The 104,929-nt window shown below is 34.2% G+C and carries 88 protein-coding genes and 8 pseudogenes; 21 read left to right on the top strand and 75 right to left on the bottom strand.

What is annotated here, in order from left to right:
- Positions 1-1,097: 1,097 nt before the first annotated feature.
- From B5P42_RS02280 to B5P42_RS02235, 10 genes are all read right to left on the bottom strand, one after another.
- Positions 1,098-1,595: a DM13 domain-containing protein gene (locus tag B5P42_RS02280; RefSeq protein WP_002017161.1), complete on the bottom strand. Its 498-nt coding sequence runs from the start codon at positions 1,593-1,595 to the stop codon at positions 1,098-1,100.
- A gap of 98 nt (positions 1,596-1,693) precedes the next feature.
- Entirely contained in the window at positions 1,694-2,752 is a 1,059-nt protein-coding gene (locus B5P42_RS02275) for a sensor histidine kinase (RefSeq protein WP_002128066.1), read from the bottom strand.
- A complete protein-coding gene (locus B5P42_RS02270) occupies positions 2,749-3,462 on the bottom strand; it encodes a response regulator transcription factor (RefSeq protein ID WP_002017159.1) in 714 nt (237 codons plus the stop codon). Before B5P42_RS02270 ends, B5P42_RS02275 begins: the two co-directional genes overlap by 4 nt.
- A gap of 372 nt (positions 3,463-3,834) precedes the next feature.
- A complete protein-coding gene (locus B5P42_RS02265; RefSeq protein WP_113733562.1) occupies positions 3,835-6,051 on the bottom strand; it encodes a binary toxin-like calcium binding domain-containing protein in 2,217 nt (738 codons plus the stop codon).
- A gap of 275 nt (positions 6,052-6,326) precedes the next feature.
- Entirely contained in the window at positions 6,327-8,732 is a 2,406-nt protein-coding gene (locus B5P42_RS02260) for a PAS domain S-box protein (RefSeq protein WP_088030856.1), read from the bottom strand.
- A 688-nt stretch (positions 8,733-9,420) separates the two neighbouring features.
- Entirely contained in the window at positions 9,421-10,818 is a 1,398-nt protein-coding gene (gene hblB, locus B5P42_RS02255) for a hemolysin BL regulatory component HblB (RefSeq protein WP_113733561.1), read from the bottom strand.
- A 325-nt stretch (positions 10,819-11,143) separates the two neighbouring features.
- The gene (gene hblA, locus B5P42_RS02250) at positions 11,144-12,271 is read right to left on the bottom strand and encodes a hemolysin BL binding component B (protein WP_000591974.1); all 1,128 of its coding nucleotides are present in this window, start codon (positions 12,269-12,271) and stop codon (positions 11,144-11,146) included.
- 36 nt (positions 12,272-12,307) lie between these two features.
- Entirely contained in the window at positions 12,308-13,528 is a 1,221-nt protein-coding gene (hblD, locus tag B5P42_RS02245; protein WP_002128070.1) for a hemolytic enterotoxin HBL lytic component L1, read from the bottom strand.
- A gap of 61 nt (positions 13,529-13,589) precedes the next feature.
- Entirely contained in the window at positions 13,590-14,909 is a 1,320-nt protein-coding gene (hblC, locus tag B5P42_RS02240) for a hemolytic enterotoxin HBL lytic component L2 (RefSeq protein WP_088064481.1), read from the bottom strand.
- A gap of 1,350 nt (positions 14,910-16,259) precedes the next feature.
- A complete protein-coding gene (locus B5P42_RS02235; RefSeq protein ID WP_044444141.1) occupies positions 16,260-17,489 on the bottom strand; it encodes a helix-turn-helix domain-containing protein in 1,230 nt (409 codons plus the stop codon).
- Between the two features lie 480 nt (positions 17,490-17,969).
- Between B5P42_RS02235 and B5P42_RS31855 the strand changes: the two genes are divergently transcribed.
- Both B5P42_RS31855 and B5P42_RS33225 read left to right on the top strand, forming a co-directional pair.
- Positions 17,970-18,113, top strand: coding sequence for a hypothetical protein (locus B5P42_RS31855; RefSeq protein ID WP_000132592.1), 144 nt, complete (start codon positions 17,970-17,972; stop codon positions 18,111-18,113).
- Positions 18,114-18,240: 127 nt separating this feature from the next.
- Positions 18,241-18,417, top strand: coding sequence for a SpaA isopeptide-forming pilin-related protein (locus tag B5P42_RS33225; protein WP_158664742.1), 177 nt, complete (start codon positions 18,241-18,243; stop codon positions 18,415-18,417).
- Between the two features lie 743 nt (positions 18,418-19,160).
- On the opposite strand, the gene B5P42_RS02220 is transcribed toward B5P42_RS33225, so the two are convergent.
- Complete coding sequence (locus B5P42_RS02220; protein ID WP_002128073.1) at positions 19,161-20,042, bottom strand: CPBP family intramembrane glutamic endopeptidase; 882 nt, start codon at positions 20,040-20,042, stop codon at positions 19,161-19,163.
- 359 nt (positions 20,043-20,401) lie between these two features.
- Between B5P42_RS02220 and B5P42_RS02215 the strand changes: the two genes are divergently transcribed.
- The 3 genes and pseudogenes from B5P42_RS02215 (at position 20,402) to B5P42_RS02205 (ending at position 24,423) form a co-directional block, all read left to right on the top strand.
- On the top strand, positions 20,402-21,739 hold the full coding sequence (locus tag B5P42_RS02215; RefSeq protein WP_113733560.1) for an erythromycin esterase family protein: 1,338 nt from the start codon (positions 20,402-20,404) through the stop codon (positions 21,737-21,739).
- A 203-nt stretch (positions 21,740-21,942) separates the two neighbouring features.
- Positions 21,943-22,521, top strand: a complete 579-nt coding sequence (locus tag B5P42_RS02210) for a sensor domain-containing protein (RefSeq protein ID WP_002168043.1) — start codon at positions 21,943-21,945, stop codon at positions 22,519-22,521.
- 114 nt (positions 22,522-22,635) lie between these two features.
- Positions 22,636-24,423: pseudogene (locus tag B5P42_RS02205) on the top strand (response regulator).
- Between the two features lie 392 nt (positions 24,424-24,815).
- On the opposite strand, the pseudogene B5P42_RS02200 reads toward B5P42_RS02205, so the two are convergent.
- The 14 genes and pseudogenes from B5P42_RS02200 to B5P42_RS02130 form a co-directional block, all read right to left on the bottom strand.
- A pseudogene (locus tag B5P42_RS02200) lies at positions 24,816-25,010 on the bottom strand (alpha/beta hydrolase); the annotation flags it as partial.
- A gap of 42 nt (positions 25,011-25,052) precedes the next feature.
- A pseudogene (locus B5P42_RS02195) lies at positions 25,053-25,367 on the bottom strand (BBE domain-containing protein); the annotation flags it as partial.
- Positions 25,368-25,532: 165 nt separating this feature from the next.
- Complete coding sequence (locus B5P42_RS02185; protein ID WP_113733559.1) at positions 25,533-27,362, bottom strand: FtsX-like permease family protein; 1,830 nt, start codon at positions 27,360-27,362, stop codon at positions 25,533-25,535.
- Positions 27,363-27,378: 16 nt separating this feature from the next.
- Positions 27,379-28,140 (bottom strand): ABC transporter ATP-binding protein, encoded by a 762-nt coding sequence (locus B5P42_RS02180; protein WP_088030847.1) that lies wholly within the window; start codon positions 28,138-28,140, stop codon positions 27,379-27,381.
- A gap of 250 nt (positions 28,141-28,390) precedes the next feature.
- The gene (locus B5P42_RS02175; RefSeq protein ID WP_088030846.1) at positions 28,391-29,467 is read right to left on the bottom strand and encodes a HAMP domain-containing sensor histidine kinase; all 1,077 of its coding nucleotides are present in this window, start codon (positions 29,465-29,467) and stop codon (positions 28,391-28,393) included.
- Positions 29,464-30,150, bottom strand: a complete 687-nt coding sequence (locus B5P42_RS02170; RefSeq protein WP_088030845.1) for a response regulator transcription factor — start codon at positions 30,148-30,150, stop codon at positions 29,464-29,466. Before B5P42_RS02170 ends, B5P42_RS02175 begins: the two co-directional genes overlap by 4 nt.
- Positions 30,151-30,812: 662 nt before the next feature.
- On the bottom strand, positions 30,813-31,550 hold the full coding sequence (locus B5P42_RS02165) for a lipoprotein BA_5634 family protein (RefSeq protein ID WP_088292992.1): 738 nt from the start codon (positions 31,548-31,550) through the stop codon (positions 30,813-30,815).
- A 32-nt stretch (positions 31,551-31,582) separates the two neighbouring features.
- Entirely contained in the window at positions 31,583-33,553 is a 1,971-nt protein-coding gene (locus B5P42_RS02160; RefSeq protein ID WP_113733558.1) for an FtsX-like permease family protein, read from the bottom strand.
- The gene (locus tag B5P42_RS02155) at positions 33,528-34,298 is read right to left on the bottom strand and encodes an ABC transporter ATP-binding protein (protein WP_060749948.1); all 771 of its coding nucleotides are present in this window, start codon (positions 34,296-34,298) and stop codon (positions 33,528-33,530) included. Before B5P42_RS02155 ends, B5P42_RS02160 begins: the two co-directional genes overlap by 26 nt.
- Before the next feature lie 142 nt (positions 34,299-34,440).
- Positions 34,441-35,427 carry a sensor histidine kinase gene (locus B5P42_RS02150; protein WP_113733557.1) on the bottom strand — a complete coding sequence of 329 codons (987 nt, stop codon included), beginning with the start codon at positions 35,425-35,427 and terminating at the stop codon, positions 34,441-34,443.
- The gene (locus B5P42_RS02145) at positions 35,427-36,131 is read right to left on the bottom strand and encodes a response regulator transcription factor (RefSeq protein ID WP_060749911.1); all 705 of its coding nucleotides are present in this window, start codon (positions 36,129-36,131) and stop codon (positions 35,427-35,429) included. The genes B5P42_RS02150 and B5P42_RS02145 overlap by 1 nt, the downstream gene beginning before the upstream one ends.
- Before the next feature lie 271 nt (positions 36,132-36,402).
- Positions 36,403-37,353, bottom strand: coding sequence for a class A beta-lactamase (bla, locus tag B5P42_RS02140; protein ID WP_113733556.1), 951 nt, complete (start codon positions 37,351-37,353; stop codon positions 36,403-36,405).
- A gap of 571 nt (positions 37,354-37,924) precedes the next feature.
- On the bottom strand, positions 37,925-41,122 hold the full coding sequence (gene cypD, locus B5P42_RS02135; protein ID WP_113733555.1) for a bifunctional P-450/NADPH--P450 reductase: 3,198 nt from the start codon (positions 41,120-41,122) through the stop codon (positions 37,925-37,927).
- A 554-nt stretch (positions 41,123-41,676) separates the two neighbouring features.
- Positions 41,677-43,155 (bottom strand): MDR family MFS transporter, encoded by a 1,479-nt coding sequence (locus B5P42_RS02130; RefSeq protein WP_113733554.1) that lies wholly within the window; start codon positions 43,153-43,155, stop codon positions 41,677-41,679.
- Positions 43,156-43,683: 528 nt separating this feature from the next.
- On the opposite strand from B5P42_RS02130, the gene B5P42_RS02115 reads away from it, so the two are divergent.
- Positions 43,684-44,292: a hypothetical protein gene (locus tag B5P42_RS02115; RefSeq protein WP_113733552.1), complete on the top strand. Its 609-nt coding sequence runs from the start codon at positions 43,684-43,686 to the stop codon at positions 44,290-44,292.
- An 813-nt stretch (positions 44,293-45,105) separates the two neighbouring features.
- Here the strand turns inward: B5P42_RS02115 and B5P42_RS02110 are convergent.
- From B5P42_RS02110 to B5P42_RS02070, 10 genes are all read right to left on the bottom strand, one after another.
- Positions 45,106-45,735, bottom strand: a complete 630-nt coding sequence (locus B5P42_RS02110; protein WP_113733551.1) for a class I SAM-dependent methyltransferase — start codon at positions 45,733-45,735, stop codon at positions 45,106-45,108.
- Positions 45,736-45,866: 131 nt separating this feature from the next.
- Positions 45,867-46,862 carry a D-cysteate sulfo-lyase gene (cuyA, locus tag B5P42_RS02105; RefSeq protein ID WP_001046600.1) on the bottom strand — a complete coding sequence of 332 codons (996 nt, stop codon included), beginning with the start codon at positions 46,860-46,862 and terminating at the stop codon, positions 45,867-45,869.
- Positions 46,849-47,112 (bottom strand): hypothetical protein, encoded by a 264-nt coding sequence (locus B5P42_RS02100; protein ID WP_113709891.1) that lies wholly within the window; start codon positions 47,110-47,112, stop codon positions 46,849-46,851. Before B5P42_RS02100 ends, cuyA begins: the two co-directional genes overlap by 14 nt.
- A 21-nt stretch (positions 47,113-47,133) precedes the next feature.
- Positions 47,134-48,372, bottom strand: coding sequence for a DUF4073 domain-containing protein (locus tag B5P42_RS02095; RefSeq protein ID WP_113733550.1), 1,239 nt, complete (start codon positions 48,370-48,372; stop codon positions 47,134-47,136).
- Between the two features lie 197 nt (positions 48,373-48,569).
- Positions 48,570-50,111 carry a serine hydrolase domain-containing protein gene (locus B5P42_RS02090; protein WP_113733549.1) on the bottom strand — a complete coding sequence of 514 codons (1,542 nt, stop codon included), beginning with the start codon at positions 50,109-50,111 and terminating at the stop codon, positions 48,570-48,572.
- A gap of 388 nt (positions 50,112-50,499) precedes the next feature.
- Positions 50,500-51,612 carry an aminopeptidase gene (locus B5P42_RS02085; protein WP_113733548.1) on the bottom strand — a complete coding sequence of 371 codons (1,113 nt, stop codon included), beginning with the start codon at positions 51,610-51,612 and terminating at the stop codon, positions 50,500-50,502.
- Between the two features lie 18 nt (positions 51,613-51,630).
- Positions 51,631-52,044, bottom strand: a complete 414-nt coding sequence (locus B5P42_RS02080; protein WP_113733547.1) for a DUF6892 domain-containing protein — start codon at positions 52,042-52,044, stop codon at positions 51,631-51,633.
- Between the two features lie 41 nt (positions 52,045-52,085).
- Positions 52,086-52,214, bottom strand: a complete 129-nt coding sequence (locus tag B5P42_RS32480) for a hypothetical protein (protein WP_258397397.1) — start codon at positions 52,212-52,214, stop codon at positions 52,086-52,088.
- Positions 52,215-52,297: 83 nt separating this feature from the next.
- Entirely contained in the window at positions 52,298-53,218 is a 921-nt protein-coding gene (locus B5P42_RS02075; RefSeq protein ID WP_113733546.1) for a class I SAM-dependent methyltransferase, read from the bottom strand.
- Between the two features lie 188 nt (positions 53,219-53,406).
- Positions 53,407-53,880: a DUF4188 domain-containing protein gene (locus B5P42_RS02070; RefSeq protein ID WP_113733545.1), complete on the bottom strand. Its 474-nt coding sequence runs from the start codon at positions 53,878-53,880 to the stop codon at positions 53,407-53,409.
- A 405-nt stretch (positions 53,881-54,285) separates the two neighbouring features.
- On the opposite strand from B5P42_RS02070, the pseudogene B5P42_RS02065 reads away from it, so the two are divergent.
- Together B5P42_RS02065 and B5P42_RS02060 are read left to right on the top strand one after the other, a co-directional pair.
- Positions 54,286-54,867: pseudogene (locus B5P42_RS02065) on the top strand (ATP-binding protein).
- 120 nt (positions 54,868-54,987) lie between these two features.
- The gene (locus B5P42_RS02060) at positions 54,988-56,148 is read left to right on the top strand and encodes an LPXTG cell wall anchor domain-containing protein (RefSeq protein ID WP_181458773.1); all 1,161 of its coding nucleotides are present in this window, start codon (positions 54,988-54,990) and stop codon (positions 56,146-56,148) included.
- A gap of 72 nt (positions 56,149-56,220) precedes the next feature.
- Here B5P42_RS02060 and B5P42_RS02055 read toward each other — a convergent pair whose 3' ends face one another.
- Both B5P42_RS02055 and B5P42_RS02050 read right to left on the bottom strand, forming a co-directional pair.
- A complete protein-coding gene (locus B5P42_RS02055; protein WP_002084586.1) occupies positions 56,221-56,892 on the bottom strand; it encodes an ABC transporter ATP-binding protein in 672 nt (223 codons plus the stop codon).
- Entirely contained in the window at positions 56,892-57,956 is a 1,065-nt protein-coding gene (locus B5P42_RS02050; protein ID WP_000477761.1) for an ABC transporter permease, read from the bottom strand. The genes B5P42_RS02055 and B5P42_RS02050 overlap by 1 nt, the downstream gene beginning before the upstream one ends.
- A 182-nt stretch (positions 57,957-58,138) precedes the next feature.
- On the opposite strand from B5P42_RS02050, the gene B5P42_RS02045 reads away from it, so the two are divergent.
- Positions 58,139-58,765, top strand: coding sequence for an ArsR/SmtB family transcription factor (locus B5P42_RS02045; protein WP_113733542.1), 627 nt, complete (start codon positions 58,139-58,141; stop codon positions 58,763-58,765).
- Between the two features lie 69 nt (positions 58,766-58,834).
- Positions 58,835-60,094 (top strand): MFS transporter, encoded by a 1,260-nt coding sequence (locus B5P42_RS02040; protein ID WP_113733541.1) that lies wholly within the window; start codon positions 58,835-58,837, stop codon positions 60,092-60,094.
- Between the two features lie 117 nt (positions 60,095-60,211).
- On the opposite strand, the gene B5P42_RS02035 is transcribed toward B5P42_RS02040, so the two are convergent.
- The 4 genes from B5P42_RS02035 to B5P42_RS02020 all read right to left on the bottom strand — a co-directional run bounded on the left by B5P42_RS02035 (position 60,212) and on the right by B5P42_RS02020 (position 64,049).
- Complete coding sequence (locus B5P42_RS02035) at positions 60,212-60,682, bottom strand: DinB family protein (RefSeq protein ID WP_088030821.1); 471 nt, start codon at positions 60,680-60,682, stop codon at positions 60,212-60,214.
- A gap of 236 nt (positions 60,683-60,918) precedes the next feature.
- Positions 60,919-62,295: a sensor histidine kinase gene (locus tag B5P42_RS02030; protein ID WP_113733540.1), complete on the bottom strand. Its 1,377-nt coding sequence runs from the start codon at positions 62,293-62,295 to the stop codon at positions 60,919-60,921.
- 1 nt (position 62,296) lies between these two features.
- Positions 62,297-62,974, bottom strand: a complete 678-nt coding sequence (locus B5P42_RS02025; RefSeq protein WP_002013739.1) for a response regulator transcription factor — start codon at positions 62,972-62,974, stop codon at positions 62,297-62,299.
- Between the two features lie 235 nt (positions 62,975-63,209).
- Positions 63,210-64,049 (bottom strand): YitT family protein, encoded by an 840-nt coding sequence (locus B5P42_RS02020; RefSeq protein WP_003190353.1) that lies wholly within the window; start codon positions 64,047-64,049, stop codon positions 63,210-63,212.
- A gap of 402 nt (positions 64,050-64,451) precedes the next feature.
- Between B5P42_RS02020 and B5P42_RS02010 the strand changes: the two genes are divergently transcribed.
- Positions 64,452-65,927 (top strand): RNA-guided endonuclease TnpB family protein, encoded by a 1,476-nt coding sequence (locus tag B5P42_RS02010; RefSeq protein ID WP_258397401.1) that lies wholly within the window; start codon positions 64,452-64,454, stop codon positions 65,925-65,927.
- Between the two features lie 700 nt (positions 65,928-66,627).
- On the opposite strand, the gene B5P42_RS02000 is transcribed toward B5P42_RS02010, so the two are convergent.
- Together B5P42_RS02000 and B5P42_RS01995 are read right to left on the bottom strand one after the other, a co-directional pair.
- Complete coding sequence (locus B5P42_RS02000) at positions 66,628-66,897, bottom strand: 2TM domain-containing protein (RefSeq protein WP_000438994.1); 270 nt, start codon at positions 66,895-66,897, stop codon at positions 66,628-66,630.
- A 214-nt stretch (positions 66,898-67,111) separates the two neighbouring features.
- Entirely contained in the window at positions 67,112-67,753 is a 642-nt protein-coding gene (locus B5P42_RS01995; protein ID WP_113733537.1) for an ATP F0F1 synthase subunit alpha, read from the bottom strand.
- Positions 67,754-68,043: 290 nt separating this feature from the next.
- Here B5P42_RS01995 and B5P42_RS01990 point away from each other — a divergent pair, with 290 nt between their 5' ends.
- Both B5P42_RS01990 and B5P42_RS01985 read left to right on the top strand, forming a co-directional pair.
- Positions 68,044-69,075, top strand: a complete 1,032-nt coding sequence (locus B5P42_RS01990; RefSeq protein WP_113733536.1) for a S66 family peptidase — start codon at positions 68,044-68,046, stop codon at positions 69,073-69,075.
- Between the two features lie 76 nt (positions 69,076-69,151).
- Positions 69,152-69,547, top strand: coding sequence for a DUF3224 domain-containing protein (locus tag B5P42_RS01985; RefSeq protein ID WP_113733535.1), 396 nt, complete (start codon positions 69,152-69,154; stop codon positions 69,545-69,547).
- Between the two features lie 230 nt (positions 69,548-69,777).
- On the opposite strand, the gene B5P42_RS01980 is transcribed toward B5P42_RS01985, so the two are convergent.
- The 9 genes and pseudogenes from B5P42_RS01980 to B5P42_RS01940 all read right to left on the bottom strand — a co-directional run bounded on the left by B5P42_RS01980 (position 69,778) and on the right by B5P42_RS01940 (position 79,729).
- Positions 69,778-70,155 (bottom strand): hotdog family protein, encoded by a 378-nt coding sequence (locus B5P42_RS01980; RefSeq protein WP_113733534.1) that lies wholly within the window; start codon positions 70,153-70,155, stop codon positions 69,778-69,780.
- Between the two features lie 85 nt (positions 70,156-70,240).
- Positions 70,241-71,488: a DUF1015 domain-containing protein gene (locus B5P42_RS01975; protein ID WP_113733533.1), complete on the bottom strand. Its 1,248-nt coding sequence runs from the start codon at positions 71,486-71,488 to the stop codon at positions 70,241-70,243.
- 13 nt (positions 71,489-71,501) lie between these two features.
- Complete coding sequence (locus B5P42_RS01970; protein ID WP_002128119.1) at positions 71,502-72,674, bottom strand: 3-phosphoglycerate dehydrogenase family protein; 1,173 nt, start codon at positions 72,672-72,674, stop codon at positions 71,502-71,504.
- Between the two features lie 12 nt (positions 72,675-72,686).
- Positions 72,687-73,769, bottom strand: a complete 1,083-nt coding sequence (serC, locus tag B5P42_RS01965; RefSeq protein WP_113733565.1) for a 3-phosphoserine/phosphohydroxythreonine transaminase — start codon at positions 73,767-73,769, stop codon at positions 72,687-72,689.
- Between the two features lie 209 nt (positions 73,770-73,978).
- On the bottom strand, positions 73,979-74,170 hold the full coding sequence (locus B5P42_RS01960) for a DUF378 domain-containing protein (protein ID WP_002084566.1): 192 nt from the start codon (positions 74,168-74,170) through the stop codon (positions 73,979-73,981).
- An 88-nt stretch (positions 74,171-74,258) separates the two neighbouring features.
- Positions 74,259-75,326 (bottom strand): glycoside hydrolase family 113, encoded by a 1,068-nt coding sequence (locus B5P42_RS01955; protein WP_113733532.1) that lies wholly within the window; start codon positions 75,324-75,326, stop codon positions 74,259-74,261.
- A 137-nt stretch (positions 75,327-75,463) separates the two neighbouring features.
- Positions 75,464-77,854, bottom strand: a pseudogene (locus B5P42_RS01950) (penicillin acylase family protein).
- A 79-nt stretch (positions 77,855-77,933) separates the two neighbouring features.
- The gene (locus B5P42_RS01945) at positions 77,934-78,704 is read right to left on the bottom strand and encodes a DnaD domain-containing protein (RefSeq protein WP_113733531.1); all 771 of its coding nucleotides are present in this window, start codon (positions 78,702-78,704) and stop codon (positions 77,934-77,936) included.
- A gap of 443 nt (positions 78,705-79,147) precedes the next feature.
- On the bottom strand, positions 79,148-79,729 hold the full coding sequence (locus B5P42_RS01940) for a TetR/AcrR family transcriptional regulator (RefSeq protein WP_044443435.1): 582 nt from the start codon (positions 79,727-79,729) through the stop codon (positions 79,148-79,150).
- Between the two features lie 221 nt (positions 79,730-79,950).
- Between B5P42_RS01940 and B5P42_RS01935 the strand changes: the two genes are divergently transcribed.
- Positions 79,951-81,183, top strand: coding sequence for an MFS transporter (locus tag B5P42_RS01935; RefSeq protein WP_113733530.1), 1,233 nt, complete (start codon positions 79,951-79,953; stop codon positions 81,181-81,183).
- A 131-nt stretch (positions 81,184-81,314) separates the two neighbouring features.
- Entirely contained in the window at positions 81,315-81,488 is a 174-nt protein-coding gene (locus tag B5P42_RS31845; protein ID WP_002013769.1) for a hypothetical protein, read from the top strand.
- 153 nt (positions 81,489-81,641) lie between these two features.
- On the opposite strand, the pseudogene B5P42_RS32475 reads toward B5P42_RS31845, so the two are convergent.
- Positions 81,642-81,893: pseudogene (locus tag B5P42_RS32475) on the bottom strand (IS1595 family transposase); the annotation flags it as partial.
- Between the two features lie 91 nt (positions 81,894-81,984).
- On the opposite strand from B5P42_RS32475, the pseudogene B5P42_RS01930 reads away from it, so the two are divergent.
- Positions 81,985-82,265: pseudogene (locus B5P42_RS01930) on the top strand (hypothetical protein); the annotation flags it as partial.
- 64 nt (positions 82,266-82,329) lie between these two features.
- On the opposite strand, the gene B5P42_RS01925 reads toward B5P42_RS01930, so the two are convergent.
- The 16 genes from B5P42_RS01925 to B5P42_RS01835 all read right to left on the bottom strand — a co-directional run bounded on the left by B5P42_RS01925 (position 82,330) and on the right by B5P42_RS01835 (position 95,696).
- Positions 82,330-82,656 (bottom strand): DUF3895 domain-containing protein, encoded by a 327-nt coding sequence (locus B5P42_RS01925; RefSeq protein WP_002013774.1) that lies wholly within the window; start codon positions 82,654-82,656, stop codon positions 82,330-82,332.
- 651 nt (positions 82,657-83,307) lie between these two features.
- Complete coding sequence (locus B5P42_RS01915) at positions 83,308-83,802, bottom strand: cytoplasmic protein (protein ID WP_113733529.1); 495 nt, start codon at positions 83,800-83,802, stop codon at positions 83,308-83,310.
- Positions 83,799-84,500, bottom strand: a complete 702-nt coding sequence (locus B5P42_RS01910) for an AHH domain-containing protein (protein WP_113733528.1) — start codon at positions 84,498-84,500, stop codon at positions 83,799-83,801. The genes B5P42_RS01915 and B5P42_RS01910 overlap by 4 nt, the downstream gene beginning before the upstream one ends.
- 585 nt (positions 84,501-85,085) lie before the next feature.
- The gene (locus B5P42_RS01905; protein WP_000602771.1) at positions 85,086-85,637 is read right to left on the bottom strand and encodes an SUKH-4 family immunity protein; all 552 of its coding nucleotides are present in this window, start codon (positions 85,635-85,637) and stop codon (positions 85,086-85,088) included.
- A gap of 4 nt (positions 85,638-85,641) precedes the next feature.
- Positions 85,642-86,280 carry a hypothetical protein gene (locus B5P42_RS01900; RefSeq protein ID WP_370445683.1) on the bottom strand — a complete coding sequence of 213 codons (639 nt, stop codon included), beginning with the start codon at positions 86,278-86,280 and terminating at the stop codon, positions 85,642-85,644.
- Between the two features lie 497 nt (positions 86,281-86,777).
- The gene (locus B5P42_RS01890; RefSeq protein ID WP_113733526.1) at positions 86,778-87,266 is read right to left on the bottom strand and encodes an SMI1/KNR4 family protein; all 489 of its coding nucleotides are present in this window, start codon (positions 87,264-87,266) and stop codon (positions 86,778-86,780) included.
- The gene (locus B5P42_RS01885) at positions 87,263-87,772 is read right to left on the bottom strand and encodes an HNH endonuclease (protein WP_309251499.1); all 510 of its coding nucleotides are present in this window, start codon (positions 87,770-87,772) and stop codon (positions 87,263-87,265) included. Before B5P42_RS01885 ends, B5P42_RS01890 begins: the two co-directional genes overlap by 4 nt.
- A gap of 95 nt (positions 87,773-87,867) precedes the next feature.
- Positions 87,868-89,103 carry an IS110 family RNA-guided transposase gene (locus tag B5P42_RS01880; protein WP_113733524.1) on the bottom strand — a complete coding sequence of 412 codons (1,236 nt, stop codon included), beginning with the start codon at positions 89,101-89,103 and terminating at the stop codon, positions 87,868-87,870.
- A gap of 154 nt (positions 89,104-89,257) precedes the next feature.
- The gene (locus B5P42_RS01875; protein WP_113733523.1) at positions 89,258-90,043 is read right to left on the bottom strand and encodes a recombinase family protein; all 786 of its coding nucleotides are present in this window, start codon (positions 90,041-90,043) and stop codon (positions 89,258-89,260) included.
- A gap of 603 nt (positions 90,044-90,646) precedes the next feature.
- Positions 90,647-91,138, bottom strand: coding sequence for an SMI1/KNR4 family protein (locus B5P42_RS01865; RefSeq protein WP_002137245.1), 492 nt, complete (start codon positions 91,136-91,138; stop codon positions 90,647-90,649).
- A gap of 511 nt (positions 91,139-91,649) precedes the next feature.
- On the bottom strand, positions 91,650-92,105 hold the full coding sequence (locus B5P42_RS01860; RefSeq protein WP_113733522.1) for a DUF4274 domain-containing protein: 456 nt from the start codon (positions 92,103-92,105) through the stop codon (positions 91,650-91,652).
- 24 nt (positions 92,106-92,129) lie between these two features.
- Positions 92,130-93,842, bottom strand: a complete 1,713-nt coding sequence (locus tag B5P42_RS01855; RefSeq protein ID WP_113733521.1) for an AHH domain-containing protein — start codon at positions 93,840-93,842, stop codon at positions 92,130-92,132.
- Between the two features lie 32 nt (positions 93,843-93,874).
- Entirely contained in the window at positions 93,875-94,201 is a 327-nt protein-coding gene (locus B5P42_RS01850) for a hypothetical protein (protein ID WP_001198194.1), read from the bottom strand.
- Positions 94,201-94,920: a DUF5081 family protein gene (locus B5P42_RS01845; RefSeq protein ID WP_113733520.1), complete on the bottom strand. Its 720-nt coding sequence runs from the start codon at positions 94,918-94,920 to the stop codon at positions 94,201-94,203. Before B5P42_RS01845 ends, B5P42_RS01850 begins: the two co-directional genes overlap by 1 nt.
- A gap of 22 nt (positions 94,921-94,942) precedes the next feature.
- Complete coding sequence (locus B5P42_RS01840) at positions 94,943-95,248, bottom strand: WXG100 family type VII secretion target (RefSeq protein WP_016091772.1); 306 nt, start codon at positions 95,246-95,248, stop codon at positions 94,943-94,945.
- 25 nt (positions 95,249-95,273) lie between these two features.
- On the bottom strand, positions 95,274-95,696 hold the full coding sequence (locus tag B5P42_RS01835) for a hypothetical protein (RefSeq protein WP_113733519.1): 423 nt from the start codon (positions 95,694-95,696) through the stop codon (positions 95,274-95,276).
- Between the two features lie 366 nt (positions 95,697-96,062).
- Here B5P42_RS01835 and B5P42_RS01830 point away from each other — a divergent pair, with 366 nt between their 5' ends.
- Positions 96,063-97,145: an S-layer homology domain-containing protein gene (locus B5P42_RS01830; protein ID WP_113733518.1), complete on the top strand. Its 1,083-nt coding sequence runs from the start codon at positions 96,063-96,065 to the stop codon at positions 97,143-97,145.
- A gap of 147 nt (positions 97,146-97,292) precedes the next feature.
- Here B5P42_RS01830 and B5P42_RS01825 read toward each other — a convergent pair whose 3' ends face one another.
- From B5P42_RS01825 to phaZ, 5 genes are all read right to left on the bottom strand, one after another.
- Complete coding sequence (locus B5P42_RS01825; protein ID WP_113733517.1) at positions 97,293-97,742, bottom strand: VOC family protein; 450 nt, start codon at positions 97,740-97,742, stop codon at positions 97,293-97,295.
- Positions 97,743-98,051: 309 nt separating this feature from the next.
- Positions 98,052-98,252: an NETI motif-containing protein gene (locus B5P42_RS01820; protein ID WP_000166305.1), complete on the bottom strand. Its 201-nt coding sequence runs from the start codon at positions 98,250-98,252 to the stop codon at positions 98,052-98,054.
- A complete protein-coding gene (locus B5P42_RS01815) occupies positions 98,236-99,432 on the bottom strand; it encodes an MFS transporter (RefSeq protein WP_113733516.1) in 1,197 nt (398 codons plus the stop codon). The genes B5P42_RS01820 and B5P42_RS01815 overlap by 17 nt, the downstream gene beginning before the upstream one ends.
- Before the next feature lie 113 nt (positions 99,433-99,545).
- Positions 99,546-99,770 carry a hypothetical protein gene (locus B5P42_RS01810; RefSeq protein WP_044443401.1) on the bottom strand — a complete coding sequence of 75 codons (225 nt, stop codon included), beginning with the start codon at positions 99,768-99,770 and terminating at the stop codon, positions 99,546-99,548.
- A gap of 60 nt (positions 99,771-99,830) precedes the next feature.
- On the bottom strand, positions 99,831-100,748 hold the full coding sequence (phaZ, locus tag B5P42_RS01805) for an intracellular short-chain-length polyhydroxyalkanoate depolymerase (protein ID WP_113733515.1): 918 nt from the start codon (positions 100,746-100,748) through the stop codon (positions 99,831-99,833).
- 174 nt (positions 100,749-100,922) lie between these two features.
- Here phaZ and B5P42_RS01800 point away from each other — a divergent pair, with 174 nt between their 5' ends.
- The 4 genes from B5P42_RS01800 to B5P42_RS01785 all read left to right on the top strand — a co-directional run bounded on the left by B5P42_RS01800 (position 100,923) and on the right by B5P42_RS01785 (position 104,447).
- Complete coding sequence (locus B5P42_RS01800) at positions 100,923-101,342, top strand: MarR family winged helix-turn-helix transcriptional regulator (RefSeq protein ID WP_002033056.1); 420 nt, start codon at positions 100,923-100,925, stop codon at positions 101,340-101,342.
- Positions 101,343-101,357: 15 nt separating this feature from the next.
- Complete coding sequence (locus B5P42_RS01795; protein ID WP_002128166.1) at positions 101,358-102,557, top strand: MFS transporter; 1,200 nt, start codon at positions 101,358-101,360, stop codon at positions 102,555-102,557.
- Between the two features lie 99 nt (positions 102,558-102,656).
- The gene (locus B5P42_RS01790; protein WP_113733514.1) at positions 102,657-103,916 is read left to right on the top strand and encodes a serine hydrolase domain-containing protein; all 1,260 of its coding nucleotides are present in this window, start codon (positions 102,657-102,659) and stop codon (positions 103,914-103,916) included.
- Between the two features lie 159 nt (positions 103,917-104,075).
- The gene (locus tag B5P42_RS01785; RefSeq protein ID WP_002013813.1) at positions 104,076-104,447 is read left to right on the top strand and encodes a cupredoxin domain-containing protein; all 372 of its coding nucleotides are present in this window, start codon (positions 104,076-104,078) and stop codon (positions 104,445-104,447) included.
- A gap of 318 nt (positions 104,448-104,765) precedes the next feature.
- Here the strand turns inward: B5P42_RS01785 and B5P42_RS01780 are convergent.
- Positions 104,766-104,929, bottom strand: a pseudogene (locus B5P42_RS01780) (saccharopine dehydrogenase); the annotation flags it as partial.

Below are 104,929 nucleotides of genomic sequence, written 5' to 3'. Positions count from 1 at the left end.
AATTGCAGTTGAATCTAAGTTACTAAAATGACTGATTCAAAACAAGACCTTATTGAAGGCGCTTTCATTCTCGTGTCAAATACACTTTTCCTTTTGATCACATACCTTTCTTAGAGTAATCATGTCAGTATGTCCAAATTTAAAAAGTTATTTACAATGTCATTAGGATTTTTGCAAAAAAACTAGGTTTGATACTTTCTCTAGAGGTAATAAATTCTTTCTCGACGCCCTCATTATAGCTTGTATATTTATGAGTACAATATTTTTTTATTTTTAGAAAGATTGAATAAACAGAATCTTGAATGGGTAATAGATTACACTTAGCATGTAGCAATTGTGTCCTTTGTTTGAAGCTGTATTAGTTAGTAGAAAAGCAAAAATAACACAGAGTTCCTTTCATTAACACATTGATTATATTGGAAAATCATTATAATGATACTTATATTATCCTTTGTTGAAACATTTAATTTTGGACATGAAAGCTGTTGCAATAAATGATTAATATAGATAGCAAGTAATAAATTAATGAACTATAAAATCATTTTTGAATATTAATCATTAATTTTGCATTAATATTTATTTTTCAGAAAAAAGGAACTTCTTTTTTTATAATCTTAACTTAAAGTAATATTTTGGTAATATCCAACAATTTACACCATCCCCTTTACAGTTATGGAAACCCTAATTAGATTTAAAAAGAGAGAAGAGCTCATCGATGCTCCTCTCTCTTTTTTATTTACTTAAGATTACTATTCAAATTGCTTATTGCATCTTTAAGCTGACTTTTAAATTATAAACTTTAATTTCCATACTTCTTTACAAGCCGATAAATGAAAAAAGTATATGTTCCTTCAAAATTAAGTTATAAAAGAGTTATGTTTTCCTGTAACATATTATTCATCCTTCTATTCACAGACAGTACGCTTCCACACTAAATAAAATCTCTCCGTAAACGTCCAATAGCTCTAAAATATACAAATATTGAAGAATATGAACAAAACACTCTTATGAGTGCCCTTCTTAGCAACTAAGTCCGCTGCAACTATTATCATTACCCCGATGAATTTTGCCTGTAAGAGGAAATTTTAAGTTCATATTTAATTATTAAAATAAACCGCACCAAAGTTTTCATTAAATCTTTTACACCAAACAGAAACCGAACCATATTCACTTACATCTATCCCTTCAGGAATTTCGTAGTTTTGGTCTCCTTTATTTCCCTTTAATTTTCCTAATTCAATATACTGATAGTTTTTCACGTCTTCATTATTTTTCAAACGATTTGTAGGAACTAATACAACTCGTACATCTGGCCCATTAGATGTTGCAAAATCAGAAAGTCGTAAAACACGTTTTCCATCCGCTAATTGGTAAATTTTTGCCGTTCCAGTTGTTTCATGGACACCGTTTTGAAACTGACCTTCCCTTATTACTCGATCACTTTGTTGCCTTACTTCAGTTGATTGTATCTCTGCTTGTGGCAATGATTCATTTACGTGCTTATCAATAAATAATTTCTCTGGTCGGAACAATGACCATAAAATCCCCAATACAATTATCAAACCACCTATAAGCCATACATATTTTCTTTTCATAAAGTAAAAAACCTCCTGTAACATACTGTGTAGTAGTATGTTAACAAGAAGGTCTTTCATTTTTCTAACGTAAATGTTACAAAAGTCTTTCAGCCGTCTTATTTTTTTACTGATGTGATGGGAAGAGTGAACCAAAATTCACTTCCCTGCTTACCATCTGCGCGATTCCTTACACCAATTTCCCCTTTGTGCATTTCAATCAATGATTTTGCAATAGCTAATCCAAGTCCGGAACCTCCAGATTGTGAACTTCTTGATCGATCTGTTCTAAAAAAACGTTCAAATACGCGTAATTGATCATTTGGAGAAATTCCCATTCCTTCATCCCGCAAAGTGAATTGGACCTGTTGAGTTGGTTTATTTTCCACTACAGTCAATTCAATTGTTCCAGAGATAGGAGAATATCGAATTGCATTATGTAATAAATTACCTATGACCCTTTCTATTTTACAAGGCATAATCAAAAGTCGAGGTAATGTATCAGGGACATCCAATTGCACATGGATTTGTTTGTCTCCTAATAAGACAGAATGTGACTCTAATACATCTAATAGAACTTTATCTAAATGTGTGAAACTTGGGTGAAAATCTACTTGCTCAAACTCTAACTTTGAAAGATCAAATAAGTCGTTAATTAATCCATTTAATCTTTCTATTTCTTTTAAAACCGTTGCTAAGTATTGCTTTTTCATTTCAGGATCTTCAATCAGGTTATCTTGTAATGCTTCTATCATCATTTGCATGCTAGTCATAGGTGTTCGTAAGTCGTGTGAGATATTGGTAATTAGCTCCTTACGAGAGTTTTCCTGTTCCTCTAACTTAGTAAACCCTTCTTCTAATTTTTTTGCCATCTGTTGAAAGGCTGTTGCCAATTCTTTAAACTCACGTGGTTCTTGCCCAATTATATACATCGTTTCAAAGTGTCTATCACTAAATTGTTTCGTCAATTTTATTAAATTTTGTATAGATCTCATGATAGGACGTGTCATTAACCAATAAATAAACGTTGAAATAATGAATGCCACAAATGCAATTACTGTTAATAACCGCGTTTGTTCCGGTTCAAGTAACATTTTCGTATCACTATACCATATAGCAATTACCATAATACTAGTACTTAATAGATTCATGAGTAACAATTGAATACGTAATCTCATGTTTCATTTCCTCCATTTGGCTCAAAGCGATATCCTATACCCCAAACCGTATGAATCCAACGATTCTTTATCGTATGCTTCTCGAGCTTTTCACGTAAACGACTCACTAACACGGTAACTGTGTTTGATGCTCCTTCATGTCCAAAATCCCAAATTAATTCAAGAAGCTGCGAGCGAGAAAATACTTGTTTTGGATGCTTTGCCATGAGATAAAGTACCTCAAACTCTTTCACCGTTAACTCCACTTCCTTATTACAAACAAGTACATATCTTGTCTTTGGATATATTTTCAAATCTGGAAACTCTATCACTTCCAATAAGGATTCTTTCGCTTGTATTTGTACATGGCTTCCTCTTCTTAGTATAATTTGAACCCTTAATACTAATTCACGAGGGGAAAATGGCTTTGTTAAATAATCATCTGCCCCCATTGTTAAGCCTAAAATTCGATCCCTTTCCTCTCCCTTAGCAGTTAACATAATAATAGGGACATTTGATTGTTGACGAATTTCCTCGCATAATTCCCATCCATCTTTTTTTGGCATCATCAAATCTAATATAATTAAATCTGGTTGATGTGTAAGAAATAAATCCCAACCTTCTTTACCATTTACAGCGGTATAAACTTCATATTCTTCTCTTTCTAAATACCGTTTGCATACTTCTCGAATATTTTCTTCATCTTCTACGATTAAAATTCTTTTCTTCATATACTATCCTCACTTCTTTTTCACCAATAACAAAAAATTTATTTTTTCTATTATCCAATAAAAATATCTTTATAGGTAAAGATATAAAAACTAATCACATAAATAAATCAGAATTCCACATTTCACCCTCGAAACGAATGAAAATTCGGAAAATAAATCATGTAATACAGATAGTAATCTTAACATTTGATTACTTATATGACTAGATAAGTATTTAAAATAGTAGTTTCTAAATTATATAAATTAAAAGGAATGAGTCCGATTCAACATCGAACTCATTCCTTATTAGTAACCTAAATTATTGTATCTAACTTTTCGGATTCAATTCATTTCCAGTTCTCTTTCCAAACTTAGCAACAGAACTGTTACCTATTACTGAACTCTTGATAGATTCCATGCTATAGTATCAGTCCTATTCTCTCCATTACCATATTTCATATAATCGATTAAATATCCTACCTTTAACTTATTACCATTAGATAGTATGTTCCATTGCTTATGGTGTCCAGTGAAATTCTTTGGATATGCATGATTAAATTTAAAAGTACTTGCGTTCTGTTTTTGATCTAAATGGATATAACTATCTTGAAGTTTTAAATATGCATAATCTGAATAAATAGGATTTTGAAATTTAATTAATACCTCTTCATCCTTTTTAATTGGTTTTCCAGGTTTAGGTTGACCTACTCTTTCAATAATTACATTCACTTTTTCATCGCTAGATTTTTCAGCCCAAAGATACTCCCATTTATTCCCTGCATGATGACTTCCCAAATAAGCTGTATTTCCATATGAAGCCACGGTATAAGGAACTCCTTCTGTAACAAATTCACCTGAATTATCTACTACATAATCTTCAAATTCTTTATTAGCTTTAATTTCAGTATCAATCTTTTGTGTAGGCGTTAGATTGTGTGCGTCATTGATTTCAAATGTAACTTTTCTGTGCGCAGCAATTTCAGATTTAATAGGGTGTATATTTTCTCTAGACTCATATGTAAATCCATTTTCACGTTTAACCAGTGTTACTGTTTGTGACGGAGCATTCCATTTCTTACTATAAGTAGTAGGAATATCTTTACTCACTCCAAATAAACCAGGTAAAATTGTTGCCCTAATCTTTTGCGTCACAGAATCATAACTACCTTCTACTAATGTTGGTTGCTGTAGCTTTGCAAAAGCTCCGTGTACAGAGTCTTTATGTAAATAACCGCGATCTCCCTGTCCCGCTTTTAAATCGTTCAATGCATCAGTTCCATTATTAGCTGAAACCACTGATACGTTATTAGTACTTTTAGCCTTGTTTACAATATGATTTACTTTTTTCGTATCTATATTTACCTGTTGAAAAACTTCGTTATAGGATAAAACTGGCTTATCAGCAAGAGATTTGTCTTTAGGAGTATATACCCTAAACTTTGGTATATTTCCTATATCTGTTTCTAATTGTTCAGTAGCTGCATTTACTCTAGACTCATATCTCCCTGAATCCCCCAAATGCATAATTTCTTCACCTTTTTCAATAGATAAATCCATTGTACTTGTAGGTAAAACTTCAATCGAAAGAAGTTCCCCTTGTTCAACAGCTTTCAATTCATCCAAAGATAAGACAATATTCGCATCTGCTTGTCCTTCTAAACTGTCAATTACTACTTCTGTTTTATTCCGTCCACCTTTTTCTGTACTTAAATAGTTTGCTTTATAACGATCTTGTGTTGCCTTTACAGTATTAATAATTTTGTTTCCTAAACGAATATTAAAATGAGGCGAAACATTTTCAGCGGATGCTGTTCCTACATTCTTATATTCCAAATGTACCCGTAATTTTGCTGCGTTCGCTGTATCCACAGTTGTTGCAGTAGACCAATCAAAATTATTTGTATAACTCTCCGTTTCCGTAGTTGTTTTTGAATATCCGTATCCCACATTTGCTGAAACACTTCCGGAAGGAACAGGACCGGCTGCTGAGCCTTCTACACCACCTGAACCACTTAAACCTACATTAAATGAATGTTGTGTAGATACACTTTTTTCCCATCCTCTACTAACTGATCCGCCATTATTATCCGTAATGGTTGCAATAGGAATTACTTCAATTCGTTTGACACCAATTTGCAAATTCGGCATGTTGGCAACTATCGGATTGAAATTAGTATCAGAATCGTTGTTATAATTCTCAACCTCATACATATCAGTAAAAGGATCACCATCCGTATTTGCATTCATAGGATTCGATATAAATTTTGGTTTCCCTTTATCCTTCTCGGGATCCCATGCTTTCGCTTCATTTTTTCCAGTTTGTGAATTGAATTCAATTTTATATCCATTAATCTCTAAGTCGTTGGAAATACCATCTTTATCCCAATCGTTGTTTGCCATTTCAATGTTTTGTGTAATGAGTGAACCTATTTCCCCATCAGATCCGAGCGTGAAATTCTTATCTTCTTTTTTTACATTTGCATTCTCTTTGAATATTTCAACTGTACCTCCTGGATTCGGTTGTTTTACATCTGCTAAAGCAGGAGATGCTAAAGTCAGTGCCATCGATACACTACCTAATACACTAATTGCTGGCTTCAATTGTTTCATTGTTATTTTTCCTCCTTGGTTTCTAGGTCCATTAGAACACCTACTAGTAAGATTAATTTCATCATATATAACAAATCTTTCTTTTCTCTCTCATAACTGTTAAAAAAGTCTCTCGTAAATATTACAAAACACTTACAGAGTTTTTAAAAGCCATAAAATCTATATATGAAACATCAAAAAGCCGTAATATGAAGAATCGATTACAATATATACAAAAAAGCAGCTAGCCAAAGCTAACTGCTCACTAACTTATAAAATTTCAGTAAAAGAATGTATTAATTTTGAAGTGTGCAAATTGGGAGAGTGACTTCAACTATAGTCCCCTTATTCACTTCACTCTCAATAAATACCTTCCCCTGGTGTGTTTCAATAATTTTATAACAGACCATTAATCCTAAGCCGATTCCCTCTTCCTTAATACTGTAAAAAGGTTCTCCTAAATATGGTATACGTTCTTTTGGAATCCCACATCCTTGATCGATAAAGCGAATCCTTATTTGATTATTATCAAGTTTATCAAATTGAATCAAAATTTCTCCTCCTGTTGGCATGGATTCAATTGCATTTTTTATAATATTAACAAATACTTGTTTTAATTGATTTCCTTCACATGGAATCAGTGGAATACCAGGTGTAAAATCAATTCTAATTTTTATATTATTCATCATTGCTTGAGGTTGCAGTAGCATTAAAACTTGATCCATTAGCACACTAATATCATTAGGTTGTATCTTTACCACCTGTGGTTTTGCTACCGCCATAAATTCATTAGTAATACTTTCTATACGCTCAATCTCTGATGATACTATATTTATATAACCCCGATTATTCTCAGTTTCCGTTGATTTTAGTAATTGCATAAACCCTTTCATTGCGGTTAATGGATTATTAATTTCATGAGCCATTGCAGTCGCTAATTGTCCTACGACAGCAAGTTTTTCAGATTTCCGTAGTAATTCTTCTGTTTTTAGCCGTTCAGTGATATCACGAGAAATACTTAGGAAAACTTTTTTACCATTTAAGTTAAAAACACGGACACTAAACTCAGTTGTTATTATTTTTCCTGTTGGAAAAACATATTCATCTTGCAAAGTGAAGGAAGTTTGTCCCTCTCTAATTCTTTTTAACAACCTTACAATCATTTTAGAATCTTGTGGTACTACATTTGGAAATGGTAACGAGAGCAGCTCTTCTCTACTATATCCAAATCTTTTACAACCAACAGGGTTTACCTCAATGAATCGACTTGGAACATGATTTTCATTCAGCTCTACTACATATACTGCATCAGTTGCTTGTTCGATTAGTGCACGGTACTTCATTTCACTATCTTTTAATTGTTGGTGTAATCGATGTCGTTCTCTTTCTGCTTGTTTTCTTTCAGAGATGTCTCTACATATCGCAGATAAAGCTATCACATTTCCTCTTACGTCTAGTATAGGAGAAACTGTCAGACTGACATCAAGAAGACTTCCATCGTTACGTCGTCTAACAGTTTCTAATCTGGTAACTACGGATTCACCTGTTAGAATTTTCTGAATATTTTTAAGTGATTCTTCCATTAAGAAATCTGGTACACAGGGTAATCTCTTACCTATGATTTCTTGTAATGACCATCCAAATATCTTTTCATAAGCTTTATTTGCTTGTAAAATATGCCCTTCTCGATCAGAAATGGTAATAGCATCTACATTATGCTTTATAAATGATTCTAGTAATTCTTTGGTAGCTCTTAATTCTGATTCTACCTTTTTCCTTTCGGTTATATCGACTATAGAACCAACAACTTCCATAACTTGTCCATTTCGTTTAATCGGCCTAAGTGCAATAAGAATAATCGTTTTATCATCTGGCCAGGGTAATTCGAATATAATTTCTTTCCCTTCCCATGCCTGAAGATAATACTTCATCAATTGTGGAACTAAATGTGGTGGAACAATAGAAGCATCAATAGTCCGTAAGCTTTTCCCTACCACCTGTTCAGAATAAAATCCTTTTTGATAATAAAACTGTCCATCACATAAAGTGTGTATAAAGTGCTTACCCACTTTTTTAAATTTAAAAATCCCTCCTTGAAGCTCATGTACGGTATCTGTGAGTTCTTGCTTGGATTTTTTTAATTCTCGATTCATTTTAGATAAGTCCTGTGTTAAATAATATAATCTCTGGTAGGCTTCCATAAGAAATAGCCCAATTAAAAGCCCTAAAGCTATATATAATAAGCCTCCAGTGTAAAGTAACTTAGTATTAAAGAATACACCAACTAACCACTTTATTCCGACAAAAACAGAAAAATATAAAGATGCACTTTTAAAAGGATGAAGGTTTTTAAAATATGTTTTAAAAGTAACAAATAGGATACCCAAACCTAAATAAGCAATCACAGGAGGTTCCCAGTAACCTCCAATGTAAAAGATACGCATGATAATAATGCTAATTAATGTAATCCAACCAGCAATGCGACCAAAGTAAATAAAAGATAGAATAAGAGGAACAACTCGAAGATCGTAGGAAAATCCCATGTATGGAAAAGAAAAGAGCATCAAAGTAACTGCAATAATCCCTCCATAGAATTTTTCGAAATATCGCCTGGAATGAATCAAAAACACTTGAATAAATATCGCTGCGCTAACTAATAAAGAAAAAATAGAAAGATTGATGAAATAGTCTTTAATAATCATGTAATGTCCCTCCTTGCATTAAAGATATATTCGACAAAAAAACAGAAAATCCTACAAATAGTACAAACAGTTCAGGTGCAAAAAATATAATTCCCTACATGACAGTACATGTAAATAGTATCATATTGATTCAAATCGAAAACCAGGGAATCTTCCATTTGAACCTTCAAACACCCCAAAAATAAGGTGTTTATTCTCTCTTTTTATTTAAATGTTATGTACAAAAAAACGTAGGAATATTTAATTCCTATGTTTTTTATAAATTAATCAATTCCTTCACTATTACAATTCTTCAAATTCCTCAATTTCGGCTTTTCGCTTTAAAAATATTGCAATATCTTTATTACAAGTTGCTCTTTTAATGTATTTGCAATCTTTTGGTTAAGCCATACACATAAAGCAACCAGCACCTTGATTCAATATTCACTTTTTTGCTGTACAAATTCTTTTGCTTTAGCTAGGTGTTCTAGGAAATAAGGAGCCTTATGCCGTTCAATTTTTCACTTAACTTGGTGTCTAGTTTAGTGTACCATCCCCATGCCCATCAACTTAAGAAAATAGATTCACCCCAAAACGAAAAAATGAGCTTTTCTGTTAAAAGTTAGCACAAAATTTCGTTCTGGGGGTATTTGTTTTTCTTAGCTTGATAGCGATGTGTACCATCCCCAATTAATGCATTTTTTTGGGTTCAGTTCATTATATTTTCTACTTTGTCTTTATACACAACATATTCTTTCCCATCCACTATTGCTACCACCGCAAATTCATCATTTGGATTGAATGAAAGCCAGTCAGCCCACATGCTTGTATTAGCACCTCCACTCCACATATGATGAACAGTGTTTTTAGTTAAATTCATAACTTTATAAGACGCATTTGGTGCATTTGTTCCAGTCTTTATTTCAAAAGTGTATGCGTTATGGATTTTTTTATAAAAGTAAAAAACGTTTGATGGACGAAGTAGATTCATAAAATCCTGTTCTTTCTTCTCTGCAATTTTTATGCCTTCTAGTAATGTGACAACATCTGTTCTTAATGTTTTCCAACTATCTTTAGCTGAATTCAAGTTAGGCTTTAAAAATTTATATCTATTTTGATCAGCTTTTTCATCAGCTTTATCAATATGCCCCAGTACGCCCGAATATTGAGAGTCTAAATCATCCCATTGTGTGGACATATAAGTAAGAGCAGTAATAGCACTATCAATCGTACTATGCATATCACTAATATTATGAAATGCAACTCCGACTACACGATTTAATGTAATTTTATAATCAACAGTTTTACGTAATTCTGCTAAAGCAGGCTCTAATCGACCTAAATTATCTCTAGCAGTACCTATCATTATGCCACCAGAAATAAGCGTGGGGATAAAAGGTATTTTCACCATTATTAATCCATCAGATTCTAATTTCTTATAATAGTTTACTTGTCCTAAAACTTCATCTAAACGCTTTTGATCAGTCTCCACATCAGCTCCTTGGTTTTTTAAAATCGATTGCAAGGTCTCTTTATGGCTTCCAAATACTCTAACATCTTCTCCAATAGCGTTTTTAAATTTAGTTAATTCTTCTATTAATGCTTTTGCAGACTTTTGGTTTCGTTGAATTCCCCCCCTTAAATCAGTAATCCCCTTTTTTAAAGTATCCCCATTTCCATTGTTGATCGCCTCTACTAATGTTTCATAATAATTTTCAAACTTTGTATCGTATTCAATAATGCCGGTCAATGTATCTAAAAGCTGTTTTTTTACTTTTGTATTCCATGTAACAGCATGTGCTCTTGCATTCTTTTGATCCTGTACAATTTTACTAGGTAAATCTGCATACCCATTAATAGAAATTCCTTCAAAACTCACATCTGGATTATTAATTAGCAAATAAGAATATTCATTCATAGCTTTTGCAAATAACCCAGCATCTTGTACAGTTTTTTTCATCTTTTCTTCATTTGCTGAAAGAGACATATCTCCAGTGTTCGTTTGTTCAGTTTCAATTGCAAAGGTTGCTACTGGTGTGACTGCATAGGTAGTTGTCATAATTAAAAATGCTGATACAGCCAGTATTTTATAAGTTTTTTTTTTCATCTTTTCTTATTCCTCCTGTATAGAGTATGATTTCAAGTCCTATTCTTATTAAAAGACGATGTAGTTGCATAGATTCGATATTATTAAGCGAATCTATATAAACTGTCCCCTATTAATCGATTCTGTTACAAATTTTTAAAAACAAGTAAACTACATGGCTATCTTTTTATTTGGATAAAACTTATATATAAGTGAAAGGCGAAGTCTTTAATGAGACTCCGCCTTTTTAATATATAAGGATTTATTAATTATCGCTTTACTGTTTAACAGTGTAATCATAGACTCTCTATGTTATGGTTCACTTTGCAACAGAATTAATATTTCCCTATTTTTGTGGAGTAACAGTTTCCACTTTTAATTCCTTTATCCCTTCTTTTAATGTAACAGCATCTGTTCTTAATGTTTTCCAACTGTCTTTCGCTGCATTTAAATTAGGTTTTAAGAATTTAAATTTATTTTGATCCGCTTTTTGAGCTGCATTCTCAATATGCCCTAGAACGCCCGAATATTGAGAATCTAAATCATGCCACTGCGTGGACATATAAGTAAGAGCGTTAATAGCATCATCAAGTGCCTTGTGCATTTCATTAATATTACTATAAGCAACTCCAACTACGCGATTTAATGTTACTTTATAATCCACGGTCTGACGTAATTCTGCTAATAAAGGCTCTAACTTACCTAAATTATCTCTTGCTACTCCCACTATAATACCGCCAATTATCGGTAGACCCAAAATAGCACCCTTCATTACATTAAACCCATCAGATTCTAATTGTTTATAATAGTTTACTGATCCTAATACTTCTTCTAGACGCTTTTGATCGGCTTCAACATCTGCACCTTGGTTTTTTAAAATCGACTGCAAGAGATCTTTATTGCTTCCAAATGCTCTAACATCTTGTCCAATAGAGTCTCTTAATTTAGTTAATTCTTCTATTAGTTGTTGTGCAACCTTTTGATTTTGTTGAATTTCACCTCGTAAATCTGTAATCCCTTCTTTTAAAGTTTCTCCATCCCCTGTATTAATCGCCTCTACCATTGTTTCATAATAATTGTCAAATGTTGTATCATATTCAACAATACCAGTCAATGTATCTAAAAGCTGTTTTTTTACTTTTGTATCCCAAGTAACAGCATGTGCTCTTGCATTCTTTTGATCTTGTACAATTCTACCAGGTAAATCCACATATCCATTAATAGTAATTCCTTCAAAGTTCACATCTGGATTTTTAATTAACATATAAGAATAGGCATTCATAGATTTTGCAAATAAACCGGCCTTTTGCAAGGTCTCTTTCATTCTCGCTTCATTTGCAGAAAGAGCCGTATCTCCATTGTTCGTTTGTTCAATTTCACTTGCAAAAGTTGTTACTGGTGAAACTACATTAGCGGTTGTAATAGTTAATAACGTCGATACAGCGAGTAATTTGTAAGGGATTTTTTTTATCATTTCATTTTCCTCCAATTTAGGTTTTAATTTTCAGTTCTATTCCTGTTTAAAAGCAATATCTTTTGAAATGAATTCTGCATCTTTATGAATATCATTCCAACTTTCTTTAGCAGCTTTTAAATCATCCGGTATTAAAGAGAATTTGTGGTCTTGCATAGAATCGATATTATCCAGTAAATCTGTATAATTTGCGCCCATTGTATTCCATTGCTTTTGAATATTTGTTAGAGATAATATCGCTTGATCTACAGTCTGATATAGATATGCCAATGTTTCTTTCGCGTTAGTAAGCGAAAGAACTGCTTGATTAGCACGATCTGCTTTCATACTTAATTCTCCGATTTTGTTAGAAATTTCGTTATAGGAGTCCATATGCTTAGATGCCGTGACACCCGCCGCAGTTCCTAGACCGATACCAGCTGCTCCAAGAGCTGAAAGTCCACCAACAACAGCTGGTGTTGCTGTACCACCAGTTACAACAATTACAACTGCTCCTCCAATAGCTGCAATAACTAAAATAGCTGCTCCCAATCCACCACCAATTGACCATGCTAATACATCATCAAAATGTTTTTTCTGAGTAGAACGAAGTTGCTCAATTTCAGCTTGAAGTTGCGGAATCGTTGCCTGTTGACCTGCTAATATTGCAGTTAATCCACCTTTGCCATCTGGACCACCAACATTATTTTTAAAATCTGTAGAATTTTGATATAGTTTCCCTTTGAAGTCTTGTAGCATCTTAATTACATCTGTAACCTCTTTTGAATTTGTATTAATTGTAGTAATTAAATCACTTATGCCCTCTTTTAGACCTGCCTTATCTTTCTTTTGTACAGTATCTACTAAAGTGTCGTAATAATTTTGAAATTGTTCATCGTAATTTACAATATTACGAGCTGTTTTTTGAATCTGTGGCTTCGCTTTATCTAACCAATAATTCGCATTGATTCGTGACAGTTCTTGATTAAGGTGAATATTTTTGAGCAACTCCCCTCCTTCTGATCCTAAATCGATATTAGATAAATTTACATTCGGTTGCTTAATCATTGTTTTTGCGTACAAATCCATTACAAGAATATGAGACCCTGTTTCAGCCAATGCTTTCTTCAGTCCCTCGGGACCTAAAGCATAATTGCCTACTTTTTGTTCTTGAGCGGTCGTTTCTTGTGCAAATGCATGAATAGTGTTACCAGTAGTAGCAGTTATAACCGTTGCCAGAGTGGCTAAAGTTAGCACTTTGAATGGGAATTTTTTCATAACTATTCTCCTTCTTTCGCTAGATTCTTATAATCTTTATAGTTTTTTCAAAAACGTAATATCAAAATTTATATACCTGTTCTTCAAGGTAACTTATTACATTTTTTAATTGTCTTAATGTATCTTTTTGAGACTGCTCGTTAGTTGCATCAACATTAGTAGATAATTTTGTAATGTTATTTTTTATTAGATCCAAATCTTCTTTATAGCGCTTTAGTAGGTCAAGTTCTACATCTACTTGGTTTGCAAACGTATGCAAATCATTTTGTGAAAGAAGAAGCATTGATTTTTGTAAATCTGCTATTGATAGTTTCGTTGTTAAATCATATATTTTTTGGTTTTGTTTCTCTAAGTCATCTAAATATGCTCGCTGCTCTGCTGTTAGTTTATTTACTTCTGCGAAGACACCAAATGTTTTCTTAATCTTTTCAGTATCAATGGCTTTCATCAGGTCATATTCTTGCGTTTTTGCGGCTGCAGCTGCAGCTATTTCACCTTGTTTGCTTTTCTCAATTGCTTCACGAGCTGCTTTTTTGGCCGATTCAATCTCTAGAGCAGTTTTACCTTGTTCTGTCGCTTCTTGCGCCGCTTTTTTCTCCGCTTCTAGAATAGAGTTGTTAATTTCTTTTCCTTTGTTATACGCTGCCATCCCTGCTTGAGCAGCCGGTTCAATAATTTCTTTTGAAAGACTATAAACTTCTTTGAATATAGCAAATCCCTGCTCATTTAAAGCTCCTGGTATTAATGCAATTTGTTGTAAATCATTTTGAATTGCTTTTTTGGTATTTAATATTTCATTTTTTAACTGATCTATTTTTCCTGTTCCATCTGTACCTAATATGCCTTGCGCAGTTGCCACATTAGTATCGAAATCTTTTAATTTTTTATCAAGCTGTAATTTAAGATCTGTTAATTCATTAATTTGTCGTTGCGCATTTTCTTGATTCGTCATAGCCATTTCTTGAAGAACTTCAAGTCTATCCGAAAACCCTTCTCTATCTTCTTTATTGTCTACATACGATTTTAATGTCGGGTAATAGCTATTAAATTTCGTTACAAATCCTTTACTTTTTGAATTTAATAGAATTAACTGTGGATAGAGTTCCGATGACCATTCCTTCATATCTTGTTTAATTAGGAATTGATTGGTATTTAAAGCTGGGACTTCCTCTAGCTGTACATTAGGACTCATTAAAGATTGATCAATATACGTTTGGATTAATTTAGATTGCGCACCTAATTTTCGTAATGATGAAGAAATATCCATGCTTTCCTGTTGAGTTTCTGCTTGAACGATTGGTGCTGCGAGAGTATTGATAGGAATAGTTGCTCCAGTTACAATGGATGTTATTAAAAATCCTGTCATTATTTTATTTTTCATTCCGTACACTCCTTTACCATTGTTTTTTATAACTTGATTCATATAACTTGTACGCCCTAGCGCTAGGCTCTCTCCTTGCACACGCATGGGGAATGGGAAGTCTTTCGGATAGGGTGTTATCGTTATTATTTACTTCTAAGAGGATCTAAGGATTTTACTTCCCTCTCATTTAGATACTCTATTTTTCAAATAGTAAACGATAAAAATTCATCAGCTATATTTGAATTAGCTGCCCAATGAGTAGTAAAATATTATTTCCCCCTTAGAGCTGCTGTTTAACTTACAGATCCGTGAAGATAGATAACCATTGCTTCTAGAGTTAATCCTGTCATGACCTTTTTTTAATATCAATTTCATAATATGGTTTTTAGTTTTGTCAGCAATAGCCTTACAAGACTACAAAAGATGAAATTATACTGTACATTGCTTATACTTTTATTGCGGAATAAATTCACTTTTGCTATGTAGAAACTTAAAACCCATTTTTACAAAAATACTACTTTTGAGATTCTAAATACCTTAAAAAATAAACTGATTATTAAGGAAATTATCCACAACATAATGTTACTTGCAAATTTAATAACCTCTATTAGCTTGCTCTTCTCCCTTCTGTGTGGTCATACCAGTTATGTTGTTCATTAAAACATTAAATTTCCAATGCGTAAATAGCAAAATTTTGTCGATTGAGCTCGATAATTTAACTATTAAGTAAAAATACGAGCCTGAAAAATTATACCGATATAATTAACTAGGAATTACAGCTCTGTAATTGTAATGATTACAAATTAAAGTGTATACGGTTAATAAATAACCATTTTAGCTCAACCAAGCAATTTTATTTTTTTAAAAATACTTATAGAATAATTTAATAGGTTTTTTTATACTTTTTTTCCTTTATTTGGTTATGTATAATTGCATATACTATAGATATATCAAGTGATATATGTTATATTGTTAAACTTTATGTAATAGTCCCTAATATCACCATTATTAAATACTTAACATGAAGATATTAATCTATAAACTTATTCCTCGTTATAACCATGGGTTTTAAAATATAAAAAAAGCCGCAAAGCTTTCTCGAAAAGAACCTTGGCGGCCTTCTGTTTTTTTGTCTCCTTAGAAAAATAATGGATAGTGTACTCTTTAAAATTAACAACATGTTATAAATCTTACCCTTGTCCTTTGGCTTCACTAAATGTTTCATGGACTCTTCAAGATCTATTTGAATACATATTCCTTTTCTAGATCAATCACATACCCTTTCTAGAGTAAAAGAAACAGTATGCTCAAGTTTTAGAGTTACTTGCGCGTATATTAAAGTTTTTTCACAAGAAACTGATACTAAGCTTATATTACGGTATATTTTTCACGATACTGTCTAGGTGTCATGTTAGTTGATTTTTTGAAAACCCTTGTAAAATAACTTTGGTCGTTAAAATTAAGCCAGGCACAAATATCTGATAGTGGATATGTAGTGAGTGTTAATAATTTTTTTGCTTCTTCCACTCGTTCCCTTTGAATAAATTCACTTAAAGGAATCCCCACTTCTTTTTTAAATAATTTAGATAAATAAGTAGGGGTAATATCCAAATGATTAGCGAGTTCATTGAGAGATATTCCATCGTAAACATTTTTACTAATATGATTCATACATGTAGTAACCGCATTTGAAAATTTTTGCGCATTGAATTCTTTCACCCGATCTGCAAAAGTACGTAAAGCATCTCCTGACAATCGCCTTACAGAGTCCACGTTATCTAGTTGTTCCATGGTTTGGATATACAAAATACTAAGAGCAAAAGCAATGTCTGGTGGGAGATTACCTTCTATCGCATATCGAGTAGCTAAAGTAATCGCAATAATCCCATGGTTTTTTTGGTTTCTGAGTGGATCCGCTGTTAAAATTAATTCAGTATCTTCCTGCGAAACTGCATACATATATTGCAACAACTTCTTTTTATTTCCCTCTTTGATTGCTGAAAAATAATTATGTACTAATGCCATGTTGTGAGTTTTTGGTTTATTTTGTTGACGTTTTAAAATATATAGATCAGGTTTCACAATTTTATAGGGAACTTCCTCTAACACTTTATTTTTTTCTACAACAATATCAACATCTAACTTTTCATTGAAAATCATGTAATGCAATAAAATTCCCATATCAATTAAAGAAGTTTTTTTAACCTCAGGTAGGGATTGAAAATAGGTTAGTCTTTCTTGAATATTATTATTTGAGTTAAATTCTTTTCGAAGTTTAAAGGTTACATCATCCGATCCCTTTGGATATATAGTGGGGCCAATTATTATAGTCCCTTTTATATAATCATGATTTTCTATATGAATTAGGATGAAATTTTCAAGATAACTGTTACATCTGAAAAGTGGCAAATTATAGGGATCATTTTCTTGATAAATGTCACTAAGATGTTCTTCTTTAGAAGAATAAAAAGGACTACAAATATCCTCAGAATTAGAATGATATAAGATTTTTTTGTCTGTGGATAAAATGTGAACAGGTACATTAAAGGCTTTATGTGCGAGATCACACAAGTGTTGTATATCGATAGAATTATTCATTACCTTCTCCTCTTAATTAGATTACTGATAAATTTTTACATCGTTCCTGTATAGGTTCATAAATTATTTTCCGTCAGGTATAACTCACGACAAAATATTACTATAAAATATCAAATTAGTACAATTTACGACAAAATATTACTATATTTTTTTTATGAAAATCATATATTATTTATTTGTAAGTAGCATCTAAATATCAGAGTAGTTAGGAAAAGTGTGAAAGAAATAGATTCTTTTCTTATAATTTTCTAAACGACAATGAAATGAGCTGAGGTCGTTTCTTAATTCTCCAAGATCTAATCATAGAACTTGAGAAAACAGTGAAGAACCTACAAAATACAGAAACAAGGGATGATTGGAGTATACAACTCTAGTAAGTAATAGCTTCTTGCTAATCCTGCGAAAAATCTAGCCTTTGCGGATACATTGCCAGACGAACTAGAATATGCCCCAGGTACATTACAAATAGTAGGCTAAACAGTGACAGATACATTCGATACAGACAAAAGTAAATTTAATGTAGGAAAAGAAAACGAAGAATTTTGGGATGTGACACATACAGAGTGGCATACAATGGTACTCCATGCGAGGGACAAGCTGGAAAAAAGATTAAAAATACAGTGAAAGTCCAAGGAGATACTGTATCACCGTAAGAACTAACAGCCAAAAATTCAATCACTTGGACAAACTGAGATTAAAAAAGTGGATGCTGCAAATTCGAATATAAAACTGATAAACTGCTGTATTCCAAATTTTTGACAAAGATAATAAAGAAGTCGAAAATTTAACAGCAGATGAAAATGATAAAGCTATTTCTGAACCACTATGCTTCGGAAAATTCACGTTGGAAGAAATTCAAGCACCAAATAGGTCTACGTTATTTAAAGATCTAATTGAGGGAAAGGTCTTATCATCATTACAAAAATAAAAATAGAAAACACAAAAAGCGAATGGAATATTAAAAATACTGACGATATAGGTCCAACTATTTTTATCTAATTGGCACTATATTACTGGTCGCAACATTAGTTTTAGTTTCCGCAAAAGCGGAAGAAATAAATAGATTCCAAAATTATTAGGAATAGCAGCGGTGACACAACATATAAATAATTTTTTTATATGTTGTTAATCTTTGTAGTATCAGTCTTTATGCTACCTAGCTTTATTACTCCATCACATAAACATATTATTTATTTTCTAAGTACAATGGCTATTAATTAACAAAAACAACACCTCTAATTAAGAGGTGCAGTAACATAAATCCAAAGTAATAGTAGACATTAGACACTTATTTCACTGTAAATTGACCTCAAAATAATAGTTACTGCAATATCAGGATTTGTTTATTCTATAACAAAAGAAATGTCACTTAAGCATTCTTTGTATGCTACTTTTAATTAATATATATGACACCCTTAATTTCCCACTCTATTTTTAGTTAAGAATCAAAATACTGAAGCCAATGAAATTGTATTACATTGGCTTCAGTATTTCAGATTTAAAATTACGAATAAAAACAAAACATCGTTTAAACACCCTGTTTTTAATCGTGTGAAATTTAATCCTTATCGATACGTATGACATTCACATGACCACTAAAAACCCTTAAAAAGCAATCTGAGAGTCCGTTTTTCTGATTCACAATCATTTTTTTACAATTTATGTGAAAAATCAATATTTAGTAAATCTTATTATCCGAGACACAATTATTGCCGTAATCAAGATAATAAGGGCGGTTATCAAGCCAGATTCTCCAATCCAAATCTCAGTTTGATATCCTGTACTTGCACGTGCGAAAGGTCCTTGAATAATGGCATTCCAAGTAGTATGGATGATAACCGAAGGCCAAATGCTACCTGTGATAAGTCGTAAATAAGCTGTAATATAACTGAATGGCACAATACAAAAATAGATGCCAAGTACTGAAAGAAAGACAGATGGTCCCTCTACATATAGACCAGCAATAACAATTGGAACATGCCACGTTGCCCAAATCAATCCACTAATAAGGATAGGCCGTGAAAACTCTGCATCGACTAGCCTTGTGAGCATATAACCTCGCCAGCCCATTTCTTCTCCCAAAACTGGGATTAAGTTAAGCAAACTTCCTAAAATGCCGCTCAATATTACTAGATAAATGAAACTGAATGGTGCCGATAGATACTGAAGTCCAAGTATATTGTAGATTGGTTCTAACATACCACCTTCGGGATGCTGAAACTTCGCAATTCCGCTCAACCAGGCGATAGAATAAGTAATTCCACAAATAATCATAGGTATTAGCAGAGCAAGACCAATTCCCTTCCATATCTTTAAGTTACCGAGACTAAAAGATACATCTTTAAACCCTTCTTTCAGTATTATGCGAGTCAAAATAGAAGAAAATGCTGGGGTAAACATATATACCACAATAAGCGGCATACTTTTAGTAATCATTACTACTAAATTTAGAATAATAGAAGTAATGAACAAGATAGTTAAAAAGAGTCGAAGTCCTCTTTTTGCACGTTGGACTTTATCTTTATTGCGGCATGATTCTGCATGTAATATCATTGTAATCCGCCCTTCCCCTTTTATTAATTTGTTTATCGAACCGACTTCCTGTCATTTCAACAAATTCAACTTAGAATGAAAATATTTTGGCATATAGATTAATCCATCTTTAAAACCCCTCTCAAATTCATAATCTCGTCTTACTTGCGATTCAATAATGTAATTATTATTCATAAGTTGTCATAACCGATAGTACGAAAGTGTAATGATTAGCCAATGACCTGTGTCAAAAAATCTTATGACAATATGTAACTAGAAAATATGATATGGAATAGATGAAAATTGAATTAAGGCGATTGATTCGTGCAAGTACATGGATCAATCTTGCTTTTGAAAATAATTCAATTGAGGTGGAAAAAATGAATAAGAAAAGAATGGTTGCAATAGTTAGTACAGCTTTATTAGTCACAGGATGTGGAGAAGTAGGAAAGGCTCAAACAGTAGCAGTCGAAAATTCAGGCCAATCAATCCAAAAAAATATAGTTAAATCAATACAATCACAGGCTAACCCATTAAGAACGATAGAACCGTCAAAACCATTTGAGGATTTAAAACCACTTAAGAACATGATTGGGAGCGCACAATATGTAGGATTAGGAGAGAATACTCATGGAAGCTCTGAAATTTTCACCATGAAATTTCGCCTTGTGAAATATTTGGTTACTGAGATGGGTTTTACGAATTTTGGAATGGAAGAAGATTGGGGAAACGGCTTAAAACTAAATGAATATATCCAAACAGGAAAAGGAAACCCTAGGGAATTTTTAAAATTGTTATATCCTACTGATGAAATTATTGCCATGATTGAATGGATGAAGGATTATAATGCTAATCCTTCCAATAAAAAAAAGATCCAATTTATTGGACTAGACTTAAAGACGCTGGACCAAAGTGTCTTTAATAAAGTAATTGATTATGTAAAGCTGCATCGACCAGATTTGCTGGCAGAAGTAGAAGAAAATTATAAAGAACTGTCATCTTTCACTGGAAGTGTACAGGAATACATGACGCTTGCTCCTGAAATGAAAAAAAAGTTCAAGGCAAACGCTGAGAAAGTAGCCCAATTACTTAAAGATGAGAATGGGCAGGCAAACACAGAAATAGTTTCATCCGAGTACATCTGGGTAAAAGCAACAGCGAATGCAATAGAGAAATTCACCACAATGCTGCTTCCTAATGACTATGCAAGTATGATAAAGCTACATGAGCAATACATGGCCGATCAAGCAATGTGGGCACAAGAGACATTGGGTGGTAAAACTATGGTATGGGGACACAATATTCATATAGCTAAAGGAATTATCGATGAGAAATTATATCCTTATGCTGCGGGGCAGTTTTTGAAGGAACGTTTAGAGAATAATTATGTCACAATTGGTAGTACAACTACGGAGGGGAAATTCACATTATACAGCGAATATAATCCTTCCACTGGAGGTAAGATTGCAACGGATACTATTCCACAAGATGTAAATAGTTTCAATTATACCCTTGGAAAAGTCCCGTATAAAATGTTTTTGTTAGATAACCGTCACCTTAAAGGGCAAGCAGATAAATGGGTTAGAGAAAAAAGGCCATTACTGAGTATTGGGGGACAACTCCTCCCGAACGGTTCGTTATACTTTGATACTTCATTGCGTGAGCAATTTGATATTATTTTTCACATTCGAAAAACAAGTCCATCTCATATTAAATAAAAGTACAAAACAATCCCGTTCTTGCATCTGCAAGAACGGGATTGTTTTATGGAGATTAATATAAGCATCTTTTTTAACCAGAAGTAGGTTACTCTCCCCTTTTTAGCATCATTTAAAAATGTCATATGACATTTTTACACTGGTGAATTTGACAAAAAAAGCAGTATGATGCGGTTATTACACAGAGAGGAGCGATGAACTTTATGAAATCAAGATTCATCCAGAATGGTTATTTTTTATTGCTAACTTTCGTTACAGGATTGTTTTATTTTTGTTTTTACCTAATAGCTTTGCTATTCAGTTTCACCCTTTCATTTACGGTAGTTGGGATTCCATTAGTTATACGAGTACTACAGACTACCACACCTTTTATCCAATTCGAGCGTATACAGACGAAAATTTATACCGATATTTCGACTGACTCTTACGATAGAAGTATAACAACGGATACATCAAACTGGGCTCAGGTGAAATTAGGACTTACGGATCGTCGCACCTGGTCTGCTGTCTTTTGGTTAATGCAGAAATTTGTGATTGGCATTTTCAGTCTCATTAGTGTAATCATTTTTTATATAATGCCACTTATGTTCCTGTTGGCACCACTACTGTATCGATACATCGATATGAATATTATTTTCATACAGATAGATACTTTTTCCAAGTCACTCTTTGTCATGTCTATGGGTATAGTGTCTATCGCCATAAGTATTAGAATAGTAGATGGTTTGACAAAGAAATTTGGTGGTTATACACGTAGTATGATTCGGCAACTAAATCGATAGAAGTTTGCAGTCTGTGAGAGGATCGCAGTGTAAAATTAAAAAGTATAACAATGCATAAAGGATTAATTTATAATATAAGAAGTAAAAAGGTAGGCTACTTAGGGGGTAAATAACTTGTTAGATATGGTTAAGTATTGGTTTTGGTATGATTGGATTATGTTAGGGGTCCGTCTAATTGCTAGTGTGTCTATCATCCTAGCTACATTAAATTTTCAGGATGGTTTAACATTGCCACTTTGGATTATTATTCTTTGGGAGGTTGTTGCCTTCTCTATTCCATGGGTAGCCTTACTGTTCAATTATAAATATTACTTGTTCACAGAAATACTGCTATATGGTGGACTGTCTATATATTTAACCTCTTTATTTCCGGAAGCTTACAACACATTTCTTATATCGGTATTTCTTATCGCTGCGAATAGTAAGCATTCGTCCTATTATTGGACAGCTCCAACAACAGTTTTTATAACAACTGGAATTTTTTATGCAGTTGCGCCAAGTAATAACTATTGGATTATGGTCACCTACTACGGACTCTCTTATGTAATGGGGTTTGCTTTTCATTTATTAATCGTCAATCATAAACAAAATGAAGCGATTCGTAAACAAAACGCGGTACTTGAGCAATATATGTCTCAAATCGAACGCATTACACTGGCAGAGGAACGAAACAGACTGTCGAGCGAGCTTCATGATACAGTTGGTCACGCTTATACTTCTATTATTATGGGGATGGAAACGTTGCGCACCGAGCTTGCTACCGAAATGGGTATTCAGAGGCTAGATTCTCTGCTTGAAATGGGACGTAAAAGCATCGAGGACGTGAGAGGTTACCTACATCAAATGGAGTCTCCGTGTCAATCGCCTTCCTTGATTCAATCTCTACAAAATCTTGGAGCCGAATTTCAGGAGCACGCTCGGGTGAATGTAAGCTTTCGAGCATTCGGAGAAGAATACCAACTGTCTCGGCAAGCGAAGATAGCGTTTATTCGTTGCTTACAAGAGTCCCTTACGAATGCAGTACGTCATGGTCAGGGGACTGAAATTATAGTTTCATTGCAGTTTGAACAACAATATACGAGGCTGGAAGTGCAAGATAATGGAAAGGGAAATGTAGAATGGCAGGAAGGCTTCGGTATGAATGCTATGAAAGAGCGGGCAATGAATTTACAAGGTCAATTGTCTGTATATACAAAGCCAGAGGAAGGAATGCTTGTTACATGTACCATACCGCGACAAACTGAAATAAGAGATGGACTTATTCGTTTGTTAATTGTAGACGACCAGCCATTTGTTCGGGAAAGTTTGAGGACACTACTCGATAGATATGAAGATTTAAATGTAGTCGGTTTGGCTGAGGATGGCAATCAAGCCATCGATTTGTGTGGGCGCCTTCAACCCCACGTTGTACTTATGGATTTAGATATGCAGCACATGGATGGAGTCGAAGCAACCAAAAAGATAAAGCAACAATGGCCACATATCCGCGTATTGATTTTTACAACGTTTCAGGATACGGAACAGGCGCTGGACTCGCTTCGTAACGGTGCGGATGGTTTTTTACTTAAATCTATTGAAACATTGGAGCTAGCTAATACGATCCGACTTATTCACAGAGGTGGGACACTAATTGATCAGGGAATGTCTCACAAAATATTTGAGAAGTTTGATGAGCAAATCGAGACACCACAATCAAAAGCTACTGCTTATGAGCTAACAACCAGAGAGATAGAAATATTGCAGCTAGTAGCATAAGGACTCCGATACACTACAATAGCTTCAAGGTTATATTTGTCGAGTGGTACAGTCAGGAACTATGCTTCCTCGGCTTACACAAAGTTAGGGGTGCGTAACAAGGAAGAAGCTGTCCAGAAGGCTCTCGAAATTGGAGTTATTGAATAAGAAAAATGTTTGTTGTTTCTTTAGAGCTAAGTAAGCTGTAGTTACAAGATGCCGTAAAGGATAAAACTACGAATTTTATTGAATATCATTTTTGATAGGTAATTTTCCCAAAAAAGTTTACCCTGTTTTAAAAACTTTAAATAGCGTTACTACATATTGAATGTAGTAACGCTAGTGTTTACTATATTAGAAATTAAACATCTTTATTATTGCTATACGGAAGACAGTTTCAGGTCTTTTCATCTGATAATTATTCCTTTCTAATTCGAAATAATTATCTCGTAATTTCTCCACCTACAGAACTATTTTCATGTGAGGATTCCTCTAAGCCAAATGCCCCTAATTCACTAGCTGTCTCTGAAAATAGCTATTTAAAAATATAGTTGCTAATTTCATTTCGATCTTCCTTGCACCCAAATAGCAATATCATTTATAACATACTCAGGGATATTAGCAGGACTATAATATTCATCAGGTTTACTTGACTCTCCATCTCCTTCTGTAAAGAAGTGATTTAACTTTGGATATAGTCGATAATCAATGTTATCTCGCTCTTTTAATTGTTCTTTCCAAAAAGGATTATCTATCATTCTTTATAAATTGCAAAATTTAAGACCGACAAAGGATTTCTATTTTTTATAAACAGGTGGAATGCTTTGTGGAAAATTGAAAATATCTTCTGGTTCGTATTTAGCCTTCACTTGAGTCAATCGTTTGAAGTTTTCACCATAATATAAATCTGACCAATCTTTCATTGAGAGATCAGGTGTGTTAACATAGACACCTTTTGTAAAAGGAATCAACGCGTGACGAAAAGCTTCTACCCAACGAATCCCTTGTGCAGCTCCCTCAGGTTTGTCCCAAGTGGAAAATAACACCATATTCATTAGAGCTTTTCGATAAAAATAAGCAGTTGCTTCCTCTGGTACTGCAGAAACAGTGCCCCTGCTTAGATAAAAGATAAATTTTTAATTTAAAATCTAAAATAAATAGTTTATGGACCGTAGTGCTAGTCCATCTATTATTTCTAAATTTCTTGTACCCATTCAGGATAATCAATAAAACGGGGTCTGATTATGTTGATACTTCGTATAAATAACATCATTACATTAATCTTTTTTTGGAAGTACAATTCCTTTATATAATTGAACTGTAATCAAGTAATAAATCGAGTAAATTACTACAAAAATAACAAGTGGTAACCAAATACGAAAGTACGGATCGATTAAAAGAGATCCAAACATATTCATGCCAATTAATATGTGAGTAATCCCCACAATTGCTGGGAATAAGAATATGAAGAATAACTCTTTATAAATTGATTTTGTTAATAATTCTCGGCGGACACCAATTTTACGAAGCATTTGATAACGTGCTACATCTTTTGATGCTCCCGACAGAACTTTAAACATTAAGCAACTTGCCATCATTGCTAAAAATGCAATTCCAACGAAGAAACCCATAAACATTAGTCCGCTGGCAAAATCACGACTCATAATATATGTTTGATACTTACTATCCAATTCTTCCACTTTCACATTTTTATATTTTGCTATCTGTAATTCATCAAGTTTTTTCCATTCTTTTATGTATGATCCAAAATCATCTGTTTTCCCCATAAACACAGTACTTTCTTTACCCTTCAACCCATCGTATATGTTTTGATCTACAATTTTTATTTCATAATCAGGATACAAATAATTTGGCTGGATCGTTCTGAAAGCCTGGATCCATTGTTTTGTGTCTGTCTCTCCTTTAACCCATTTTATTGAAAATGCATCAATTGGTATTCCCTCTGAAACTTTCTCTATTTTCATACCTTGCAAGAAAGGGCGATTTTTTTTAAAATCTTCTTTAAGATAATAAACATACCTATCATCCACTTTGTAATGATATTCAAGTTTTTCTTGAAATAAGATACTACCCAAAATTGTCTTTTCTTCCGCAGTTGGATTATGAATGACTGAATCGTAAATTCGTATTTGATCTGTCATGTTTACGATGTTGTTTTTAAATGCCATACCACAAGCAATTCCGCCAGCACCAAGAGCCACTAAGATTGCTACTGTTGCAAGCACATTTGTTAGACCATTAATGCGGAAATTTAATTGTGCAAAAGTAAAAGCATTGAGGCCTTTTTCACTACGTTTTTTATTACTCTTTAGCTTGTTAATCATAACTGGGAGAAGTGATCCAAATATAAGGTAAGTACCAACGGTTGCTGTGATTAATCCAACGGCCATTAATCCCAAAGCAATTAGCGGATTTGCATATGACATATAGATCAGTGATGCATAACCAATACCTAATAAAAGAATACCAAGGAATGCAATTACAACTGTCATTTTTCCTTTTATGGCAACACGTTCTGTTTGTTCATCTGCATGTACAAGTTGCAGTACAGAAATACGAGATAATTTAATACTATTCATAATTGCCGATAATACAAAGAGTGCAAAGAAGAAGACGCAAGTAATAGTTATAGATGGCAGATAAAATGCTTTATAACCTTCGCCAGCAAACTCGAGTTGTTTCATTAATAGCTGACCGATACCTTCTGCAAGTCCTACACCAATTGTAATTCCAATCAAAAGAGATGTGGCACCTAATATGATTGTTTCGATAAACATAAGTAAGGTAACTTTATGCTTTTTTGCTCCTAACATCATATACATACCAAATTCTTTTTGACGAAGAGCTGATAAGAAAGAGTTTGCATATAAAATATAGAAAAATGTGATAACCGCTAACAAAAAGGAACCAATTTTAAATACAGACACAATATCCCTAATAGAAGAGTTAGATTCAAGGAACGTTTTATTGGATGCTAGCGTTTGAAACATATAAAAAGTTGAAATAGAGACAATAAGACCAACAAGTAAAACAATGTAATCTTGGAATTTACTTTTTAGGCCTGACATAGAAAGCTTAAATAACATGATTGAACTTCCTTCCTTACGCTTTTTGTGTGCCTAAGTTTGCAAGCACGTCTAAAATTTCTTTATAGAATTCTTCACGGGTACCACCGCGATGAATTTCTTTATATAACTCACCATCTTGAATGAATAAAATACGCTGACAGTAACTTGCGCTGTAAGGATCATGCGTAACCATCATAATGGATACACCTTGCTCTTTATTTAAGCTTGTCATGGCATCAAGTAAACTCGTTGCATTTTTAGAATCTAGAGCTCCAGTCGGCTCGTCTCCCAAAATAATTGCTGGTTCATGAACTAACGCACGTGCTGCTGCGGAACGTTGCTTTTGTCCACCAGATACTTCAGAAGGGTACTTTTGAAGTATAGCTGTAATGCCTAACATATCAGCTACTTTTTCTACTTGCTTTCCAATATTACGAGATGAAACACCTTGAAGTGAAAGTGGAAGTGCGATATTTTCATAGATAGATAAATTCTCTAATAAGTTGAAGTCTTGGAAAATGAATCCTAATTTTTGCGAACGGAAATCAGAAAGCTCACCTTGTTTCATTTTCGTTATATCCGTACCTGCAATTTGAACAATGCCGCCCGTTGCTGTGTCTAACGTTGAAATTACATTTAATAATGTTGTTTTACCAGAACCAGAAGGCCCCATAATACCAACAAACTCTCCCTCTTGAATTGAGAATGATACACCTTTTAACGCGTGTGATTGATTCTCACCTTTTTTACCGTATAATTTTTGAATGTTTTTTACATCTACAACTGGTTTTATCATTTATATCCTCCTACGTTTTTTTTATTTCATTACAATAAGCTACTATGTTTGTTTACTACTAACAAAATAGTCATGTTACATCCACCCTGAAGCTACAATGAAATCTTTCCTTCTATCTTCTTTGCTCACCTCATCACTTTGAATACACCCATGATAAACTATGAAAATTAGGAAACACCCCGTAAAATCCTTAAGAATTCTTAAGTTTTATAAAAAAAAAGCTTATGGAACCTGTAGTTCCATAAGCTTTCTATCTAATTGGATGTTCAACAATAAAGGACATCCAGCCATCTTTATATTCTGCATGTATATTACCATGATGAAGTTCAACAATTCTTTTTGAGATAGCAAGTCCCAGTCCATTTCCTTGATCATTTTTTCTTGCCTTATCACCCCTGAAAAATCTTTCAAACAATTTATTAGGGTCGCTAACAGGCGGCCTCTCGACTTTATTTGATACTTTCAAAATTGCTTTGTTATCTATTAGTTCAAGACATACGGATAATTCGGATGGTTTCATGCTGTACTTTATCGCATTCATAAACAGATTTTCATATACACGTACCATTTTTTCTGCATCTATGAAGATAGGTATTGTTTCTTGTGTGATTGATTTTTGAACGATTAAGCTTTCCTTTTCAAATATAGGAATGTATTCTCCAACTATTTGCTCCAACAAACCTGATAAATCAACTTCATTAAGGTTTAACTTAGCATCTATGCCTGATAAACGAGTATATTCAAACAGCTCATCAATTAAATATTTCAGTCTCTGTGACTTTGAATAAGTGGTTTCAAGGTATTCCTGTAATTGTGTTTTACTGTTGTATTGCCCTCTTTTTAATAAATCTATATAGCCAATAATAGATGTTAACGGTGTGCGTAAGTCATGAGATACATTAGTTATAAGTTCATTTTTTGTACGTTCTAATCGTCTTTCTTGTTCAAATGTATTTTCCAATTCCTTGGACATATAGTTGATATTTTGAGCAAGTTGGGTCAATTCGTCATTCCCCTTAATCCCAATGGTCAAACCCAGTTTTCCATTGGCAATATCATTCACACTATCCGAAATAAGCTTCAAAAAAACTATTTTCTTTCGAACCAATAATAAAAAAATTATTATAAAGTTAAAGATTGCGAACGCGAATAAGAACAACAATGCCAAATTGAATTCAAACATACCAAATTCTTCGTGTTTTTTAAATAATGGATCTATGACGTATGCCAAAATGAGGATTGTTAAACCAAATGAAATAAAAAAACTAACTGCTACAGCACCAAGAAGTTTTATAATGATCTTATTTCTAAAACTAACATTCTTCATATTTTATATCCAATTCCCCAAACAGTTTTAATATAAATGGGATGTTTAGAATCTTCTTCAATTTTGTCTCTTATTTTTGTAATATGCACCATGACGGTATTGTCTGATTTATAAAAAACCTCTTTCCAAACTGCTTCATATATTTTCGCTACACTCAGGACAATGCCTTTGTTGCGGGCAAGTAGTTCGAGAATAGCAAACTCTTTTGGAGTTAACCTTGTTTCTTTTCCTCTTACCCATACTTGACAAGTATCTGTATTCACGGTTAAGTCACCAATTTCTAGAATGCTTTTATTATGTTCTATTGACGTATTGTATTTTTTAAACCTTCTTAATTGGGATTTTACCCTAGCGATTAATTCTAGTGGGTTAAACGGTTTTGATAAATAATCATCTGCACCAGAGGCTAGACCCTGAATTTTGTCTATATCCTCAGATTTTGCAGATAGCATAATGATAGGCATATTACGATCTTCCCTAATCTTCATACAAACTTCAATACCATCCATATTTGGCATCATAATATCTAAAATAATAAGATCAAATTCCTTTTCTTCTAACAGTTGTAAAGCTTCCATAGCATCTTCAGCTTTTTGAGTTTTCAGACCTTCATTTTCCAAATAAACAGAGATAAGATTTCTAATCTCTTTATCATCATCAACAATAAGAATTTTCGACTCCATATTATTCCTCCACATTTTTTATCGTATTGAACAACTAAAGGTATAAGCAGGTGAAACATTTCTAACTTCTCTTTATTGTAAACTTGCAAACAGAAGACAAGAATAAACATAATCAATATTATTATCTTAATATACTGTTCAATTTTCACTGCTAATCTATATACAAATAACAAGTTTCCTTCTTCTTTAAATTTTGCTTTAAATAATAAATAAAATTCCTTGTTATTTTCCGCTAATAAAATAATAGTCTTGAGATTGCTTCTTTTAATTAATTTTTCTATGAATGCACCTGTACTTGGCCCATATTTTACAATGTAAAATTCAATGTATCAAGTTTGAACACTAAGTTTTTGGATTACATTTAATAGACAATCTAAGTAATAAATTTGTTCCACTATAAGATGAGGAAGAAATTTGAGTTTGTATAGTAACGGAGCAGAAACGTTAATAGGGCTACAGCAACGAAAAATGGAATTTGATAAAAAATCTAATCTTAGCTTGATAGACATGTAATACCATCAGCATTTTTGGAACATTACCATGCTAAGCAAAAAACCTCACTTTTCATCTTTTTTCAGATAAGAAGTGAGGTTTTTCGTTTTGGTTTATTTATTTTTCTTAACTTGATGGTGGCCGATTTCTACCCATATAGACGTAATTTTTTACTTTTCTTTAATATTTACAAAATTGACGGCTCCTTTTTCCTGAGTACCTAAAGCCGTATTCACTTTATTTATTTCCTTACTTAATTCTGGTGCTTTCCCTTGATTGACTAAATTAAGATTCCCAAAAGATTTATTAAAAGATAGAATTTGTCTAGTTTTTTCTTGCCCATTTATTTCTTTAAATAATGTATCATCTACAATTAATAGGATTATGTTGGATCCACCACGATGTGGAGATAGCCATACATCCCCTTTATATTGAACATTCATTTTTTTCTCATCAAATGTTAGTTCTTTCAAGTCTTTATATTCTTTATTTGCAAATAAGATAGTTTCATCTTTTTCTATTTTTGGTAACGAATTAATAGAGACTGATGATGTAAGCCCCTCGTTATTATCTCTTTCACGTATGAGCCCTTTTTTATTCATTTGCTCAGCAGTCGTTCTACTTATAAATAATAAATTACTAGTAGCGCTATCACCTCCAAAATTAGTCGGGAGCTTAATTTCAAGCTTGTTATTATCTATAGTCCTTTCTTTTATTTGATATAGGTCTTGTGAGGTTGTTATATCTTTGTACAAGTCTATTATAGAGTTTCTTGCTTGTTCGTTTATCTTTCCTACTTCTATTGAAATTCCATTTGCTGGAGAGTTTTTTGTACCAAATAATGAACATGCTCCTAACATAGTAATCGAAATACCAGCTACTATTAATAATCCAATTCTCTTTTTCAACCTATATTCTCCTTCTTTTATTTATATTTAAATTAAAAAATCGTTTTATACATTTTTTTCAAGTATTGAGAACGAACAAAATAAAAGTATATAATTTGCAAGACTAAGAAACAGATTAATACCATAACTGAACTACCCAAGACTGAAAAATTGACTAATTCTTGTAAGGCCGTAAAAGCTACTGCACTATGTGTAATTGCTATTACAATGGGTAAAAAGAATAGTAATACAAGTTGACGTGACACAATTTTCTTTAATTCAGGTTTACTTAAACCAACTTTTGCTATCATTTTATATTGCTGCTGATTTCGTTCTAAGTCTGTGTATAATCGGAAATATAAAAAGCTTGCGGCAAACGTAAAGAAAACAATACCTATTAATACACTCATGATAGATGCAAGTCCAAAACCTTGTTTCATCGCTATCCATGTAAGAATTAAAGTCGAAAATGTATATTTTTCGTTGTCTATTATATGCTCATTTATACCTTTATTATCCTTCTGAAAAGCAGCTACAATATTTTCCGCAACTTTTTTTGTTTTCTCCCAATCTTTCACAATAAAACCATTAATAATGTATTCAAAATAATAATTCTCTGGATCCACTATCATTTGATTATATACAGCATCTGGTACAATAATTATCGTTACTCTTGTATCTTGTAATTCTTTCGGAGTAAGTATTTTATTTACATGCATATCTTTTTTTATATCTCTATACAACAATTGAAAGCTATTTTGATTAGATTTTGAATTAGCAACTTTTTTTGAAGGTATGATAAGACTATCATTTTCATCTTTTAAGCTTTCTTTTTCAAAACCAAATGCCTTAGCTAACTTATTATAATCACTTAATTTTATAACGGTTGATAATATATTATTGTTATAGAGAGTATCTCGAATTTGTTTTATTGAATAAGTCACCTGTTTGAAATTAAACTCACCATCATGGAGTTCGCTTTCTATTTTTTTTAAATGTTCTTTTTCTAAATGGTTATTATTATGAGACTGATAAGTAAATGCAAAAGGACTTTCCGATTCAGCCATGGATGAGTTGCCTAATCCCATACAAGTCCCCACTGCAGTGAAGGCAACGGTAGAAATAATAGTGACCATAAAAAACATTTTTGCATTATCTTTTAATTGATACACTAAATCTGAGATGATTAGTATGTTTGTTTTCTTAAAGAAAATATTTTCCCTTTTCTTTAATGCACGTAACACATACACACTGAGCTGGGTAAATAAGAAATACGTTCCAAGTACAACAAAGCTCACCCCTGCCGCCATCATGAAAAATACATAATTCGCACCCTTGTACTGAATTGCGTTAACACTATGGAAAACAGCCGTATATCCTAATCCCATACAAATAAGTGCGAATAAAGATAGCCAAAAGGATGCTTTTGGTTCAGGCTTTGGCTTTTCCTCTGCTTTTATTAATTCTACTAATTGCTCTACATTTACTAGTCGAGAAGTGAAAAGTGAAATAAATAAAAATAGTAAGAAGAAAGCTCCAAATGTTATTCCAATTGCTTTAAATGGCATGTAAAATGGGAGTCCTTTATCAATTATTAACAGATTGTTGCTCATAATTAAGATAAACTTAGAGAAAGCCATTCCAATTGTAATTCCTGTTAAAATAGAAGCGCTACCAATTATTATATTTTCAATAAATACTAATTTATTCAACTGTGAACGTGACATCCCATGTAGCATTAGAATTCCAAAATCTTTTTTTCTTGTTTTTAAAAATGCACTTACAGAATATAGGATAAAGAAGAATGAGAAGAAAAATATTAACCCCTGCGATATCTGTAATCCTGACTTTGCAAATGTATTGATTGTTACACTAGTAGCAAGATCGCCTTGTAAATTAGGATGAAATGCAAGTAAAGCATAAGTAAAGAAAATCATAATAGCAAACGTACTACTTAAAAAATGGGCCAAATATGTTCTTTTACTTCGAATGATGTTATTAAACGCGAACTGTCGAAAAGTCATTTGCATTTCCTCCTAATAATGCTAAAACCTCTAGAATTTTTTGATAGAATACTTTTCGATTATCTCCACAATAAATCTCATTGTATAACTGTCCATCTTTGATAAACACAATCCGATCACAATAACTTGCAGCCATTGCATCATGTGTCACTAACATCATCGTTGTGCTATTTTCTTTATTAAGCTTCGTCAATAATGCCATCACATCACTAGCAGATTTTGAATCCAGATTTCCTGTAGGCTCATCCGCAAGTAATAATTTCGGATTATGAATAGTAGCACGTGCGATTGCAGTTCTTTGTGCCTGCCCACCAGAAATTTCATACGTACGTTTATCTAATATTTCAGTTATCCCTAGTTTTTCAGCAATAGCTTCTACTTTCCCTTCCATTTCTCTAGGACTGACACCATCAAGCGTAAGTGGAAGAACAATATTTTCTTTCACTGTCAATGTATTAAGGAGATTAAATGATTGAAAAACAAACCCTAATTCACGTCTTCGAAATAAAGACAGCTGATTTGGAGATAACAGATACGGATTTTCTCCATGAATTAATACTTCTCCTGATGTTGGAGCATCTATAGTAGACACCATATTTAATAGCGTTGTTTTACCACTCCCAGATGGTCCCATAATTCCTACAAATTCACCTTTGTTTATTTTTAAATCAATATGGGATAATGCTGTATAAGAAATTTTCCCAGGATAAACCTTCCCTAAATCTGAAACATGTAGTATCTCCACAAGTATTTCACCTTCCATTTCTCTTTTCGATACATGAAGTGTAACCTATATATAGTATGTCTCATATCGATTTCCCTAACAGTTATCTAACAAGTTTGTAAGATTCACAAGAAAAACCGATGAAAAGTATACCTTTCATCGGTTAACGAGATGCATACGGGAATATGATTCTAACTTTTGTTCCCTTACCTACCTCAGATTCTAGCTCAATCTTATGATTTAATTTTTCACATACTTCTTTAACAAGATATAATCCCATTCCCGTAGACTCTTTAAATTTCCTACCATTTTCTCCAGTATAAAATGGATTGAAAACACGTGGTAAATCAGCAGTAGGAATACCAACCCCATGATCTTTTACTTCCAAAATAATTGCTCGTCCTTTTGAACACGCCGATACTATTACTTTTTCTTGCTTACTTGATGAATATTTAATTGCATTTAACAGTACTTGATTGAGTATAAATCGAAACCATTTCTTATCTGTTTCTACAATAAGATTCGGATCTACTTTTACCTCTGGATACACATAACTACGTATAAATAGACGTTTATTTTCATGAATAGCAGAATCAATCATTTCCAATAACTGCAATCTGTCCACATGAAAATCCTGTTCAAATGTTTCTAAACGAGCAACATATAAGACCATTTCTAATCCTTTTTTGATTCTTTCCGTTTCTTCATTAATACTGTCAAATCGAGAGTCATCTGCATCTTGTGTAATTAACTCAATAACAGAAAGAGGTGTTTTCATTTGATGAACCCATTGATTCATAAAAGTCATTTGTTCTTGTTGTTTTCGTTCCCATTTTTTTAATTGGTTTTGATAATATTGATATTGAGTTTGTAGTAATGTTTCTAAGGCCATTGATAACGGAGTCAAATCACTATCTTTTATTGATTCATTTAACGTTTCCATTGGTGTGGATAGACGCTTGTAGAATGAACGATGACTATAATAACGATATATTAAATAACCCATTAATAAAAAAACACCCAAAAATACAGAATATAATGCTGTCAAAATATGTGGATAACCATCAAACCAATATATAAATAGGATGATAAGCAATTGGGCAAATGTATAACAAATGAGTGGAATATGTTCTTGTAAAAATAATTTCATTATTCCTTTCCTTCCTTCTCCCAAGTAGCATGCAAACGATATCCAGCACCACGAACTGTCTCCAGTGCATTTTCAATACCTAAATCTTGCAGTTTCCTTCTAATTCTACCTATATTTACACTCAATGTATTTTCGTCTATATATGAACTATCCCATAGTTGTTCTAAAATCACTTCACGTTTTACAAGGAGCGGTGACTTTGTTATCAATATTTCTAATAAAGTTGTTTCTTTTCTAGTAAGTAAAATTGTCTTATCATTTAGTTGAAGTTCCATTCTTTCTGGGAACAGGAATAACCCTGATTGCTCAACTATTCGTTCTTTTACTTTAGGAGCATATTCACCGTATGCTCTTCTGAGTTGACTACGGATTTTAGACATTACAACTTCATAATAAAAAGGTTTTGTAATATAATCATCACCACCATTCTCTAAAGCCATAACTTGATCCATCTCTCCACTCCTTGCAGATAGAAATAAAATTGGACAAGTAGAAATAGCTCGTATTTGGCGACACCAATAATAACCATCAAAATTCGGTAAATTTACATCTAATAGCACCAAATCTGGTTTTATCTCTTGAAATATTTCTAAGATATTTTCAAAATCCTCTATAATAACACTTTGGTATCCATATTTTTTTATATGAGTTCCCAGTAATTCAGCAATTTTCATATCATCTTCTACAATCATGATTGTATTCATAACGTACTCTCCTTTAATTTAGGCGCAATTTTTAAAGTTCATTTGCTATTTAATATTTTACTTATGTAAAAAAGATGATATCTTACCTACCCTCTCAAATGCAATAAGTATCCAATAAAGCGTATATTTACTGTTACTTAATTAATAAATTCAATAGGGATTGTTTCTATCTTTTTTCTTTACTTAAGTCGATTCCTTTTAAAATACACAAAAAGACCGTCACAGTTTTGTGACGGAAAAACGGGGAAATTTTAATAACTAATTACTATTATTATTTATTTGTCGCTTTTAAAGCATCTAACGCTATTTTGGTTGCTTCTGCAATAAGCTTATCATCATATTTAGCATCCTCTTTATCATGATTAGAAAGTATCGCAAGAACAATTGGCTTTTTATTTGGTGGCCAAATAATTGCGATATCATTTCTGGTTCCATAAGATCCCGAGCCAGTCTTATCAGCTACTTCCCATCCTCCTGGAACTCCAGCACGAATTAAGTTGTCTCCCGTAGTATTCCTTTTCATCCAATCTATTAATAAATCCCGTTTCTCAGTTAAAAGTATATCTCCTAGCGCAAAAGCCTGAAGACTAGTAGCTAATGCCTTTGGGGTACTAGTATCATGGGCGTCTCCTGGATGCACTTCGTTTAACTCTGGTTCAAAACGTTCAGGATTTGTAACGGTATCTCCTATTTCTCTCAGTGATTTTTTGAATTCACTAGGTCCACCTAATTGTTTAAGAATAAGATTTTGTGCAGTATTATCACTATATCGAAGGGAAGCATCTGCAAGCTCTTTCAGAGTCATACCTGTATCAACATACTTTTCTGTAATTGGATTGTAATTAACAAGATCTTCACGATTATACAAAACTCTTTGATTTAGATCTTCTATTGATTTCTTTTGTAAAAGTACTCCCACGGCTAAAGCTTTGTGGGTAGATGCGTATGCAAACCGTTCATCTGATTGATAAGTAACGGTTTGATTCGTATCAGTGTCCAATGCATAAATACCGAGTTTAGCATCAAATTCTTTTTCAAGTTTAGCAAAAGAATCATTACCAATATTTTCTTGTTTGATTTGATTTGTTTGTTTCGTTTGTTTAGGGGATTCAGATTGAGTATTACTATCGGAACAGCCTATAAGCGTTGCACATGAAAGAAATAATACAGGTACCATCTTTTTGTAATGTAAAATGTTAAAAAACTTGTTTAAGACTATCATACATTTTCAACCTCTTTCAAGAATATATGGTTTTTTTCTAGGTGTTATACATATCGATACAATTAAAGAGTGTATCGGATATCAATCTTCTTGCATCTCACTTTTCATAAAATGAGCGAACTATCATGAACACCTGTTTTATACGTATACTTAATAGACAACCTAAGTAACAAGTTTGTTCCATCTAATTGTCAAATGAATTACCTATTATTTTTCGACGGCAAAATTCATTCCATAGGCTATAGAAGGTATACCTAATTTGATAAATTCCCCCCAGCGATTTGACACTGTGCTAAAAACTGTTTAGCCAGTGCGCAAAGTTTTATATTATAAATTTCAAATCGTGTCAAGAAATTGATTAACACCGTGCCCTTCAAGCTAAGATTATATAGCTTTGGTTTCATATAAGATTTTTTCTTTTTCTACAATATCAGTCCAGCTTATTAAAAAACAGGAAAATCCCGTATTCCATAAAAAATACGGGATTTTTATAAATAAGTTTATTTTTTAAAGTAACACTTAGTCGAAAGAAGTTCATTAGTTAAGTATTACTTATCTAATTAAGAATACTTTATATTCCAGTCCAAACATCTTTTCCGTATCGCCCTTCATCTTGCACACGATCCAACCAATTCCTTGCTTCTTGTTCACTGACTTCATGAATTTCTTGATATGCTTGACAAAGGGTATCTTCTACATCCGGAGCCATTTTACTTCCATCACCACATATATAAAGATGAGCTCCATTATCTAATAACGAAATTAAATTGGTTCTATCTTGTTTTATTAAATGCTGTACATATGTTTTCGGATTTCCTTCTAGGCGAGAAAAAGCTGTGTGTAAAGAAATCAATCCATCTCTTTCATCATTTTCTAGTTCTGTACGATAGAGATAATCCTTTTCAGGATGACGGCAACCAAAATATAAATGCGCTTGTCCTAAGTTAATGCCTTTTTGCTTTTGAACACGACGCGCTTGTAAGAATCCACGGAATGGTGCAATTCCAGTACCTGGCCCAACCATAATAATTGGTGTTTCTGGATTTTCAGGTAATTGAAAGCTTGATTGTGGCGTTCGAATGAAACAGATAATCTCATCTTTATTATGACGCTGAGCTAAATAATTAGAAGCGACTCCTTCATATGTCCCTTCCCCACTCCATGCAGGCGCATTAACAACACCAACCGTAATGCTCAGACGATCCTGTGCAACGAGTGGAGAGCTTGAAATAGAATAGTAACGCGGTTTGAGCGCAGGAAGAAGTTCTAAAAAGCGTTCAAATCGGATTTCACAAGCCTCATACTTTTCAAGAAGATCCAACATTGAAATACGTTTTTTTAATATTTGTTCATGATAAACTCCCTCTTCCAATAATGATTCCAATTCCTTTTTATGAGGAGGACATACTGTGAATGTCACCATTTCTCGTATTTGTGCCCGAGTGGCTGCTTCTTGAACTTCGATACTATAACTAAGAAGGTCAAATAAACTAACAGGACTGTCTAAAGGTATGTGATTTACACTGCGCCCACTTGCGCTCAGTATGACTTGATCCTTCCCGTTTAATCCAAAGCGTTTTAAAATTCGGTTGACATTTTTCTGGCTATTAATTGGCAGCACCCCAAGGTGGTCTCCTTCTTGATACGTAGCGCCTTCTGGCAAGGATATCTCGATATGTCGCGTGCTTCTATCACTGCTGGATGATTGGAGTTCACGATTTTCCAATATAGATGCATAAACTGCTTCATATGTTCGCGCAAGAGGAGATCCTCCAAGACGACTGACAAATTGTAGACTCAAAGTACTGCGCTCTTTTTCCATATTTTTATTGAGTTCCAATCCAAATGCCTTCATCGCATCAGACCACATGCTTTGTTTCCATTGCTCGAGTTGTTCCTCGAAATCACCACTTGCATCCGCTTCTCCACGTGTAGAAAATCTTGTTGCTCCTTTTTGAGCCATTTGCTCATCAATGTATCTTGGAATCCGCTGATAAGTACTAGCCCAATTATGATCTCCACAACCAAAAACTGCGTATTGAACACCTTTTAGCTCATCCGGCTTTAATTCCTCCAACCACTGCACAAACTGCCCTGCATTACTTGGTGGCTTTCCATTATAAGAAGAAGTTACAATAAGAACCGCTCCTTCTTTTGGCAGACTTCCAATTCGATCGTTAAGAGCTACTACTTCCGTTTGAACACCTTCTAAACTAGCTGTATCTGCTAGTTCTCTTGCAATACCTTCTGCTACCCCTGTATCCGAGCCATACAGAACAAGAAGCGAAAGATTATCGGCTCCAATAATAGAAGGAGTCTTCTGAACTTGCTGCTTGATTTCATGAGTTTTCAGCTTCTCCTCTATAGGTGCAAGAACAGTAGGATGGCTGATAGTTTGATTTCGGGGTAGAATCCTAATCTTAAAATCACCGGGCTTTAGCGTTAATGTTTGTTTTACGTCCAACTGATAGTCTTGATAATCGATTAATTCAAAATGTTGAAGAAGCATTCCCATTACGAGAGTGGCTTCATGAAGTGCAAACTGCATACCGATACATGCTCTCTGACCATTTCCAAATGGCTTATAAGCATGATGAGGAACCTTATCCAGCTCTTCAAATCGTTCAGGTTGGAATTCTTCCACATTGTCCCCCCACGCGTCTTTATCCCTATGTAGCTGTGGAATAAGAACCGAAATACGATTTTCTCCTTTCTTAATTGGGTATTTCCCACCAATCACTGTATCTTCTTTTGCATAGAGACTGAATGCTGGAGCAGTAGGCCATAGACGTAGCGATTCATTTAAAATCATCCGGATATACTTAAGTTCCATAACTTGTTGGTATGTTGGAGTAGGATCTGTCAAAACCCGATCTACTTCTTCATAGGCTTTTTTCAATTTATCCGGATTCTTTAATAAAAAATAAATTGCAAAAGACAACAATCCACTTGTTGTTTCATGCCCAGCTATTAAAAAAGTGATAATTTGGAAACGAATATTTTCATCATCTAATTTTTCCCCAGTTTCCGGATCCTGCACATTTAACATACGGGAAAGTAAATCATTTTCTTCCTGATTTCCATTACTTTTACGTTCAGCAATAATATTATCTACTAAAGAAAACATGGATTGAATATCATGCTGAAATTGACGTTTCGTTCTCCACATGAGTTTGTCTTCTATATCCAGTCGCTGTAATTGGTGCATCGCCTCATCTAGAGCACGGCTCATGCTAGTGATAAAAGGATGAGAGGTCTCACGATAAAAGCTATTAAATCGGTAATTAAAACCACATAGACCAATTGTATCCAATGTAAGGCGGGTCATATCCTCCGGAACATCTACATTTTCATTTGGATTAAGTCGTGCCCATTTTTGAACGAGTTGTACGGCAATATCAACCATCATGGCATGGTAATCTTTCATTGCCCGTTGGCTGAATGTAGGCATCAAAATATTATGAGCTTTTTTCCAGTTAGGCTCGTGAGTCTCACTTGTAAATAATCCGTCCCCAGCAAAAGCACGAACCTTTGCTAAAGCACCCTCTATACTTTTATCGAACCGTGTTTCGTCACAGACTTCTGCTACCAGTTCATGTCCCGAAACGACAATGATGGTATCACTTAAAGTTTGAATTCGAAAAATGGGGCCATACTCTTCCGCTAGCTTGATAAAGGATAAGGTCGGTTTATCTTTATCGATTAACGGGAGATTCCCCAGCGGTCCATATGTTTTCGGTTGAGGAATGGCAGATACTTTTTTTTCCATTAAAAACACCCTTTCAAAAAAGCATGAAATAAAATATCCCATTCAATAAAGAGAAGATAGCAATGAATCGCCTGGGATAAAGATATGTAATTGATTACCTTATTTTATCTTTTCCCTAACTATTCATGATTATGATATTGCTTATAAAGTTGGTAATCTAAGTTGTTTGTTGGCATTAGATTTATAACTTGCAGAAAAAATACTAACTTAAAATGAAGCGAATTATTAACGTTTATGAGAAATTGCAAACGGATGTCATCTCTTGTATTTGTTTATAAAACGCTCATTTTGATTAATTTTCTACTAAAACACCTCAAAATAAAGAAGGTGACGAGCTTAAGATTGTAGTATTCGAAAAATCAGTAGTTTAGTTAAACCAATACGATAAGCAAGTATACCGTGTTACTAATGAAAGAGGACCTGATATGAACATCAGGTCCTCTTTCACTATATAATTATTTCACTGCTTCTTTTAGTTCTTTTCCAGCTTTAAATACCGGCGCCTTAGCAGCAAAAAAACTTCTAGGAATCATTATCTAGAGTTTTATTTTTCCCTACCGATTTAACCTCTCGACAGCTTCCGCGCTTGTATCTACACGTTTAACGAAAAAAACTAATAGTAGTGCAACAACATTCATGCCAAGCGCTACATAGAATGAATATTGAATTCCAGATAATAAAGCCTTCTGAGTTACTATTGCCTTCGTAGCTTCTGTGAAGGTTGTTGGATCTACATCAGACATTAGACTTTCAGCTTTTGTTGTTGTTACAGAATTCATAATCGTAACAAGAATAGCAGTACCAATCGAACCAGACACTTGTTGAGCTGTATTATTAACAGCCGTACCGTGCGGATTTAAGCGAGTTGGCAATTGATTAAGGCCATTTGTCATAAGCGGCATCATCACCATCGCCATCCCAAACATCCGCAGTGTGTAAATAAGAATAATATGTGTGTGACTAGAGTCGATTTGCAGGTTTGCCAACATATAAGTTGAAACAGCTGTAATGGAAAGTCCTACTATGCCAAGAATCCGAGGGCCATATTTATCAAATAGTTTACCTGTTATTGGTGACATAACCCCCATTATTACCGCACCTGGAAGCATCATCAGCCCAGAGTTCAGCGGCGAAATGCCACGGACGTTTTGTACATAAGCTGGTGTTAAAATCATACCCGAAAACATGGCCACCGCGTTGACAATTGCAATTACAGACGCAAGTGCAAACATTGGGTACTTGTAAACACGTAAATCCAATAACGGTTCATTCATTTTTAATTGACGGATAATGAATGAAATTAGGGCAATAGCGCCTATGATTAAAGTTGTTAAGACAACTTTATCCGTCCAACCATCTGAGCTTGCAGAACTGAACCCATATAACAAACCGCCAAAACCGATAGAAGATAATAGTAATGAGAGATAATCAAGTTTTGCATTTTTGTTTTGTTTCATGACATTCTCAGATTTCCAAATCCCTAACAGTAAGCTAATAATCGCTAACGGTAAAATCATTTCAAAGAGCAAACGCCAGTCATAATACTCTACAATATAACCTGATAGTGTCGGTCCAATTGCTGGAGCTGTAATCATAACTAATCCAAAAATCCCCATTGCTGTTCCCCGTTTTTCTCTTGGGAAGCTTACTAGCATAATATTCATTAACAAAGGCCCCATGACTGAAGAACCTGCTGCTTGAACCATTCGGCCAGTAAGTAATAAACCAAAGTTCGGCGCTAAAGCCGCTAAGGCAGTACCAAGAATAAAAATTACCATGGATGTAATAAATAAGCTCCTATTTGAGAAGCGGGTTATTAAAAATGCTGATGCCGGAATTAATATACCACTTACAAGCATATACCCTGTAGAAAGCCACTGGATCGTTGAATAATCTTTAATATCTAAATCCTTCATTATTGATGGCAAGGCTACATTTAAAAGCGAGTTATTTAGAAATGAAACAAATGCCCCAATAAAAAGGATTACAAGCATTAAATATGGTGGTTTTCTTATATGTAATGTTTCACTCATATATTTATTTGCTCCTTCATTATAAATTTCATTGATTAGTTTAAATCATTTGCATATCTGCACATGAATACATTATCCTTGCAGTATTTTGCCAAACTCTTCGAATGGATATTCTCTTTTTAGCAATTCCATTTGCTCAACATAACATTTTAAAATCTTTTTTATTGATTAAACCTTTATAAACATTTAAATAAGATTTTGAATGAATATATAAACACGTTTGTTAACGGAAATTAAATTAGGCCTGAAATAAACAAAAGGAGCAACTGAAAATCCTCTTCTAAAATAAAGTGAAACTTTAATCAGTGGGGCTTTTACAGGCAGCCCAACCCCCATCTAACTTCTTTGCTTTCGCTGAATTTTGAGGCGGGGGTCTTACTGCCCACAAATATCGGGATAAATCAACAAGACCACGCACCCATTCCTTTAAATACGGGCTTGTAGATCTAGTTATGTAACTATCCATAAAAAAGAATATTACATAGGCTAAGTCTAACATTACATTTTTAAAGTGAGGGGAATAAGCGTATGCACCAATATTGGTATTTGAATTCAAAGGGAAACGGGGAACAATATAATAACCAAATTTCAATGGCATCATTATATTCACAGCTCCAAATAACTAAAGCTGAAGGAATGAATGGTTTGAAGATTCCTGGGAATTGGAGTTATCGAGTCTATCCAGTTGGTTGGGATTCATCAGCCGATTATACAGGTTTCAATCCCCAGCCCTCCCCCTTCTCTTGGGGCCAGCCAAACAATTATGCGGGGATGATGCCCCAAGGACATCCTGCTAATTGGGCTCCATTATCAGGCCATGCAGGTTCAGGTTTCAATTTTCAAAAACCCCCCTTCCCTTGGGCTCAACCATTCAATCATACAGGGATGTTCGCACAAGGGCATCTTGCCGCTTTACTATCGCCGCCAGCCAAGGCTTTTAACTTTAGTACCAATAACTCGGGTGTTTTTGGAAACCCTCCAGGATGGGGAGGACAGGTAAGTCCCATGGGATGGGGGAATAACGGAGGTAACGGTCAGGCAGGAATGCTTGGAAACTTACTTACAGTAGGAAAAGGCACCATGAATGGAATAGGAATGCTTAGTAGTCTAATCGGTATGGGGAAGTTCTTCTTTTAGTTAATTAGAACGGGAGGATAGGTCCATATCCCAGACTTAAGAATCATTTCCTTTTCCATTGATTTAATCTTCTCAAACATGCCCCCTCAATGTATTTATTGTATGCTTCCAATACTCCCTCCAAGTTCGTTTCCTCGTCTTTCAAATTATAAAAACATCTGTTACCTTGTATCTGATAAGGGATAGTTGAAGGTGATTGCATCTGTTAGCTTAATAGAGATGTGGTCGCACCAACAAAACGCGAATTTCGTACGCTAAGATTCTTTCAACATAAAGATTGTTGATAACTTGTACGTGTCAGTAATACCATCTAGCTGTAGAGTGCCAAAAAAAGTGAAGCAAACAAAATATGAATCTCTTTCTCCCTATTTTAGAAAGAGTTGGAGTAGATTACGTAGTTCCTTTCGCATATTTCATAGTAACTTTTGCTGTTATAGCAATTATATTAGCGGTTTGTGTTTTACTCTATTTAACACAGCAATTATTTTATCTTTCCTTTGGTTCAGTTATCATTTCACTTAAAATACAAATATAATCCGTAACCTAAAAAAATTATTAATATTATAGAAATAATGAGTATTGTGTATATGACCCCTCTTAATGTTGTACTCATATAATCACCCCTCTCACGCTTCAATAATTCCATTATATAACAAATAATTCGTTGGAAGTTTAAAACATGTTTTAAACTAAATTAAGCGAAGTAAGGGATGCCATTTGACTTCCCTTACTTCGCCTTTAAAGAATAATTAGTGAGTAGCTTACACATCAAGCTTATTAAATAACCTTTCACTATTTTTTACACAATTGTAATTATAGTGTTTTTTGACATTTGATCATTATAAATTTAAATGGAGGTTTACTTGCCATATTTTTATGTGGCTCCAAAATTTCCGTAGTTTCTATCAGTCCATATTTTCCAAAGTCTTGTTTTACCGAGTCAACATCATAAAAATACATTTTTACCCCTTCCATTATTTCAAAGTAGTCTTTACCCAGTTGTTTCCCCTTCCCAAACATTGGGGCATCTTTAGAAATAGTAGTAAAAATCATATATCCGTTCGGTTTTAACTGACTATAACAATCTTTAATAAACTTCTCTCTCTCATCCTTATTCAACAAATGAATAAGTGCATAAGAAAATATGCCATCATACAGTTTGTTATCAAAAGGCATATCCGTAACTGAACCATGGAATAAATTGGCATCAATTTCATTTTCCCTCGCCAATTCGATCGCTGTTTTTGAAATTTCAATACCTGTTACTTGTATTTCGTTATCAATAAAAACCTTTGCATTTCTACCGTACCCAATACCAGGAATCAATATATCCTTCACTTTCTTTTCAAGGAAAAAATCCTTCGTCAAAATTGCGGAATCTGCAGCTTCAAATCCCCACATCATTTGATTTTCTATAAAACTTGCTTCCCAAAATTCTGTCATACATCAATCTCCTTTATATATATCGTTGTTTACCGTTGAATGTTGAAAACTCATCGCATATTCACGAAATTGTATCAAATTTCAACATTAATTCAAAACAAAAAGCATTGGATACCCAATGCTTTTTACACTTACGCAAATAGAGACGTATTCGCATATAAAGCTGGTGAACCACCTGAATGTACGAATAAAATGTTGTCTTCTTTATTAAATTTGCCTTTTCTAATTAAATCAATTAATCCTGCTACTGCTTTACCTGTATAAACTGGATCAAGTAAAATACCTTCTGTTTTCGCAAGTAACTGTACTGCTTCAACCATTTCTGGTGTTGGTAAAGCGTATCCTGGTCCTACATATTCATCAAAGCATGTAACTGCCTCGCGTGAAATAGAGTTTGGGATACCAACGTGAGCTGAAGTTTCATCTACAAGTTTTGCTACTTTCTCTTCTTGCTCCGCTTTTCCTCTACTTACGTTAATTCCGATTACAGGAATTTTACTTTGTGTTCCGGAAAAACCAGTAATTAAACCAGCATGCATACCAGCGCTACCACTTACGCAAACAACTGAACTGAAATCAATTCCTTGCTCGAATGATTGTGCCATAATTTCTTGCGCACAAGCAATGTATCCCATTGCGCCAGTAGGATTTGATCCACCAACTGGTATTACATATGGTGTATTACCTTTTTCACTAACTTCTTTCGCTACTTTATGCATCTCTTCCATAAGATCTGCTCCGTTTGGCACAACAATTACGTTTTCAGCACCTAATAAATGATATAAGAAATAGTTTCCGTTAAAGTCTGGCTTTTCTTCTGGCTCAAGCCCTTCTTCTAACACAAGAATACATTTCATTTTTTCTTTTACCGCAGCTGCAAGTGTTAGACGGCAATGGTTTGACTGAATACCACCAGCTGTAATTAACGTATCTGCACCCTTTTCCTGTGCATCCGCAACTAGAAACTCTAACTTTCTCGTCTTATTACCGCCAGCTGTTAAACCAAGTAAATCATCTCGTTTAAAATAAATAGTTGGCCCACCAAGTGCTTCAGAAAAATTGTTTAATTTTTCAATTGGTGTATATGATTCTGTATATTTTTTTCTCGGAAATTTAGCTAAATTCATCAATAACGCTCCTTTTATACTCTTTCACAGTAAATGTAACCATACTATTATTACATGGAAAAATGATGAAGTCACCTTTCTGGATTAAAAATGTAGGGAATTTCGTTTCGGTGCATGAAATTGCATTAACGATTTTAACTTCAATACGGTACATGAAATTTATATCAGCGATTCTCAAATTATATCGACCGATACTTAAAATATATCGACTTGCCGATAAAAAACGACAAAATAAAAAGAGCCCACTCATTAAGAAGTAGGCCCTTACCAATCACTTATTTACCGAAAAACGAAGAAGCTGCGTTAATCCTGGCTCTAAATTCATTTCGCCTTTATGGCGTACGTATACAATTTTGTTCCCATCAAATTTTGGAGGATTCGCTTTATTGTACGTGTACCACTCATTCGTTCCTTCTACATTGTACTCCATATACTCTGTTGCACCAGCGATTACGTTTTTACTATCATCAGCCGTTACATCTGGTGCCATTTGTGCAATTTTTGCATCACTAATTAATAAGTTCTTTATACCTTTATCACGTTTATAATCGTAAGCCGTTACGACAACATCGTTACCATATGCTTTCACTTGCAACCCTTGTTTAAAAGAAGATCCATCCGGAGCATGAATCTCGCCGCCATTTGGACCAGCTGATCTCCATCCTGTTTCAATGCCGCCCGTATTTACAACTGTAAATCCTTTTTCATCTCCGCCTGCAATTTTCTTTTTACCAGCCCAGTCTGGTAAATTTAAATCCCAGTGCGTATGGCTCGTGAAAAAGACAACTTGCGGGTAATCTTTTAATATATCGTACAATTTATCCACGTTTAAATAGTCATTTAAATACGGTGATTGTCTTGAACCAGATACAGAATCAGGTAAAACGTGGTGAGAAAAAATAAAAATCGGCTTATTTTTATCTTTTTGACTGTAGTCTTCTAAATTTTGTTTCAGCCAACCTAATTGTTCCTCACTTAAGTACACTTGATCTGACATTTTTGAATCATGGTACCTCATATATTTTTCTGTCCCTAAAAATAATAGTGGATAACCATCTAATTCTTTTTTATGGTACACCTTTTCTTGTCCGCTAAATTTCAAATATCGATTAAATAGCGTATCTTCTGCTACACCGTTTGGCCATGTACTTTGAGATAACTTTCCATCAGCTGTCCATTTCCCAGCGTAAAACTCATGGTTCCCAATAGCCGACCATACATTTTCCGGATGCTTATTTTTGTTTAACACACGCTTCACATCATCATATTGTGACTGCTGTCCTTCTGGCGTTATATCCCCATTCATAATAAGTGCTCTAGATAGCGGCGTCACTTTGTTCATATCTTTTAATACATGATCAAAATCCGATAAATCCCCTTGAATGTCACTAATTACATTAAACAACGTCGCTGTTTTTCGTGCTTGTGCTTGTTCTTTTCCCTCAGCATTCATCGAAAACGTTGGTAATAACACTGCCATAACGGCTAACGGAGCAACTACCTTTTTCATACAATTTCTCCCCCTAATAATAAAATGTATAAACTGACATGTTCTGCTTTTTCTTAGGTGCTTGTCCAATTCACATTATAGGGGGAGATTGTAAATGTAAATTGGTTAAAAAATTAAGTGTTTTTTAAGAGATTTTGTCTTTTCATTGCACTCCACAATTCGAGATTCGCGCCAATCCAGCTTTCTAGCCTTTAACATTACATAAATGTAAATTTTGATGTTAAATCTTTTAGTTTCATACGTTGTTTTTTATTACTTCTAACTTTCGGGAAAAATCCACTAATTAATAATGTTATAATCCATGCCATTATTAGAATAAAATTTATTGTATTACCGGAATTCAAACTAAAAACTCTCCACAAATAGGCAGCACAAAAAACGAGAATAGCAGTAATAATAAGTAAAAATACCCTAACCACTAATCTTATGTAAGGTTTCTTCTCGTGCTTAAAAATGAAAGTTCTTCTCCCTTTGTACAATCTAATCACAAATAGCAGCAAATATAAACCAAGTGTGGCTCCAATAACAATTGATGTAATAGAGTTGTTTTTTCTCTGCTCAGCTAGAGAGAAGTAACTTTCAGGTAATTTTCCAGTTTCATATTCCATCCATGCGTGGTAAATATCCTGTCGTAAGTCTATACCACCTTCACCATTTGTAAGGATTACCAATCCATCCTTTGTATTAGGAATGAAACCATAAAAAGAATGCCAGCCTCGATTGTCACCAGAATGATAAAGTAATTTCCATTGATTAGATAGTTTTTTTTCAAATATACCTAAACCATTCTCCCCTAATACTGGCTTTTGCATTTCCATAACACGTTCACTTTTGATGACACCATTCCCTTTATTATTTGTATCCATACTTGCAAGTATCAATGTCATCATATCCGTAACATTTGTCTTGAGACCTGCAGCAGCCTGTTCGGTAAATTGGTAACTAGGGAGCTCCTCTCCAAAATATCCATAAGCTTTCGAAAGGTTATGATTTTCAGGGCGTTGTAAGAATGAACTAGATTTCATTCCTAAAGGTTTCATAATTTGTTCTTCCATATAACGATCAAAAGGTATTCCGGTAACCTCTTCAATTACAAGTTGTAAAATTGTATATCCGCCACCAGAGTAAATTGTTTCTGAACCTGGTTTATTGGTAACCTCCACTTGTTCATTAAGCCAACCTTTTCCAGACAGAGACTCCTCAATAGAATTAAGATTTTTCCCTGGTGCAACTCCAAGGTATCCTTTATGTGCAGACAGTCCTGCTGTATGGCTTAACAATCTTCTTATTGTGACTTCATTATTATTAAACTCTGAATTAGGTAATTTCCATTTAGTCAGATATTTTCCAACGGGATCATCTAGTGATAAACGACCTTCATCTACAAGATGCAAGATTCCCCACGCTGTAAGATTTTTAGATATGGAACCAGCTTGAAACAATGTATCATCACTCACCGCTTTTTTTGTCTTTTTATCTACATAACCGTAGTTTAGTGTATAAGCAATACGCCCCTCATGTACGATCCCTATTGCAACCCCTGGTACCTCATAATTCCCCTGCCATTTTGGTACCTGTTCATCCAGCTTTTTTTTGAAATCCTCTATACTCCTATCAGTCAACGTGCCCGATTCTGCCCTCACCACATTTGTAAACCATGCTTCATTCGTAATGAATATACAAATAATTAAACATAAAATACTTTTGCATATTATCGATGCTTTTTGTCTACTCTTCATTTGCCTCACCCTTTTTTTCAGAATATTCTACCCATCAATTAGAGTATCCCATTCTAATATCCCGTTCTATCGATTTTCATTACTTAACCTTACAAAATTGTAATAAAAATCAAAGTGCTACATACTTAAGAGGTTTACTGTTTTTTATCCGAGGACAATGAAATTCATCAACAAGATAGACATGAGGTTATATTTATGGTTTCAGTTAATGCCCCTAAAATACTAGTTTGGTTAATCAATTGGATATATTCCACACTACAAATATTTATTTTATAAAAAGAAGAACCCCACACATTTTGATTAAAATGTGCGGGGTTCTTTTGGCTTCCTTAAGTTTTTATGAAAAAGATTGATTATTTTATGTAGCCTACTTAAATAAACGTAGTTTTTATCTTTTCAAATTTTCTTCATTTAATCCGAACAACTCTTGTAAAATAAAACGTCCATCTTTTCTTATCAGTACATCATCAAACCAAATTTCACCACCACCATACTCTGGCCTTTGAATGTTTACTAAATCCCAGTGTATTGCTGATTTATTCCCGTTGTCTGCACCTTGTAGCAAATCTCCAATTGCTATATGATAACTACCATTTATTTTTTCATCAAATAACGTATTATTCATCGGGTGTAATATATATGGATTAAACGCCAATGCAAATTCTCCTATATATCTTGCTCCCTCATCCGTATCAAGAATGCGATTTATTCGTTCTGTATCATTTGCAAATGCCTCTACTATTTTCCCGTTCTTCATATGTAACTTTATATTTTGAAACGCATAACCTTGTTGAACGGATACTGTGTTAAATGTTATTACTCCATTTACTGAATCTTTGACAGGTGCTGTATACACTTCACCATCAGGTATATTATCCGTTCCATCTCCTTTTAAAACGCCAATTCCTTCAATTGAAAACTTCAAATCCGTACCTTCTCCAATAATCCTAACCTGCTTTGTCTTTTCCATTAATTCTTTTAACGGATTCATTGCTTTCGACATTTTATTGTAATCTAACGTACATACATCAAAATAAAATTTTTCATAAGCCTCCGTGCTCATATTCGCTTCTTGCGCGGACGCCGCATTCGGGATTCTTGTTGTCACCCATCTTGTTTTATACACTGCTTCACTATGAGCTTTTCCAAATATCTTTTGATATAATTTCATTTTTTCTGCTGGTACATCTGCTAATTCATATGCATTTCTAGGGCTACGGAGATTAATATACACTTGCATTTTACTTAATCGATAACACTCCCAATCTGCAAATAACTTAAATTGTTCTTCAGACCCTGACAAAATCAATTGCCTCGTAACAGAAACATCGCGCATTGATACATGCGCATATCCCCCTGCTTTTTCCACCGACTTAATAATTTCGCGAACTACCATAGGGTCTATTTCAGTAACACTTTGAATCAACACTTGATCACCAGGCCGCACTTTAGTTGAATGATTGACTAGTACATCCGCTAATTTCGATAGTTCTCGATTCATTAGACTCTTCATCCCTCATTAATCCTCAATTTCAATTCCAGCTTCCTTAAATGGTACTAATACTTTTGGATAACACATTGAAATATATTCCACAGTTTTTAAATTTTTTAGATTCTGAAATCCTTCAACAGATACTACATCAAATAAACTGTCTTCGCCATCCCAATCTGGCTTTAAGATATGATAAATTTCATTCCCCCCATCAAAGCAAAGGGATTCAATCTTTTCCAAATCACTTATTTCCAAAGGTAACTCTTCTAAAAAATCTCTGATTTCAATAATTTGTCCAGCTCCTGAATACCATTCAAAATTATTCGTATACTTATCTATTAAGTCTTTTAATTCTTTTAGAAATAGTGGCTCTTTATCTAATAAAGCTTCAATTACCACTAATTTAAAATTAAAATCCTGAAACATCTCACTCTTTCCCATTTTAACTTCCTCCAATATTACCCCTGTCCTAGGCTTTTAATCTAACCTGCACTCAAAAAGTTAGTCATCTGTAAAATATCCAATCCAACGGTTAATCCCTCTTCAGCTGAGGTGAAATCTCCAAAAGTATAATTGTATTTACCGTATGTAAATAGCAGAATACATATCATTATACTTCCCCTCACTAAATCTCATTTCCTTGTTTTTCACAAAAAAATAGACACAGAGATTCCTCCCCATGCCTACTAATTCCCTATTTCTTCACCGCATGCACATAATGCACCGTCTCAAAAGCTTCTAAATAATCGTTTCGCCCTTCAAAATATAATGTATGAATATCCTTTGGTGATAAGTGCTCATAAATGAGTAAGCCCGCCTTTTCTAACAGTACTTCCATTTCGGTATAAGAAAAACACGATTTCATCGGTTCTCCGCCTACCGTAGCCATTTTCACCATATTTTCCACTCGATTGGAAAGTCCCTTTTCTGTAAATAAGTTTTCATCAGGATAATCGAAAACGATAGAACTCCCTACCGGAACTATTTCAAATAAACATTCTATTAAACTGGAAAGTTCCTCTTTCGTTAAATAGTACGTAACACCTAATAGGCTAAAGAAAGTCTTTTTATTCTCAAATCCTTCATTTACTAATTTTTGCTTCGAGAAATCTTTAGTAAAATCCATCGAAACAAAATGAAGATTGCTTGGAATTTCATACTCTACTTCTTTCACTCTTTGTATTTTAAACGCTTGCGTAGAAGGATGATCCACTTCAAATATTTCTATTTTATTCTCTAATTCTCGATGTCTAAAACTAAATGTGTCTAAGCCTGCACCGAGTATGACGTATTGTTTTGCGCCTAATGTAATTTCATGTAGTAATACTCTTTCACAATATGCCGCGCGTGCCAAAGGTGTTGGTGATAATTGAACTTGTGTAATCCATTTTAATATTTCTTGTGGATTATCATGAAACTGCTGTGCAATGTCTGTATTGAAAAAATGTATCCCTTGAACCATATTCGTTTCAATATCATTACGTTCCTTTTGTGAAATGAAATCTTTAGCTACATAATCATCAAAGATTTTAGGACAATCAAATTCACTATGATACGCCCTTCCAAAAGCTGATACTAGCGACGTTACACTTGCTTCACCTTTTTTCACGCACATACACTCCTTCATTTTAACAACAAAAATAGGGTTCCCCTGGCCAGGAGAACCCTATTATACACTTTATTTTTATATTGGTAAATTATAGCATAAATAAGTTTTTTTGTCAAATTTTCAGCCTGCTAACACTCCGACACTTTGTATATTCTCTGGCAGGAAAATTGAAACTACATACACAATTTTCTGCATTATTTATCCATTCTTTTTTGAGCAGTATTAGTATCTTGAGATACTGATATATGTTCGGTAGCTCTAGATAAACCTATTTTTGGCATATTAACATAGATTGCTTCAGAAGCACCTTTTTCTATTTGATACGTTTCGTGAAAAACACCGACACTTCCATTATCTTTAATCTTATTATTGTATGATTTCCAAACATTTGAATGATTTTTCCCGTGAGCATAGTTTACTAATTCATCGAATCCCTTCCAGTATTGAATTAAAACCACCTTTCTCCAACTAAAGAAGAATTCTGTATGTAAGAAACCCCATTGTGGGTTTTGATACAATTCTTTAATCATAGGTCCCATAGCATTAAAAACTGGTATCCACTTCCAAAATTTTAATAGGTTATTAATACGCATACCAATAATAAAAACAACAAATTCTTGATCCTTACTATTGGCTATATGCCTGCCGTTAAAAATTTTATCCCCCACTTTACTCCCCCTTTTTTACTGAACATAAATCATGTGTAGCTCCCAAATTAACCATAACACTTTTCCATTAATTTTCCAATCGCTTCAACATAGATTATGAAAGGCTGTATTTAATAATAAAGGGTATTTGTTTCCTACCTTTTTATTATTAAATCTCCTTTTCACCAGGAACATTTTCATAATATATTTCAATAACGGTAGCATTGCCGCCCCCTTTCTAAACAGAATATTTTTAGTTCATTTCAGTTAGGACAACATCACACTACTTCAATTTCACAACAAAAATAAGCTTTTTTATAAAGTTTTCAACTTACTAACACTCCGACACCTTGTATATTCTCTGGCAGGAAAATTGTCGATTCACATCGAATGTTCCAAATTATAACAATACATGTGGAGGTCAATATGAAACGATTAGTCATTCTTACAGTAGGAAAAACCCACAGTGGAAAAACAACATTCGCTAAAGCACTAGAAAAAGAATAACCCAACTCTTTCGTTATGGATCAAGATAACCAAGCCGAATTTATTAACACGCATTATGAAAAATTACAGCCAACTAAGGGCCCTAATACATTTAAGCATGGCCTTTCAAAATTCATTGTCGATTATGCAAAAGAACATACAAATTTACACCTTATAATTTGTAACTCAAATAGAAGCAGAAACGGCCGGATGTATTTGCTAAATGAATTGTTTCAGAAAAAGGAATATGTACGCATACTCGTTCATTTTGACATTCCAGATGATGTACTTTATGAAAGAGTGACTCGTAGCAAGCGAAGCACAAATATATTTAGGGGTAACTATTCTAGTTTCAAAGAGGTACTAAATCGCCAACAGGCCGAATCACTGCATGAAGATGTGGTAGATCCTGTAGAAAACGAGGCTGATTATTTGTTTGTAATTCGTAATAGCAAAGATGTAAACTCTACTATAGAAGAAATTTTTCAACTAGCTAAAGATTTCTCCCCTACCCAAAAATAAGAGACTATAAAAATTACATAATCATAGATTATTATGCAAATACTTCCTCTAGGCGCCGAACATGGTATATAATAATAAGATAATCTACTTCTATATGCTCAATTTTACACAAAACAGCTCATGTATATGAAAGAAAAGAGGTACAAAAATATGAAAACAAAACAAACAATTGCTGCGTCTACACTAGCTCTAGCGATGATTGCTGGCGCAAACTCTACTCATGCGGAAGTAACTGATGCTACTCCCCAGCAAAGTACGGGAGATCGATTAGCTGAAATTAAGCAACATAAACAAGAGTTAGATGCGAAATTGCAGCAGCACAAAGAAAATGTGGATCAAACATTAAATGAACTTAACCAAGTTAAGGAAAATGTTGATACAAAGGTGAATGAACTACATGAACGTAAACAAGTTGCAGATGAAAAAATTGGCGAGATTAAACAACATAAACAAGAGTTAGATGCAAAACTTCAGCAAAACAAACAAATCGCCGAAGATAAAATCGCTGAAATTAAAGAGCATAAAAAACAAGTAGAAGATAAAGTTGCTGAAATTAAAGAGCATAAGCAAACTGTTGATGAAAAGGTTAATGAGATTAAAGAACATAAACAAACTGTTGATGAAAAAGTGAATGAAATTAAGCAGCATAAAGAAAATATCGATGCAAAGGTTAATGAGCTTAAGGAAGTAAAAAAACAGGTAGATGACAAATTAGCTGAGTTAAAGAAAGCGAAACAAACTGCTGAGGACAAACTTGCTGAAATTAAAGAAAATAAACCGAATACAGGTAACACATTAGAAGAACTTAAGAAAATTAAAGGCAATTTAGATAGTCTTTCATCTAACTTAGAACTAGCTAAACAAGATGTGAAAAACAAATTAGCTGAGTTACAAGAAGCTAGACAAGATTTACTAAATAAAATAAACGAAATAAAACAAGCGAAACAAACTGTTTCAGACGATTTAACAAAGAAAAAACAAGACTTAGACATTAAAATAAACGATTTTAAACATACTGAGAAAAAAATTGATGACAAATTAGCTGAGTTACATACAACAAAGCAAAATGTAGATAACACAATTAATGAAGTATCACAACCTAAACAAACGACAGTGAATAATAACACTACAACTACTACTGTTCCAGCGAACAACAATGCTAGAGAACTTCCTAATGCTGGTAGTGAACAATCAAATAATATGACTTTAGGTATGTTATCTGTATTAGGCGGCATTTTATTAATAACACGAAATAAAATTAAAACGTTATTCTCAAAATAAAGCCATTATATCTATTTTAAAATAATCATACAAAGGCCAACTGCACATATATGTACGGTTGGCCTTTTTTCTTTATATTAACTGCCCATCTCTAAGCGTCAATATACGATCACATACATCAAGCATTCTTTCATCATGTGTAATCATAATTGCTGCTTTTTGACTTTCTTTCACTTCACGTTTCATCATTTCCACGACTTCACGTGCGCGTTTTGAGTCTAAGCTTGCAGTTGGCTCATCCGCTAATATTAAATCTGGGTTGTTCATGAAAGCACGAGTGATTGCTACCCTTTGTTTTTCCCCACCCGATAGTTGATTTGGATAATGAGTTTTTCTTTCAGATAATCCAAATGCTGCTAGCAAGTGATCCGCACGCTTTTCAGATTCTTGTTTGTTTTCTTTTTTAAGCTTTGCAATGTAAAGCAATTGTTCTTTTACATTTAAATATGGAACAAGATTTGCGAACTGGAAAATGAAGCCGATTTTTTTCAAGCGAATGTCTGTCATTTCCTTTTCTGATAACTTCGTAATATTTTGCTCACGAATGTAAATATCCCCTTTTGACGGTGATAGTAAAGCACCTGCGATTGATAATAACGTACTTTTCCCTGATCCAGAAGGACCGACGATTCCGATAAATTCTCCAGCTTTCACATCAAGCGACATCGGATGAAGGGCTGTTACTTCTGTATTCCCTTCTCCGTACACTTTACTTACTTTGTCTAATTTTAATAATGAAGTCATTACATCCCGCCTCCAATTGCTTCTAATGCATCAACTTTTAATACTTGATATAACGAAATAAGTGTTCCTAAAATACTAATGACGATAAAGATTGCTGCATATTGTGCAATCATTGGTGTTGTTAATAAGAACGGCATACCCGCTGGTAAAATTTGTTCTAATCCTTGTACAAGAACTATACTGATTACCATCGCAACGACTGATAAGAATAACGCCTGCACGACTAAGCTATTTGCTAAATAAGAATTTTTCGTACCGATTGCTTTTAGTACACCTAATTGCTGTGTTTTTTGCAACGTAATTACGTAGAAGAATACACCGATTAGTAACGCAGCGATAACAAGTAAGAACGCAATGATCATCGTTAATGTTCCTTGCTCTTCTTTAAATCCTGGAATACTTTGTAATACTTCTTTTTTGTCGATAACATGTGCATTTTTAATTTCTTTATCTGTGTTAAGCGCAATTGCACTATAATCTTTTTGATTTGGTTGTGAGATAGCGCCCCATACATCTTCATTTACATAAACGACTGGTGTATGGCTAAACATTTGATCTTTCGTAAATCCAACGATTGTAAATTCTTTCTTTGAAACAGGGTCGATAATTGTATCCCCAATATCAATTCCTTTTTCTTTAATTGATTCGTCAGCAACCATTTCGTTATTTGCTGTACCTAATTTCTCACCTTTTACAATTTTCGGTTCTAAAAATGAATCACGTTCACTTGAGAAAATAGCAACATCCACTTTTTTCGAACTATCTTTCTTTTCATACGTTGAAACTTTCACACGAAACGGAACGGCCTCTTTCTCGCCTACTTGATTTACTACGTTATCTACATCATCTTTCTTAATTTGTGAACGAAGTAATTTATTTTCCGCATCATCTGCTAAAACGAACTTATTTGCCTCCATATTTTGAATCGATGAAGCATTATCATATGATAGTCCATTTGCTAATCCTGAAATGACAAGGACTAAAAATGATAATAACACCATAATCAATCCGATTAATCCGTATCTTAATTTTGATTGTTTTAATTCACGCAGAGCTAAAAACATTTCGCTCGCTCCTTCCTCTTTCTTTCTATGCACTTATCATAAAAAAGAAATATGAACGGAATATGAACAGAAGATTACAGAGGAGAAGATTTAATTTTCAGAAAGTATTGAAAACAATCAGAATCCTTGATACAATTCAGTCAAATAATCTTGACCGAGTAATTTTATTTGAGGAGTTGATCATGTTGAAGCCCATGTTAACACTAACTACTTATAGCCAACTAAAAGCAATAAGCGATCCACTACGTGTCGAAATGATGATGCGTCTATGCGAACGTCCTTATACAGGACAATTACTATCTGAGAAATTCAGCATTCCAAGAGCGAAAATTCATTATCATTTAAAAGAATTAGAAAAGAATGGTTTTATAGAAATTGTTTATACAGAAGAAAAGAATGGCATCATTCAAAAGTTTTATCAATCTGTCGCTAGAGGCTTCACCCCTGCCGCAGATCTATTACCTCATTTAGAAATATTAAGCGAATCAAGTCGCCAAATCTTTTTACAAATGACAGAAAGAACGAAAAGTCATATTCTCGCTGCACCAGAAGAAGCTTTTACATTACGGAAAGTAAGCGAAGACCCAGCTGAGTGGAATTACGTTTCATCTTGCTGGGAGTTTGATGCTACTCCAGAACAATTTCAAGTGTGGGTGAAAAAGTTTCATGAATTAATGGCTGAATTAAATGAGATCGCAAAAGACGCGGATAAAGATCCAAATAGTAAATCTTACTACATTTCTACTACTGCACTACAAATCGACGAGCGAGCAATGCAGCGATTTGTTAAAAAAGAAGAAAAATCGTAATACGATTTTTTTTACCGAGACGGTCAAATTTATTTTACCGAATAAATTTATTATAAAGGAGTAGATTAAATGGACTTATTAAAAAACCGAAATTTCCTCTTATTATTTTTAGGGAGAATTTTCACAAACATAGGAGATAGTTTGTATTATGTAGCAGCGATGTGGCTCGTATATGAGCTGAGTGGTAATCCTTTTTATTCTGGATTGGCTGGTTTCCTTACATTATTACCTTCTACATTACAATTTCTTACCGGTCCATTCGTTGATAGATGGTCAATCAAAAACACCCTCGTCATTACACAAATTTTGCAATGCATTCTTATTTTAATCATTCCCATTACACACTACTTCGACCTACTAACAGTCCAACTACTACTCATCATCATGCCCATCGTAGCCTTTATCGAACAATTTGCCTATCCCGCACAATCGAAAGCTTTACCACTTCTACTGAATAAAACACAATTATTAAAAGGAAATTCACTCTTCTCATTTGCATATCAAGGCATTGATTTAATTTGTACGACTCTTTCTGGAATATTAGTAGCATTACTTGGCGCAATCACTTTATATGTAATCGACTCTTTCACATTCGCGATTACTGCGCTTTTATTTATTTCATTAAAAATGCCTAAACAAACCGAAGCCAGTACGTCACTTTCAACTAAGCAGTATTTCTCTGAATTAAAAGAAGGCTTTTCAATCGTCTTCCGTTCTTTAATGGGCGTTTTCTTAATCGGTTCAGTTGTCGCTAATTTTTCTATCGGTATGACGATGGCAATACTGCCTTCTTTCGCTGATTCTTTAGGAGGCGTGAAATCATATGGCTTCTTCTTAGCTGCTATATCAGCAGGTAGTCTCATCGGTGCATTATTCAGTTCATGGGTCGGCAAACGTAATGTTGGCCGTGTCTCCATTATTAGCTTTGCGGCTGGTGCTTTCTTTTGGTTTCTCTCTACGGTTGTACCGTTTCAATGGCTGTCTATTTTTTTATTCGGCCTAGCTTGGATACCAATTGGTGCCACCAACATATTATTTGCGACAATTAGTCAAATTGTAATTCCAAATCAATATCTTGGACGCATCAATTCAGTCATGCGAAGTATGGGCACAATTGCTATGCCGTTTGGTTCTTTAATTGGTGGATACACCGCAAATGTATATAGTAGCCAACTCATTTTCGCGCTCGCTAGCATCGGGATTTTATTCATTTCTCTCGTATGGCTACTTCATCCGAAATTACGGGCTTTGCCGAAAGCTGATGAAATTACAGCGGATACTTTTGAAGTTCGGTTTAAAGTAGAGCGCGGGAAAGGTGCGACTTTATAGCAGGAACAAATTTAACCCCGTTCTAAATTTGGGACGGGGTTATAATTATAGTTATTTAATTTTGAATGTAAAATACCTCACTAAAAATATAACAATAGCACCAACTAAAACGTTCAGTTAACGCTTTGATGGCCATGCCGCCTGCATTTTCCTTAATTGAATAATTTGACCTGTATGATAAGCATCATGAAGCATGATATCTAGTAATTTCCCCTCAAGTGAACTTTGCTCAAGTTCTTTTTCGGAAATTGCACTCAATGCCTGTCTTAAATTACGTTGGGCATTTTCACAACGTACAACGACTTTATTCCATTCCTTATCATCATTAGATTGATTGGTAAGATAAAAGGTTTCATCACCGTCGAGATTATGTATCCATTCACGGTCTTCCAAGTTTGCAGCAAGTCTCTCTTTGTAATAAATGAGATGATTAACGTTCTCCCAAATGGTTTTAGTTGCCTCTCCATATGGTTTCCAGATAGCCTGTTCGGCTGTAAGTCCTTCTATAGCATGTTTAAACGGTGCATACCAACTCTCTTTATCGAATGTGGAATCTAGTCCGTTTAAAAACAAGTCAATTCGTTTCAAAGTAATCGCCTCCCTAAATAGTTAAAGTTTCAATAAAATCCTTATAACTCTGTAGAGATTCTATATTTTCAAATAAACTTCCTGCTAATCTTATTCCACAAACTGACCCAATTGTGAAATAGAATGACTCGCATTTTTTAAACAACTTTTTATCACTTTACACGTAAGTGATAATATATTGACCAATTGACAAAAATAAGAAGAGGCTGTTCCAAAAACAGCCTCTTCCTTTCCATCTATTTAGGAAGCTCAACTCGAACAGTAGTCCCTTCCCCTTTCGTGCTATAAACTGAAACGGTTCCTTGATGCAGTTCAACAATTTTCTGCACGATAGATAATCCTAAGCCGCTTCCTTCTACGTTTCTTGCTCTTGCTGTGTCTACTTTGTAAAAACGATCAAATATACGATCCATTTCTTCTTGTTCCATACCAATTCCGTTGTCTGATATAGAAATAACAATACTGGATTCTAATTCTTCTACAACAAATTCAACGGTTCCGCCATCGTTTGAAAACTTAATGCTATTCGTAAATATATTACTCCATACTTGATGTAGTAGGTTTTCATCACCTTCTATAAATATGTCCGGCACATCAAATTCAACGGCGATATCTTTTTCACGCCATTTCCATTCGAGCATAAAAATGACGTCTTTAATTTGCTTCTGTAGATTGAATTCTTTTATTTGCAACACTTTCTCTTCTTTATCTAAAGAAGCTAGCGTAAGTAACTGTTTACATAAACTAGACATTCGCTTACTTTCGCCCTCAATAATTTTCAAGTAACGTTTTCTTTCCTCTTCACTCATATTCTCCGATTGTAATGTTTTCGAAAAACCTTGTATCGAAGAAAGTGGAGATTGGAATTCATGAGAAACGTTAGAAACGAACTCTTGTCTCATTTGGTCTAATTCTTTAATGCTCTTTGTCATCTTTTGAAAATTAGTCGCTAGTGTACCAATTTCATCTTTTCGATTTTCATCTAATTCGATATCATATTCACCACTTGCAATCTTTTGAGTCGCTTTCGTAAATGTTCGAATAGGACGAACAATATACCCTGCTGCAATCGCTATAAAAATGATACTTAATACAACGATGAAACCAAGTAATACCGCTAGAAAAATTCTCATCTCGCCGAATTGTTGCTGAATGTCAGGGCGAATGAATAAAGCGTACTGTTTATCATCGTGTTTTAGCGGTACACCGACACTATTAATTAATTCATTATCGAAAAATCCTGTAATAAACAAGCGGGTTGGATATGTGGAAACGCCATTAAACGTTTCACCTTGCAATACTTTATGAACGGTATCATCACTAATTGTTATCTTACGAAACGCATTCCCAATACGCTTTCCATGATTTTCGTCATCTACAATATAAATTTCATACCCTAACTTCGCAATAGACTGTAAGTATGCCTCTTTATTCTCTTCACTTTGCTTTTCATATAATGATTTTACTTCTTTAGCATACATTAAAATCTTTTCACTATTGTACGGTTTTAACTTCACTTGATAATATACGTTCGTTAATAAAAAACCGATAATACTACTAAGAAGCATAATACCGACTGTCATAAAAACAAATCTAGAATATAGTGATTTCATTTTATTTCAACTCCAACTTATAACCGAGTCCGCGTACTGTCGTAATTTGAAAATCATCTGTTCGTTTTGAAAAACGATCTCTCAGTCGCTTCACATGAACGTCAACTGTTCGTTCATCTCCTTCAAAATCCATTCCCCATACTAATTCAATTAATTCTTCTCTTGAAAAGGTTCTTCCAGGATAACTAGCAAGTTGTGATAATAATTCAAATTCCTTTAATGGAAGCAAAATCGTCTGACCGTTACACTTCACTTCAAACCCTTTTCGGTCAATTATCGTTCCGTGTAATGTAATAATATCAGCACTAAGCATTTGATAACGGCGCAATAGAGCTTTCATACGGAAAATTACTTCAGCTGGTTCAAATGGTTTTACAATATAATCGTCCGTACCAGAAATGAATCCTTTTTCTTTATCGACTAGCTGATCTTTTGCAGTTAATAAAATAACAGGTATATCATGATACTTCCGGATTTCTTCGCATAACGTATAGCCATCAACAAACGGCATCATAATGTCTACTATCGCAAGATGAATATTTTCTTTCTCTAAAACGCCTTGCGCTACCTTTCCATCTTCCGCTTCAAAAACTTTAAAGCCCTCTTTTTGTAAATGGTAATGCAATAACTCTCTAATATGTTTATCATCATCAGCTAATAAAATATGTATCATCTTCATTAAACCCTCTCTTGTTCATCCTTCTACATTCTTACATTAAGAAACAATTGTACTTTTTGCAAGAAAAAGAAAAACAAACTGCTATTAGTTTTTTTGAATAAGAGCTGATACATAATACACTACAAGCCAACATTTTAAGATAAATAAAAAGAATCTATTTTGAAAAAAATTATTCAAAATAGATTCTTTCGTTTTAGTATTAAGATTATTTTAATAAAAACAATTTCTACTCTTACTAAGCTTTAGAAATATCAACAAATCCTTCTCCGAACACATCACGAACATCGTGTATAGCGATGAACGCAGCCGGATCCGTAGTTTGAACAATCCGTTTTAGCTTCACTACTTCTTGCTTATTAATAACAATATAAAGAATTTCCTTCGGAGTTTTCGTGTAATAGCCATGACCTGAGTACACAGTAACCCCTCTGCCCATTAAGGTAGTTACCTTCCCGGCAATTTCATTCGGGTTATCAGAAATAATCGTAATAGCCTTTTTCGGATTTAAACCTTCAATTACAAACTCCATCACTTTCGTTGCTACATATAGCATAATAATTGTTATCATCAGTTTTTCTGCACCAATGATGAAATAAGATGAAAACGCAACAATTAAATCGAAGAACAGTAAACCATAGCTAATGCTCCATCCTAAATATTTATGCGTCATCCTTGCTAAGATGGTAGTACCTGCTGTTGTTCCGCCAACACGAATGATTAGACCAATCCCGCATCCTATAAATATTCCTCCGAAAATGGCATTTACGAGCATTTCATCTGAAGTAATAGTCCAGCCTTCTGTCAAATGAAGGAATAGCGAGTTCGTAACTACAGCGATAATCGTATAAATTGTTGTAATCTTATTTAAAAATTTATAACCAGCTATTAACAAAATCGCATTTAAAATTAAGTTAACTAAGCCTGGGGACCATTCAAATAAATAGTACGTAATAATCGTGATACCTGTTACCCCACCCTCACCAAACTCGTTCGGGATAACAAACAAATTGACACCTAACGCAAAAAGAAATGCACCAATAATAATAAAAATAATGTCTGTCGTTCTTTTTTTCATAAAGTACCTCACTTCTTATGTAAATATTTATTCTGTCATAAACTCTCACCATTATATCGTGGAATATTCAAATCGAACAGTGGTTTATTTTTATTTTAATATAGGATGATAAATCAACTTTATTCTATATCCACATGTAATTTAAAAAGGGTAACAACTTTATTTATCCTTTTCGGCAAGAAGACTCCATCTGAATTGTGTTAGGGGTGAAACCCAACAATTCAGGTGGGGATGAATTGCCGTCAGAAGGTGGACTGAACTCTTTTGTTTCGTTCATAACAATTTTTGGTTACGAACATTCGTTTTTTGTTTTACGATATAATCTGCCCTTAGATAAGGAGGGAATATATCGTAAGACAACGAAATTGGATAATAATCATTCGGTCACTTGAGCCAAAAGGAATTACTGTAGAAGAATGGAATTACGATGAAGAACATGTTCATATTTTGTTCCGTTTCGTTCCAAATATTGATTTGTCAAAAATAATTTTAATGAACTCTCTAAGAAAGGTGGTGAAAACGATGGTTAAAAAGAAAGCAGTGAAAGTATTACGTAAACAAAAGAAAAGAGAAAACATGCAACGATTCACGCAGAAACAGAATATCGGACGAGCTTGCCTTACGGCTAAAGAATTCCGCTTACTGCAACGCATGTCACATAGTTCAAAAGCGTTGCGAAATGTTGGATTGTACACGATTAAACAAAGTTATTTGAACCATAATAAAATGGCTACTGTAAAAGAAGTGGACACTGCCATGCAAACCGATAGGAACTACTGGGGCATTCAATCCAACTCTGTTCAAGCGATTCGTAGAGCCTTATTTACAGAAGTGAAGAGCTTTTTTAAAGCATTGGAACAGTGGAAGAAAAAACCTGACACCTTCACAGGTCGTCCAAAGTTTCCGAATTATTCTCGTTCAACTGACAAACGAATTATTGAAATCTATCAAGTTCCAAAAGTGGATGATAACGGGTATTGGATCATTCCGATGAACGTTGCATTCAGAAAAAAATTCGGTTCCATAAAAATACGTATGCCTAAAAATTTAATAAATAAACAAATCTCCTACATTGAAATTGTACCGAAGCAAAAAGGTCGGTTCTTTGAGGTGCATTACACATATGAAATGCACCTTTCTCAAATGAAGAAACAATCCACGACTACTAGTAACGCTTTGAGTTGCGATTTAGGGGTAGACAGATTATTAAGTTGCGTAACAAATACAGGTGATGCATTTTTAATTGATGGAAAAAAACTAAAATCCATTAACCAGTACTTCAACAAAATGATAGGTAATCTGAAGCAAAAAAATGTGGAAAACGGACTTTCAAAACGTGTTGTAACGAACAAAATGGCCGCACTTTGGCATAAACGAGAACGACAAATAAATGGTTACATTTCACAAACTGTAGGCTTGTTGTTTAAAAAAGTGAAAGCATGCAACATAGATACAGTTGTCGTAGGGTATAACGCTGGTTGGAAACAAAAATCTGATATGGGAAAAAGGAATAATCAAACATTTGTTCAAATCCCATTTCATAAACTGCTTGCAGCAATTGAGAATAAATGTGTAAAAGAAGGCATCCGATTTTTAAAACAAGAAGAAAGCTATACTTCAAAAGCTAGTTTTCTTGATAAAGATAGGGTTCCTGTTTGGTCTAAGGACGATAGGACGCATTATCGCTTTAGTGGCAAACGAATCACTCGTGGTCTGTATCGAAGTAAAACAGGAACATGTATCCATGCTGATATCAATGGTGCATTGAATACATTGCAAAAATCAAGAGTTGTAGAATTGGATGACAATCTCAAAGTGAAAACGCCGATTCTATTAGAAGTGCAAAAACGTAAGGCTGTTGCTTCGCGCATAGCTTAGTGGGTGCGTCAACCATCCATGTGTACTCGACTTGTCGGGGCTTGTAGCACACGCCGGAGTCATCTGAGTGGTGGCTTCTTCCATAAGGAAGAACTGCTCTTTTTCGAAAGGGTGGTGCAAGTGGGAAAACAATAGTTCGTTGCCAGTACCAACCAAAAACATACTTGGGGTGTTACCATAAGGTGGCATGAGTGCTAGAGCGTCAAACTGTCTAGCGATAGATGAAAAGACCTAGTGTTCTAACTCAAGCCCCCACTGAAACGCTTCATCTCAGTGGGGGTAGTTGACTATGTACTACAAATAAAGTTTTGATTTCACATGCAATTGACGCTTAAAAATGAATATGAATACTCACTCGCACAAACTTCGAATACAAAGCAAATAGGCGAAGCTATAGAATAAACTTCGCATCAAGCATGTGATCACAGAGATTTATATGTCATTTTATCCCCGCTTATACCTCGGCATTGATTACTATTTCAATTTGTAGATTTCTATTACTATCATCACTAATTCCAACTGATATCCTCCTAAGTGGATTCTACCTTCCGTCTCCCCACACTTATTAATTTAGCTTCGAAAGAAAGTTTCATCAAAATGGATTCTTCTCCAGCAAATTTAAGTTTAGTTTTTATAAACATGCTATGTTCTAAAAGATACTTGCTATTGTATTTTATATTCATACATTGCAGAAAAAGATTTACTTATCTTTCTCCATATATTCTTTAATCTTTCGTTCTTCCCACTCTTTTCCGAATATCCCAAATGGAAAAGTTGTCAAACCGTGTATAACGATACCGATCCCCCAACCTCCCAGTGGATATAAAAACCATAATTTACTTGAATCAGAGCTTATATTTATAAAAAAAAGCATCAAATTAACTAGTATATAGACCGTTAAATGAATGTAAAACGCTTTTAAATTCTCCACCCTTTTTTTAGCTCGTAAATAATTCTCATCTCGCTCCACCCTTAAACACCTCTTTCAATATTGTATTTTTTAAACTCGCTCCGATTTAAACATCATATTCTAATCGAAAATCCCTTATTCTCAAAAAACACAAAATAAAAAATACCCATCAAATTGTCATACACATGATAATTTGATGGGTACTGCATGATACATTTAGTTTTTACATTTATTGTTTGGAGTAAATTGCAAATAACGACTTATACTCGCCTTATTAAGACCAGATCCATACATCCTCATTATTTTCAACGTTGCTCTTTGCTTCATGAACTTTTTCGATATGATCTGTTGTGTTGTAGTTAATAGAAATTCCGCCCCAGCCTACATACTTCATATCAATTTTTACTTTCTCACCCGTATTAAATACTTGTCCTTTAGTTAAGTACACTTCAATAATAGCTTTCTTCCCATTTACTGATGGATACTGCACTACAACATATTTAGTAGAACCGTTCCCCTCATCTTCCATCGTTCCTATTTTTGATACTTCCCCAATTATATAATCAGGAGAACCGTCTTCTTTCATGTGCATACCTAATTTATTTGACGTATTTTCAACTGTATTTGCAATCATATATTCCGTAAAATTACGCATCATAGATCCAGTAGCTTTTACTTCATCCCCTACTTTCACATTTGAAAATGAATCAATATACACACTAACAGGTTCCTCATATTGCTTAGATTTTACAACAATTACACCGTTATCCACTTCTACTACTCGCCCTTCTAACGTCGAGAAATTTGATTCAATAGAAGCGGCACTCGCTTTTGATAGTTCTAATCCTGGTAAATTCGTTCCTGATAATGCTGCGATCCCTAAAGCACCTGCTAAAATTAATTTTTTCATACCCATATGTAACCTCTCCATTCATGATGATTATATTTTTTGATTGGATACGACCAACCTGTAACTATTATAGTTACAGGTTATAGAAAATAGCAACCATCTTTCTTATGCAATGTTGCATACTGTGATTTTCAAATATAAATCGATTATTCCTATATTCAACACGAGTGCTAAATTCTTGAATACCAGCAGGTAAACGGATTGATAACGAAGAAATTAATGTGATGCATCATATTTTTTCAATGCTACAGTTTGTATAATCGTAGTCCATTACATTATGTAGGAGCGGAGTTAAAATGTTAATAAAACCAAAGAGATTACAGGCAGGAGATATTGTGGCAACAGTAAGCCCTTCATGGGGAGGCGCAGGCGATTCTGAGATAAGATGGCGTTATGAACAAGGAGTAAAGAGATTAGAAGAAGTTTTCGGTCTTACGGTTGTCCCAATGCCAAATAGTTTAAAAGGTAGCGAATTCATTTATAACAATCCAGAGGCTCGTGCGGAAGATTTAATGACAGCTTTTAAAGATACGCGTGTGAAAGCAATTATTGCGAATATTGGCGGTGAAGATAGCATTCGCTTACTTCCCTATATAGATTTTAATGTAATACGTGAAAATCCGAAAATTTTTATGGGATACTCTGACGTTACCATTTCACACTTGTTTTGTCATAAAGCAGGAATTTCCTCTTTTTACGGTCCAGCAATTTTAACTGATTTTGCCGAAAATATAGAGATGGATCCATATACAGTTGAAATGGTAAATCGGACTCTCTTTTCAAATGAGACAATTGGCGAGATTCAACCAGCTCATGAATGGACAAGTGAGCGTTTAGAATGGATAGAGGTAAATAAAGATACAAGGCGTACGATGCAACAAAACAATGGCTATGAACTACTCCAAGGCTCTACTACCGTACAAGGACGCTTAATTGGTGGTTGTATAGAAGTATTGGAATTTGCAAAAGGAACGGAACTTTGGCCTGAGAAAAAACATTGGGAGAATAGTATCCTTTTCTTTGAAACCTCTGAAGATCATCCAGAACCAAGTTATATAAAGTATTGGTTACGAAATTATGCAGCGCAAGGCATTCTACAAAAAGCAAAAGGCATCATTTTTGGTAAACCAAAAGACGAAATGTATTATGAAGAATATAAACACGAAATACTGCAAGTTATGAAAGAACATAATTTAGAAGATTTGCCGATTCTTTATAATTTAAATTTTGGCCATACCGAACCAAAGTTTATTTTACCTTACGGTGCGATGGCAGAAATTAATTGTGAAAATGTATCCTTTTCTATTTTAGAGAGTGGCGTGGAATAAATAAAAACACTCCTATGAGATATGACTGTGAATTGATACTTTTTAAAAGTATATAATTGGAGGGGGATTTACGTTTATGGAAGTAACATTTACAGTAAGTAAATGGGATGAAAAACTAATCGATGATACTAGAAAAGATTTACCTATTAATATTGCCCATGTTGAATATGATATTGATGGTGAATTAAAAGGAAAAGCTTTTGTTGAATACTTATTATATTATTTAGACTCAAATATAAATGATGGTCACTTGGCTACTGCTAAAATTTCTGGATTTTTACACTTTGAAGGAATTTATAAGGGGCAACAAGGGACATTTACAGCTATAGAGCAAGGAATATTTGATAAAGGAAATCTAGATTCCCCAGGAACAATTATTAAAGCTACCGGTAACTTAGAAAGTCTGAGAGGATCCTATCATTATCAGTTTACAGGTCAAACTAGTAAACTAATTTTAGAGTTTGAATTTTAGCTAAATACCCTATAATATAGTGGAAAGGACATTTCTTGTACTACTAGGAATGTCCTTTTTGTTGACGAGCTTATTCAACTATTCTTCTATTAGTTAAGAAAAGAACAGAGTATATTACATAACGTTTTATTATCAGTATTCAGCAATGCATAAAACTTTCGTTATGGTGGAATTAAAAATCTAAGCCCGAGTGACATGGCCCCCCACCTATTCATTACTTTTTCTACTAACTAAAGAATAATCCCCGAAAAACTTCCCTTCAACACTTCCTTTTCCAGTTGATTCCTACATATAAACATCGCAATAATTTTTGTGCGATGTTTTTCATCGGGTTCAAATTGTTCAATAGTTACGTCACAACGAATTGTATCACCGCTAAAAACAGGACGTAAAAATTCAAAATCCATCTTGCGAGCTAGTACGTTATAGTCACCGCCAATTTTTGTAGGCAGCGTTGATGTTAACAGCCCTTGTACAACAAATCTCCCCTGCTCATCTGGTGTAACATGATGAACACCTTCATCTTTAGATACTTCTGTAAATAAAACAACATCTTCTTTTGTAAACGTTCGTTCAAAGGTGATTTTTTCGCCTACTTGCAATTTCATCGATACCCCTCCTCAAAAACACTTTTAACATAAGAAAAACCGAAACTATAATCATTTCGGTTTTTCAATCTAAAGAAGTCTATATTTATTTTAACGAATGAACAAACAACCCACTGCGCAGTTTTGGTTCAAACCACGTTGATTTTGGTGGCATAATTTCTCCAGCGTCTGCGATTGATAATAAAGCTTCCATTGATGTCGGATATAATGAAAACGCTGCTTTATATTCACCGCTATTTACAAGGCGTTCTAGTTCTTCTAATCCGCGGATTCCTCCGACAAAATCAATGCGTGAATCAGATCGTGGATCATGTATTTCAAGTACTTGGCTTAATAAATGATCTTGCAGAATAGATACATCTAAACCTTTAACGAGATCATTCGCATCAAACGTTTCCTCTTTCACAGTGAGCTTATACCACTTCTCGTTTACATACATGCCAAATGATTTTGGTTCATTTGGTTTATACGGAGAACCATTTGCTTCTTCTACATAAAAGTACTGCGTAATTTGCTTTAAAAACTGCTCGACTGATAAACCATTTAAATCTTTCACAACCCGGTTATAGTCCCAAATTGATAATTCATCATGAGGGAATAAAACAGATAGGAAGAAATTGAATTCCTCTTCTCCTGTGTAATTCGGATATTGCTCTCTTCGCATTAGTCCTACTTTTGCAGCTGATGCAGAGCGGTGATGTCCATCTGCAATGTAAAGACTAGGAATATCTTCAAATGCGTTTACTAAATTTGCAATTACTTCTTCATCAGCTATTTTCCACGCAACATGCTCCACACCATCTTCTGCTGTAAATGTAAAGATTGGCGCATGTTCTTCTTTCCAGCTTGCAATGATACGTTTCACATCTTCTTTCGTACGATACGTTAAAAAGATAGGCCCCGTATTTGCATCACACACATCTACGTGGCGAATACGATCAAGTTCTTTTTCATGACGCGTTCTTTCATGTTTTTTAATTGTATCATCTTCATACTCGTCAATCGATGTACAAACGACAAGGCCTGACTGCGTTCTTCCTTGCATCGTCAGTTCATAAATGTAAAGCGCTGGCTCCTCATCTTGAACGAACACTTCTTCTTGTATAAATTGCTTTAAATTTTCACCCGCTTTTTCATATACGCGATCATCGTACGGTGAAAGTGCCGGGTCTAAATCAATTTCTGCTTTATCAACGTGTAAGAAAGAATATGGATTCCCTTTTACAACTTCTCTTGCCTCTTCACTATTTAATACGTCATACGGTAAAGCTGCTACTTGTGCTGCTTTTCCTTCTACTGGACGAATAGCACGAAACGGTCGGATTTTTGCCAAGTTTCTCTCTCCTTTACACAATCATTCGAACAGCTACAACACCTGTGATTTTGCTTATATTTTCCACAATATTCTCTTTTATTATATCATCAATTCCGTTATCAATATCAATCATTGTGTACGCCCAAGAATGTTTACTACGATTAATCATATCCGCAATATTAATATGATGTTCTGCTAAGCATCCTGTAATTTGTCCTACCATGTTCGGAACGTTTTGATGCATAATTGTAATTCGTTTTTTTCCAATGTACGGAAGTTCTACGTTTGGATAGTTTACTGAATTACGAATATTACCTGTCTCTAAATATTCACGTAATTGACGTGCAGCCATTACTGCACAATTTTCTTCAGATTCAGACGTAGATGCACCAAGATGAGGCGTTGCTGTTACATTTTTCATCTTTATCACATTTTCATTCGGGAAATCTGTTACGTAATGTGTAATAATATCTTCTTCTAACGCTTTTTGAAGAGCTGTTTCATCTACAAGTTCTCCTCTAGAGAAATTGAATAGACGCATTCCTTTTTTCATCGTCTCTATAGCGTGTTCACCAATAATCCCCTTCGTTTGGTTCGTAAGAGGAATATGAAGTGTAATATAATCACACGTTGCAAAGATTTCATCTAAGCTAAATGCTCTTTGTACTTGCGTAGAAAGACGCCATGCTGTTTCAACTGATATATACGGGTCGTAGCCAACAACGTCCATCCCTAAAGATAACGCATCGTTCGCAACTAAAGCACCGATTGCGCCAAGACCGATAACCCCTAAACGTTTCCCTGCAATTTCTGATCCAACGAATTGCTTCTTCCCTGCTTCAACAAGCTGTGGTACTTCTTCTCCATCCAACTCTTTCGTCCAGCTCACTCCATTTATAATATTACGGGAAGACATAATAAGGCTTGCGATAATAAGTTCCTTCACTGCATTCGCATTAGCCCCTGGCGTATTAAATACTACAATCCCTTTTTCCGTACAACGCTCAACAGGAATATTATTTACACCGGCACCAGCTCTTGCAATCGCCTTTAAATCTTCTGAAAACTCTTCTTGATGTAAAGAATAGCTGCGAAGTAAAATACCATCTGGATGACCTACTTTGTCTCCAATTTCATAGCGATTCCCATCAAAAATTTGCAAACCCTTTTCGGCAATTTGATTTAACGTCTGAACACGAAACATATCCCCATCTCCCTATCTATTTTCAAGCTCAAATTCCTTCATATAGTCTACTAATTCTTGTACACCTTGGGTTGGCATCGCATTGTAAACACTAGCGCGCATACCGCCGACTGAACGATGTCCCTTTAGCGTAACGAAACCGCGCTCTTTCGATTTTTGTAAAAACTGATTGTTAAGCTCTTCTGACGGTGTTGTAAACGGAATATTCATAAGTGACCGATACGTGGGATCAACTGGTGAAGTAAACAATTTAGATTCATCTAAAAAATTGTAAAGAAGTGAAGATTTCATTCTATTTTGTTCTTCAATCGCAGATACCCCGCCTTGTTCTTTCAACCACTCTAGTACAAGTTTTGCTACATAAATACTAAAGGATGGCGGTGTATTATATAGGGAGTTATTTTCACTGTAAGTTTCATAGTTTAACATCGTAGGACAATCACTATTTGCACTGCCAATTAAATCTCTTTTTATAATTACAATCGTTAAACCCGCTGGCCCTAAATTCTTTTGCGCACCCGCATATATGAGACCAAACTTCGTAACATCATATTGTTCTGATAAAATATTTGAGGACATATCCGCAACGAGCGGCACTCTTTCTAAATGTGGAATATCCACATATTTTGTCCCCTCAATTGTATTGTTCGTTGTAATATGTACATAATCTAGTTCTTCATCATTTGGTAAATCATCCATTTTAGGAATCGTAGTAAACTTCTCTTTTTCAGAAGAAGCAATCACTTGTACTTCTCCTATTTTTCCGGCTTCTTGCAGCGCCTTTTTAGACCATGAACCTGTCAGTACGTACCCGGCTTTTTTATACGTACTCATTAAATTTAACGGTATCATAGAAAATTGTAATGACGCACCGCCCTGTAAAAATAAAACTTCATACTCATCAGGAATGTTCATTAATTCACGAAGTAAGCTACTTGCTTCATCAATAATACTTTGGAAATAAGAAGATCTATGGCTCATTTCCATAACAGACATGCCTGTCCCGTTATAATTTACAAGCTCCTTTTGCACTTTCTCTAAAACTGGCAAAGGGAGTATAGATGGTCCTGCTGAAAAATTATACACTCTCTCCATCACCCAGATAACCTCCCTATTTCTCATTTTTATTATTTTTTAAACTTTCTGAATTATAACCTATATACAATACATGGTCAATTTGTTTTCCGTTATTACGGTGCAAGACGCAATGGAATCGCTTGCATGTGCACCCTATTTTTTATAAACATACAAAAAAGTGTTAAGTACATAATCGTACTTAACACTCTAGTAATTAAGTATAATAGCTACTTACTCGTAAAGAACCGATCGAAAATTTGATAAATAGCTGAAAGACCAAAGAGCCAATAAATAGTATCCACAAGCGCCGGCATAGAACCAAACCATTTCTCAACTACATTATAATCTAACGCCACAAACAACCAATTCAAACCGCCAAGAATCACCAAAATTACTGTAAGGTATGACAAAAATTTCATTATGATTGCCCCCTAGGTGATAAGATGGTGAAAGGCCTTTCACTAAAATATATGTAATGGATTCTAAAACTTACCTATTTTATAAAATTTATTTTCGATACCAGCCATTAATAACTGTCTCTGCTTCTTTACTATGTATTTGATATGAATGATTACTATCATTAGATCCGATAAACCAAATTGAAAACCCTTTAAAATATGGCTTCGGTTCTAATACATCTCGGTAAGCACGCCACCCGTTAAGTTGTACATCTTTTGAAAACGTATTCGTAACATCTGGGTTCCACGGGCTTTGTAATCCAAGTTCGCGTGCTGGAACGTTAAATCCACCAAAATAAACTGGCTTTCCTGTTGTTTTATGTAATGTCTCAAGTTGCTGAACGACATTTTGGCCACGATTGTATACTGTCGTCGCAAATAAGCTTTGTTTTACTTCTTCGTATGATGGATTTCTTTTTCCTGAAACTTCAAACCAACTATCAATACTTACAATGTCCACCTTTTTTAAATACGGGCGATTTATTTTCTCTTCAAATTTCGCCTCAAAGGAAGGATCCCAACTTGCAGTTAACCACCAGTTCATTTGATACAAAACATTTCCTTTATACTGCTGGCGAACAAAATTAATCGTATCATTCCAATATCCTTCTGCATATTCCATATTAACGAAATTAGAAGCGATTTTCAGCCCATAAACATTGTACTTACTTGTAATGGAATTAAAAATATCTTGTAAAACAACCGTTTTCCAATTCCAGAAGAAATCGTTAATATTACTAGGGTTCCACTCTGTTTCTCCAATATTTCCTTGCTGAATAAACGGAAACGGCTCCAATATAACTTGTATATTACGCTTTAATAATTCTTGAATTAAAATAATAGCTTGTTTCTTTTGCGCCTGATTAATTACCATATTAGCCGAATTCACATCCGAAATATCTACTTGAATAGGTACATTCACCGTATTTAAATTCAAGCGCTCTACATCTGCTAACACTTTCGCTACATTGCCTACTTCCCATACCGTTACGTTTCCTGATTTTATTTTTCCAGATTGAACAGTATTTACATCCGCCTGTATATTTCCCTGGAAACAAAAAGAAAACAACATGATACACACTCCTAAAATACTTACTAAACTCTTACTTTTCTTCACAAGTTTCCCCCTATATTTTTTGGCATTCTTGATTATTTTATACAACATTACACATATATTCCATAAGAAAAATAATTCAAAAAAAGAGCGGTTCTCCCGCTCCTTTACAAACCATTCCATCTCAAAATATCTACACATTATTTAGGGACTAAATTTAACACTTTCCCTTCTATCCCATCTGTATTAAGTGTAGTCGTATGATACTCACCGTTCACCCAATCATCTATTTGATCATGATACCAATCGCTTCTAAAATGTCCTGATTGTCCCGGCCCCACTATATGATAACCGTTTGACATATCTTTCGTATCAATAACGAATCTCCAAGACGCCCCGTGATTGACAATACCGTTATCTCCGTAACTCGCTGCTTGAACGGTAACTTGACTTCCTCCAATTGGAACTGGTTTCTCACGATTAAATGCAAGTAATGCTAATATACTAGATGATTTCGAAATTGGATGTGTAAAAGCAAGTTGATGGTAATCTCCCCACTTCCACTCAGCTACATCGGGTCCATACTCCTTCTGTAATTTCTTCATTACATTCTCGTACGATGTATGCACAACTTCTGTGAAACCTCCGTACTTCGTAAACCAAGCGCTATTTTCTCCTGCTACTTGTTTCCGAATCAATTCATCAACAACTTGTGACTTACCTTCAAATAACTCCATTACATTTTTCGGTATCTCTTTTGAAAATAACGTATTCGAAATCTCTTTCATTAACAAATGGAATATTAATGGTGCCGCTTCGTCTTTACTATCGTAAAAGTTCCACTTTGTTAATTGTTTTACGCCTTCTTTCTCCACTTCATTTAAATCTGTTTTATTTAACTCTTTTAAAAATATAGGGGCAAACTCTTTCCCATATAAATTTTTTTGATCCATCTGTAAATCTTCTAAATCTTTCACCGTATACTTTTCCTTCTCTTGTAAAAACTCTTGAATACGCATTTGCCTATATGGCTGCGCCCACGTATTACTAATATGGTACGGATAATTATCATCAACGATTTTATTATTTGCAGTTGAAATAAACCCTTGTTTTGGATTTATTACTTTCGGTAGCTGATCAAACGGAATATACCCTTCCCATTCATATTCGTCTGTCCACCCTGGCACAGGCAAACTACCATCACCTTTTTTACGCACTGGTATATTTCCATTCGCTTTATAAGCAATTGTGCCGTCGTTTGATGCAAACACAAAGTTTTGAGTTGGTGTATGAAAATCTTGAAGAGCCGTTTCAAACTCATTCCAATCTTTCGCCTTATTCATATTTAATACAGCCTTTAATTCAGCGGAAGGCTCCAAAGCAGTCCATTTCAAAGCGAATACTGTTTTTGTTTTCTCTTTTCCTTTATCTGCAAACTCTGAAATAACTGGACCATGCCTCGTAACCGTAACGTTATACGGAATTGTTTTCCCGCCTTTTACTTTAATAGATTCATCAACAACCGTAGCCTTTTCCCATTTATCGTTATACAAAAATTCATTTTCATTATTAGGATTTCGCTTCTCAATATATAAATCTTGCACATCAGGACCTGTATTCGTAACGCCCCATGCTATTTTGTCATTGTGTCCTAATATAACGCCTGGTACTCCTGCGAAAATAACGCCACTCACATGTAAATCTTTCATTTCAAGTTGCGATTGATACCAAATAGAAGGTGTCGCAAGAGATAAATGAGGATCATCCGCTAAAATCGGCTTACCAGATACACTCTTTTCACCACTCACAACCCAGTTATTACTACCGTTAAACTCTGGTGGAATAACTGTCTTTGAAAAACTTTGTGCTACATCCACATTTGTATTTTTCAATTCAGCTAGCAATCTAGGCGCATCTTTCGGATATGTAGGAAATAGCTCATTTGCTTGCTCTTTCGGTAAATTTTACAGCGCCCAATATCGAAATGCTTGTCCGTGCCAATGTCCTCCTAAATCAAACGCCATATACTTTCCAATCGTTAAAGAATCCACGATTGACCATTCAGCAGGTTCATAGCCTAATAAAGTAAACTCAACCGGCAATTTCTTTTCCTCTTTTGCCTCACGTATAAAAGTATTCACCCCATCAGCAAATGACTGCAGGGCATATTTCGCTTCCCCATCATATTGACTAACAGATGCTTCTGCCGCTCGCCGTAAACCGAGCGTTCGAAACAACTTATCTCGATCAACAGCTGCTTCCCCTACAACTTCACTTAACATACCAGAAGCTTGTCTTCTACTTAAATCCATTTGAAACAAACGATCTTGCGCTTGTACATACCCTTGCGAGAAATATAAATCATGCGCATTTTCCGCTTTAATATGTGGTACACCTTTACTATCTCGTTTCACCGCAACAGCATGTTGTAAATCCTCAAGTTTTATCGTTCCATCTATCTTTGGCACAGAACTAAGCGTATATATGTTCAAAAAAATCATAGCGCAAATAAACAAAAAAAGAACGATACTACTAGACCAAATAAAAATTCTTTTTCCCCTATTTCGTTTCTTTTTTATGACGACTTCCATACAATCCCTCCTCTCTCAATCTATTCGCTTCTATTGTGAAAGAACCTTTTAGAAAAGAAGAAATCATTACTTGCTCATGCTATGGATCATACACACTGAATACTTCTCTCTTACGCACTATTTCCTTTCCTTTATTGAAGCTTACTCGTCCTTTCTTACACCAATTCCTCAAAATCCCCTTCACATAAGCAAGTGTCCCCTTATTATTTTCAAACGCAATTTTAAGTGCCTCTAGTACTTTATCTCCTGAAACTCTTTGCATCCATTCCTTTAATTCCTTCGCGATATATGGAGATAGACTACTAATGTTTTGTTCGTAAAATTTATAAACTTCACTATGCGGAGTGGCATCCTCTACTCTTTCTACCTCTTCCTTCTCTTCCTTCTCTTGAATAATTGCTTGTTGTGAATTACTACTAACCTCTTCCTCTGGCATACCAAAATACTGAAGTAATAATGGAATCTTGCATTCTTCTTCAAGACATTTACGTAAAAACTTAAGTAGGAACTCTTTACTTTTCACCAGTTTCAGCTCACGTAATACACATTTCTCTATGTTCGTATTAAAAATAGGATTATAGTGTAACCAATTTATAATGAATAACTCTTTCGTTTCCGCATCATATAAAATCTTCCCGTATTCCACAAACCGGTTCAATAAATTCTCAACAGTCTCCATACTGTAACCAGTTTCAAGCTCTGCCAAACGCTTTGGTAATATGTAAATACCACATTGCTTCGTTTTCGTACCAGTTAACAAATATATGTAAAAATAACGCTCTTCTGGCGTTAAATCTAATATGAATTCATCTTGCCAAAAGTTCACCTGCACATTACGGTACACCGCCATATGTTTCCCACCTCCTTTTATTCATAAAAAGGCAAATTTCAATCCTTCAATATACATATAGGAATGAGGGCTTTGTTTTTGCATTTGAATTCCAAATTTTTTTAACTACTACAACGCCGGTTTTATTTTTTCACGCTTGTTTTGTTCTTGTAGTTGTTTTTGTTTTGTTTTTTCTTAGTGATTTATTACTTGGTAGGTGCTTATAAGGGGCTTTGAAGGGGCTTATATAGTGTTTTCATTCCTCTCTTATCCGATGCCTAATTACAAATGTCTCCAACAATCTTCATATATTGCAGACAACCATTATGATTCACCTGCTCATATTTACACGAAAATAAAAAGCACTTGTTGCCTTCGTAGACAATTCAGTGCTTAAAGTTAAAAGCTAATAAATAAAAGTGTCTATAATTGACATAGTTGATTGAAATACAATTCTGTTACATTTATTTTAGTAACGATAATATGATACATACCGAATTATCTACAACTGAACGTTCTGGGCGAGATTTCATTAACACCGTTAATCCAATTAATGAAGTGACTAGCGTTTGTGCCAATGATTTAGCATTCACATCACTTTGCAGTTCTCCAGACTGAATTCCTTTAGTAATTAATTCTTGAAATATAACTGAAAGATACATTTGATGTTCTCTAGTCAGCACTTCAAATTTTTCATTATGAGGAGCAAGTTCCACCATTGTATTAATACAAAAACAGCCTTTATTTGATTCTTTTTTATATTCCTCTTCCACCATATTTTCAAAAAATATACGAATGGCCTCTTTTACAGATTGTTCTTTTTGAAGTTTTGTTCGAATGCTAGCTGCGTGTAAATTCGTGTATCTCCGTAATGCAGCTTCAAATAGCCCTTCTTTATCACCAAATGCCGCATATAAACTCGGTCTTTGTATTTCCATTTTAGCAGTTAGATCACTTAATGAAGTAGCGGCGTATCCTTTCTCCCAAAAAAGTTGCATAGCAGCATCCAAAGCTTTTTCTTTATCAAATTCACGTAGTCGAGCCATTTAACCCCTCCTCTTTTTTCACCTGTTTTCTAAATTATAAATCACGTTTTTATGTACTAATCAGTATATTATATATCGTATTAAATTATAAATGATATGTCAAAAGAAACTGAATTTAAATTACAATTCACTTGACATAGCAACTTATCCCTGATTATATTTGACTTACGAAATACCATACCGTTCGGTACATTATTTTAAAAACAAAAGGAGATGATATTATGGATACTAAAGAAAAAATGATAACTGCTCTTACACAGAATAATGATCAGTTCCAATCACCTATCAATACAATCATGCCCCGCTATATAACTCTATTATTTTCAATAGCTTGCGGGATGGCTGTGGCGAATATATACTTCGCTCATCCTCTACTTGATTCTTTATCAAATGCGTTTAAGATCAACCATTCAACTATTGGTGTCGTTATTACGATTACTCAAGTTTGTTATGCACTCGGATTACTTTTATTAGTTCCACTTGGTGATTTGTTAAACCAAAAAAGACTTATCATTGTTCAAATGCTTTTATCCGTTTTCGCTTTAATTGTGGTCGGAGTCGCTCCTTCCAGTACCGTACTTTTTATAGGTATGGCCTTAGTCGGAATTCTTGCGACTGTTACGCAGACACTCGTCGCATACGCATCCATTTTAGCTAACCCAAAAGACCGTGGGCGAATAGTAGGTTTCGTCACGAGTGGTGTCGTAATAGGAATTCTACTTGCACGTACATTTGCCGGAACATTAACAGATCTAGCGGGATGGCGTTCCGTTTATCTTACCTCTGCTGTACTTATGCTCTTCGTAATTGGTTTGTTATATCGTAATTTACCTAGTCTTGAACATAAAAAAACAGCTATGACCTATCGTAAATTATTACGTTCTGTTCTCTTATTATTTGTAGAAGAAAGGATCTTACGTATTCGCGGAATATTAGCATTGCTTATTTTTACTTCCTTCAGTATTTTATGGACTTCATTAGTTTTACCTCTAAGTGTTGCACCATATAATCTATCACATACAGCTATCGGAGCATTTGGTCTTGCTGGAGTTGCTGGTGCATTAGCTGCCACTAAAGCCGGACAACTTGCTGATCGCGGATTCGGAGAGAGAACTACTGGCATAGCCTTATCCTTATTATTACTTTCATGGCTCCTAATTAAATTAATGAACCATTCTCTATTCCTACTAGTTATCGGTGTTATCCTTTTAGATTTAGCTGCGCAAGCTGTACATGTCACCAATCAAAGTATACTTTTCACAGTACGTCCAGAAGCGAGAAGTCGCCTCACTGCCAGTTACATGATTTTTTATTCTATCGGCAGTGCTACAGGTGCAATTCTTTCCACAAACATTTATGCAAGCTACGGATGGAACGGAGTTTGTATATTAGGTGCATCCGTTAGTGCTTGCGCTCTTTTATTCTGGACAATGACCTTACGACGATCATCATAAATAAAGGCTGTTTTCTCAAAGATTGTTACTGTTAAAACTAAAAGGCAGATTTAATCTACAAAACGTGTAGAATACTTTGCTATAATCAACCCAGGATATATAATTATGGTTAATCGAAAGGAGGGATAATAATGAAACAAGTAGCTCTCCATCAATTGCACAAAGAGCATAATAAACGAATAGCAGAATTTCATAAAAAACACGAAATTGAAATTCAACGTGGTGAAAATGGGAACGGTTTGTTAGCTAAATGGGAAAGATTTTTTTATAACAAGGTAATTTTCCCTCTAAAGAATGTGAAATAATACCTACCTATTAAATGAATTGTCATCCTTGTACAGTTCATTTTTGTATCGCATTTTAAGTCAAATACGCATTACTCTTTTTTTCTTATTCAACTAAACTACTCCATTAGTTAAATAACAATAAACCACTGAATCTACCTAAAAAGCATCTGATTAATGATGCTTTTTATCTTTTCTTAATGCTTCAACTGTGAAATATTTAGATTTTTGGCAAGCTGAAATAAGTATTTGCTCTATCCAATTTTCAAATGCTAAGTTTTTATGTAACTCAAGCCAACGATATCAGTAGAGGTGACTATCCAAATAATACGTACAAACGCCTTGAAATCGTTCCATCCATCTTTTCAAGCGGCGATGAAAGTTATTAACGTGTTGTATGTGGAATATCCCTTTTTTTACTCGTTGATAGAGAGCAACAATCTATACGAAAACAGCCTAAATAAAAGGAGAATAATTTATTAGTGCATTTTTTAATATACTTTTTTTACAAAACTATAAAATTGTGAAAAATACGATTCAGGATTCTCCAGAACGAACAAAATCCGCTATGAATAATCTTCTAAACACTGTGAGGATTTCATATGCGCCACTACATGAAAAGGCAGTCGAGACTGCAAAAGAAGTTGGTATAGTTGAAGTAAAACGTAACAAGAAAAAAGCAGTTTTCTAAATGCTTACGAAAATATGCATTTAGAACTTGATAGAGAAAGACTCGGTTTCAAACGTAAATATGTAAGATGTAAAAAAACAAAAAGGGTATCAATCTTTCTTGATTGATACCCCTTTTTACTTTGGTTACTGAACTAGCTCCGTAGAAAACATTCATTTAATTCTGGACAACTTATATGTTAAAAATTTCTTCATTCAATTTATAAACCCTATCTCTTTTCTCATCATTTTTGATAAAAGTAAGCTTTCCTTCTGTAACAAACCCTTCTAATATTAAGCATACTTGTCCAAAGGCTTTAGGCTTATTCGTTGTAAATCTTTCATCTGATATTTTACCAGATCGTATTAATTGTTCGCATAGCTCAAGTGCACTTATTTCTTCAGAATTAAATAATCCCAAAATATCTTTTTGCAAGGGCGATAAAGGTGCTGGGATCTCAGCTACCTCCACTTTTTCTTTTTCTTCTTCAAATAAATCTTCAAATGAAATTTGATTCATTACATCTTTTCCTTTCTAACAACTGATTTGTATAACATGAACTGAATCCTATAGGTACGAGAACTTTAAATATTAGTTATTGTTATGTAGTACTTACCTTATTACATGAATTTCAAACTCATGTACATCATTTCATATAGTATGTTTTGATTATACCAAATATACGTTCTGCCTTCTATTGTAGAATTTTTTATAACAGGAATAAAGGTAATAGTGAACATTTATCTCCCCGTTAGTTGTATACACTATGTAAAAAAAACAGAAAAAGTTTACATAATAAAATTATAGTTTCCTATTAAATTTCTACGCTAAAACGTAAAAAAGCACTTGTTGCTTTTAGTTGACAATCAAGTGGCTTTAAGTTCATCTGTTTTTAAGTAACATTAAATTTGTCAGTTTTATAATAACAGTAGGACACCTTTTGTGTGTCATGACAACTACAACGTTAAAACTTATGAGTTTGTACGTTTTCGTTAGTTTTATGTCCATTCCATGTGTTTTTATATTCATGACCCCGTAAAATGTCATCTCGCCTAAGCTCGTACTTCGTTTTCTATTCTATCATTGCACGTAGTACTCTATGATGGTACAACCATCATGGGTCTCTACTTTTAAACCACTTATTGTTTTTCTTTCCACCACAAATATACTTTATTTTTTATCTGGTGAATATACAATTATTCTCCCTTCTGGATATTCACCTTCCCATCCACAAGGCCATCCCCCAAGCTTATAAACCTCAAAGATTCTTTCATAAAATTTATCAACTTTTCCATTTACTAAGCGATTTAGTGCACACATATGTAAATCTCCAATTATTTCTTCAAAAATATCAATATATTGTAATACAAAATCACCTGGATAGTTCTCGGATGATTGAATAATCTCCCTTATAGTACGCTCCATAGAGTTTAAATCATGCTCATATAATTGTCCTATTATTTCCCCACCTTCTGAGGATTTAATATCTTCCCAAACGTTTTCAACCTCATCCAAATCTTGAGACCATGCCAATACTTGTGCTCTTTCATACTCATTAACCATAACAACATCACGATTTAGAAGGTTTTCATTATGAAAAAGTTGTAAATTTGTAATAAAATTAATAACCTCTTCGACTAATTGAGTGTTTTTTCCGTACTTCATTTATTTATCCACCTTTCCCAAAGCTCTTCAGTAGCACCGCCACCTCTTTTCCAAATCTTTATTTCTTCATTTAATTTTGTTTTGTAAAACTTCTCAATACCAATTTCTAATACCTTTGATTTGTATAATGGCAAGCCACTTTCTGTACCTTTTTTTAATTTTTGTTGCAATTCAAACACTTGTTGTTCCAACTCCTTAATACTTTGATTGATATTTAATTTATCTAACTGATCTTTAACCACATTATTATATACACTATGAAATCCTCTATGCCTAGACAAAGCACTTGGATCTTTTGCTGGTATCGGTAAAAATATCCCGTTATCAGCATGATCCATATCCATTCCAATTTTCTTTAATACCGGATGATTTCTTAAGTTTTTAGGTATTATATTTTGCGCCTGATATCCTTTCCGTGATGCAGAACGTGGAAGCCCCATGGATTCCAATATATTTCGCCCTAATTTTGTAGAACTACCTCCTGTAACCTTTCCAGGGGTACCTGGAATAAGTCTAGTAGCTTCTTCACCCGTACCCTTAACCCCACCACTCTCCAAATTCGAGATCCTACTCTGAATACTCGCCTTTGAGGCATCATGAGCTTCTTTTACGCTTTCACTGAAGTTCGTTCCACCGTATCTACGTACGCTTCCATCAAGTAATACTTCTTCACCTCTAATGAAGGAGAAAGCTATTATTTAAACCTTTTACTAATGTATTTTCAATTATATAATACTAGTAATTTCTGTTAGCCCTAATTCATAAAAATAATTTTTATACACTCAAAGCATACCTATCTATAAAAAAACACTTGTTGCCTTTAGTCGACAATCAAGTGCTTTAAGTTCATATGTTTTTAAGTAGCATAAATTTGTAAGATTTATAAGATCTGTAAGTTTTGTATTAACAGTACGACACCTTTTACATGCCATGACAACTACTAAGTTAAAATTGACGAGCTTGTACGAGTTCTTAGTTTAATATACTTTCCATGTGATTATATTCATCACCCAGTAAAATGTCATCTCGCCTAAGAGCGAACTTCGTTTTCTGTTCTATCATTGCACATAATACTCTATAATGGTACAACCATCATGAGGTCTTTACTTTTAAATAGCTTATTCTTTTTCTTTCCAATTCAAAAACAAGTTCTTCTTCATTTTCAAATATAATTTAAAAAGTCATGTTAGTAACACTTATAAAGTTACTACATGCACTCTTTTCCTTCTGCAATACACCATAGACTAAAAAAACCATAACCTATTTTAAATAAAATGCCATAGTTATTCATACAAATTCTCAATCTCAGTAACCCAAAAACATTCCTCTTCCATACACTTGGCGTCAATTCTTTTTAATTCTTCTTTTAACCAATTAATCACAGATTCTGGTATATCATTATCAATAAAGGCATCCTCACCATTTACCTCTATTGCCTTATCAATCATTTTTGAATACACTAATAAACATTCTGCAAATTGGTTTATAGAAGAATTAATAAATACTTCTTTATAATTATCACTATTATTAAGAAACACTATATTTTCTTGTTTCTCAATTATACATACCGGATCGCCAGAACTAGTTGATCCCAAAAACCAATATTTTTGAAACTCTTCTGGCATATTAAATACATTTGTAATAGATCTTATTAAAGATTGTGACGAGGTAAACTCTAAATATGGTGGCGGAGTTTCTGGTAAACCTCCTATAGACAAAAACTTCTTCACATCATCCGAAAAATTTGTGCTCATTAAATCTTTGGAATTAAATTTAATTAGTGGACCATCTTTGTTAACATCCCATTTATCATTAAATTCCTCTGGTAATATCATCTTTTCACCTTCTTAAATTATTTATAAAAGTTTCTAATCTAGTTGCAATTTCATTATCTATTCCAGTAATTCCCCATTCCTTCTCTACATTATGAATACCACCATATCCAGGATGCAAAGTTTTTGGTAAAGCTACAGCTTGACCACCTTCTCCTATATGATGATGCCTCATTGGGTCTTTTATATACTCCTTATACTGCGGAAAATGTTTTATAAATTGTTCATCAACAATTGGAACTCGACCTCGCTTTATCAACGCCGTATTTTCTACACTCCAAAACTCCGGATTACTTTTAAGTAATGTGTTGAAAAACTTTTTTGCATTTCTCTCCCATCCTGCAGCATTAGTTCCTGAATTAGTTTTCCCTTTAAAGTTCATTTCAACTACAAGTCTAGGGTCAACTAAATACTCTTCATCATACTTTGTCAGGTCTCTACCTCTATATCCTCTAACCTTGTCATATTTGCCGTCATTACTCCATTTAGGAACAGTAAAGGTTTCCTCCTTATTACCCGTACCCTTAACCCCACCACTCTCCAAATTCGAGATCCTACTCTGAATACTCGCCTTTGAGGCATCATGGGCTTCTTTGACTTTTTCGCTAAAGTTCGTTCCAGATCTAACGACACTTCCATCTGGCATTATTTCTACACCTTTAAAGATTGGGGATACGGAGTCCACACCTTTTGCTAATGTAGTTCTAGTTATATAATACTAGTAATTTGTGTTAGCTTTAATTCATAAAAATAATTTCTTTAAATTTATAGTATACCTTTCAATTAAAAAAGCACTTGTTGCCTCAAATAGACAATCAAGTGCTTTAAGTTCATATGTTTTTAAGTAGCATAAATTTGTAAGTTTTGTAGTAACAGTATGACACCTTTTGTACATCATGACAAATACTATGTTAACACTTACGAGTTTGTACGAGTTCGTTAGTTTCATGCCCATTCCATGTTTTTATATTCACCGCCATGTAAAATGTCATTTCGCCTAAGCTCGTACTTCGTTTTCTATTCTCTCATTGCACATAATACTCTATGATGGTACAACCATCATGGAGTATCTATTTTCAAACACCCTATTATTTTTTCTATCCACTTCACATAAAATTTATTTTTCATTCATCATTATATTTTTTAATCGTGTAATTCACTTAAAAAATCAGTAAATGTATCTGCAATGTAAAATACATTTTCTCTTGCGATTTTCTCTGCTTCTTCTGCCGTAATCCCTTCACTTTCCATCAGCGCTTCCTTTTCCCATGCATCTTCATGTTCCCAAAAAACAACAATTGGATTTTCTTCATGATTTTTATAATCAAAGCAAATTAAATTCCCTGCTGGGTCAAATGCAAATGGAATTAATTCTTTAGGTAATGTATCACTAAAGTCATTATATACTTCAACTATATATTCGTCACTATTTTCATCAAAAGATAATAAAGTCCCAAAAACTCTTTCATGATTATTCACATTAAATATTTCTGGTTCCACATTAGCACCATTATTCACAGCTACACATTTTATATAATCGTTTGGAAATTTAACACCTATTTCATTACCAATTTCCCCTACAAAATCTTCACTTACAGTTGCATCAGCAAATTGCCACTCTACTTTTCTCATCTAATTCCATCTCCCCATAATTTATTTCCACCTAAGTGATTTACTTTATGTACTTTTGAAATAACTAATTGCATCTTGCCAGGGACTTGATGGTGATGCCAAGTTAATCCTTTTATTCTTGCCTTACCAGCATTTATTTGAGCTAATTGACCTGGAGAAAACAATTCTTTTGGAATCTTGCCTGAATCAATCGCTTCTTTTAATTTCCTTGTACATTCCTTAAATTGTGCCTCATCTGGACTAATATGTAAATTCTTATCTAGTCTCATTGTAAATTTAACATCGTCCCCTTTAAATATTGGGAATCCTAAAATATCAAAATCTACTCCTTTTTTCACATGTGTTCCTCCTGCTAAAGGCTTATTTAATATATTATTTTTCGTTTTAGTATTCAAATATGTTTCTGTTAGTCCCACGACTTCTTTAAACTCTTCAACACTATCATATCCCTTAGGCACAATTGATCTATTAATCAAATTTCCGTCTTTATCATAATTATTTTTAATTACTTCGTCAATTTCAGATCTATGAACAGTATTACCCGTACCCTATGTTGTAATCTTAAACCCTCACAATAAAAAAGCAAACCATGTAAACCTTATTAAACTACTTCTTTTTCTTCCACTACCGGCAATTCATAGGCTGTTTTATATTTCATCATGCCATATACAATGTTTACAAGCCTTCTCATAATACATACCAATGCTTGTCCTTTTGTTTTTCCCTCTTTAAGTTTCTTTTGATAATATGCATGAAACACTGGGTTTCTGGGTAACTTACTTCCTTTTGCTACTTGCACTTGCTGTACAGCTAAATTATAAAATAAAGCGTGTAGCGCCCTGTTTCCTTGTTTGCTTTTGTGTGTCTTACCTTTCCCACCAGAACCAAAGTAAACAGGCGCAATCCCCGCGAATCGTGCTAATTTGTTGGCATTTGGAAATCGCCTTACATCCCCAATTTCTGCAATTAATGCTGATGCCGTCACAAGTTCTATTCCCGGCATCGTCTCTAATTGATAATCTAGTAGATTTACTAGCTGTTTTAATTCTCTTTCGATGTATTTCATTTCCTTCTTTTTAAACTCAATCTCCCGTACAATACTTCTTACTAAAAAGTTTCGCATTTCTTGATACTCTTTCATTGTTTGTCCATCTTCTTTTACAAGTTTTAATATGTCGCTTGCTTTCTTTACTGAACATGTATTGTTGCTAACATCTAATAAAAAAGCTGTTAATTGCTTTATATTCGCCCCCTCTAAACAAGAGGGTGACGGATATTGCTGCCAAAATGCTAATGCTGTTTTTCCATCTAACTCTGAGAAAAACTCTTTATAACTTGGATAATGGTGGTTTAATTGAATATGTAATTGGTTCTTTAACGCACTTTGTGCTTTTACTAATGCATTCCTTCTTGAAACTAGTTGTTGTATCGACCAAAATAAATCGTTTGGCTTTGCATCTGGTAATTGATTTAACTTATTTATTAGTATACGGGCTACGCATTCCGCATCCCAACTATCACTTTTTTGTGTCGTCACATGGCTTTTTCGCTCTAAAAATGATAAAGCTGGATTTACTTCTTTCACTACTTGTTCATGATCTACTAAATATTTCGCTAACGCTCTTCCATAACCACCAACATCCTCTAAACCAAATACAACTGATACCCCAGCACTCACATATGTCTCTACTTTTAATAAAAACTTCGAAAATGCAGATGGTTTATTCTCAAATTGTATTTCTCCTAGTTTCTCTTGCCAACAATTAATAATAACAGCCGTATGATGCTCCTTATGTAAATCTACTCCTACATACAAATAGTTCTGTCTATTATGCATAACTCATCCCTCTATTCAATGATTTAGTCATATATAAAAATGTCGGCAACCTTAGTTCGAGCGTTCATCTTCCGATGCGCATAGGTACGCAAGCCTATCCATTTTCATAATTTCATAAGTACATATAGTAAAATGAGCGATTTTTTAAGTAACTTTATAAAATAATTGCTGCATGTTGTCCTTTTGTTTGTATTTTCCCGTATTTATACATGCCACGATAAAAATTCTCTCTATCTAACATGCGTTTCACTTGTACTTTCGTAAATTGTTTACCTTTCGCTGTGCAGTATCCTTCTACATTCAATTGTTTCGCCAATTGGGTAAATGACCAATTTTTAAAAATGTATCTTAACTCAAATAGTCTACGTACAACTACCGCTTTCCCAGCATCTACTTCTAACACCTTTTGTCCTTTTTTGGCCTTGTAACCAAACAGTACACCGCCACCTGCATACCCACCTCGTTCAGCCTTCTTTTTTCTACCTCTGCTTAACTTTAATGCTATTTCAAGTCTTTGATATTGGTCTAATAGTTCTAACATGCCATTCACCAAAAAGTCATTTGGATCATGTGTGTAAATACTATAGCTTGATTGTTCAATTGCCTTCACATCTACTTCATGTTTCTTTAGTTCTCGTTGTATCAATACTTTCGCCATATCAGAGCGCCACAATCGTGATGTATTCAACACAACAACATAGCTTACTTGTTTATACGCCATATCGGACAATAGCTCTTGTAGTCCATCACGTTCAACTGTTAATCCCTCTTCATCAACAGTCGCTCCGCTTAATCCTCTATCTTCATACACACGAAGTAGTTCTAAATTATTTTCGTTACAGTAACGTTCAATCTCTTCTACTTGATACGCTAAACTATACCCATCACGTACTTGTCCTTCCGTTGAAACTCGTATGTAACCAACTACTTTCTTTCCCATTATAAATTCCCTCCCGTTACAGTAATTTTAGTCCCTGTAACGTTTACCCGTTTTTTGCCGATAACGTGTTCATAACGTCCATCCGTTAAAACGTACTTTACGATGACTTCAAAACATAATACAACCCTTTAGTTTTCCCTCTACTATCGTCATACACTGTACAAAGCCATTACAGTCTATTAAATTTAACACTTAATACATTTATAAAATTATACGTGTACCAACTTATTTCTACGCTAAAACACAAAAAAGCACTTGTTGCCTTTAATTGACAATCAAGTGCTTTAAGTTCATATGTTTTTAAGTAGCGTAAATTTGTAAGTTTTGTAGTAACAGTATGACACCTTTTGTACATCATGACACATACTATATTAAAACTTACGAGTTTGTACGAGTTCGTTAGTTTAATATACATTCCATGTGTTTATATTTATCGCCCGGTAAAATGTCATCTCGCCTAAGCTCGTACTTTATTTTCTATTCTATCATTGCACATAACACTCTATAATGGTACAACCATCATGGAGTATCTATTTTCAAACACCCTATTATTTTTTCTATCCACTTCACATAAACTTTATTTTTCATTCATCATTATATTTTTTAATCGTGTAATTCACTTAAAAAATCAGTAAATGTATCTGCAATGTAAAATACATTTTCTCTTGCCAGTTCTTCTACTTGTGCTTCTGTTAGACCTTCTTGACGCATTAACATTTCTTTTTCGCCAGCATTCTCATGTTCCCAAAATACCACAACAGGGTTATTTTTGGCATTTTTATAGTCAAAACATATTAAATTTCCTGCTGGGTCAAAAGCAAAAGGAACTAACTCTTTAGGTATAGTAGTGGCATAAGTACGATATACTTTAACAATATATTCGCTACTATCCGTATCATAAGAGAGCAATGTCCCAAACACTCTTGTTACTCCATCCACCTCAAACTTATATGGTAATACCGCTGAACCATTATTAGTAATAGCACACTCTACATAATCACTTGGAAATATAAAATCCATCTGCTTACCCACTTCATATATATATTCTGCTGAAACCGGCTCATCTGGTACTGGCCATGTTAAATCTTTTCTCATCTAATTACGGCCTCACCATACGATAAAAAAAGCACTCGTTGCCTTTATTCAACAATCAAGTGCTTTAAGTTCATCTATTTGTAAGTAGCATTAATTTTGTAAGTTTTATAGTAATAGTATGACACCTTTTATATGTCGTGACAACTACTACCTTAAAACTTATGAGTTTGTACGAGTTCGTTAGTTTTACGTCCATTCCATGTATTTATATTCATCACCCAATAAAATGTCATCTCGCCTAAGCTCGTACCTCGTTTTCTTATTCTATCATTGCACATAGTACTCTATGATGGTACAACCATCATAGAGTACATACTTTCAAAAACTCTTTTATTTTTTCTATCTACTTCACACATACTTTATTTTTTATTCATATATACTTATGCGTATTTAAATTTAGCACCACGAACTTTATCATATCCGTACATAAAATATAATTTAGTATAGTAAGCTTTATAAAATCACTATAACTAAACTCATTTATTTACTGTAATGAGTTTTTAATGTTTATTTATATTTTAGGAATATCAATTATATTTCCTGGTGACTCATTAATAAGAATATCTGAAATATTTGGGTTTCTTTTTTTTAACTTGAATATTTGAATTTTTGTTAATTCAGGGCTAAATGATATATTTTGTGTTTTAAACGCCAAATTCATAATTTTATTTTGAAGTTTTAATATAAAAACCTTCCATTCTTGTAATGGAGAATTCGAAACTTCCTCCGGACTTTCTAATAGTCGATATCCGTCTGCATAATGAAACATTAGTAATCCCGTTCCTAAGTCACAATCTTTGTTTTCAAGAATTGCATTTGGTATATCAAATCCACTATTCCAATTATAATTTGCTGCAAAACAATGAAGGATTATTGGATTATCTATATTCTTTATTCGGCTAATTGTATCCTCGTTATTTGTATTATAAAGTAATTCTTCAAGCAAACTAATATCTTTATTTTCCATTACACCTTACCACCTTACTGATATTTACTTATTTTGTATTTCCAATTGTTTTAGCTTTCTTTCCCAAAGTTCCACTGTTGCACCTTGGCTTGGGTACAATGGTAAACCATTCCCCTGTAATTTTCTTAAATTTTTTTGCAAATCATATACCTGTTTTTGTAAACTATCAATACTTTGGTTAATATCCATTTTATTTAATGCTCTTGCAACTACTTCATTGTAAACAGAATGATATCCTCTATGTCTAGCCATTGTACTTATATTATCATCTGGTACTCTTAGAAAAATACCGTTTGATGAGTCATCAAAGTTCATACCTATCTTTTTAATTACAAGATTATCTGCCATTTCAGAAGGAATAATATGCTGTGCTTGATATCCACTCCATTTAGTTGAACGTTTAAGCCCCATTTCTGTCATCATATTTTTTCCTAATTTAGTAGAATTTCCTCCTGTTACAATACCCGGAGTACCAGGAATAATCCTACTACCTTCACCCGTACCCTTACTAGCAAGAGAAGCCTCTACACCCTTAATCTTATCATCTATAATCTTATTACTTTCTGTATGATGCTTATTCACCCAGCTTTGGAAATCTGTACCACCTTGTTTAGATATTAGTAAGCCATTTCCGTCAACTTCAAAACTTGCCGATTTGGCTGTCCTATCATCTATGCTTTTGGCTATTTTTTCGCCAAGTTGATACATCTTTTCATTTCCGGATTTCTCCATTTTAAGGCTCGTTAGTTTCAAACGGTCAAGCATAATAGCTTTATTATCACGCAATGATTGTACCACATTTTTACCCAAATTTGGATTAAAACCAGGCATTCCTTCTTTGAATTTTAATAATTTCGCTAAATCTGCTAATTCACTCGTGCCTTTGAATGCTTTTACTCCTTTTCCTACTGCTCCAACAACTGGGATTGCGTCTAATCCGCCAAAAATGATGTTTCCTACCCGCTCTTCTTGGCTCAATTTCCTGTGTGTTCCCCAGTCTTCTCCGTCGATACCACTTTTGATTTGTACAGCGCCGTATACAACTGCCGCAGCGGTTCCGAGTGGTGGGCAAAGGATTGTTGTGATGATGATTCCTACGCCTATTCCTATGTCTCGCACCATTTCTAGTTTTTTCTGTTCATCTTCTATCGATTTGTATTCAAATCCTCGTGTGGATGGGACTACTTTCTTATATTCTTCATAATTTAGTTTTGCATCCGGATTTTGTTTTTTTAGTTCTTTGTATTCCTCTCTCAGTACGTTATCAAATGCAGGTGAATCTTTAAAAATATCTTCTATTGTTATTTTATCTTTTTTCGTCTGTATTGTTTGTGGTACACTTCCGTACCCTGCATGCGCATCTGGTAATACTGTCGTTGTTGTGGAGCCAATTCGGTTATCTGTTTTGAAACTGAGAATAGACGTATCTCTCATTTTTTGAGCGAATTTATCCATTTCTACTAAAAAAGGTTTATCTATATGTTCAGAGACCAATCGCCCTGCTTCTCCGCAATATTTTTGTAATGTCGAATAGCTATCAAGTAATTCCCCTATTTTTTGCGATTGATCTTTTGGGTTAAAATGTATACTACCATCTGAGTCTAAATCTCGTATTCTTCCATCAATTTTTTTCAATAATTCATTTGCGTGCCGTAATTTTATGAGTGCATCTTTTGTAATTCGATTCATACCATCTCCCATGTTTTGCCATGGTTCAGGTCTATATTTCACATCCATTTCGTTTTCATCCCCCAGCCGTATGGTGATTTCTACAACTTACTTAATATTTCACGTAATTGTTCGTCCTTTTCAAGCATTTCTACACATGCGTTCCTTACAAGTGTCGCCGACCTAGAATAGTGTTGAGCAAATTCAAGTGTTTTGTGTAATATATCAGGATATTTTTCAATTACTCTCATCGCTTCACCTTTTTGATAAAAATCACTGCTTAATAAACTCTCAATATTCGTTCCAATGACGTCTACATGGATTTTATATATATCTTCTAATTTCATTACTATATCAAGTAGTTCTTGAAAATTAACTAATACTTCTTCTCCACCACCAGAACCACCATCTCCCATTGATACTTGCATTATTCAATACCTCCTAACGAAAATTGTCTCGGGTCAATTAATTTTTTATACGGCATTTTTAACACGTCATACAATTTCTTATTTACCGCATAGAGACTCACCCAGTCATATCGATTACGTTCTACATCAATTTGAACGAAATCTTCTCCTTCAGTGAAATATAAGAAACATTCCCATTTTCCTCCTCTATTACTCCGAGGCCTCGTATACGTTTCTATCGCTATAACATCTTTATTTGATAAATCTTTTTCCTCAAATGTTTGTTGTTCTTCTTCTGTCATTCTCTTTGAGAAAAATGTATCTTCTATTTCCCTCGGTTCTCTCAATAAGAAAGGGATGCGTGTTAATAAGGAAAAATATACGTCTGGCTTTGGTATGTAGTCGATCTCGTATTTTTTATTTGGTTCTATTTCTGTTAATACAGCCACTCGGTCTTTATCCTCTTTCAAAAAGCCAATTAATACATTATTCATTCTCGTGTATTCATGACAATTTTCATATTCCTTTAATAGCTCAATAATTTGAAAAGCTGCAGGGGTAATTCCATTTTCACTTGTAAGTAAGCCTTTTTCTTTTAAACTCGTAGTCGCTTTCGTGACACATTCTTCATCAAGTAAAATAATTACGTCGCGGTTTGGCAATCCAAATATATCCGTAACCCCAGCTGCACCTGCGAGAACATATAATTCAGCAGGTGCAAAATTCATTTCTTTTCCCATTCTTTTATCCCTCATTTCTCCATCACAACTGTTTTATCGCCCTTACTTCCGGTCTATCTCCGTACGTCTGAATACTTTTATCTAACTCTTTCAAAGCTTTCGTATGTCCTTCAAATGCCTCTACCATTTCTGAGTTATATTGAATGATTAAATCTAGATAACTTAAAAAGGCATCTCTCGTTTTTCCATTCCAGTTCGCACATGTAACGTATGCTTTTAAGTTTTTCGCTTCGTTTAAAGAATCCTTCATACCATTTTCAATATTTTGCGCGTAAGAAATGGCACTTGCAGTGTTACTTCCTATAATTTCAACCTCTTTACCACTCATGTGGGTTCCCCCATTCTTTATATGTTTAATGGATAAGATTTTCAATTTCCTTTTTCTTTTCTTCAAAAGCCTTGGTCGCTGCAGCGTATGCGGACGCTTTCTCCGCTTCTGCTTTCGCTTTATATTCCAAATACTTTGCATAAGCTGTACCTATCGCAGATCCAACATCGCTTAATGCACTCTTAAAATAGGATAGTACTGTATTTAATTCTTCATCCTTTTCATGACGTTTTTGTTCAAATTCAACTGCCGGAATTTTATTAGCTTCTAAGCCATTACTTTTACTCTCATAATCTCTCTTCGCTGATTCAGCATCTTGAATGAATCGTTTTAACTCTCTTTCTTGATCTTTTAAATAATCATGTAATTTATCATACTGATCTCGTTTCCTCGCGCTTTCTGTAAAACCCGATGCATTTAAAAAAACAGTGTACAATTCCTCTAACATCTTTCTCCCCCTTTATTACAATAACTATGTAGTTAAATTCGTATATTTAAACATGAATATTCATTACATTGAGAATTTATAAATAATTATTTTTGCATATTGCTATTCTATCAAAGGGGTTTTAACATTTTCATATTTTATAAAAAGGTTTCGCATTTTTCTTCAATTAAATAGCAATGAATATTTATCATCTAAAAATAATAGTTTTATATAGATTATTGGAATTTCATCCACATTAAGTAAATTAATGACAAATAATCATCATTTACATGTTATAATTACGATGTGTACATTTAGCTGTATTAGATGTATATGTGTAATACGTATATTTAATAAAGTTAAATTAAACTGGGGAGGCTTTCTCAAATGGGCAAGAAAACAAGCAAAGCTAAAAAATTTTTGGGATTCGTAATCACCACAGCACTAGCAACTACAATGATGGTAGGCACAGCAAACGCACAAACAACTACGAATAACTATAAAGTAGCTGGCAATGCGAACACTGTATTTACTGATGTACCAAAGGACCACTGGTCAAAAGCTGCTATTGATTACTTAGCAGCAGCAGGGATTTATAAGGGATATGGAAATGGAAAATTTGGTTTTGGGGACAACATTACTAGAGGACAGGTTGCTTCTTTAGTCAATCGACATTTAGGTTTAATCGCAGATGATAAACAGGTAAATATGTTTAGTGATATTACAAATCATATGTTTGAAAAGGATATCAAAGCCATTGCGCAAGCTGGAATTATGACAGGTGATGGAACAGGTGCATTTCGTCCAGATGACGCATTAAATCGGTATGAGATGGCAGTAGTATTGCAAAAAGCATTTCAATTAAACTCAAAAGGACAAGAGAACTTTAAAGATGTACCAAAAGGTCATTGGGCCTATAAATCTGTAAATACGCTACGTAGTAACCGGATATCCCAAGGTGACGAGTCTGGTAATTTTAATGGCAACATGCTTGTGAAACGTGAGCAGTATGCACAATTTTTCTATAATGCAATAGCAAAGAACAGATCTTATAATTTCAACATCAATACAAAAGAAGAACTGAAACAAATGTTAGCAACAGCTTTACAGGATGGGACGTTTGGTCCATTTAAATTAGATGTACTGGGTAAAGATATATCTGAGGTAAAAAAAGAATTTGGAGTGCCTGATGTTTGGAAGCAAGCACCATGTACAGAATGTGATGCACCTACTACAGCGGTATATGGAGATTATAATATTGATATGTACCCTTCGGACGCTAGATATATATGGGTAAAAATGGATATCACTATCAATGAATTAAAAGAGTGGTTTGGTGAGCCAGATGGAATTGGAGAGGATATGACTAGTGAAGGCTTTATATATAATCGAGGAAGCTATTCTCTTTATTTCAGCTTCTCTGATGGTTATATTCAACGCGCTGAAATATCTAAAAGTGAACATCATTAATACGTTACAAGCAATATAAAATATATAAAGCATAAAAAAATCCTTCAAGAACGTGCCTTTTCTTGAGGGATTTTATTTTGTTTCTATCTATTTAACATAATACAAAGCTGTAAAACTACTACTGATTAAAGTTCCACTTTATTTTTCTTAGTGCTCCGCATTCCATTCACTTAAATACGTTGCATATTCTAGTTCATCTGGATCATCATATAACATAGAAATAAACTCTAATTTATTTCCATCACAATCTAGAAAATATACGCTTGCAGCTGGCATCCACCTTTGGACAATTGGTTCTCGATTTCCTTTCCCTTGACTCCCTACTACCTCTATTCCACGCTTCTCTAACCATAATTTTGAAGCATTTAAAAACTCTAAATCTACACGAAAAGCGAAGTGTTTCGTCTCAAACTCTTCATTCGTATGCATTTCCCATAACCCGAGCATTTGCTCTTTACTTTCTCCTACCCAAAAGAACGCAATTCGTCTTTTCGATAGTCTTTTTGCTAATGCTAAACCTAACTTATTTTGATAGAAATCTATTGCCTTTTCTAAATTTCTGACATGTAAATGAGTTTCATATATGCTTTGTATCATTATATATTTCTCCCTCCTTTCTAATTTTTTAAAAATATGTTTTGTTTTTATCATACAAATTAATATATTTTTAAACATCCTACTTTTGTATAATTGTTCTTTCCTTCAAATGTATAGGTATCCAGCTCTATAACTGATGTCCCAATCCTAAAATTCAATACATTAAGCATCCTTAAATTTACATTTTTATGTAGTTAGTTTCTCTCTATACTACCTTCACTAACAAAGATCTCTAGCTAAGCCTTTCATTGTTCAGTAAAAAAACAAGCCATCCAACTCAAATGAATTGGATGGCTATTTGTTATGAGATTACTTCAATTTCCCCTCAAAAACAATTTTTCTACCGCATGGTTCAACTTCTGTTTTGCCGTTTTTCTTCACTTCATGAAAGATTGGTTCTTCCATGCGACGAGACGGTGCATAGCCTTCTTGTTCCATACGTGCTAAGCAGTCTGTAATTGTTTCGTTTTCGAGTACTTCAAATTTCTTTTTATTAGGTTGTTTTGTCATGCCCTAACCTACTTTCTATTTTTCTTGATGCGAATTGATTCTTCATGTAGACCATATATACCATTGCGAGAATTCCCATTATAATCATAACCGCAATAAAAAAGCTTGTATACTGTATTTTTTCTATAAATACGCCCCCTAATACAGGTCCCATAATACTTCCTAAACTAAAGGCGATTCCGGATAATATATTACCTGCTGGTAGTAAGTGTCTCGGTAATAAATCTGTCATAAATCCAAGCCCTAATGAGAAGCACGAGCCAATGACCATACCTGCTATAAGCATACATGCAAAGACGATCCAGTAATATTGATCAAATACTGCTGCAAGTAGGAAAATGCCCGCACTTACGCTAAACGTCCACGTTAAAATACGATCTCTTCCGTATTTATCACTTAATATACCGAGTGGAATTTGTGTAATAATGCCCCCAACTGCGAACGCTGGTAATAAGAAGGAAACTTCCGATACAGACCATCCTTTGCGAAGTGCGTATACTGGTAAGTTACTATTTAACATCGCTTCAAGTACGCCGTATGCGAGCGGACCAATTAGCGCAATCCAAGCTAATCCAACGACTTGTTTATAACGAGAAAAGGATGATTCACTTTCAGTTTTTGCCTCATCTTGTGCTGGAAATGCATTTTTCGTTGGTAGTAGTAAAAGCCATCCTATTAAGCAAAGTATAGTAGATACGATAAATGGTGTTGCAAGACCGTACTGAACAGTGCTTGCTAAATACGGGCCAACTGCGAAACCAATTCCGAAGAATACACCGTATATCGATACTTGTCTACCTATTTTACTCGGGTCTGATGTTGTCGTAATCCATGTTTGTGTTCCGACATGAAGCATATGATCTCCGACTCCAACTAGAAATCTAAGAACGAACCATACCCAAAATGAAAAAGTTTGTGTAAAAAAGAATAATGAAATAATAACGAGAAACCCACCAATAACGATAATTGGCTTCATTCCAAACTTTTGCATCGGTTTTTCAAGAAACGGTGAAATAACTAATATCCCAATATATAATGCCGTCGCATGAATACCGTTAATACTTGAACTAACCCCTTCTTGTTCAAAAATCATTGCAATGGTCGGTAAGAGCATCCCTTGTGACAAACCTGAAATTGCCACTATCCCAACCATAATCCAAAAAGTAAAACGCATCGACATCCCTTTCCCTCTCCTTCTCACGCTTTCCACTTTTCATTATAAACTGTTTCTTCAAATGCGTGTACGAATATTCATCATAAAAAAGAAGCTAAAAGAATGAACCTTTTAGCTTCTTATCCTTCCCAAACTTGTGCTTTCACATGGTAATGAAAATGCTTAAAATATGGATTTTCATAAAATGAAGACCCAAATAAAATCGGATGTGTATGGACCATTGATTGCTGCACTTGCAAAGGAACTACAGCTGGTGAAACTTGCATATACATCGGATTTATAATCATTTTTATATATTGATGATCATTATATGGAGAATGATATATTAAAAATGGATTATGCATTGACTCTCTCCCCTTATACATACAAATGCTATAGTATATGCAAGTTTTATATTTCGGGAATTATTTATTGTCTAACCAATCCTCAACATGTTTTATAAATACATCTAAACAATCTATAAACGGTGAGTGTCCGCAATCTTCTAATATCTTCAACTCTGCATTTGGCAAATGTTTTGCTAATTCCTCACCGACTACTTGCGGTACGACGTAATCTCTGTCACCTTGTATGACGAGTGTTGGAGCTTTAATATGATGAATTTGCTTACTTCCCTCTACAACCCCGTTATGTTCATCCGAAATATTAAATGTAATGAGCGCATAATTCACATCTACGAAATTACGTTGCGTTAACATATCATCTAAATACTTTTCATAACGATCCGGTTCAGGTTGATTATGTGTATATATTAATAGATTCCATACTGTACGGTAATATAATTTATTCATATTTTTTATCGCATCTAGCACTGGAGCAATTTGTACGGGATCTTGTGCGATTTCTTCTTTCGTCTTTACTAAACTTGATACGATTGGTTGCCCGTTAATATCTTTTTTAAAAATTGGATATCCCTTCATTCCCACTGATTCTACTAAAATCAACTTTTCGACAAATGTTGGATGATTCGCTGTAAATTGCATCGCAACACCACCGCCCATTGACCAGCCCATTAATGAAAATTTTTCTAGTTTTAATTGATCGATAAATAGTTTTACATCTCTTGCAAAGTCTTGTAATGAATCTATCGATTGATTATATGTTGATTGGCCAAATCCTCTTAAATCAAGAGCGTAAATATGGTATTGATCTTGCAACTTTTCAATAACTAAATCCCAGTGTTGTGACGATGTCATGTTCCCGTGAATGAGTACAAGAATTTCTGTATTTTGCCTTCCAACTTCCTGATACGCAATCGTTTCTCCGTTCGATAGTGAAACAAACTCCATTGTTGCAGGCTTAATCATCACAAGTTCCCCCATTCTATTTAATAGAAAGAAAATTCTTTACTTACTTAAAGAATAACATACAGAATGTATGTTCTCAACATAAAGCCTATACGAAATTTTTACATAACTCAACATGTCTATTACTAGACAATTATTATAAAAAAGTATATAGTTAGCTAGGTAACTAATTTGAAAGGATCAAAATACATGGACGAAAAACAACATTTTTTCCACATTGTCAGTCAAACTTCTCGTAAGTTTACGAAGAAATTTAATGAACGTGTATCTCCAACAGGATTATTTAGTGCGCAATGGGCTGTTATTTTCCGCATTAATCAAACTGGATCTTGTACCCAAACAGAATTATGTCAATATTTAAATGTTGAATCACCAACGATGACTCGTACGTTAACACGTATGGAAACGATGGGCTGGATTATTCGTACTGAAGGAAAAGATCGCCGTGAAAAGTTGATTTCATTATCTGATACTGCACTAAAAATGATTCCAGTATGGCAAGAAGAAGTTGATTCCTTTGAAGAAAAGACGCTAGAAGGTATTAAAGAAGAAGACTTACATGAAGCTTTTCAATTGTTACAACAAATCATCAAAAATTTAGATCATTAATATGGAGGGATGACGATGCAAAGTGAAAAACTTTGGACGAAGGATTTCCTCGGAACTTGTTTTAGTAGTCTGTTTCTCTTTTTAACATTTTACATGCTTATGACTACTCTGCCTGTCTATGTTATAGACAGCCTAAAAGGAAAACCTGAGGAAATTGGTTTAGTTGCAACTGTTTTTCTTATTTCATCTGTTTTATGTAGACCATTCACAGGAAAATGGCTCGATGATTTAGGAAGAAAGAAAATATTATTTATTTCACTTTCACTATTTTTAGCCGCTACTGTTATGTATTTCGGTACGCAAAGTTTATTTTTATTACTTGCCCTTCGCTTCTTACATGGTATTGGATTCGGAATGGCAACGACAGCAACTGGAACAATTGTAACTGATGTAGCACCAGCTCATAGACGCGGCGAAGCACTTGCTTATTACGGCGTATTTATGAGTCTACCGATGGTAATTGGTCCTTTTTTAGGTTTAACAATTATTTCTCATTTTTCATTTACTGTACTATTTATCGTTTGTTCAGTATTTTCATTACTCGCATTTTTATTAGGATTACTAGTCAATATTCCGCATGAAGCACCAGTAAACAAACAAAAACGAGAAAAAATGAAATGGAAAGACTTAATTGAACCATCTTCTATTCCAATCGCTCTAACAGGATTTGTTTTAGCCTTTTCTTATAGTGGCATTTTATCCTTTATTCCTATTTATGCGAAAGAGCTCGGTTTAAGCGAAATTGCAAGTTACTTCTTTATTTTATACGCACTTGTTGTGGTCATTTCTCGTCCATTTACAGGGAAAATATTTGATCGTTTCGGTGAAAATGTACTTATTTATCCCGCTATTATTATTTTCACAATTGGGATGTTCATTTTAAGCCAAGCGCAAACTTCATTTTGGTTCCTTGGCGCAGGTATGTTAATCGGTTTAGGATACGGAACATTAATTCCAAGTTTCCAAACGATTGCAATTTCTGCCGCTCCAAACCATCGACGTGGTTCTGCGACAGCTACTTACTACTCGTTCTTTGATAGTGGCATTGGCTTCGGTTCTTTCATTTTAGGTATAGTCGCTGCCAAATCAAGTTATCATAATATGTATTTTATCGCAGCTATTATCGTTGCGTTCACTTTACTTCTATATTATGGATTACACGGACGAAAACAAAAATTCAAGAAACAAAGTACAGACGGACAAATATCTGCTTAACGTTCATAAGGAAAGTAAACTTACCCGTTTACTTTCCTTATTTTGTATTTATTTTAAGACGAGCGTATACTTATAATAGAAACTAAAGGAGGTACCTATATGAATGTAAAGAAATCTCCCCTGCTATTACTGTTACTAGTATTAATATTCGTAGTTACAGGGCTTGGGTTTACTTTTTTTAAAAATAATAAAACGACCCCCACTAAAGCAAATGTCACAAAAGAAAACTGGTTGGACGATCCTTACTTACGCTGGTCGTATACACATATGAAAGAATTCACTTTAATAAATGAAGTAAAAAACATCCCTGACCAAGTTGCTCCCTTCCCTACCGCGTTACAAAACTTAGACGATTTTGCTGTGGAGCGTAGATTTGGAAATACGACTCCTCTAAAAAAACTTTTAGACGAAAACAAAACAGATGCTTTTGTCGTTGTACATAATGGTCAACTTGTTTATGAACGATATTTCAATGGATATAACGAGAGTGAACCTCATGGAATGGCATCATTAGCAAAGGTGTTTACTGGTGCAATCATACAATCTCTCGCTGAAGAAAATCTTATCGATGTAGAGAAAACAGCTGACACTTACATAAAAGAATTAAAAAATACACCGTTTGGAAAAGCAACACTTCAGCAATTACTGGACATGCAAGTTTCCGCTGAATACCCTACTCACGGATATATGCAGCTAGGACTAGAAAATCAAGATGCACAACTATATTTAGCTAGTAATATTTTACCCCGAGGTAAAAATTACGAGGGTCCTATGAAAATTTATGATATGTTACTAGAAGCAGAAGAAACTGCACCACCTGGTTCAGCTTTTTCTTACAATAACGGATCAACTGAAACACTCGCTTGGATTATCCGAACGATTACAGGGAAATCGTTAGCTGAAAATGTAAGCGAACGAATTTGGTCTCAAATTGGTATGGAAGAAAACGCATATTACGTTACAGATGAAACGAAAGTAGAACAAGCAAGCGCTGGCTTAAATGCAACTGCTAGAGATATGGCGAGGTTCGGACAATTACTATTAAATAATGGTCAATATAGCGGAAAACAAATCGTCCCTTCTTCTATTACAGAAAGTGTGAAAAATGTACAAGAAGGTGAGCTCGCAATTGGTCATGGTGCTTCCATTTCTTATCATAATCAATGGTGGATTCCGCACAATGAACAAGGTGCTTTCGAAGTGTTAGGCAGTTACGGACAAACTCTTTACATTGATCCGAAAGCAAGTATGGTAATCGTCCACTTCTCTTCTAACGCTGCGCCTAGTAATGAAATCCATTCGGTTTATTCCGATATGTATATTGATATTGCACATCATTTGGAGAAGCTTCCACAGTAGTGGAGGCTTTTTTTATTTACCCAAATCCTATTCCAGTTAGTACTTGGTTAGTAGGAGTTGCCGAAAGAATTACTATTTAAGCCACGCCTAAACCCCATTTATATTGATAATATTTTAGTAATTTGAAAACACTAGTGCTTAGGAAAGGAGGGAATGTGAATGTCTGTGAAAAAGCTATTAACTGGATTGATCATTTCACTTGCGATGATTGTAGTTATGACTACTTTAGGTTCGCTCCGTGTATTTGCCGAATCCGACGTTGTGAGACAGCCTATTGAGGTTGAATTGAATGATGATTACTTTAATCCGAGTATCATCACTGTTCCGGTTGGGAAAACGACGACGTTGCTATTGAAAAACAAAGGAAATAGAGAACATACCTTTACGGTGAAAAAACTCGGAATTGACGCCGAAGTCCCGTCAGGAAAAGAAATAACAATTACCGTAAAACCTGAAACTCCCGGTACATATGAACTAATATGTCGCTTCCACTACTTGAAAGGAATGGATGGGAAAGTAATAGTCAAATAACGAGCGGTACCGGTCGATCCTTACTTTTTTATAAAGTGAAACTTAAATTCGCGGGGGTGTCCCTCCCCCGCAGATTATGAGCTCTCACTAATCAGTTTTTTACTGGTAGCATAAAATCGTTACGCTGTCGTAGCGTACGAAATTTGTGTTTTGTTGGTGCTACCCCATGCCCATCAACTTAAGAATTTTATAACACCGCAAAAAGAGAGAATGTACATTTTCTCATGAAGATGCATATTCTCTCTTTTTGGATATATTTGTATTTCTTAGCTTGATAGCCATATGTGACCCCTACTACCACGAATAGAACGGTACCTTTTATATATTTTCTGTCGTAATATTAACTCCATATTCTCTATAAAAGTCTAAAATTGCACATGCATTCACACCCAAATCTAATAGATTTTCTGGAAAGTAAATTTTAGAATCCAGAACCACAATATCAGATGTTTGTAGAATATTCTCTGCTTGGACAGCTGCTC

Source organism: Bacillus sp. SRB_331, from assembly GCF_003264175.1.
GTDB classification, from domain to species: Bacteria; Bacillota; Bacilli; order Bacillales; family Bacillaceae_G; genus Bacillus_A; species Bacillus_A mycoides.
This window is presented reverse-complemented; position numbering and strand designations above follow the sequence as displayed.

Excerpts from the sequence above, each read along its gene's own strand:
- B5P42_RS02280 (WP_002017161.1), bottom strand. The coding sequence starts at position 1,595 with ATGAAAAGAAAATATGTATGGCTTATAGGTGGTTTGATAATTGTATTG.
- B5P42_RS02275 (WP_002128066.1), bottom strand. The coding sequence starts at position 2,752 with ATGAGATTACGTATTCAATTGTTACTCATGAATCTATTAAGTACTAGT.
- B5P42_RS02270 (WP_002017159.1), bottom strand. The coding sequence starts at position 3,462 with ATGAAGAAAAGAATTTTAATCGTAGAAGATGAAGAAAATATTCGAGAA.
- B5P42_RS02265 (WP_113733562.1), bottom strand. The coding sequence starts at position 6,051 with ATGAAACAATTGAAGCCAGCAATTAGTGTATTAGGTAGTGTATCGATG.
- B5P42_RS02260 (WP_088030856.1), bottom strand. The coding sequence starts at position 8,732 with ATGATTATTAAAGACTATTTCATCAATCTTTCTATTTTTTCTTTATTA.
- hblB (WP_113733561.1), bottom strand. The coding sequence starts at position 10,818 with ATGAAAAAAAAAACTTATAAAATACTGGCTGTATCAGCATTTTTAATT.
- hblA (WP_000591974.1), bottom strand. The coding sequence starts at position 12,271 with ATGATAAAAAAAATCCCTTACAAATTACTCGCTGTATCGACGTTATTA.
- hblD (WP_002128070.1), bottom strand. The coding sequence starts at position 13,528 with ATGAAAAAATTCCCATTCAAAGTGCTAACTTTAGCCACTCTGGCAACG.
- hblC (WP_088064481.1), bottom strand. The coding sequence starts at position 14,909 with ATGAAAAATAAAATAATGACAGGATTTTTAATAACATCCATTGTAACT.
- B5P42_RS02235 (WP_044444141.1), bottom strand. The coding sequence starts at position 17,489 with ATGAATAATTCTATCGATATACAACACTTGTGTGATCTCGCACATAAA.
- B5P42_RS02220 (WP_002128073.1), bottom strand. The coding sequence starts at position 20,042 with ATGATATTACATGCAGAATCATGCCGCAATAAAGATAAAGTCCAACGT.
- B5P42_RS02215 (WP_113733560.1), top strand. The coding sequence starts at position 20,402 with ATGAATAAGAAAAGAATGGTTGCAATAGTTAGTACAGCTTTATTAGTC.
- B5P42_RS02210 (WP_002168043.1), top strand. The coding sequence starts at position 21,943 with ATGAAATCAAGATTCATCCAGAATGGTTATTTTTTATTGCTAACTTTC.
- B5P42_RS02185 (WP_113733559.1), bottom strand. The coding sequence starts at position 27,362 with ATGTTATTTAAGCTTTCTATGTCAGGCCTAAAAAGTAAATTCCAAGAT.
- B5P42_RS02180 (WP_088030847.1), bottom strand. The coding sequence starts at position 28,140 with ATGATAAAACCAGTTGTAGATGTAAAAAACATTCAAAAATTATACGGT.
- B5P42_RS02175 (WP_088030846.1), bottom strand. The coding sequence starts at position 29,467 with ATGAAGAATGTTAGTTTTAGAAATAAGATCATTATAAAACTTCTTGGT.
- B5P42_RS02170 (WP_088030845.1), bottom strand. The coding sequence starts at position 30,150 with ATGGAGTCGAAAATTCTTATTGTTGATGATGATAAAGAGATTAGAAAT.
- B5P42_RS02160 (WP_113733558.1), bottom strand. The coding sequence starts at position 33,553 with ATGACTTTTCGACAGTTCGCGTTTAATAACATCATTCGAAGTAAAAGA.
- B5P42_RS02150 (WP_113733557.1), bottom strand. The coding sequence starts at position 35,427 with ATGAAATTATTTTTACAAGAACATATTCCACTCATTTGTTATACATTT.
- B5P42_RS02145 (WP_060749911.1), bottom strand. The coding sequence starts at position 36,131 with ATGAATACAATCATGATTGTAGAAGATGATATGAAAATTGCTGAATTA.
- bla (WP_113733556.1), bottom strand. The coding sequence starts at position 37,353 with ATGATAGTCTTAAACAAGTTTTTTAACATTTTACATTACAAAAAGATG.
- cypD (WP_113733555.1), bottom strand. The coding sequence starts at position 41,122 with ATGGAAAAAAAAGTATCTGCCATTCCTCAACCGAAAACATATGGACCG.
- B5P42_RS02130 (WP_113733554.1), bottom strand. The coding sequence starts at position 43,155 with ATGAGTGAAACATTACATATAAGAAAACCACCATATTTAATGCTTGTA.
- B5P42_RS02115 (WP_113733552.1), top strand. The coding sequence starts at position 43,684 with ATGCACCAATATTGGTATTTGAATTCAAAGGGAAACGGGGAACAATAT.
- B5P42_RS02110 (WP_113733551.1), bottom strand. The coding sequence starts at position 45,735 with ATGACAGAATTTTGGGAAGCAAGTTTTATAGAAAATCAAATGATGTGG.
- cuyA (WP_001046600.1), bottom strand. The coding sequence starts at position 46,862 with ATGAATTTAGCTAAATTTCCGAGAAAAAAATATACAGAATCATATACA.
- B5P42_RS02100 (WP_113709891.1), bottom strand. The coding sequence starts at position 47,112 with ATGAGTGGGCTCTTTTTATTTTGTCGTTTTTTATCGGCAAGTCGATAT.
- B5P42_RS02095 (WP_113733550.1), bottom strand. The coding sequence starts at position 48,372 with ATGAAAAAGGTAGTTGCTCCGTTAGCCGTTATGGCAGTGTTATTACCA.
- B5P42_RS02090 (WP_113733549.1), bottom strand. The coding sequence starts at position 50,111 with ATGAAGAGTAGACAAAAAGCATCGATAATATGCAAAAGTATTTTATGT.
- B5P42_RS02085 (WP_113733548.1), bottom strand. The coding sequence starts at position 51,612 with ATGAATCGAGAACTATCGAAATTAGCGGATGTACTAGTCAATCATTCA.
- B5P42_RS02080 (WP_113733547.1), bottom strand. The coding sequence starts at position 52,044 with ATGGGAAAGAGTGAGATGTTTCAGGATTTTAATTTTAAATTAGTGGTA.
- B5P42_RS32480 (WP_258397397.1), bottom strand. The coding sequence starts at position 52,214 with ATGATATGTATTCTGCTATTTACATACGGTAAATACAATTATACTTTT.
- B5P42_RS02075 (WP_113733546.1), bottom strand. The coding sequence starts at position 53,218 with ATGTGCGTGAAAAAAGGTGAAGCAAGTGTAACGTCGCTAGTATCAGCT.
- B5P42_RS02060 (WP_181458773.1), top strand. The coding sequence starts at position 54,988 with ATGTATATGAAAGAAAAGAGGTACAAAAATATGAAAACAAAACAAACA.
- B5P42_RS02055 (WP_002084586.1), bottom strand. The coding sequence starts at position 56,892 with ATGACTTCATTATTAAAATTAGACAAAGTAAGTAAAGTGTACGGAGAA.
- B5P42_RS02050 (WP_000477761.1), bottom strand. The coding sequence starts at position 57,956 with ATGTTTTTAGCTCTGCGTGAATTAAAACAATCAAAATTAAGATACGGA.
- B5P42_RS02045 (WP_113733542.1), top strand. The coding sequence starts at position 58,139 with ATGTTGAAGCCCATGTTAACACTAACTACTTATAGCCAACTAAAAGCA.
- B5P42_RS02040 (WP_113733541.1), top strand. The coding sequence starts at position 58,835 with ATGGACTTATTAAAAAACCGAAATTTCCTCTTATTATTTTTAGGGAGA.
- B5P42_RS02030 (WP_113733540.1), bottom strand. The coding sequence starts at position 62,295 with ATGAAATCACTATATTCTAGATTTGTTTTTATGACAGTCGGTATTATG.
- B5P42_RS02025 (WP_002013739.1), bottom strand. The coding sequence starts at position 62,974 with ATGAAGATGATACATATTTTATTAGCTGATGATGATAAACATATTAGA.
- B5P42_RS02020 (WP_003190353.1), bottom strand. The coding sequence starts at position 64,049 with ATGAAAAAAAGAACGACAGACATTATTTTTATTATTATTGGTGCATTT.
- B5P42_RS01995 (WP_113733537.1), bottom strand. The coding sequence starts at position 67,753 with ATGGGTATGAAAAAATTAATTTTAGCAGGTGCTTTAGGGATCGCAGCA.
- B5P42_RS01990 (WP_113733536.1), top strand. The coding sequence starts at position 68,044 with ATGTTAATAAAACCAAAGAGATTACAGGCAGGAGATATTGTGGCAACA.
- B5P42_RS01985 (WP_113733535.1), top strand. The coding sequence starts at position 69,152 with ATGGAAGTAACATTTACAGTAAGTAAATGGGATGAAAAACTAATCGAT.
- B5P42_RS01980 (WP_113733534.1), bottom strand. The coding sequence starts at position 70,155 with ATGAAATTGCAAGTAGGCGAAAAAATCACCTTTGAACGAACGTTTACA.
- B5P42_RS01970 (WP_002128119.1), bottom strand. The coding sequence starts at position 72,674 with ATGTTTCGTGTTCAGACGTTAAATCAAATTGCCGAAAAGGGTTTGCAA.
- serC (WP_113733565.1), bottom strand. The coding sequence starts at position 73,769 with ATGGAGAGAGTGTATAATTTTTCAGCAGGACCATCTATACTCCCTTTG.
- B5P42_RS01960 (WP_002084566.1), bottom strand. The coding sequence starts at position 74,170 with ATGAAATTTTTGTCATACCTTACAGTAATTTTGGTGATTCTTGGCGGT.
- B5P42_RS01945 (WP_113733531.1), bottom strand. The coding sequence starts at position 78,704 with ATGGCGGTGTACCGTAATGTGCAGGTGAACTTTTGGCAAGATGAATTC.
- B5P42_RS01940 (WP_044443435.1), bottom strand. The coding sequence starts at position 79,729 with ATGGCTCGACTACGTGAATTTGATAAAGAAAAAGCTTTGGATGCTGCT.
- B5P42_RS01935 (WP_113733530.1), top strand. The coding sequence starts at position 79,951 with ATGGATACTAAAGAAAAAATGATAACTGCTCTTACACAGAATAATGAT.
- B5P42_RS31845 (WP_002013769.1), top strand. The coding sequence starts at position 81,315 with ATGAAACAAGTAGCTCTCCATCAATTGCACAAAGAGCATAATAAACGA.
- B5P42_RS01925 (WP_002013774.1), bottom strand. The coding sequence starts at position 82,656 with ATGAATCAAATTTCATTTGAAGATTTATTTGAAGAAGAAAAAGAAAAA.
- B5P42_RS01915 (WP_113733529.1), bottom strand. The coding sequence starts at position 83,802 with ATGAAGTACGGAAAAAACACTCAATTAGTCGAAGAGGTTATTAATTTT.
- B5P42_RS01905 (WP_000602771.1), bottom strand. The coding sequence starts at position 85,637 with ATGATATTACCAGAGGAATTTAATGATAAATGGGATGTTAACAAAGAT.
- B5P42_RS01900 (WP_370445683.1), bottom strand. The coding sequence starts at position 86,280 with ATGCCAGATGGAAGTGTCGTTAGATCTGGAACGAACTTTAGCGAAAAA.
- B5P42_RS01890 (WP_113733526.1), bottom strand. The coding sequence starts at position 87,266 with ATGAGAAAAGTAGAGTGGCAATTTGCTGATGCAACTGTAAGTGAAGAT.
- B5P42_RS01880 (WP_113733524.1), bottom strand. The coding sequence starts at position 89,103 with ATGCATAATAGACAGAACTATTTGTATGTAGGAGTAGATTTACATAAG.
- B5P42_RS01875 (WP_113733523.1), bottom strand. The coding sequence starts at position 90,043 with ATGGGAAAGAAAGTAGTTGGTTACATACGAGTTTCAACGGAAGGACAA.
- B5P42_RS01865 (WP_002137245.1), bottom strand. The coding sequence starts at position 91,138 with ATGAGAAAAGATTTAACATGGCCAGTACCAGATGAGCCGGTTTCAGCA.
- B5P42_RS01860 (WP_113733522.1), bottom strand. The coding sequence starts at position 92,105 with ATGGAAAATAAAGATATTAGTTTGCTTGAAGAATTACTTTATAATACA.
- B5P42_RS01855 (WP_113733521.1), bottom strand. The coding sequence starts at position 93,842 with ATGGATGTGAAATATAGACCTGAACCATGGCAAAACATGGGAGATGGT.
- B5P42_RS01850 (WP_001198194.1), bottom strand. The coding sequence starts at position 94,201 with ATGCAAGTATCAATGGGAGATGGTGGTTCTGGTGGTGGAGAAGAAGTA.
- B5P42_RS01845 (WP_113733520.1), bottom strand. The coding sequence starts at position 94,920 with ATGGGAAAAGAAATGAATTTTGCACCTGCTGAATTATATGTTCTCGCA.
- B5P42_RS01840 (WP_016091772.1), bottom strand. The coding sequence starts at position 95,248 with ATGAGTGGTAAAGAGGTTGAAATTATAGGAAGTAACACTGCAAGTGCC.
- B5P42_RS01835 (WP_113733519.1), bottom strand. The coding sequence starts at position 95,696 with ATGTTAGAGGAATTGTACACTGTTTTTTTAAATGCATCGGGTTTTACA.
- B5P42_RS01830 (WP_113733518.1), top strand. The coding sequence starts at position 96,063 with ATGGGCAAGAAAACAAGCAAAGCTAAAAAATTTTTGGGATTCGTAATC.
- B5P42_RS01825 (WP_113733517.1), bottom strand. The coding sequence starts at position 97,742 with ATGATACAAAGCATATATGAAACTCATTTACATGTCAGAAATTTAGAA.
- B5P42_RS01820 (WP_000166305.1), bottom strand. The coding sequence starts at position 98,252 with ATGACAAAACAACCTAATAAAAAGAAATTTGAAGTACTCGAAAACGAA.
- B5P42_RS01815 (WP_113733516.1), bottom strand. The coding sequence starts at position 99,432 with ATGTCGATGCGTTTTACTTTTTGGATTATGGTTGGGATAGTGGCAATT.
- B5P42_RS01810 (WP_044443401.1), bottom strand. The coding sequence starts at position 99,770 with ATGCATAATCCATTTTTAATATATCATTCTCCATATAATGATCATCAA.
- phaZ (WP_113733515.1), bottom strand. The coding sequence starts at position 100,748 with ATGGGGGAACTTGTGATGATTAAGCCTGCAACAATGGAGTTTGTTTCA.
- B5P42_RS01800 (WP_002033056.1), top strand. The coding sequence starts at position 100,923 with ATGGACGAAAAACAACATTTTTTCCACATTGTCAGTCAAACTTCTCGT.
- B5P42_RS01795 (WP_002128166.1), top strand. The coding sequence starts at position 101,358 with ATGCAAAGTGAAAAACTTTGGACGAAGGATTTCCTCGGAACTTGTTTT.
- B5P42_RS01790 (WP_113733514.1), top strand. The coding sequence starts at position 102,657 with ATGAATGTAAAGAAATCTCCCCTGCTATTACTGTTACTAGTATTAATA.
- B5P42_RS01785 (WP_002013813.1), top strand. The coding sequence starts at position 104,076 with ATGTCTGTGAAAAAGCTATTAACTGGATTGATCATTTCACTTGCGATG.